This window comes from Porphyromonas catoniae ATCC 51270 (assembly GCF_000565015.1).
Taxonomy (GTDB): Bacteria; Bacteroidota; Bacteroidia; order Bacteroidales; family Porphyromonadaceae; genus Porphyromonas; species Porphyromonas catoniae.
This window is the reverse complement of the sequence record NZ_JDFF01000001.1, coordinates 1-90,602: the sequence shown is the minus strand read 5'-3', so window position 1 is coordinate 90,602 and position 90,602 is coordinate 1. Positions and strand designations below refer to the sequence as shown.

Here is a 90,602-nt window from a genome sequence, read left to right as displayed (position 1 = left end):
ACTCGCTTCAACGAGTTATGGAGAGGATGATCTATATGTATAGCTTCAGCCAGTGGCTGCTGATATATTTCCTTTTCCATCATTATATCGATTAGTAGTCCACCTTATAGATCCGTCTTGTAGAGTACGATGTAATTTTCTCGACCAGTTTTGAGATCAAGGAGTTGACCATCATACGAAATAACAGGATGCTTTTTTTGGAACGTGATGTCTCCCCCATCATTATATCGTTCGCTATAGAACTTTCTGACCTCTACATTTGGTCCACCCCAGCTCATCTTGGTGTTATCAGCAAGGTCTTCAATCCCTTGGATATTGCTTGCGTTCATGGGAGGAAGTAGCTTACACGTTACTGTCATTACCCCATAGTTCTGACGATCTATCCGTACCATGGGATCCCAGTCATACCTAAACGCAGCCCTCGGTCTTTGCTCCTTTGGAGGAGAAGCCATTGCTCCTTGATTATAAAAGTAAACCATACTATAGCCCGTATATGCAGTCTTTGGGGTCCAGTCTGGCTGGCTCTCCGGCCAAATAGGGCCCATGTTCTCTTTCAGTAGGTTGTTTTGATCGGCGTTCCCTACCCGTATGCTGCTGAATGGTGCGTCCATAATATAGAATCCAGGAGCAAACCGTATATCCGATCTTCTACCATAGGCATCCATAAAGCTCTTCTTCTGTGGGGTGAAGTGAGTTAGATCACTACCCCAGAGAATATAGTACTGGGAATGTGCTACAAGGGCATATCCAGTAGGTGGTGTGTATTGACGTACTTGGAGCTCTGTATATGGGCCTCTTTCTGTTGTTGTGTCGAAGTACCAGAGAGGATTCTTAATGTCGCGTATCTTGAGTAGGGCTGTGTACTGCTTACCTGGGGTGTAGCTCGTTTTCTGTGGTTGATAAACGGCGTAGTATCCTACGAGGGTTGGTCCTTCACAGATGAGCGTCACACGAGGAGCTTGGGTTAACTCCCCAACCCAAACTATGAGGTTCTTATCGCTCGTGCCGTTGGCAGGGATAACGACAGGGTTCTGCAACGGGATGTCGCGCATTGAGCTGGGGGCGTAGGAACTCTCACGCTTGAGACCCTGACTGAGTTCATCGGGCTTGAGCGTATAAGATGTATTAGGGAGGCTGATGCTTAGGGTATTTACCTTGACTTCTCCGTTTGTCGTATTCTGCATACGGAAGCGAAGGATATTACCATAAGGCTTAAATACCTTGTTTGTTGCAGCTGACTTGACGTTGGAGATGTTCCCATCATCCTTGATGGTGATATCTGACAGCATCGCATAGGGGACATCAATGCTTGTTGTGTTATCATTCCCTACAGCTATGGCTTTAACGCTGTACGCTGTAGATGCGTTCGGAGCGGATAGCGGTGAATTGTCATTTGCTAGGATAGCAATGAGCTTAACCTGACCCACCTGCAGAGGCGCAGAGGTGGTAATTTCTCCTTCATAGCGAAGACCTGCTCCATTGTTGATTACCTTCCAATCTGCGTCAGCAGACCAGACTAGGTTGCCATTGCTGTAGAGGTAGGTCTTGACTTTAGCCTTAGTCTTGCCTTTGAGTGTAGCCTGAACCTTGTTGTTAGCAACATAGAAGTCCAGAGCCTTTTCCTCTCCAGAGGGAGCCTCCGATAAAATGTCTCCTGCGAGGTCTAGAGCAAGAGTGCTACCTGCAGGTAAGATCTTCGGCTCGTTCTGGGGGACATCCTTTGAGCATGATGCAAAGGTCAGCCCCATAAGTAAGAGGAAGAAAAGATTTTTCTTCATACTGATCTTAATACTTTAGTGATTAAACATAAATAGTAAGGGACGCTGCATAGCTGTGGCCATACAGTGTCCCTTAGAATTGGTAAGCGTAAAATGTTGTTGCTTTTTAGGGGGGGGGGTAAAATTGTATTAACTTTTTGGTAGAATATGGCAAAAGAAAGATGCTGGGAAGCATTGCCTCTCAGAGTATCTACCATATTATGTATATGATGGTTTACCATTTCTTACACTAAATTCTATGGGTGCAAAGGTAAGAAAATAATTGAAATACTAAGGTGTGGGATATTTACCTCCATAGATAATAGTCCTGCCAATCGGTGAACATGTGGAAGAGAAGACCCGCTCCGACAATGCGTAACCATGAGGGTAGCCCCAACCTTTTTAGGGGAAGAATACAAAGAAGTGCATACAACCCAATCATCGGATAAGAATGTAGGAGGTGAAAGCCGATACTGCATCGGTTCGGATCAAAGATGGGGCGCACAAGTAGGTGATCTAGGTCTACGAGCATCGTTGCAAGCAGGATGAGACTTACTCGCCACCACTTCTCCTTTCTCCATAGAAGTGCAAGGAGCAACGGAGCGAGGAAATGCAACCCATAGTGTACTAGTGTGCGTAGCATATCTTCTTCGTCATGTTATTGGGGTGGGGTGATGTCGTGTTAGCTGAGCCTATTATCGTGTGAGATCCTTGTCCCTTTGTGTCTGTTGCTTGGCCGAGCTATATGCTCTAGTTGATAGGGTGGGATCTATTGCTTCGCACAAGGAATGCCCTCTCGCTGGCTTTCGCTAGGGAGAGGGCATTCCGATTGAGGTATGATGCGACCTCTTACTGGAGAGCTATTCCTGTACTTCTTGTCCAGCTTCCTGCTCCTTTTGTAGGAGTAGACGTAGCTTTTGCTCGGTAAGCTCAATGTCTGCGATGAGGTGATCCCGCTTGCGCTCAATTTCGGAGAGGAGTGAAGAGCCACTCTTACTACTTACATTGAGGAAGGTAAGGTTATTCTCATACGTCTGTAGCTCGGCACGCTGGCGGTCGAGGTGACGCTGCAGGCGAGCGTGTTCGGTCTGTAGACTGCTACCCATGGCATCGAGGTTCCCCAGAGAAGCACCATAGCCAGAGAGACGTCTCTCGGAGCGGTGCTTACGGAGCTTGCCATGTAGGGCATCGAGTAGCTCACGATAGGCAGCGTTGATGGCCTCCTTATCCTTGTGAGGGACAGCACCTGCTTGCTTCCAGCGGTCGTTATATTCTGCCAGTAGGTCACGGAGATTCTCGGGTTCTTCACCCTCGTTGATGGTAGTTAGCTCCTTGAGGATCTCTCGTTTTATAGCTAGGCTCTTACGTGCTTCGTGATAGATGTCAGACTTGCGTGTCCCCTCCTTCTTACGGCGATCAAAGAAGTAATCGAAGTTCTCACGAAACTCCTCCCAAATCTTCTGGCTATACTTCTGGGAAACACTCCCTGCCTCTTGCCACTCCTTCTGTAGTTGTTTAAAGGCTTCGGCTGTGGCCTCCCAGTCGGTACTCTCTCTCAGAGCCTTGGCTCGCTCGATCAGCTCCTGCTTGACTTTGAGAACCTCATCGCTGTGCTCTCGAGCTTTCTTGGCGAACTCACTGCGGTGACGGAAGAACGCATCTACACCCGCACGGAAGCGCTGGTAGATCATATCGTTATCCTTGCGTGGAGCATAGCCGATGGTACGCCATTCAGCCTGCATTTCCTTGATTTGCTCTGTGGCTTTCACCCAAGCATTGTGCGTAGTAAGTGCGCCGTCTAGGAGGAGCTCCTCTACCTTGGCGCAGATGTTCGTCTTAGCTTGGAGGTTCTCTTCCTCGGTGGCCTTACGCTTATCGTGAAAGTCTTGGTGACGCTTGTGCTGTGCGCCTGCGAGTTGCTTGAACTCTGTGTTGATTTCTTGCCTTAGTTCCTTGGCCACAGGGCCTAGCTCGTGCCATTGCGCCGTGATCTCTTGGAGCTTACGATGGGCGGTGATGACATCCTTCACATCGTCTAGCGAACGGAGCTCCTGGAGGAGAGCTTGCTTGGCTTCAAGGTTCTTTTTGAAATCGTATTGTCTGAGGTCGTCGTTGATGGCTTTGAGATCATAAAACTCATCGCGGAGCTCATAGAAACGCTTGTTTAGTGCTGCTTGCTCCTTGGGATCAAGAGCTCCTACAGCATTCCATTCATCACGGATATGGGTAAACTTAGCATAAAGTTCCCCGAACTCTGCTCCCTCCTCATTACTCTTGAATAGCTCCTCAAATCGGGAGATGAGTGCCTCTTTTTTGCCCTTGTTTTCTTGATAAAGTGCTTCCAGAGCCTCTTGACGCTTGCGGTCACGCTCCTTGAAGCTCGCTAGTAGCTCACCGAGGCGTATTTCCTGAGCCTCGAGATCTCCCTGCTCGGTGGCGTTGGACTCGTTCTGTCGCTCCTTCCTGCGGATAAATTGCCCACGTATCTGTTCGACGATTTTGCGCTCGGGGAGCTCATCTTGCTGCAGAAGCAGAGCGAGCTGATCGACGAGCTGCTGTGCAGTCATGCTCTGAAAGCTGGTCGATGTCTCCTGAGAGGTGGTCGTATCATTGGGCTGAGGTGCAGAGACCTCTGTCTGCTGTGTCTGCTCTGAGTTCTGAAGAAGTTCCATAATCTCTTTTCTGTGAAATATAATCCAATCTCCCTGACCTCAGCATTCCCAACGGGATGATTGTGCATCCCCGAGGGACAGAGGGAAGGTACTGGATGAGTCCTTACAATGTTGCCTAGTGCAAAGAAAACAATTTTTTCCGTTTTCTCCAATCTTATTTAGGCGATAAATACGAGGAATAGCCTAGGTGAAGTAAGGTGCTTTGGGGCAGGGAATGATGAAGATGAATGAGCCAAAGTATTATGTCTATGCCATCCTCGTTGCCTCTTAGAGCGTAGAGCAGAAGCCTCCGTAAGCCCACATCTGAATAGCCAGCAGAAAAGAATAGCGATGCCCGGAAACATCTCTAGAGAATACAAAAGAAAACTCTAGAGTCCCGCAGTGGAAACTCTAGAGTTTTTGCTGTGCAGGATACGACCTGCCGTATGGGAGGCTCTCTCCTCGTCTAGCTACCCTTTCGGTGAGAGGATAATGAGTCCTTGAGGTAGCGACCCGTAGCAGAGTCCTTTGCTTTGGCTATATCCTCAGGTGTGCCCTCCGCTACGATATAACCACCAGCACTTCCTCCTTCAGGCCCGAGGTCAATGACCCAGTCTGCGGCTCGGATTACCTCGAGGTTGTGCTCCACAACAATGACTGAGTGTCCCTGGTCTACTAGGGCATTCAGAGCCTCAAGTAGTGTACGGATGTCGTGGAAGTGTAGTCCAGTGGTTGGCTCATCGAAGACGAAGAGCGTAGAGAGCTTCTTTCCCTTGCCTAGGTAATAAGCCAGCTTGACACGCTGATTTTCACCCCCAGAGAGTGTGGAGCCGTTTTGTCCGAGCTTGATGTAGCCTAGTCCTACCTGTTGTAGTGGTCTTAGCTGATCAATGATCTTATCGGTCAATGGCGATGAAGCCCTGTTCTTCTCAAAGAACTCCACTGCCTCATCCACACTCATGTCTAGTAGCTGAGATATGTTGGTACCACAATACTCCACCTCAAGTAGCTCTTTACGGAAGCGTGTGCCGTGACATGCTTCACACGGCAGGGTAATATCTGCCATGAACTGCATCTCGATGGTGAGTACACCTGCACCCAGACACGTCTCACAACGTCCTCCCTCCTTATTGAAGCTGAAGTAATACGGCTTGTATCCCATTTGCTTCGATAGCGGAAGACCTGCATACAGCTCACGGATGGCGTCGAATGCGCCAACGTAGGTCACAGGGTTGGAGCGAGAGCTTCTGCCGATGTTGTTTTGATCGACGTACTCTACCTGATGGATGCTTTTGAAGTCACCATGTATTCCACGAAGCTCAAGGTTGTCTATCGGCTCTGCATTGAGGGTGCGCTGCACAGCTTCGTAGAAGATCTCTCGCATCAGTGTACTCTTTCCTGAGCCACTTACGCCACTTACCACTGTAAGCGTGTGTAGCGGGAAGCGGACGGTGATGTCCTTGAGATTGTGCATCGTGGCACCCTCAACCTCAATATAATCCTTCCATGATCGGCGGATGCTGGGCAGAGGTATCTGCTCCCGCCCCGTGAGGTAGGCTGCTGTGTAGCCTGGCGTGGTGTCGTTGATGTCCTTTGCAGGGCCTACATAGACGACTTCGCCACCTAGTCGACCTGCATTGGGCCCGATGTCAATGATGTAATCTGCAGCACGCATCATCTCCTCATCATGCTCAACGACGACGACAGTATTCCCTAGATCTCTGAGTCGCTTGACCACATGGATGAGTCGCTCTGTATCTCTTTGGTGAAGACCAATACTTGGTTCGTCGAGGACGTAGAGCGAACCAACGAGGCTACTACCTAGCTGTGTAGCGAGTGTTATACGCTGGCTTTCGCCACCTGAGAGTGTGTTGGAGAGGCGATCTAGAGTAAGGTAACCTAGGCCAACTTCATCTAGGAAGGTAAGGCGAGAGCGTATCTCATGAAGTAAGCGTTTGGCTACAAGATAGTCAGCTTCACTCAGCTCGATCGTTTCAAAATGCTTCTGAGCATCCCATAGTGTCATCCCCACGACCTCGGCAATATTCTTTCCTCCAACATACACGCAGAGGGCATCAGGTTTAAGTCTGCCACCATGACACATAGGACAGACGGTCTTGCCAGTGAAGTGAGCTATGCGTACACGATTCTGGATCTTGTGCAGATGCCCACGTAGGTAGTCGAAGTATGGGGTGATGCCGATCGGGCCGTATTCTTTAGTTGGGATACCATCCCATAGCTGTTTCTTCTCAGCCTCTGTTAGTTCATTGTATGGTCGATGAATGGGGAAATTTACTTCCTCGGCATAGCGGATGAAGAACTGCTTCCACTCAGAGGAAACCATTCCTCTCCAGCAGGCTACACCATCGTCATATACCGAGAGAGAAGGGTCTGGTATGACCAAGCGATGATCAATGCCTACCACCTTACCGAAGCCTTCACACTCAGGGCATGCACCGATAGGATTATTGAAACTAAACATCTCGGGCGAAGGCTCCTGAAAGACTCTTCCCCCAGCCTCAAATATGTTGCTGAACTCTTTTATATAGGTTGGCTTCCGCTTCTCTCCCTCCATCTCCTCCACAGCAAGGGAGCATATACCACGTCCCTCGAAGAACGCTGTCTCCACAGATTCGCCGAGGCGGTCTATGGCAGAGCGATCCTCGCTGATAGCAAGACGGTCGATGAGTAGGTATACATCTTTAGCTCGAGTGTCTTTCCACAATAGAGCATCCTCAATGGGTAGTACACCCTCAGGAGTCCATAGGCGACTGTAGCCTTGTTGTAATTGTATCTCTAGGTGAGCAGCTAGGCTTCTTCCCTTCGGTATGTGTAGGGGGACGATGAGATAGATGCGACTACCTATGGGTAGGCTCCCTGCGAACCGAAGCACATCCTTCACAGTATGCTTACGTACCTCTTCGCCTGTCTCTGGGGAAATCGTTTTGCCCACACGAGCATAGAGCAGGCGTAGGTATTCATAGATTTCTGTTGAGGTAGCTACCGTTGAGCGTGGATTGCGACTAACCACACGTTGCTCTATGGCGATGGCAGGAGGTAGTCCTCGTATCCAGTCTGCCTCGGGCTTGGCCATCCTGCCGACAAACTGTCGGGCATAGGAAGATAAACTCTCTACATAGCGTCGCTGTCCCTCGGCATAGAGCGTATCGAAGGCTAGCGAACTCTTCCCCGAGCCACTTACGCCTGTGATGACTACAAGCTTACCACGGGGGATCTCTAGGTCAATGTTCTTTAGATTATTGACCCGTACGTGATGCAGGAGGATGCCTGCTGAGGTATCCTGTCTGTCGCTCATCTGTGTAGAGGGAAGGGCTTTTTTCTTTGCCATCGCTTATCCTTTGCGCCTAAAATCAATGAAGTCTTATATCAGTGACAAATGGCAAGTACACTTGTTTCCCAGAGGCTGGGAACAAGAGGCTTCACCAATTCGCTGTGGCGCAAAAGTACGAATAATGCCCCGATTCAACGGACGGGAGTGTTGGTGGGGGAGTGAGCTAACTTTATACAGCCTCTTTTGTCTCATTGAGATGCGCCCAGATAAAGGGATATTGAGTGAGCTTTTACGAGTTATGGTAAGTCGTCATCATGACTTACCATAACTCGTAAAAGTGACTTACCATAACTCTTTGTGACGAGTTACCATAACTCGTTGCGACGACTTATGGTAACTCGTTTAGGTGATTTAAGGATCGTCTGTATCTTGTTTGTCCACAGTGTGTTGCGAACTTGCTTTGAGCTGTCTTAGAATGGACCCCAGTGGAAGGTGAAGGAGCTCTCGAAGTGCAGGGAAGTTCATCGCTCCATGGAGCCATATATATTATAGGTATAGGAAGACGCTCGACTACGATCAAGCAGGTTGAGCATGTTGTGTAATGGGCAGAATACAGTCTATGGATAATTGTATTACATTTGTTGCATAAGCCACGAGTGAGTTATTTAGTATCCTAATTCAATTCAAATACATACAAATCAATGCGGCTAAAACAACAAATCCGAACCCTCTTCTCTGCCCTACTTCTAGCAGGTGTGGCAGGAGGTCTTCTACCTCTGAAGGCACAGGAACCTGGAGGTGGTATGCCTCCGCTACCAATCGACTCGGCAGTGCGTATAGGGAAGCTCCCTAATGGGCTGACTTACTTCATCCGTCACAATGCAGAGCCTAAGGAGCGAGCAGAGTTCTACATCGTGCAGCGTGTAGGCTCGATGCAAGAGGAAGACTCCCAGCAGGGGCTCGCTCACTTCCTAGAGCATATTGCCTTTAACGGTACCAAGAATTTCCCTGGTAAGGGGATTGATCACTTCCTTGAATCCATTGGGGCAAGCTTCGGGCGTAACATCAACGCTTATACCAGCTTTGATGAGACCGTCTATACCCTGATGAATATCCCTGTGCCACGCAAGAGCGTAGTGGATAGCTGTGTGCTGATCCTGCACGACTGGAGTAACTTCATCAGCCTAGAGGACAAGGAAATCGATCTAGAGCGTGGGGTGATTGAAGAGGAATGGCGTAGCCGAGACAACGGAGACATGCGCAACATGACCAAGATGCTCGAGCTCGCTTTCCCCAATAACAAGTACGGACAACGCATGCCAATCGGTAAGATGGAGATTGTCCGTAACTTCCCCTATCAGGTGCTACGTGATTACTACAAGAAGTGGTATCGTCCTGACCAACAAGCCCTCGTCATCGTTGGCGACGTGGATGTAGACTATACTGAGGCTCAGATCAAGAAGATTTTCGCAGACATCCCTGCCCCTGTTAACCCAGCAGAGCGTGTTTATACTGAGGTGCCCGATAATGAGACTCCGATAGTAGGGATTGCAGCAGACCCAGAGGCAACGCAGAACTCTATCAATATCTGCTTCAAGCAAGACATTACTCCCCTCTTCGTACGAGCCACACTCCTCGGTCCCGTAGAGGACTATACCAAGGGTGTCATCGCCCAGATGGCTAATCAGCGTTTCTCTGACCTCGTGAAGAAGCCTAACGCTCCCTTTACGTCAGCCAGCATGGATATGGGGGACTTCATTGTGGCGAAGACCAAAGATGCTGTCAACTTCGATGCTTCCTTCAAGGAAGGGGCATGGGAGCCAGCACTTAAGGCTCTCACGGCAGAGATCGTACGCATACGTAAGTACGGCTTCAATAAGAGTGAATACGACCGAGCTAAGAAGGATTTCCTCGTAAGTATTAAGAATCTCTACAACGAGCGTGATAAGCGTAAGAATGATGCTTGGGCAAACGAATATGTCCAGTACTTCATCAATGGGGGCTACCTTATGGATATCGCTTCCTACTATCAGCTGATGAATGGCGTCGTTGAGCAAATAACCGTTGAGCAGATTAACGCTGCTCTGACAGAGCTCATCCCTGAGAAAAATGTAGTCGTACTCATGACGAGTGTCGAGAAGCCTGAGGTAAAGCTCCCCTCCACATCCCAGCTAGAGGCTCAGTTCCTCTCTGGCATGAAGCAGGAGGTAACACCCCTCAAGGAGGAAGTCAGCAATCAGAAGCTCATTGACAAGCTCCCTATGAAGGGACGCATCGTCAAGGAAGAGAAGAATGGTAAGTTTGGCTCTACGGTCTGGACGCTAAGCAATGGTACGAAGGTAATCCTGAAGAAGACAGACTACAAGGATGATGAGATACTCCTTACGGGTACTCGTCCTGGTGGGTCGTTTAACTTCTCCAAGCCAGCTACTCTCGATCTCAAGGTGCTTAACATGGTCAGCGATCTTGGTGGGCTAGGTAAGTTCGATGACTCTGCGCTTGAGAAAGCACTCGCAGGGCGTATCGCTTCCGCTGGTCTAAGTGTGTCTGAGCTTACCGATGATGTCTCTGGCTCGACGACCAAGGAAGACCTAGAGACGATGCTTCAGCTGCTTTACCTGAACTTCACCGCACGTCGCTCAGACAAGGAAGCGTTCAAGGCTTGGCAGGAGCGTATGATTGCTAAGCTGGAGGCTGATAAGGCTAATCCCCTCTCCACACTGATGGACTCTGTCCCTCGCTTCCTATACCCTAATAACCCCGAGAACTATCCTCTCACCGAGAGTGAAGTGAAGGCTATTAACTACGATCGTGTACTCCAGCTCTTCCGTAGCCGTTTTGCTAACGCTAGAGGCTTCCAGTTCGTCTTCGTTGGTAACATTGATGAGGCTAAGCTCCGTCCCTTGGTAGAGCGTTACATCGCTTCTCTACCCGCTACGAAGGTGACCTACAAGTCCTTTACCGATCGTGTAGTAAGGGCTATCCCAGGTACACATACGAAGGCTTACAGCCAGGCTATGACTACGCCTACGGGGATTGCTGTTGATATCCTCTCCACGGCAGGCGAATACACTCATAAGGAGCTCCTCGTAGCTGCTACGCTGCAGTCCATCCTAGATCAGCTCTACACGAAGACCATTCGTGAGGATGAGGGCGGTACATACGGCGTCGGTGTACGTGTTAATGTCTCCCGCTACCCAACTGTTCATCGTTCGCTCACCGTACAGTTCCAGACCGATCCCACGAAGGTAGAGACGCTCAACAAGCTTGTCTTTAAGGGGCTGGAGGACATGATCAAGCAAGGGCCTAGCGAAGAGTACTTCACGAAGGCAATTGCCAACCTAGGTAAGGAGCATGCTGAGAGCCTCCGTAAGAATAACTACTGGCTGAACCAGCTCGAGCGTTACTATACCCATGGGTTCGACTTCGTGACGGACTATGAGGCACAGCTCAAGAGCATCAAGACTGACGATGTCAAGGCTCTAGTCAAGAGTCTCTACGACTCTCGTGATCGGATCGTCATCACCTTCCAGTCCACCACTGCAGAGGCTAAGAAGTAGCCCTTCCCAAACCTAGTCGGCTCACGCCGACTGTCCCTCTTTGATATGCCGCACTTAGCTCGGTCTAGGTGCGGCATATTCTCTCTATCTGGTGTGCTTTAGCCTGAAATATGAACAAAAGCACAACTTATATGCTTACTTAGACAAGTAATAACACGAATTTAAAGGTAACTTATTATGAAGAAGATCTTGCTCACCCTAGGGTTTTCCGCCCTAAGCCTCATGACTGCTTCGGCATGCACGGCCAAGGCCTCCGGTAGCAGTGCAGATACACAGACTACGGCAGAGGCTACTGCATCTGCTGAGGCAGCCCCCGAGGCTAAGGCCTCCGCTGTGCGTCACATTGATGCCGCTTTCCTACGGGCGAATATCTATGACTACAAGGAGCACCCCAATAAATTTGTCTTCAAGGGCTCTCGTCCTGCTATACTGGACTTCTACGCCGACTGGTGTGGACCATGCCGTAGCCTATCTCCTAAGCTTGAGGCTGCTGCTAAGAAGTATGCAGGCAAGGTAGATGTCTATAAGATTAATGTCGATAACGAAGCAGAGCTTGCTAACATCTTCGGCGTACGTAGCATCCCGATGGTACTCTTCATCCCCATGCAGGGTACACCTGTGCAGACGGTCGGGGATCTGACTGCGGAGCAGATTGAGGAGACCATAGCTCAGATTTATAAGGCTAAGTAACCTCCCTTCCCACCCTTATCTCGCTCCATACGCTTGTATGGAGGTACGTGGGATGAAGGTATAACTACGATTGGGTGAAGCATCCTCATGGATTGCTTCACCCAATGTTCTTTTGTCTATACAGAGCATCACATACGGGGCTATTGCGTAGCCCGTCACTTATTCATGTTGGAGAGCTAGTAAGGAGGGCTGAGAATGCGCTTGTGGGTAGGGTAGGGAACCCATGCAAGGGTTTTGTTTATGACCCATGCAAGGGTTATGAAGGTAATGCTTGCATGGGTCTGAGAGGTAACCCTTGCTAGAGCCTTCTCTGGGGTGATAGCATGGGTTTATATCCGTATCTTTGTAGCTCGACTAACCTGAGGATGAGAGGAAAGAACATTCTGCACTCCTTGGATTGTTTTAGCTATACATAGAAATTATTCCTCAATAAGTATTAGCAGTATGAGTATCAATATTCCTCAGTCTTCCCTGCCTCGTGTCGTTATCGCTGGTGGGGGATTTGGCGGTCTGAAGCTCGCACAGGAGCTGGACAGTCGCCACTTTCAGGTTATACTCATTGACCATCATAACTACCACCAGTTCCCGCCATTGATCTACCAAGTCGCCTCGTCGGGACTAGAGCCAAGCTCGATCGCCTTCCCCTTTCGCTCTGCACTGAGGAAGAAGACGGGATTTGTGTTTCGTCTGGCAGAGGTCCAAGGAGTAGCACCAGAGCGCAACCTCCTGCTGACCTCTGTGGGAGAGGTGAAGTATGATTACCTGATCCTAGCCTGTGGAGGTACGACGAACTTCTTCGGAAACGACCAGATTGCTCGTCATAGCCTCCCAATGAAGACGCTCTACGAGTCCATGAACCTACGCAATGTACTCCTACAGAACATTGAGAAGGCACTCGTCTCCGATGATGAAGAGCGGCGTAATGCACTCCTTACGGTAGCCATCGTCGGGGGTGGCCCCTCTGGCGTAGAGATTGCAGGGGCGCTGGCAGAGATGAAGCGGTATGTGCTACCGAAGGATTATCCTTACTTGGACTCATCCCTTTTCCGTATACACCTCTTAGACGCTTCGCCTCGACTACTCCAAGCGATGAGCGAGCGGAGCTCCGAGACCGCAGCCCGAGGCCTCAGAGAGATGGGCGTGGAGATCCATACAGGGACGATGGTCTCAGACTACGATGGTAAGACGCTCCGCCTCAGTGATGGCTCCGAGATGAAGACCCGTACGGTCATCTGGGTGAGTGGTATTGTGGCAAACGCCGTGGAGGGTATTCAGGCTGAGGCTCTGGGGCGTGGTAGACGTATCCTCGTCGATGAGCATAACGAGGTGAAGGGACTGACGAATGTCTTCGCTATCGGAGACCAATGCCTCATGACGGCAGATGCTAACTATCCGAACGGACACCCACAGCTGGCGCAGGTAGCTATCCAGCAAGCACGTCTCTTGGCTCGTAACCTACGTGCTCGACAAGAGGGAAAGCCCCTCTCACCCTTCCACTATAAGGATCTTGGCTCGATGGCTACTATTGGGCGCAACCGAGCCGTCGCAGAGATTAGAGGTGCGAAGTGGGGAGGCTTCACGGCATGGATGCTGTGGCTCGTCGTACACTTGCGCTCCATACTTTCGGTGCGTAATAAGGTGATTGTCCTACTGAACTGGATATGGAACTACGTGACCTACGACCGCTCCCTTCGCCTCATCCTCAAGCGAAACATCCCAGTCGAGCCCTACCATCAGCGTGAGCAACGTGAGCGTAGGGAGCATGAAGAGTAGTGACGAGGGTTTGAGCCTCACTCTACAGTAGTTATTTGCACCAGATTACCTTAGATATGTCTTTCTCCCGACCTTATACATGGCTTACCTTCAGCGTGTGCCTCTTGCTCCTTACCCTTGTCTCTTGCCGGGGTAAGAGTGCCGAGGAGCGTACCACACCCGTACAAGTCCTCCTGACGGAGGCGCAGGGACTCTCTCGCCTGGAGCTTGCCACAAGTGAGCTCCGTACCACACTGACCCTAGATCCGAAAAAGGATGGTCTCTTCGGCTGGAAGCGACTCTTGGGGACTCGGGAGACGACGATAGAGATCGTGAGCCAAGCCTCTGCGTACTGTGACCTTAGTCGCCTAACGGCCTCGATGGTACACCAGCGTAATGATAGTGTCCTAGATCTTGTCTTGCCTCCAATAGAGGTGTTACGGGAAATGGAGTCTATCCATAGGGTGGTGCAGAGAGAGGCTGACCCGATGCGCTCACGACTAACGGAGAATGAGATTGAGGAGATCCTACGCAAGCAAGAGGCGAAGGTCACTCGCTTCCTAGACGAAAGTCTCCAGCGCATACGCCCCCAGCTCCTCCTAGATGCACGCAGGTCAGCTGAGGCCAAGCTCGGCTCGATGCTACGGGAGCTTGGAGTGACGGTGCATGTCAGCCTTTCCCCGAGCGATGAGGCGGAGAGCCTACGCAATCCCTCTTATACGCCTACACCATCTTCCTAATATACCCGCACCACCTGCTTCTACAAAATGAAGATTATCCGTACAAGCCTAGCCCTGCTTGTTCTGCTCCTCGTCGGATCAGGGCTAGGTATCTACTTCTATCGCTCCTGTACACGGGAGTCAGAGACGAAGCCCGAAGTGACGCCTCTAGAGCTACGGGCAAAGATTACCCAGCGACTTAGACTCATCACGCAGGAGATTACCTATCGACAGTCGGTTAAAGCCTATTCGGGTGACTACATGGCCGAAGGAGTGGCTGATCTCGTGGCGTACGTAAAGTTTGATCTGGAGCACCTAAAAATACAAGAGGGTGGGGGAGATACACTCTACGTCTCGCTCCCTATGCCCCAAGTGGAGCTAGGCCGTCGACCAAGTGGCTCGCACAGCATCAAGTACTACCGCATCACCCAATCGCTCTTTGGCGCACGAGCTGAAGCCACCTCCGATCGGACTGCAATCAAGGACCTGGAGACGAAGATACTATCTCGAGCCTACGAGGATATAATGAATGATCCTCGCTTCCTGCCTAGGGCCAAGGCTGATGCCCGAGAGCAGCTCCAGCAGTTACTCACTACGCTTGCTCCTAACCGCCCGATTATCCTTGTCGAGGAGGTACAGCTCCCAGGTGAAGGCCGCTCTGCCGAAGGGATGTATCCAAAGGACGAGGGGATACACCCGAAGGGCATTGTTCCCCGCCACTCTAACCAATGATTAGCGTCAATAACGTCTCCGTGTACTTTGGGGCTAAGCCCCTCTTTGAGGATATTTCCTTCGTCATCTCCGCTAAGGAGCGCATTGCTCTCGTGGGTAAAAATGGAGCAGGTAAATCTACTCTGCTCAAGCTCCTCGCTGGCATCGATGCGCCGACCGAAGGGGTAATTAGTCGCCCAAAAGACATACGTATCGGTTATCTCCCACAGGTGATGCAGACCAGCGATGAGCGTACGGTGCTCGGCGAATGCCAGCAGGTCTTCAGCCACATCACCTCGCTGGAGCACGAAGTAGAGCGACTAGCCGAGGAGATGGCGACACGCACCGACTACGACAGCCCAGAGTATATGGAGCTGATTGAGCGACATGCTCAGCGCACGGACTTACTCATGATGCAGACGAGTGGGAACATAGAGGCGGATATAGAGCGTACGCTCCTTGGATTAGGCTTTGAGCGCACGGACTTTGACCGACCGACCTCTGAGTTCTCTGGTGGATGGCGCATGCGCATTGAGCTTGCGAAGATCCTTTTACAGCGACCAGACCTGCTCCTTTTGGATGAGCCGACGAACCATCTAGATATTGAGTCCATCCGTTGGCTGGAGCGATTCATCACCTCTGGCTCTACTGCGCTTGTGCTCATCTCGCACGACCGGGCGTTCATTGATGCTACGACGAGCCGAACTTTAGAGATCGAGCTCGGCAAGCTCTATGACTACAAGACGAATTACAGTCATTACCTCACGCTCAGAGAAGAAAGGCTCGAGCAGCAGAGGCGTGCGTACGAGAACCAACAGAAGGAACTACAAGCCACCGAAGACTTCATCGAGCGTTTCCGCTACAAAGCCACCAAGGCCGTACAGGTGCAGAGTCGCATCAAACAATTAGAGCGTATCGAGCGCATCGAGGTGGAGGACATCGATCGTCGAGCTATGCACTTCTCGTTCCTGCCAGCCATTACCTCGGGTGCGTACCCTGTGATCATCGAGGGACTGAGTAAAAGCTACGGCACACATACCGTCTTCGAGGGCGTGAACATGACGATCGAGCGGGGCGAGAAGGTTGCATTCGTTGGGAAAAATGGCTCTGGGAAGTCCACCCTCATCAAGTGCATCATGGGCGAAGTCACTGATTACACTGGCTCTCTACGCTTGGGGCACAATGTCGAGGTTGGTTACTTCGCCCAGACGCAGAGCCAGGAGCTCGACGGCAATCTCACAGTCTACGAGACAATTGACCGAGAGGCGCACGGCCCGATACGCACGAAGATCAACGATTTGCTTGGTGCATTCATGTTCGGTGGCGAAGAATCGGAGAAGAAGATCAGTGTCCTCAGTGGCGGAGAGCGTGGTCGTGTTGCGCTCATTAAGTTATTATTGCGTCCAGCGAACCTGCTGATCCTCGACGAACCGACGAACCACCTCGACATTCGTTCTAAAGAAGTCCTCAAGGAAGCAATAACTCGCTTCACGGGGACAGTGATTGTCGTCTCGCACGACCGTGAATTTCTTGACGGACTTGTCTCACGTGTCTACGAGTTTCGCTCGGGGCGTGTGACCGAGCATATTGGGGGTATCTACGATTGGTTACAGAAACGCGACCGAGAGGACAATACATTCCCCAGCTCATTATCTGAACTTTCGCCGAGTGCAAAGGCCACGACCTCTGCCCCCATTAGCTCAGGTGCGGAGGACTATCAGCGACAAAAGGAGCAGGCTAAAGAACGCCGTGCCCTAGAGAAGGAAATCAAGGCCACCGAAGAGCGTAGTGAAGCGATCGATACTGAGTTGCGCATGCTCGAGACCCAGCTCTCCGATCCCCAGCATGCTACTGATGCAACGCTCTTCAGTCGCTATCAAGCTCTCCGCTCCGAGCAAGAGAGCCTGCTAGCTCGTTGGGAGGAACTGGCGATGAAACTTGACCTTTAGCCGAGTCCATCAGCGTATTTCCTTACTAAAAAGCCTACCCACGTGCGTGATGTGGGTAGGCTTTTTATTGTCTCACCGAGATAAACCGCTCCGATTAGCCTTAACTTACAGAGCAGACATGTTGAAGTAAGTCACGTAATAAGTTGAGCGATGCCTATAATATAGGTGTGCTTTTTGCTTTCTCTATAAGATAAACCACTGTAATTATTAGGATAAATCACTTCGATTACCGAGGTAAAATGACGTGATTAACCTTCTCTCCATGACGAAATGTATAAGGACAGGAAGTATAAGCAATTGAAGACATGAAGAAAAGATACTATAGTACCAAGAGAACGTAGCCTAGTATACGATGCAATATAGCTTAGGTACGGGACTAGAATAGCTAAGGGATTCCTCTAAAGTAGCTGATGTACTATATGAAAATGGCTTAGATTCTTAAAGAGGGTGTATTACAATTGTTTTCATTTATAAGTTAAATCATTCTAGAGTAAATTCATGGGGCTAAGGGAAGAAATTGAAGTGTTTTGACGAACTCATTTAGGGTGCTTCTAAAAGTACCTAATCAGTCGAAGAAATTTACCTAATCAATCTGGAAAAAGTACCTAATAATTTTCTGAAATGATTAGGTACTTTTTCCAGATTGATTAGGTACTTTTTGGAGGTGGGTCAATTACTTTTGATGGCTTGTTTGGTTGTGTTCTGATATAGAGTAGTTTATGTTGGATGAGAAGTGGTTGAAATTCGACTGAATTTTGCACCTTCTTCTCATCGAGAGACCAGCTTTGTTCTCTTAATGGTTTAGCTAATTGTGACTGGATGTATCCCCTTATTCGTCTGGAAATACCTTAAACCAATCGTTAAAATGAACTGTGGTTTGGAAACAATAATTTACTGTTTGAGGCTTGAGTGAAGGAAGTTTGCTTCCGAAGATATACTGATAGGAGGCTCTTTGTACCTTTGTGGATAGTTAGACATCATGATATGGATAGACTAGTTACCCCAGCCTTTGCCCCAGAGGAGCTGAAAAGGCTTCTGAAGACAGAGCTTCCGACGCTCGAGGGAAGCTGTAGTGTGAGACACATCTTGACCGACAGCCGCTCCCTTGTCAGTCCGCAGGACACGCTTTTTGTAGCTATCCCCACCGAATCGGGCGATGGGCATCGATACGTTGCTCAGCTCTATGAGCGGGGTGTTAGAAGTTTCGTCATCGAGCGTTTACCAGACGAAGCACGTAGGGGTGAGTGGCAAGCGAACTGGTTCGTAGTACCTTCGTCTGTGAAGGCATTGCAGCAGATCGCCGCTCTGCATCGTGCTCGCTTCCCTCGATTAGAAACCGTTGGCATCACGGGAAGTAACGGGAAGACCGTCGTCAAGGAGTTCCTTTACCAACTATTGCACCCCACGCTACACATTATACGTTCCCCGCGGAGCTACAACTCGCAGATCGGCGTCCCACTATCTGTACTGGGCATCGAAGCATCAGATGAATTGGGGCTCTTCGAGGCGGGCATCTCCAAGCCACATGAGATGAAAGCGCTCCGAGATGTTATTCAGCCGACCATCGGCGTGTTTACCTATCTGGGCAGTGCGCACCAAGAGAACTTCGCCTCTTTAGAAGAAAAGCTCCGGGAGAAGATACAGCTCTTCACCCATTGCCATGCTCTTGTCTACGGAGAAGATAGTATCGAGGTGAGCAAGATGATGCAGGCGACCTTCCCCGAGGCTCGTCATCTGACCTGGAGTAGAATGAACCCCAAGGCCACGCTCTATCTACAGCAGTCCGTCGCAGAGGGTGATCGCACGCATCTCTCATGTATTATCCACGGAGAGCGACACCAAATCGTCATCCCGTTCACCGACGCCGCCTACATCGAGGACTGTCTGTGTGCCATCACAGTAGCTAGTCTTGTCGCACCTGAACTGATCAGTGACCCTCTTCCTTGGGCAACGCTCCGACCTGTAGAAATGCGTCTGGAGGTGAAGAACGGTGTCTCGGGAAACACACTCATCAATGACGCCTACAGCTGTGACCTACAGTCGCTCTCGATTGCACTGGACTTCCTGCGCAGACGTGCTTCTGCTACGGCCGCTCGTCCAGTGGTTTTGCTCTCGGATATTGAGGGAAGTGGCCTCAGCGATGAGGAACTTTACAGCGAAGTGGCTAGTCTGCTCCGAGGTTATGAAGTAAGTGATCTCATTGCAGTAGGTAAGCACATCACCGAGCATGCGCATCTTTTCACGGGGATACGGGTCACTCCCTTTCCTACGACCGATGCGCTCCTACACTCTGAGGCTCTAAGGACAATCACAGGAAGCTGTATTCTGATTAAGGGCGCACGTCGCTTCGCCTTCGAGCAGGTCTACCGCCGCCTCTCTACTCAGGAACATCAGACGGTATTAGATATTGATCTCAGCGCCGTGGTGCATAACTTAAACTACTATCGTTCGCTCCTTCCGCCGAATCATCCGCTTGTCTGCATGATTAAAGCTGATGGATACGGCATCGGTGCCTTTGAGCTGGCTCGTACCTTGCAGGAGCACCGAGTGGAATATCTTGCAGTGGCGGTCGCAGATGAAGGGAGAGAGCTTCGGGAGAAGGGTATCCGTACGCACCTGATGATTATGAATCCTGAGGTCGCAAGTGCAGAAACACTCTTCACGCACCATCTAGAGCCCGAGGTTTATAGCTTTGAGCTCCTCTCTGGTTTAAGAGAGCAGGCCGTGAGGTTAGGTGTCAGGGACTTCCCAATTCATATTAAAGTGGACAGCGGTATGCATCGATTGGGCTTTGCTTTAGAGGAGATGGAGCAACTGGGACAGCTACTTTCCGTTTGTCCTGAGTTAAGAGTGAGCACAATCTTTAGCCACTTAGCTACGGCTGATGAGCCAGAAAAGAGCGAATATGTCCATCAGCAGTACGCGACCTTTATGACAGCGAGTGACCAACTGACTGCTGCACTGGGCTATCGACCCCAACGACATATCCTTAATACAGCAGGTATCGAGTGCTATGCTGAATATGCGCTTGACATGGCTCGCCTTGGAATCGGTCTCTATGGCTTTAGCCCGACGGGCAGGCGTGAGGTAGAGCCGATTGCTCGGTTCACTACTGTTGTCCTGCAGGTCAAGACTCTTCAGCCAGGACAGTATGTAGGCTACGGCTGTATGGGGCAAGTAAATCGTCCTTCGCGTATTGCGGTCATCCCTGTTGGTTACGCTGATGGCTTCAGTCGGAGACTTAGTCGTAGGGCGTATTCAGTCTCCGTTCGTGGTGTACTTTGCCCAACGCTTGGGAATGTATGTATGGATGCGTGCATGATTGACGTGACGGATGTGCCAGGGGTAGAGGTTGGGGATCAGGTAACACTCTTCGGGAGTGAAGACCTTCCACTAGCGGGGGTGGCCGAAGTTTGTGGCACAATCCCCTATGAAATCTTGACCAGCATTTCTTCTCGTGTCCAGCGTCGCTACTGGCGTGAGTAATTTATCCCAATATACCTTATAGTCTCTGCTTATACGGTACCCAAGAAACAGCACTGCCCCCATGGTCTTAAAACCATGGGGGCAGTGCTGTTTCTTAGAAGCTCTATAAATCTGTCCAAGGAACTCTAGTGATTCGTTATGACCGCACCAGAGAATTGCCACGAAATCCCTAGTAGTTTTTGAGAGGAGGAGGGGACTAGAGCATCGGAGCAAAGAGACGCATGAAGGACTCTGCTAGGCGAGTGAGCCCATTTCGTCTCTCCCATTCTGTGGCTGTGAGTAGTTGACAGGACTTCTTGTCTGCTTCAAAGAGGGAGAGCAAGCGCTTTGTTATCCCAGAGTCGTAGACAATACCCGAGATCTCGAAGTTATGCTCCAGACTGCGGAAATCCATGTTGGCAGAGCCAATTGAAGCAAGGCTCTCGTCAATCATGAGGAGCTTGGAGTGCAGGAAACCCTCTGTGTAGCGGTAAATCTTTATCCCTGCCTCCAGCAGGAGGCTGAGGTAGGAATTGGCAGCGTAGGTAGTGAGCTTGGAATCTGTCCGCTCAGGAAGCATGAGCTCCACCTCTACGCCAGCCAGAGCTGCGGTGACGAGGGCGTTGTTTAGGTTCTCCGTGGGGAGGAAGTAGGGGGTCTGGATGCAGATTCGTCTATTCGCTCTCGAAATCATGTAAATGATTGCCTGCTCAATGGAGCGCCAGTGGCTGATGGGGCCACCTGAGACGAATTGTACAGAGGGGGAATATTCGTTGGCCGGGACAGCGGGGGCAAAGTAGCGATCCATGTTCACCACTTTGCGAGAGACCGTGTACCAGTCTATGAGGAAGGAGCTTTGGAGACCTGCAACTGCTACTCCCGTGATACGAAAATGGGTATCTCGCCAACGTCCTAGCTCGTTGCCCGTGAGGTAACGCTGGGCAAAGTTCATCCCCCCGACGTAGCCAATCGCTCCATCAATGACGACGATCTTGCGGTGATTTCTATAGTTTACTGTGGTGGAGAGGAGAGGGAAGGCTACACGCATGAAGGCATAGACTTGTATACCGACAGAGCGCATACGGCTCCAGTAGCCTTTGGGGACACTATAGGAGCCGAGGTGATCGTAGATGATACGTATGGTTACGCCCTCCTTGGCCTTGCGAATCAGTAGTTCGGTGAGGCGATCCAGTACGTTATCTGCAGCGAAGATATAGGCCTGTAGATGGATGTATTCTTCGGCTTGCTCTAGGTCTTGGAAGAGAGCTTCATACATGTCTTCTCCCCAAGCATAGATATCGAGGGATTGGAGCTGGAGGAGGGGGGAGTTTGAGTTGTGCTGTATGAGTTCGATGAGCCGTAGGTGCTCCTCGGTATCTTGGCGTTTTCGTTGGAGATTCTTGGATAGAGAGAGCTGCTGTGGTCGTCGCATCAGACGACGATAGAAGCGCCTACTGATGCTATGTAGACGTCGCTGATCCTGACCAAATACAATGTAGGTCATGATTCCCAGCACTGGTATCAAGCCGACGATGAGTATCCAGGCAGAGGCCTTGAGGGGATTACGGTTCTCGCTGAGTACAGTGCCGATGACCCCAAGGACGGTAAGCGTGTAGGCGATGACTAGCCAGCTGGAGTAATCCATAAAGTAGGTGGGGTGAGGGAACTAGAGAAGATGCTTGCTAGTTCGAGACTACTAGGTGGTCACGCCCTAGGGAGCGTACAGTATAGCGTCGTAGAGGAGACTGCGCAATACCCTCTTCAGGTCGTCCTGTTCCTTGGAGTACCTCGAAGGCACTTCGACAGCGGGGGCATACAAGCCTTGAGTTTTCTACCATCAGTGATACGATCTCGTTTGTCTCTACCGGACACTGCAGGTCGAAGGCATAGAATGTGTTCTCCTGCTCTATAGAGCGCACGACAGCAATTCCTGCTCTACCGATGCGCTCCTGAGCTGTACTTGGCTCCGTGATGCGTACTATCCCTCCGGGAGAGAGTAAGGCTCGGTGACGAGCATCTTGGAGGAAGAGGTTGTAGTAGATAGGAGAAGCTGGGACACTCGGCTCTACAGCCTCTCCACATGCCTGGAAAAGTAGAGAAAAAAGGAGGAAGACACTGATGAGGTAGCGTGCCATAGGAGAGGGAGATCTTCGCCTTAGTAGGGAAGGCGTGCGAGCATATCTGCAAGCTTCTCAACGCCATCTTGGAGCTTACTGCCAATCATCTTTTGAACAAAGAAGTTGAGTTCTGCTCGTAGTGTTAGACGTAGACGAGTGTCACTTGCATTTGGCTCGATAAGCTGAATCCAAATCGTGAGGTCGAGGGGAGATTGGTTGGTGGCTAACTTGATTGTTCCCTCGGGCTCTCGCTCTGCAATATGCAAGACTAGCCTACCAGCTCCTGGGATGACGAAGGCACAGCTATCTCTATCTATGGGCTCTATCTGAATCTTTTCCTTGGCTTCCTCTGGGAGATGTTCTCTCACAGAGGCAAGACCATTGAGGTCGGAGAGCCGCTCATAGACACGATGGCGAGGGGCAGGGATGCTCTTTATCGAACTGATGTAATCACTCATAGAGATACTTCTGTCGTTGTACTTGGTTACAGATAACAACTTTGCTGTAACGGAGATAATTTATCCGAGAGCGGAGGACGAATTTGAGGAGGAAGGAGCTGATTACTTTAGTAAAGGGAGTGTGACAGCTCTTTGTGATTTAGTATGTAGTAGGATAGCTAGGGCTTGCCCGTCCAGGCCGCAGGGGACTTCCTCCATTCCTTGAGCAGGCTTTCATCCTCTTGGGATATGTATCCAGTAGCTAGGGCTTCTGTGATTACTGTGTCGTAGTTGCTAAGGGTAATAAGAGGAACGGCAGCTTGCTCAAAGGCTTCGACAGCCTGAGGGAAACCATGCGTGTAGACAGCAACCATTCCAAGGACGGAGCTCCCTGCTTGGCGAAGCGCTTCTACGGCCTTTAGACTACTACCTCCTGTAGAGATAAGGTCTTCGATGACTAGTACCTTACTCCCCTGAGGTAGCTCTCCCTCAATCTGATTTCCCATGCCGTGATCCTTCGCTTGTGGACGTACATACACGAAGGGTAGATCTAGTAAATCGGCCACTAGAGCTCCCTGAGCAATAGCTCCTGTGGCTACACCTGCAATTACCTCTGCGTCCCCGAAGGAGTTGCGCACGACGTCGGCTAGCTCTTCCTTGATGAGCGTACGTACTCTGGGTGAGGAGAGAGTTACACGATTGTCACAGTAGATGGGAGACTTCCATCCCGAGGCCCATGTGAAGGGTGTGTTGGGCTGGAGCTTAACAGCCTTTACAGCGAGTAGAGCCTCTGCGATACGCTCTGCGGTTGTCTTTATATTCATTGGGAAATGTGAGGTCTATTGCCTAGACTACAGAAGGAGTAGGCGGTTGATTAGTTGAGGTGCAGGGTGAAGCTATCAGCATCTTCCCACACTGGGAATTTATGACGAAGTTCCGAGAGAGGAGTGTAGTCTAGAGTGGCGAGGAGTATCTCTTCTTGGCTTTCTTTTGCTTCGGCTAAGGTCTCTCCCCGTGCATTAAGAACGGCGGAGTCTCCTGTATAAAACAAGCCCTGTGGATCTTCTCCCACCCGATTAACCCCTATGGCGTAGCAGAGATTTTCCATAGCACGAGCACGGAGGAGGGTAGAGAAGACTCTACGGCGAGGGCGTGGCCAATTGGCTACACAGATCATGAGGTCATATTCATTCTGCCTATTCCTGCACCATACAGGGAAGCGCATATCGTAGCAGATAACGGGTAGGATACGCCAGCCGTGGAAAGTAAAGATTGTCCGCTCCATAGCTGGAGAGACGAAGGCACGCTCACCTCCTGGTGCAAAGAGATGTCTCTTGGGCTGAAGTTGTGCTTTCCCCTCTTGGTCGAAAAGGAAAAACATATTGTAGACTTTTCCCTCATCCCACTCTGTGAGGTAGCTTCCTGCCAAGGCGACTTGATACTCTGAGGCTATCTTTTGCAAGAAGGTATAAACCTCCCCCTTCTGACTATCCGCCCTCTTTGCAGCCTCTGCCGAGAAACCAGTGGTGATTGTCTCTGGAAATATAATGAGGTCAGCTTGCCCTTGTAGCTGTTGTACGTAGCGTTCTATTTGCTGACAGTTCCCTGAAATATCATTCCAGAGGATGGTACACTGTACTACAGCTATACGTATGGGGGAGGGTGTCTGATTAGGCATGGTGCGAGAGGGGGTGGCCTATGGAGTGTATTGCTCTGGATACTTAGCTTGATTAGCTGAGAAGCGAGAACGGATGTAGGCCAAGTCAGCCTCTAGGTCACCTGTTGGGTGGAAGACCTCGAAGATCCCTACCTCATGCTTCTGATAGTCTAGGACAGCGAGTTCGATAGGCAATTCTGCAGCAACAGCAATGTGGTAAAACCCACTCTTCCATTTCTCTGAACGAGATCTCGTTCCTTCGGGCGTGATGGCGATGTGCATCTGTCCTTTACGCTTGAGTAGTTGCTGGATGCGGTCTACTGTTTGGCTACGCTCTTTGCGATTGACGGGAATGCCCCCGAGGGCACGAAGTAGGTAGCTAAGCGGGAAGAAGAACCAATCACTCTTCATCAAGAAGCCAGACTTAATCCCGACAGCCCAAGAGTAGAGGAGGCCAATCAAGAAGTCCATGTTACTCGTATGTGGAGCCACACAAATGACGCTCCCCGAGGGATGATCTTGGGGTAGGGGCAGTATGTGCCATCCGAGCAGACGTAGTAGGCTTAGAGCTAGTTTCTTTCGCAAGGGGAGAAGTGATACTTATGGAGAGTGCTGACTAAAGCCCCTCAATGAATTGGTCTAAGCGATCGGAGATGTTCTGGGTTGAGGTCTGGATATGCTCTCTAAGCTGTCGATAGTAGTTCTTGACGAGAGCGGGGGTGTCCTTCCCATCAGGATGATCGATACGACGGAGGGTATCATCGGTGAAGATCATGATGTCATCCATCAGTTCCTCCAGCTCACTTTCCATTGCTTCACTCCCTGCGACGGAGCGGATAATCAGCGCCTCATCAAAGAGTAACATGACCTCGGCGATGACCTCTTTCTTTAGTTGTCTCTTGCTTGCCATATATGTTTTGTTCGTAGCTGAGGAGCTAGCTAAACTTCATGTAGCTATTCCTCAAGTACTACGCAAAGATAGTAGAATATAATGAGGTGAGCTTGGCTGGAGTTTGATGTGTTGATGGCATCTGATATATAGGTATAGGGTGCGGGTAGATATATGGCCTAGATATCTAGATATACACGTGAAATAACCCTCATATAAACCAATGTGCATGCGTAAGTGCCACCTATCTGCCTTTGGAGTTATGGGTAGAGGATAAGGAGAGAATGGTGTTATCGGGGGAAAGTATGATGTCATGAAGCGAGAAATGAGGTACTTTTGTCACTGATTGATAGTGTCCACAAGGACGTTAAACAAGCAATTCTAGATATGAACTTACCCAATATAGCTGTCGTAGCAGGTGGATATTCGGGCGAATATGCCGTATCTCTACGCAGCGCTTCTGGTATCCTCTCTTGGATCGACCGCAGTGCTTTCTCTCCTTACTTAGTCGTTGTGGAGCGGGAGGGCTGGTACGTCCATCTGGAGGAGGGGAGCGAGCCTATCCCAGTGAACAAGGATGACTTTAGCTTCCTCAGTCCTACGGGGCGGATACGCTTTGATTATGCCTTCATCACGGTACACGGTACCCCAGGGGAGAATGGGCTTTTGCAGGGCTACCTTGATCTGGTCGGTGTGCCCTACAATACGGGGGGTGTACTGACCGAGGCGCTGACCTTCAGTAAGTATCACTGCAATCGTTACCTTGCCTCCTTCCCTCATCTGCGGGTAGCGGACTCGGTACGTCTGCGCCAGGACATGCCACAGCCCTCGTCGCATGAGCTCGTAGAGCGTCTTGGGCTTCCTCTCTTCGCCAAGCCCAATGCGGGAGGGTCGAGTGTAGCGACTTCTCGGGTGGATACAGAGGCAGAGCTGGAGCGAGCTATCCGTGAGGCCTTCACCGAGTGTGACGAAGTACTCCTCGAGCGGTTCATCGCTGGCGTGGAGGTCACCTGCGGGTGCTATGAGGCTGGGGGAGCCCTTCATCCTCTGCCCGTGACGGAGGTTGTCCCCAAGGGGGCTTTCTTTGACTTCGATGCCAAGTATAACGGCGCAGTTGAGGAGATTACCCCTGCACGCATATCTCCCGAAGCTACTGCGCTCATCCAGCAGCTGACCTCGGAGATTTATCGCCATATAGATGCTCGGGGGATCATACGTGTAGACTATATCATCGAGGCAGATGGCCTGCCTACGCTTCTAGAGGTCAATACGACCCCAGGTATGACTCCTACGAGCTTCATCCCTCAGCAGGTAGCAGCTGCTGGGCTTACGATGCCTAAGGTGCTCACCTCTATTATTCGTGAACGCCTGCCTCAGGCTTAATCTCTACAACCACTATGGATACGGAGAAATATAAGAGCATTCGCCCTCTGACTCCAGAGGAAGTACCTGCTGCTACTGCTCAGCTCACCTCTCTAGCTCCCCTGCGTGAGGTCTACGAGAGCCTCGGGCTAAGTGCCAGTTGGGACGAACTGATGGCTGTGCTAAAGACCTGTCGCAGTGTCGAGGACTTTAAACGTAAGGTCAGCTACCATTGGGTCAAGCACATCATGGCACACTGCTGTCGCTCTGTCGAGCTAACCGGCACGGAGCATATCTCACAGGCGGGTGCCTACACCTATATCTCTAACCATCGAGATATTATCTTAGACTCAGCCTTCCTCAACGTACTCCTTGCCGATGTAGGGGCAGTCTTCCCCGAGATAGCTATCGGGGATAACCTCATGATCTATCCTTGGGTAGAGACCTTGGTTAAGCTCAATGGGAGCTTCCTCGTGCGCCGTAACCTGCAGGGCAGGGAAGTCTTGCTCGCTGCCAAACTCCTCTCGGAATACATGCACGAGGCGGTGGGCGAAGGTAAGAGCCTGTGGATCGCTCAGCGTGAGGGACGTGCCAAGGATTCCTCCGATGAGACACAGCCTGCTCTGCTGAAGATGCTTAGTCTAGGCTCGGGACAGCGAGAGGCGGTAGCTGCGCTTATGCCCCTGAATATCGTCCCCGTGACTTGTAGCTATGAGTATGATCCCTGTGACTATCTCAAGGCACAGGAGATGCAACTCAAGCGAGATGTCGACGGCTTCAAGAAGAGCTCCGAGGATGACGGCATAAATATGAAGACGGGGGTCTTTGGCTGGAAGGGACGTGTCTCCTTCCATGTGGGGCGACCTCTCTCAGAGCTCCTCGTGGGGATCGACTTGCCCGAGGGTGATCAAGCCCGTTATGCCAGCCTAGCGGCTGTACTGGATCGGGAGATCCATCGGGGCTATGCCCTCTATCCAATCAACTATGTAGCTGCCGATGAGCTACGGGGCGAGACCTCCCTCAGCCAGCACTATACGCCCGACGAACGTGCCGAGGCTCTCCGCTACATCGATACCCGTATTGCGCTCATACGTTTGCCCGAAGGCCTTGCCCCCGATGAGCCTTTCCTCCGTAAGGCACTTCTAACGATGTATGCCAACCCTGTGTACAACAAGCTAAGGGCCCATGATCCGAGCTAAGAAGCTACACAAGTACCTAGGCATCCCCCTTTGTTTCCTCCTCTTCCTCGCTGCCCTCTCTGGGGTTATCCTCAACCATCGTGACCTGCTGCAGCAGGTAGATGTCCCCCGTACTCTGCTCCCGAAGGGCTACCTCTTCGATCATTGGAATAATGGTGCTGTCCGAGGGGTGTTGCGCTCTGATAGCCTTGCCTATATCTATGGAGGGGTTGGGGTATGGCGCACCGATAGCGCGCTGTCGGCACCTGCGGTACGCCTCGATAAGGGCTTTGTCAAGGGTGGGGATGAAGCCAAGATCATGTCGATGGCACGAGACCGAGAGGGTCGAATCTGGGTAGCCTCGCAGTATCGTCTCTATAGACTCGATAGCTCGGGGGAGCGATGGGAGCAGCAACCTATGCCTTCCTCCGTACAGGGGCGACTAGCTGACCTGCAGATCCGTGGGGACAGTGTACTGCTCCTTAGCCGTTCGCTCCTCTATACACGCTCCCTATCTAGCCCCGAATGGACGACCTACGAGCTGGGCAAGCCCGATGGATATACCGGGCGCATCCTGCTCTTCCAGATTGTGTGGGCGCTACATAGTGGAGAGTACTTCGGTCTAGCAGGTCGCCTCATAGTGGACTTCATCGGTCTGCTGGTGATGGCGCTGTGTCTGACGGGGATCTTCTACTCTCTGTATAGTCATAGGCTGATGGGGAAGAAGAATAAGCGAGGGACGAAGAAGGCCTCAGAGGCCAAGCAACGTCTCTCTCGGAAACTCTCCTTCCATTTCAAGCTACATAAGAGGCTTGGCACTAAGCTCTTCTACATCGTTCTCTTTGTCTTCGTTACGGGCTGGCTACTGCGTCCTCCTATGATGCTTCCCCTCATCTTCACCGAGGCTAGACCCAATAGCTTCAGCCCACTCTACAGCGATAACCCTTGGTTTGATCGCCTTAGAGCCATCCGATATGACGAGGTGAACGGCTCGTGGCTTCTCTCTACGAGTGAAGGCTTCTTCACCCTCTCCTCCTTTACCGCGAAGCCCGAGAAGTGGATCTACCAGCCACAGATCAGTCCAATGGGGATCAATGCCTTCGCCCAGCGACCTGACGGCTCTTGGCTCATGGGATCATTCACGGGACTCTTTGAGGTGCGTCCTGGACATCCTGATGCTGTCCGCAATTACTTCACCCACGAGGTAATCCGTGAGGTGAAGATGGGGCGACCCGTAGGCACCTACGCTGTCTCTGGGCTACTTGCAGGGGAAAATGCAGAGCAAGACCTCGTCTTCCTCTACGACAAGGGGGCGGTAAGACGTACGGATAAGGGCGAGGACAAGGCTCAGCAGACGGCTTTTACTCCCCAGCCCAGCGAACTGAACCGTATGCCTTTCTCCCTCTGGCAGGCTGCGCTAGAGCTCCATGCAGGTCGCCTCTATAAGCCCTTCTTGGGTAAGTGGGGGACGGACCTCTTTATCTTCTTCCTTGGCTTGGCATCTATCATTGTCCTCGTCACGGGGCTTCGCTCACGAAGGCGCAAGCGCAAGGCCGAGCAACCTCCCTCCTCCAGCGAAACTACCTCCTAGTCGGTAGCCCCGCTCCCTCCCATTACTTTTCCCTTCCCCCGAGGTTTAGCTTGCGTGTAGGCTAAGTCTCGGGGATACTTTTTTCTCTGCCGATCCTATCGGGTGGGCTCGTCCTATGATACTGTCTCTGGTTGCTAGGAGGTATCCTCGGTACCTCCTCTGAGGTATCGGGTATACCTTCTCTGAGGTACTGAGGGTACCTATGGAGAGGTATCGGGGTAACCTCTTTAGGGATATATTAGTGACTGTATGGCAGGCATGGAGAGGTAGGGAAAGGAGCTGAAGGTACGAGGGAAAATTAGCTACCTTTGGGGGTGAAAATAAAGAAGGACTAGAAACAGCAGTTTATGATACGAGTACACGAGGTATGGGAGGCCCTAGAGGCAAAGATTCCTTCGGCTCTGCAAGAGAGCTATGACAACTGTGGGCTTCAGGTTGGGGATTCTTCGGCAGTAGCTACAGGTGTCCTCTGCTGTGTAGATGTCACCGAAGCTGTTATCCAAGAGGCCATAGAGCGGGGAGCAAATGTCATTATAGCCCATCACCCCCTCCTATTTAAGGGGCTGAAACGCATCGGCACCTCGAGCTATATCGAGCGGTGTGTGCGCCTAGCCCTCCAACATGGCATCAGTATCTATGCTGCTCACACTTCGGCGGATAATGCCCCCGAGGGGCTGAACTACCTGCTGGCTCGTGACCTTGGTCTCAAGCAGGTGCGGGTACTAGAGCCTTCTCCAAATTTGCTCGTGGAGCTGGTGACCTTTGTTCCCCGTGCCCATACCGAGGCTGTCTCAGCTGCTCTCTGGGAGGCAGGGGCAGGCCGTCTAGGAGCTTACGATAGCTGTAGCTACCGCTCTCAGGGCGAAGGTACGTTTCGTGCGCTCGATGGTGCACAGCCCTTTGTAGGGCAAGTGGGTACCCTACATAGAGAGCAAGAGGATCGGTTGAGCGTTGTCTTGCCTGCCTACCTTCAGAGCCGTGTGGAGGAGGCTCTCCTTCGCTCCCATCCCTACGAGACCCCCGCTTATAGCTTTGTGGGTCTGCAGAATCAGGATCGGACTACCGGTAGTGGTATCATCGGGGATCTCCCAGAGCCTCTCCCCTTGCGCACCTTCCTCTCCGAGGTAGAGAGCTACTTTCATACACGACAGCTACGCTATAGTGTTACGACGAAGGAGTGCGTCAGCCGAGTGGCCTTATGCGGGGGAGCAGGGGCATTCCTCTGGAGGAAGGCTCGGGCACTAGGCGCCGATATCTTCATCACGGGCGAGGCAAAGTATAACGACTACTTCGACTGCGAGGGCGCTCCCGTCCTCGTCACAGTCGGTCACTATGAGAGCGAGCGAATTGCCTCCCAGCTCTTTGCCCAAGTCATCTCAGAGAAAATAGCTAACTTTGCGGTCTATCAAAGCGAGCTAGACTCGAACCCTATAACAGTGCTTTAGCACAATTACAATGGCGAAAGAAACAACGAAAAAGACTACAACGACAGCAAAGAAACCAGCGAAGAAGGCTACGACCAGCAAGGCAAAGGCAAAGCCTGTCGTAGAGCAAGCTGTCGTAGAGCCTACTAGCGTCCCTCGTGATCCTGGTGTGGCAGATAAGCTCATTGCTCTGAGCCGTCTACAAGAGACCTATACGAAGATCGACCACATCAAGACCCTGCGTGGCGAGCTCCCCTTGGAGGTACAAGACCTAGAGGATGAGCTAGCTGGCATGGAGACACGTCTAAAGCACCTCGAGGAGGACAACAAACGTCAGAAGCAAGGTATTGCCACCGAGAAGGCTCGTATCGTAGACGCAGAGGAGAAGATCCAGCGCTACAAGGAACAGCTTAACAACGTCAAGAATAACCGTGAGTACGATAACCTAGCGAAGGAAATAGAGTTTCAGGGTCTTGAGATTGAGCTTTCGCAGAAGCGTATCAACGAGGGGAACGTAGATCTCCAGCAACGCTCCGAGCGCATCTCTGAACTGAAGTCCACGATTGCTGAGCGACGTACCGCCCTAGAGGCCAAGCAGGAGGAGCTAGCACGTATCAAGAACGAAACCAAGCAAGAGGAGGAAGCTCTACGAGCAGAGGCCATCAGCTTAGAGGAAGGGATTGAGGAGCGTCTGCTTCATGCCTTTAGCCGTATCCGTGAAGGAGCCCGTAATGGACTGGCTGTTGTTCCGATTGACCGCGATGCTTGCGGAGGTTGCTTCAATAAAATTCCCCCCCAGCGTCAGGTAGACCTGAAGCTCCACAAGAAGATCATTGTCTGCGAGTACTGCGGACGTATCTTGGTCGATCCTGAGCTGATTGAGGAGGCTCACCAGCACCCCTAGCTCTATGTCTCATCGGCTCGTAGCACGGGTCGCAGAGACGATTCGCTTTCACCAGCTCCTGCCTAGCGGGCAGGAGCAGATATACCTTGCCATCAGTGGGGGTGCAGATTCTGTAGCCCTACTGATGGCTTTTCTTGCTCTAGGCTATGCGGAGCAAGTGACGCTCCTGCACTGCAACTTTTCCTTGAGAGCAGAGGAGAGCGATGGAGATGAGGCGTTCGTTCGAGCTCTAGCTACCACACACCACTTACCCCTTTATGTCCAGCGATTTGACACTCGTGCCTACGCGCAATCTCACGGAGGAATGTCTCTGGAGATGGCGGCAAGAGAGCTACGCTATGGCTGGTTTGCTTCCCTGAGAAAAGAAGCGAAGAGTCCTACTCTGATTGCCGTTGCCCATAATGCAGATGACCAGATAGAGACTCTGCTTCTTAATCTATCCATGGGGACGGGGCTAAGGGGGTTGAGTGGGATGCCTTACCTGAAAAGAGAGGAGGGGATTATTCGTCCCTTGATGGACTGTCCGAGGGCACTTGTCTTGGACTACCTTCAGTCCCTCGGGCAAGCGTTCCGTGAAGACAGTACCAATGAAGACGTACGCTATCGGCGTAACTTCATTCGCCATCGCCTCCTGCCTACACTGGAGGAGTTGAACCCTTCCTTTCGCAGTGTCGCCCTACGTACCATTGATAACCTTCGTGGGGTAGAGGCACTCTTCTTAGAGCATATAGAGCGTTACCGTGCCGAGTTGCTTGGAGAGCGAGGGATAGAGATAGCAGGTATCCTAGCCTCACCTTCCCCCGAGACCCTCCTTTTCGAGCTGTTGCGACCCTATGGCTTTTCCCGGGATGTTCTGCTTGAGATAGCCTCCAATCTTCGTGAGGGATCTGCTGGTGCTCGCTTTTTTTCTCCTCAGTACACGCTTATTCGGGCAAGCCAGTATCTAGAGCTTCGTCCTCGAGGAGAGGAGCAAGAGTCCTTCGTCGCTACGCTAGATATATCTATGGATGGGAGGCTTGTCCTTCCTTGGGGAGACATGCGATCTTCTCGTTTAGCCTCATCGTCGCTATCTCCCTCTACACCGTTGCTTCCTCTAGGGGATTTGTCCTTAACTGATGAAGAAGCCTCCTTGTCAATTTCTCTCGAGCATTCCTTCCCATCTGTTGAGGTCTCCCCAGAGTTAGGGGTAGGGGTGGCTGTGCTGGAATGGACAATCGAGCCTTGTCCTCAGCCTTATGAGAGCTTGCTCCCTCTTTCCTCCAACGAGGCCGTATTTGATTACGAGGCTCTTGCCACTACCGAGCTCCATATCCGTAGACGAAGAGCAGGAGATGCTCTCTATCCCTACGGCATGAAGGGGCGAAAGCTCCTGCGCCGTATCTTCATCGACGGGAAATACACTCATCAGGAGCGAGAGGTAGCACTCGTTGTCTGCAAGGAAGATGAGATCCTTTGGCTTGTAGGGCGGTTAGCTGACAGACGGTATTGCCTTACTCCTCGGACGAAGACCCTCCTGCGTCTGAGGCTCATCCTACCTGTCTCTCCTTTACAATAATTTATCGTACCTTTGTGAGCGAACCCTACGACAGCTAATGGCTGGAGTAGGGTTCGCTATTGTAGCGAAAATATGGATACAGCCTGCTCCTCTCTGGGGCTGGCTTCAAACTAAAAGGAGGTTCATCCTCCTACTACCCAATATGGCATACAACTATATGACCCAAGCTGGCTACGACAAGCTCGTAGCTGAGATCAACGAACTCGAAGCAGTTCATCGCCCCGAGATCTCACGCCAGATTGCCGAGGCTCGTGACAAGGGCGATCTATCTGAGAACGCAGAGTATGATGCTGCCAAAGAAGCGCAGGGACTACTCGAGGGTAAGATTGCGCAGCTCAAAGCAACGCTGGCAAATGCTCGTATCATCGACGAGTCACGCCTCTCCACCGACAGCGTACAGATCCTGACGAAGGTAACCATACGCAATGTCAAGACAGGGGCGGAGCTTACCTACACACTCGTCTCGGATCAGGAGGCGAACTTGAAGGAAAAGAAAATCTCCGTGAACACCCCAATCGCTAAGGGGCTCATAGGAAAGAAAGTCGGGGACGTTGCCGAGGTACAGACACCCGGTGGTCTCCTGACCTTTGAGATACTGGATATTTCCATTTAGCTTGTCCTTCGAAGGACTGTCCTTACTATGGCAACGCTCTTCACACGCATCATTGAGGGTGAGATTCCCTCATACAAGGTGGCAGAAAGCGAGGATTTCTACGCTTTCCTTGACATCAACCCCGTTCAGCCCGCCCACACCCTCGTTGTCCCGAAGCAGGAGGTAGACTATCTCTTTGATTTGGACGATGAATACCTTGGTCGCATGATAGCTTTTGCTAAGCAGGTGGCTCGGCGCATTCAGGATGTCACGGCTTGTCGTAAGGTGGCTGTGCTTGTGCTTGGCTTGGAGGTAAATCACGCACACATCCATTTGGTCCCAATCAACACCGAGGGGGATATTGATCTGAAGCACAAGCTCCAGCTACCGAAGGAGGAGATGGAGCGCATTGCCGAGGCTCTGCGCAAAGCTAATCACTAGTCCCTGCTATGCGTATTGCTATCGTTGGTATTGGCTACGTCGGTCTGGTCAGTGCGGCGTGCTTTGCTTCGCTGGGCGTGGAGGTCTTCTGCGTCGATGTGGACGCAGAGAAGATTGATGGGCTACGTCGGGGCATCATTCCCATTTACGAACCTGGGCTGGAGGAGCTGGTGCGCCAAGGCACGGAGGCTGGACGCTTACACTTTGGTACGTCTATCGCTGACGTCCTACCGCACGTAGAGATTGTCTTCAGTGCTGTGGGCACGCCACCCGACGAGGATGGCTCGGCTGACCTACGACATGTGCTCTCCGTAGCTCGAGCCATCGGGGAGGCAATGACGGACTACTGCCTCGTAGTGACGAAGAGCACAGTGCCGGTGGGTACGTGGCAAAAGGTACAAGCAGTGATTGCCGAGCAACAGAGGCAGCGTGGTGTCAGCATCCCGTTCGATGTGGCGTCAAACCCCGAGTTCCTCAAGGAAGGTAACGCCATTCGTGACTTCATGATGCCCGATCGGGTCGTTGTCGGTGTGAATACCGAGCGAGCCAAGGAGCTAATGACCCGTTTGTATAAGCCCATCCTGCTAAACAACTTCCGTGTGCTCTTCATGGACATCCCTTCGGCCGAGATGACGAAGTATGCTGCCAACGCCATGCTGGCCACACGCATCAGCTTCATGAACGAGGTCGCACGCCTGTGCGAAGCTGTCGGGGCGAACGTCTCCGAGGTGCGTAAGGGCATGGGTGCCGATGCACGCATTGGGAGCAAATTCCTTTATGCGGGCTGTGGCTATGGCGGGTCGTGCTTCCCGAAGGATGTGCAGGCCTTTATCCAAACCGCCCGTGAGCATGGCTCGCGGATGCAAATCCTCGAGGCCGTGGAGGCGGTGAATGAAGCGCAGAAGCACGTCCTCTTCGAGAAGTTCGTGGTACATTACGGCGGGCAGGTCAAGGGACGCAAGGTGGCCGTCTGGGGATTGGCGTTTAAGCCAGAGACGGACGATATGCGCCAGGCACCTTCGGTAGTTTTGATTGAATCGTTGCTACAAGCAGGTTGCGAGGTGGCGGTTTTTGATCCCGTGGCGATGGACGAAGCCCGCCGTTACCTAGGGCAGCGTGTTCGCTACGCCGAAGATCTGTACAGCTCTGCGCTGGATGTAGACGCTATCTTCCACGTGACCGAATGGAAAGCGTTCCGCATGCCTACGTGGGAAGTGCTACGACGCTCGGTGCGAGAGCCCCTACTGATCGATGGGCGGAATGTCTTCGACCGAGAGCCTGTGGAGGCAGGTTTTACGCTGCTTCAGATCGGGCAATAATTCCCTAAGTCTTTAGGTTGATTTTGCACCCTATATACGGTGCAAAAATTAGGTATATACGGTGCAAGTGCACCCTATATACGGTGCTGATGCACCCAATATACGGTGCAAACGCACCCAATATACGGTGCTGATGCACGGTATATACCTTCTGATTGCAGGGTATGAGGGTTTGAAAATTAAGCACTTATCCTCCCGTTTGCGACCAATATACCTCGCATTTGCGACGTATATTGGTCGCGAGTGCGAGGTATATACGTCGCAAATGCGAGGTATATTGGTCGCAAAAGCCCCCAGTAAGGGTCGCCTTGGCAAGGACTAATCCTCGGCCTTGCAACCATAGGGCGAGCGTCAGCAAGGTGTATTGCTGGCAGGCGTTTGGGGGTAGGTTGGCAGGGCGAGACGGGGCTTCCCTTTCGCAAGGCCTTTGAAATGTAATTTATAACACGATGATTTCAGTTGATTCCCTAACCGTAGAGATCGGTGGGGCACCACTTTTCTCCAATATTTCGTTCGTAATTAACCCGAAGGACCGCATTGCTCTGATGGGCAAGAACGGTGCTGGGAAAAGTACACTGCTGAAGATCCTCAGCGGTAGCCGTGAGGCCACACGTGGGAAGGTTGCCGTGCCGGAGGGCGTCACCGTGGCGTACTTGCCACAGCATCTGATGATCGAGGATGGCCGTACGGTCTTCGAGGAAGCCGAGCAAGCCTTCAGCCACATCCATCAGATGGCAGAGCGTATGGAGGTGCTGAATCAGGAGCTGACAAGCCGTACCGACTACGATAGTCCCGAATATATGGCGATTATCGAGGAGGTCACTGCACTGGGAGAAAAGTACTACGCCATCGAAGAAATCAACTACGATAAGGCGGTCGAACTGACACTGCTTGGCTTGGGCTTTCGCCGAGAGGACTTCGGACGGCAGACCTCAGAGTTCTCGGGTGGCTGGCGTATGCGTATCGAGCTAGCGAAGCTCCTACTGCGTCGCCCCGATGTGCTCCTGCTCGACGAGCCTACTAACCACCTCGACATCGAGTCTATTCAGTGGCTGGAGGACTTCCTCGTGGAGAGCAATCAGACTGTCGTGGTCATCAGCCACGATAGAGCGTTCGTGGACCGCATTACTACGCGCACCATCGAGATAACTGGCGGACGCATCTACGACTACAAAGTCAATTATACTGAGTACCAACGCCTCCGAGCCGAGCGAAGAGAACAGCAACAACGTGCCTACGACGAGCAACAAAAGTTCATTGCCGAGACGGAGGAGTTCATTGAGCGGTTTAAGGGAACTTATTCAAAGACCAACCAAGTGCAAAGCCGTGTGCGCATGCTAGAGAAGCTGGAGCGAGTAGAGGTGGATGAGATTGATACGTCTGCTATCCGCCTGAGCTTCCCACCAGCTCCACGCTCGGGGAACTATCCCGTGGAGATGGCAGGCGTAGGCAAAGCGTTTGGAGACAAGCGGATCTTCTCGCACGTAGACCTGATGATCGAGCGTGGAGACAAGATTGCCTTCGTTGGGAAGAACGGTGAGGGCAAGAGTACGCTCGTGCGCTGCATCATGAACGAGCTCGACCATGAAGGGACACTGAAGCTGGGACACAACGTGCATGTTGGCTACTTTGCCCAGAATAGTACCGCTACGGAGGATGAGACCCGCACTGTCTTCCAAGTAATAGATGATGTGGCAGAGGGCGACATTCGCACGCGGATCAAGGACTTGCTCGGTGCATTCATGTTCGGTGGCGAGGCATCGACCAAGAAAGTCAAGGTCCTCAGCGGGGGTGAGCGCACACGCCTTGCCCTACTGAAACTCTTGCTGGAGCCCTACAACCTTTTGATCCTCGACGAACCGACGAACCACCTCGATATGAAGACGAAGGAAGTCCTCAAGGCTGCACTCCAGCGGTATGATGGCACACTCATCCTCGTTTCGCACGACAGAGACTTCCTCGACGGACTGGTGAGCAAGGTTTACGAATTTGGGGGCGGGAAAGTGACCGAGCACCTAGAAGGTATCTACGAGTTCATGCAACGAAAGAAGCTGGAGAACCTTAGGGAGCTGGAGCGAGCTACGTCCTAAATGAAGCATCCAGCTGTGAAAGCCCTCGTTTTTCCGTACTTTTGCACAGAATTATCAGACATCTGCTTACAGACAAAATAGAAATGTTATTACACAAGGAAGGAAAAGGCCCACTCTGTGGCTTTGCTCTCGGCTTGATTGGCATCAATGCCTTCATCGCCCTCTATGCTGGTGCATTTAGTGTCATCCCTGTCGTTATCTCTCTTGCTTTTTTCCTCGGAGTGCTGAACTTTTTCCGCTACGAGCCACGAAAGCATTCGACAGGAGATAGGGAAATTGTTTGCCCAGCAGACGGACGCATCGTAGTGATTGAGGAGACGGACGAAACCCAAATCCTCGGTTGCCGTTGCCTGCAGGTCTCTGTCTTTATGAACGTCTTCGACATGCACGTGAACTGGGTTCCCTGCAATGGGACGATTGAGCATGTATCACACACGCCAGGGCGTTTCCTCTCTGCGCACCTCCCCAAGAGCAGTACCGATAACGAACGCTCAGCTGTCGTTATTCGTAGTGAGGGAGGAGATCCCATCCTCGTGCGCCAAGTAGCAGGTGCTATCGCACGTCGCATCGTTACTTATCCCGAGGTCGGGCAAAAGGTTGGTATCAACGAGAATCTGGGCTTCATCAAGTTTGGTTCGCGCGTGGACCTTTATCTTCCTCTCGGCACCGAAGTGCACGTGAAGGTCGGGCAGCGTGTAAAGGGGAATATTACCGACATCGCCACGCTCCCCCGCTAAGCTTCTACTCATGAGTATCAAGAGACATATCCCCAACGCTATTACTTGCGCCAATCTCCTCTCTGGAGTACTTGGCATCGTACTCTCCTTCCAAACGCAAGATATAACGCTTGGGGCACGGTGCATTGTCCTAGCTGCCGTATTTGACTTCTTCGACGGGCTTGTGGCAAGACTTCTCGGCGTAACGAGTGCGATTGGTAAGGATTTGGACTCGCTTGCCGACGTCGTGAGCTTCGGTGTTGCACCATCCATTCTTGTTTATCAGGGTTTGAGTCAGCTTACGGGTGGTAGTCCTTGGGCCTATGGGATATTCATCCTGCCTGCCTTTGCAGCCCTGCGCCTAGCGAAGTTTAACAACGACACACGGCAAGCCACCTCCTTCCTTGGCCTGCCCGTGCCGTCAAGTGCGCTCTTTTGGATTGGATGTGCGTTTGCCATTCCCTCAATTAGCTTTACGATTGGCTCCCAGCTGACGCTCATCACATACCTTGTCCTAGCAGTGATTCTCTCTGCGCTTATGGTGAGTGACTTCCCAATGTTTTCTTTTAAGCTAAAGAAAGCACCCCTGAAGGCTCTTTGGCGTCAGATTGTCCTTGTTGTCATAGCTCTTGTGGCTGTGGTCTTCGAGGGCTGGTTTGGTTGCACTCTGACTATCATTGCCTACATTTTCCTTTCGCTTCTCCCCGCTAGGGAAGCTTAGTTTGGCACGCTCTTTGCCCTTGCTAGAGCATGTATCATCTATAATAGGTAACAATGAAAGGATTCATCATCTTCCTACTTATATTATGGGTGCTCTGGTTCTTCCGTGCACGCATCCAGGTATGGCTTCTCAGCCACATCTTACGTCGGGTGCAGGAGCGTATGGGAGGCGATGGGGCAGGAGACTACTCTCGGCAGCAACGTACGTCAAGCCGAGGTAGTAGTCGAGGCTCGAGTGCCGGTTCAGCTAGCCAACAGAAGCAGGAATTAGACGATATCGAAGCCCGCAAGTTTGAGCGTGCCGCATCCGATGAGTACGTGGACTTCGAGGAGCTTCCAAAAGAATAATGTGATGAGCGATGTGATAGCAGTGTAAATCCTTCGCACTGTAACGTAAACAGCCTCTACTCAAATGAGAGTAGAGGCTGTTTGCTTTTTGTAGGATATTTCTTGCTCTAGTGAGTTGGGTTCTGCGTTAACTTACCTGGGTAAGAGTTGATGGCATTCTGCGGAATGAAGTAGATGACTCGATAGTCTGTAGGAGCAATGTCTTCAGTCTGGTTATGCGCCCCAGGGTAGCGACGCACGAGTGAACCACCATTACGGAATACGTCATAGCTACGCTCTGCTTGGAAGGCGAGCTCAAGCTGTCGCTCCTTGTCGATACGAGTTGCCGCCGTTGTGGCATCTAGACTGGAGTACGCAGCACTAGGAAGAGAGCGTGTACGTACCTGGTTAAGATCGGAGAGTGCTGCGCTGTAGTTGCCGAGTTTGGCCTCGGCCTCGGCACGGTTGAGGTAGATCTCAGCTAGGCGACTAATCACGGGTGAGTGCAGATGGCTATCCTCGCCCTCACGAGAACACTTGGTGATGTAAAACATTGGATAGGCTCGGTTGAGGGTGATGTCGTAGTCGAGTACCCCCTGATATGTTGTGCCCTTATAGTTGATGCTATAGATCCCTTGTGCTGCATTTACTGCCGTTAGCTCGTAGGTTATTTCCCTCTGCTGGTTGTTCCCGTCTGTAATGGTTTCGCTGACGGTTATCTTCCCTCCCGTGTGCTTTGTCGGGAGCTGGAGGTAGTTCTGATCCCCACTTCCTTCGGTCTTGATGAAGCGAAATACTTCCTTGTTGCCCTCTTTGTAGACGGGTTCGATGAAGGCTGCACGAGCATCTACGATACGTCTCTGATCAGGACGATAGTCGTTGCGCCCTGTTTCATCCAGCAAGGCAAGGTATTTAGCGCTGGCGTACATTTCTCCCCAGCCCATACCCCCGATATTCGCGTACATACCCCCGACACCATAATAGTGGTCATAGCCAGAGAACTCCGAAGCTAAGCGACGGATGACAAAGATTGACTCTTTGTTGTTCTCGGGGAGGATTGTGTTGTACTTCATGAACTCATCACGAGGTAAGAGTGCATATTTGCCACTAGAGATAACCTTTGTCGCATATTCTACTGCGAGCTTAGCGTACGCCACATTTGGCTGGTCGTACGTGCCACTCATATAGAGATACACACGTGAGAGGAGAGCTTGAGCTGCCTCTTTAGAGCCTCGGAATGGCTGTGCAGATGCACTGGGGAGGAGCTCCTCGGCCTTCTTTAGGTCAGCGATGGCTTGCTCATAGGTTTTCTCTACGGTCATGCGGTCGGGGAGGCTGAAGTCGCCCAAGACATTCTTTGGGATCTGGGTTACAACCGGTACACCAAGGTTTGTTTCTGGTGCTTGGTAGTAAGGTCGTCCAAAGGCTCGTACTAAGTAGAAGTAGAGAAGCCCTCTCACGAAGTAGCATTCTCCAATCTTTTCCTTCACCTCTCTGTCGGTACTTGCACCGAGCATCTCAACGATGTTTGAGGCCTGAGCAATAGCCTTGTAGCTATTATCCCAGAAGGACTGTAAGCGGTCGTTATTTGGAGTACGGCTGAACGTAATGAACTCAAAGAAGGGGTCGGTGGAGGCACCTCGTATCATGATGTTATCCCCAGCATATTCACCACAGCGGTGCATGGGGTCACTCCAAGCTTTGAGCTGAGCATAGACACCGTTTACTAGGTCGCCAATGACCTTACCTGGCTCTTCTAGGATTTTCTCTTTAGTGGCGTATCCCTTGGGTTCTCGGTCAAGGGAACAGCTCATGAGTAACGCTATGGCTACTAAGAATGTGACTATCTTATTCATGTCTGTAGCAGATGTTAGAGTGAGAGATTTAGCCCAATGACGAACCGACGTACAGGAGGATATACTCCAGGGCCTGTTGTCCCCATCACAGCACCATCTGAGGCTGGTAGCTCAGGGTCTACGCCTGAGTACTTTGTGATGGTGAATAAGTTCTCAGCGTTGAGGTAAAGGCGAAGATTCTGCACCTTCAGCTGAGGAAGGGCAAAGTTGTATCCTAGAGCAAGTGAGCGAAGCTTGAAGAATGAGCTGTTCTCCAGATAGCGTGAGGAAGCCTTCTGCCCTGCGTCCTTATTGTTGTAGAGTACACGAGGGTGGGTAGCGATGTCTCCCTTCTTTTGCCAGCGTGACCAACCCTTCTGCAGTGCCATTTGGTTACGATCTGCGTAGGCAAGATCGGAGTCATATTCTTGGCGAGAATAGTTGTAGATCTGTCCACCTAGTGAGTAGCCAAAGGTAGCAGAGAGGTCAAATTCTTTCCAGCGTAGGCTGGTGGATATTCCTCCGAAGACCTTGGGTGCTGCACTGCCGAGCTTGTAGTACTTAGCCTCTGCGTAGTTGCTGGTGGATACCTTATTCCCGTTTGCATCATCCTTGTACCACATAGGCTTCCCCGTTTCTCGATCTACCCCTGCCCACTCAGGCATGTAGTAGGTATCAATGGGATAACCAATCTCCAGGATTCGCTTTGCTGAGCCAGATATAGAGGTGCCATCGTTGATGATGACGGGCTTAGCAACGAGCTTACCTGTGGTCGGATCATACTGACGGTAGATGTCAGTTAGCTTGTTGGCATTATGCCCGATATTGAGATCTAGGCTCCATGTAAGATCCTTGGTGCGGATGATGTCCCCACCGATGGAGACTTCGATCCCCTTGTTATCCATCTTCCCGATGTTGCGGTAGATGTGTGTGACCCCTACGAGACCCGTGGTGGGAACATTGTAGAGGATGTTATCAGTCTTCTTAGAGTAGATATCAATGGTGAAGTGAAGTCGATTCTCCCAGAGAGAAGCATCTAGACCTAAACCTGCGGTGTAGGTACGCTCCCAGGTAAGGTTGTCGTTCCCGAGCTGATAGATTAAGAGACCTGGCCTACCATCGTAGCTGGAGGATACGGAGTAGAGGTCATATTGGGGATAGAGAGCTGAAGGGCGGTTCCCTGCAGAGCCGTATGATGCTCGTAGCTTGAGCTGATCAAAGGCCTTGACCTTAAACCAAGACTCTCTGTGTATATTCCACCCTCCACTGATGGAGAAGAGGGTGCCATACTTCGCTTTTGAGCCTAGGTTGGAGGCTCCATCACGACGTACCGATCCCTCTAGGAGATAACGATTGTCATAGCTATAGCGAGCATTGGCAAAGATGGATTGTACTGCCCATTCAGCTATGCCACCCTTTGTCCTCTCTGGTTTAGCCACGATGTCCAGTACCTCGAAGCCAGGGGTAAACCCTCGCCCATAGACATCTAGAGTCTTATGCCAGTAGTCATTGAATTCGTATGCGACTAGTCCACTTAGATTGTGTGAGCCCCAGCTGTTATTGGTGAGTAGCTTCTGGTTTGTGTATCGCCGTGCTACCTCTAGATGATACTCTGTGATGCGCCCCTCTACGCTCTGACCTGCATTAGAGCGCGGGTCTTGGTAGCCGTGCTGCGCTCTGTGCAGATACTTATAGTTGTTGACTGAGGAGAACGTCAGCCATGGTGCTATACGGACATCGAAGTCGAGGTTGCCCATGAACTCATAGTTACGTGTGTCACCGTGGTTCCACTGCAAGTCATACACGTAGTTTGTGCTGTTGCTATTGACCCAGCCTGGGGATTTATGTGGGACGGGCTTGCCTTCGTCGTCGTAGGGCTTATCCCAGGGGAGCATGGAGTACATGGAAGTGACGCTATGCTGACGATCATCAGAGGTCTGCATCGCACCGCTGAGAGAGGGGCGAATGGTGAGCCATTCGAGAGGCTGATAATTGGTCTTGAGACGGAAGCTGTATCGCTTGTAATCGAATCCCTTGACCGCTCCCTTTTCATCATAATATCCTAGGGAGAAGAGTGAGTTCAGTGTCTCACTTCCGCCCTGAAGCATAACGTTATAGTCTTGTGTGAAGCCTGTACGTGTGGCAAACTTCCACCAGTCAAAGTTCGTATTCCTTAGTTCGGGTTTCCAGCGGGAGAAAGCTATGCTCCCGGCATTCTGCGCAGAGGCAAAGAGGTCATATAGCTCCTGCCCATTCATCATTCGCAGATTACCATTGGTGAGCTGGGTTATTCCTGCGCGAAGAGAAGCTGATATACGTACCTTCCCTGAGCGACTGGTTTTCGTTGTGACTACTACAACTCCATTGGCACCAGCTGATCCATATATAGCGGTAGAGGCGGCATCCTTGAGGATCGTAACACTCTCTATGTCCTGAGGGTTGAGCTGTCCAGGGCTATCTCCAACGATTACCCCATCGATGACCCAGAGGGGGCGTGTATTCCCGTTGAGGGTTGCTTGCCCACGGATGACCACAGCTGCATCTGAGCCTGGTTGTCCAGAGCCAGGTGAAACATACACGCCAGGGGCTTTGCCATTGAGCAGATTACCAACGGAGGGAGTGGTGAGATCCTTGAGCTTGCTGTCCTTGAGGCTAATCATGGCACCTGTGAGGCTCTCCTTGCGTTGTGTGGTGTAACCGACGACAACAAGTTCGACGAGCATCTTAGCATCTTCCTTGAGCTGAATTATCTGTTCACCAGCAGTGGCACGTACCTCGAGCGTCTGGTAACCAATACAGGTGATGACGAGTAGGTCACCAGGGGAAGCAGAGAGCGTGTAGCCCCCCTGTATATCGGAGGCTGTCCCTACTTGTTTCTTCCCTTTTACTTGGATGCTTGCCCCGATAATCGCCTCACCTGTCTTAGCATCCACGATACGTCCACGTAGCTTGCTGGTTGTCTGGGTGAGCGTTGTCGTGTGTGTCTCTGCCCATGTGGTAGCAGTGGGCATGAAGAGGGCAACTGAGAGCAGTGAATAGGATAAGAACCTAGTCAACTGACCTCGATGAAAAAAAAGTCTTTCATTCTTCATTGTAATGAAGTCATTTACGGTTAGTAAAGTATGCTTATGCAGAGGCAAATATAGAGCAATTTCCTATGCAAAAAGGCTAAATCAAGGAGGGAGATACATAATAAAATAATGAAGGAAGTTATGCCTTTGGTTGTTAGTTGATTAATGTCCCTTTTGTGCTGATTGAGTGACCTCATTTCGCATGCATATTGTTGGATTACTCTCTCATCTATGCCTATGGCAGAAGATTGGGTGAAAATGGAGCTGGAGGAGAAATGCATGAGAGTTTCATAGTGGAGATTTTGTTTGTAGCGAGGGGAAGTGTGGTGATATGTCTGACAGTAAGATGTGACGTCTTATGCTATCTACTGAAGCCTTGATTTAGGATCTGGAATAGAGCGTGTTAGGATGTGTCTAAATAATCACTCCGACGAGTTACCATAAGTCGTCATGACGAGTTGTGGTAACTCGCTTAGACGAGTTATGGCAAGTCGTTTGGATGAGTTATGGTAACTCATTAAGGCGAGTTATGGTAAGTCATTAGAGCTCCTTTGAGGACTTGTTGTAAGACATTGTTTTATAGCCTGTTGTCTTTCCTTTGAGCTGTGCGAATCTCTTCTAATGAACAGCTGCTTTCATTGGTAATGGGAGAGGGTGGGTGAGCGATGTTATGCTTCTTTTTAACTTGTCACAATGATAAGCGGAGTTTGCAATTTGGATATTTATTTTATCTTTGCGGTGTGAAGGGTTTTCCAAGCGGGAAAGGCCTTTATAGAGATCAACTACATCAATCAATTAACGCAGCAAAACTGCACTAACCAACCAGCGCATATCTCTATGCAAGAGCAACCAAAGTTTAAGACTGGAGTGTGGGTAGACGAACTGAACGTACGTGACTTCGTAGCCCAAAACGTCACTCCTTACGACGGGGATTCTTCCTTCCTATGTGGTCCCACAGAGAAGACCCGCCGCGTGTGGGAGCATTGCCTTCAGGCTCTCAAGGAAGAGCGTGATAACAACGGAGTCCGCTCCATAGACACCAGCACGGTATCTGGCATCACCGCCTTTGCCCCCGGCTATATAGACAAGGAGAACGAAGTCGTCTTCGGTCTACAGACCGATCAGGTACTTCGCCGTGCCATGAAGCCCTTCGGTGGCTACAAGGTCGTCGAGAAGGCTGTACATGAGAACGGGCTAGAGGTCGATCCACGTGTTACCGACATCTTCACCCACTACCGCAAGACGCACAACGATGGTGTCTTCGATGTCTACACCGAGGAGATTCGCTCCTTCCGCTCCAATAGCTTCCTCACGGGTCTTCCCGACAACTATGCACGTGGCCGTATCATCGGTGACTACCGCCGTCTAGCCCTCTATGGTGCAGACCGTCTCATAGCATGGAAGAACGAAGACCTACACGCTATACATGGTCCCATGACTGAGGCTACCATCCGCCTACGTGAGGAGGTAGCAGAGCAGATCAAGGCACTGAAGAAGATCGTAGAGATGGCTGCTGGCTATGGCTTCGATGTCCGTCGCCCAGCCTACAATGCACAGGAAGCCGTGCAGTGGGTGTACTTCGCCTACCTAGCAGCGATTAAGGATCAGGATGGTGCAGCTATGTCGCTTGGTAATGTCTCTAGCTTCCTAGACATATACGTCCAGTACGACCTCGACCACGGTACGATCACCGAGGAGCTCGCTCAGGAACTCATCGACCAGTTCGTCATCAAGCTCCGTATGGTACGCCACCTACGTATGGCCTCCTACAACGAGATCTTCGCTGGTGACCCCACTTGGGTTACGGAGTCCATCGGGGGACGTCTCTTCGACGGCCGTCACAAGGTCACCAAGACCAGCTTCCGCTTCCTACAGACACTCTACAACCTTGGCCCCAGCCCAGAGCCTAACCTCACGGTGCTATGGAGTCCATCACTCCCCGAGGGCTTCAAGGAGTTCGCTGCTCAGGTGTCGATCGACACCTCCTCGATCCAGTATGAGAATGACGACCTGATGCGTGGTACACGTCACTCGGATGACTACGGGATCGCCTGCTGTGTATCCTTCCAGGAGATCGGGAAGCAGATCCAGTTCTTCGGTGCACGTACCAACCTCGCCAAGGCTCTCCTACTCGCTATCAATGGCGGTCGCTGTGAGATCTCCGGCACTCTAATGGTAGAGGGTATCCCCGAGCTCAAGGGCGATGTCCTAAACTTCGACGAGGTGTGGGCTAACTACCTCAAGGTGCTCCGTGTGATCGCTCGTGTATACAATGAGTCGATGAACATCATCCACTACATGCACGACAAGTACTACTACGAAGCAGCTCAGATGGCGTTCATCGATACGAACCCCAAGATCAACCTCGCCTACGGAGTGGCTGGTCTATCCATCGCTGCAGACTCCCTCTCAGCAATCAAGTATGCTAAGGTGATGCCCAAGCGTAACGAGGCTGGGCTGACAGAGGACTTCGTAGTAGAGGGAGAATTCCCCTGCTATGGCAACGATGATGACCGTGCCGATAACATCGCCTACGACATCACCCACCTCTTCTCTGATATGCTCAAGGAGCTCCCCATCTACAAGGATGCTGCTCCTACGCTGTCCGTTCTGACGATCACCTCCAACGTAATGTACGGCAAGAAGACCGGTGCTACGCCCGATGGACGTCACGCTGGTGTAGCCTTCGCTCCTGGAGCTAACCCCATGCACGGACGTGATAATCATGGTGCGATCGCCTCGCTTAGCTCTGTGGCCAAGCTCGACTACACGGACGCTGCAGACGGGATCAGCAATACCTTCAGCATCATCCCACACTCCTTGGGCTCGAACAAGCACGAGCAGGTCGAGAACCTCATCTCGATGATGGATGGCTACTTCTCCAAGGGGGCACATCATCTCAATGTGAACGTGCTCAACAGAGAGATGCTCGAGGATGCTATGGAGCACCCAGAGAACTACCCTCAACTTACCATCCGTGTATCGGGCTATGCGGTGAACTTCGTCAAGCTCAGCCGTGAGCACCAGCTCGAGGTCATCTCTCGCTCCTTCCACCAGCGCATGCGCTAAGGGCTCATCCCTCACTATATCTATCTGACAAGTAGCGGGCGAAGGATCTACCGACCCTTCGCCCGCTCTGCTTCCTTACTTAGCTATGCTTCGTGTTCATTCCTTTGAGTCCATGGGTACCTTCGACGGTCCTGGCCTTCGTCTCGTGGTCTTCCTTCAGGGCTGCAACTTCCAGTGCCTCTACTGTGCCAACCCCGACACCATCCCCATAGGGAAGGGAGGGAAGCTCATCGAAGAGAGTGAGGTACTCCGCAGAGCCATCAGCGAACGTCCCTTCTTCGGTAAGCGAGGTGGGGTTACCTTCAGCGGTGGCGAGCCCACGGTACAGGCCGAGGCTCTTATCCCCCTCTGCCGTGCGCTCAAGGAGGAGGGGATACATATCTGCTTGGACTCTCAGGGGAGCATCCGGAATAGATATGTGGATGAGCTCCTATCCATCGTAGATATGGTGCTACTCGACTGCAAGCACATGCTCCCCAAGGAGCACCAGCGTCTCACCACGCAGACCAATACCAACACCCTGCTCACAGCCGAGCAGCTAAGAGCCATGGGGAAGCCCGTACGCCTACGCTACGTCTTCGTCCCTGGCTACAGTGACCAGCCCGAGGCGCTACATGCGCTAGGACAGCACTTCGGGGGCTTCGAGAATATAGAGCGTCTAGAGCTCCTCCCCTACCACACCTATGGCAAGCACAAGTATGAGACCCTGGGCAAGCCCTACCTCCTAGAGGAGGTACACGAGCCGACACACGAGGAGATCGCCTCAGCCCAAGCCATACTAGAGCGTTACTTCCCCGTCGTCTGGACACAGTAGTTGTAGTCTTTGTATTGAGAAAGAATCCCTTCACTTCAATGCAGAGAATAATATTTTAGACAGTTTGCATCTTTATTGCCTGGGGCGGGGAGAAGTTACCTTCTATCGTTTCATATTCATAACAGCAGTTATGAGAAGAATTTTTATATTTGCAGTGTCTTCCGTATAAAGATGGAGATATATTATGTTTAGAGCGACTTACTTCTTAGCTAGTCGCGTGTCTAAAGAGCGCGATGTCCAGGTTTGGGCATCGCGCTCTTTAGTTATTGAACGTTTCTCGGCTATGGTTCAGAGTCTTAGCGTAGAGATGTTCAACTTGGAGAGAAACACGAAGTTCATAACCATATAAATCAAACAGAAACAATGAAAATCGAAAAGGTAAACCATTGGTTCGCTGGTCTTGGGAGGTATATCCTATCACTAAGATGGGGGATACTTGCACTCTTTGCCCTAGTCTTTGCGCTGGGTGTAGTTGGGATCAAGCGTATGTATCTCACTAGTTCGTCCGAGAGCTACTTCTTGGAGGATGACCCTGTACTGAAGAAGACAGACGAATTCAAAGCGATCTTTGGGAACGATGCCTATGTTGCAGTGCTGACGACGTCGGACGATACATTCAGCGCATCTAATCTATCGCTTATCCGCCAGCTCAGCAACGAACTGCGTGACAGTCTCTCCTATGCAGAGAAAGTCACGAGCCTCACAGACATCGAATATATGACGGGTACAGAGGATGGGATGCAGATCGAGCAAATCGTCCCTGAGGATATACCGAATGATCCACATGCCCTTGCCGCAATCCGTGCAAAAGCCTATGCTAAGCAGAATGTTGCCGAGCGGTTGATCTCTCGAGATGGACGACAGAGCTGGATCTTGGTTAAACTACGTCCTTTCCCTGCTGACAGTGTCTGGATGAAAGAGTCTGGAGCACGTTCACCTGAGGCAGTGACAGGAGATGAGCTGCGCAAGATCGTCACGAAGTCTGAGTACACAGCTCTCCATCCACGTGGTACGGGGATGCCATATATCAATCGTGAGAAGAACCGCTGGATAGGTGGTGAGCTTCCTCGAGTGATGGGGATAGCAACTTTACTCGCAACTCTTGTGCTAATCATTATGACTCGATCGGTACGAGGTGTGGTTGTCCCCCTCATTACGGCAGTAGGCTCAATTGTTATTGTCTACGGTGCGCTGGGCTTCCTACGGTACAAGATAGATAGTAGTATGCTCCTTGTCCCAATGCTCCTTGCCTTTGCTGTAGCTATAGCCTATAACATCCATATCTATTCTTTCTTCCGCCGGCGGTTCTGTACGCATGGAGAGCGAAAGAGAGCTGTAGTGGAGACCATCGAGGAGATGGGTTGGCCTATACTCTTCAGTGCCTTGACAACGTTTGTGGCGTTACTTTCGTTCCTTGTGGTTCCTGTGCTTCCGCTACACTTTGTCGGTATCGCGACGTCTTCAAGTGTGCTTCTTACCTTCTTTATCACACTGACTGTAATGCCTGCGGTGCTTAGCTTCGGGAAGGATAAGAAGGTAAAGGAGGACGAACAAATAGCAGAAGGTGAAGGCTTCTTAGATAGGATGCTACAGAGGCTAGCTGAGCATACAGTGCTTCGTCATGGCAAGGGTATTCTCATTGCTTCGTTTCTAATTACAGGCTTCTTTGCCTATGGCTTTACACGTATTGAGACAGCCTTTGATGTAGAGAAGACAATGGGGCGTGGGATCCCTTACGTCAAGAATATGCTGGAGGTTGGTGAGAGTGAGCTGGGCTCTGTCTATTCCTATGATATCATGATTGAGTATCCAGAGAAAGAGGCTGGCAAGGTGAAGAGCCCCGAGGTGCTACGTGCACTTGATAGCCTCAGTACGTACCTGCATCATTATCCACTGACTAAGCGTACAACCTCTGTACTGAATATCCTTAAGGATCTTCGTCAAACAACGAATGGAGGAGACCCACACTACTATGCTGTGCCAGAGACGAACGATGAGGCTGCCCAGCTCCTGTTGCTCTATGAGAATGCTGGTGGGACAGAGAGTGAGTACTGGATTGACTATGACTACCGACGTCTGCGTACTATGGTAGAGCTGAAAACATATAATTCAGCTGAAGTAGAGCGGGAGCTGGCAGAGGCGAAGGTACATGCTGAGCAACTATTCCCTGGTGCTACGGTCACAATGGTTGGTAGCATGCCTCAGTTCACAGCTATGATGCAATATGTTGTCCGTGGACAAATCTCCTCATTCCTCATCTCCCTTCTCATTATTGGGGTGCTTATGATGCTTGTCTTCGGCAGTGTGCGCATAGGTCTGGTGGGGCTTATACCGAATATCATGCCCGCACTTATTGTCGGTGGGCTTATGGGATGGATGGGATATCCTCTAGACATGATGACGGCAACGATTATGCCGATGATCCTTGGTCTAGCGGTAGATGATACGATCCACTTCATTAACCATAGCCATCTCGAATATGACCGACATGGGAGCTATCGCCGTGCCATCTTACGCTCATTCCGTACCATTGGTACTCCGATTGTCATGACGAGTGTTGTTATTGCAGCGAACTTCTCCGTCTACATGACGTCTGTGGCCAATACGTTCTTCAACATGGGCTTACTCTCGGTAGTCGGTGTGCTGACTGCACTACTTGCTGACCTCTTCATCACGCCAGTGCTTATTCGCCAGTTCCGACTCTTTGGGAAGGGGGATAAGCCAGTGTCTTTCAAACATTAATTCAATTCCGCCTAATAAGCACAGAAATCATGAGACAGATGTTAATTAAGAGCCTCCTGCTTGGAGTGCTTGCCTTCACTACCCTCTCTGCCCAACAACCTACGGGGCGAGATATCGCTCAACGAGTCAAGGACCGTCCAGATGGAGACAGTCGTGAGGCTGAGATGAAGATGACACTCACCAATAAGCGAGGCAGTAGCCGTGAGCGACGTCTCTCGACCTTCTCTATCGACGTGGGGCAAGGGAAGAAAGACCGTAAGAGCATTCTCTTCTTCACTTACCCCGGTGATGTGAAAGGCACAGGCTTCCTCACATGGGATTACGATACTCCAAGCCGTGAGGATGATAAGTGGCTTTACTTACCTGCTATGAAGAAAACCCGCCGCATCAGTGGCTCTTCGGCGAAGAAAGATTACTTCATGGGTAGCGACTTTACTTACGATGATATGGGGAGTCGTAGTGTGGATGATGACACGCATACGCTCCTCGGTGAAGAGACCATCGGAGGAGCTGCATGCTGGAAGCTGGAATCTCACCCCAAAGACACAAAGGATATCTATGCCAAACGTATCTCTTGGATACGAAAGGACTGTCTGATCCCTGTACGAGTTGAGTATTTTGATAAGATGGATAAGCTCCAGCGAAGGCTTGAGGTATTGAATATTGTGAAGATAGGCGGGTTCTACTCGGCACAGAGTATGCGGATGGAGAACGTACAGACAGGACACTCAACCACACTGGAGTTTAGCCATCAGCGATATAATGTGCCGATGGACGAAGGGAAGTTTAGCGTCACTACTCTGGAGAAAGGGTCTTTCTAAGTACACTACTATGAATGCCTATATAAAAAGCCTTTACCTTGGGCTACTTCCCTGCTTCATGTGGGGGAGTAGCCTCAGGGCGAAGGCTCAGGATGATATACCTGCTAGCGATGTGAAACAAGAGTGGCGGATTAAGGGCTTTGTCGATACTTACCACGCCCTAGGGGTAAATCAATCGGGGCGATGGATGAGTAGTCGGACACGACTACGTGGAGAGCTAGCAAGGGATGTGGGGAAGGCAACGCTTTTCACCTCATTCAATGCGGTCTATAATGCCCTCTTACCTAGTCATACGGGCTTTGAGCTTCGGGAGGCCTACCTAGACTATCATGATACACACTGGTCTATGAGAGCAGGGCGACAGCTGATCCTATGGGGTGTGGCTGATGCTGTTCGTATCACGGATCTTATCGCACCGATGGACTACACCGAGTTCTTAGCGCAGGATTATGATGACATCCGAATGCCTGTGAATGCTTTACGCTTGGGCTTCTTCAATGAGAAGGTACGGTTAGACCTAGTTGCTGTGCCAACCTTTACTCCTTTTCGCCTTCCTATTGATACTTCCAATCCTTGGTCTGTCCTACCTGAGAGTGTTATGTGGCAAGGAGGAAACGAGCCAGCCTTACGCCTCTCGAACGTAGAGTATGGTGGACGTCTGAGTTTCACGCTTCCTAGATTAGATTTTAGTCTCTCAGCACTTCACACTTGGGGAAAAATGCCCATTATCAGCTATGCACAGGGGGCAAAGGGACTTGTTGCTACCCCTCACTACTACCGAATGGGGGTGCTAGGGATAGACTTCTCCAAACCTCTAGGGCTAGTTGTCCTGCGGGGAGAAGGTGCATGCCTACTGGATAAGCATTTTAGTTATCGAACTGATGCCCAGATGACACCACAACAAGGCTTTACTTCACTCTCTGGGCTGATTGGTGTCGATTGGTATGCTCCTCATCAGTGGACCGTGATGGCTCAAGTCAGTGCAGAGCGCATCCTAGGGTATAAGGCCTATGTAGCACAGCGTGCGACAACGACGCTCATTACATTGAGCCTGACGAAGAAGCTAATGAATGACCAACTTGCTCTCTCGGACTTTACCTATTGGGATGTCACGGGACAAGGGTGGTTTAGTCGTTTCTCGGCAGACTATGCTTTGACAGATGAGATCCATCTGATGCTTGGCTTTGATCTTCTTGGGGCGGAGAGCTCCTCTAGCCTTTTTTATCCTTATCGTCGTAACTCTGAGCTGTGGCTAAAAGCAAAATATAGCTTCTAAAGGATGGTGTATATCCCCGCGTAGTTGGGTACTTTTATTCCCTTAATAGAGGAATGAGGTGAGCTAAGGCTTCCCATAGGCACTTACTTCTCTACTTGAAGAGTAGAGTGATGGATAGTGCCGTAGCTCACTAGAAAATACCCCTTCGGTATAAGTTTATAATACATTGGTAATAAATGAAATATAGGAGCTAAGAAAGAAGGCTTAACGACTTACCATAACTCGTTGCGATGAGTTGTGGTAAGTCGTTAGAGCAAGTTACGGTAAGTCGCCAAAACGAATTATGGTAACTCATCGTGGCGACTTATGGTAACTCGTTTGTACCTGCTGTAAATCCCTTTAGATAGGTTGTTTCTAGAAGGAAATAACCCGTTGCCATATAAGTAAAAATTAGTCCACCCTAGATGACCTCAGTCGTCTAGGGTGGACTAATCTTAGACTCTTTTGTGGTAGCTAGCTTTTATGCCTTCTTCCCTTGGTTGGCTACAGCCTCCATGAGCTTCTTAATCTCTTCGGGATCACCAAGGAAGTAATCCTTGACAAGATTAAGCTTGTCATCGAATTCAAAGACGTAGGGTACCGCCGTGGGGAGGTTTAGCTCAATGATGTCTTCGTCTGAGATGCCCTTGAGGACCTTGATGATACCACGTAGGCTATTTCCGTGCGCAGCTACGAGGACATCATCGTGCTCCATGAGCGATGGGAAAATCTCACCTTCCCAGTAGGGGAGTGTACGAGCGACTGTGTGGCAGAGGGCTTCGGTCAGAGGAAGGTAAGCAGGAACAACACCGGCATAACGAGGATCAGCCTGTGGGGCACGTGCGTCTGTTGCCTCCAGTGGAGTGGGGGGGACATCATAGCTACGACGCCAGATCTTGACCTGTGCATCGCCATACTTCTCTGCCGTCTCAGCCTTGTTCAGCCCCTGAAGCATACCATAGTGCTTTTCGTTGAGGCGCCAGCTCTTAGATACGGGGATCCAATCGAGATCCATGACGTCAAGGATCTGATTGAGGGTCTTGATAGCACGCTTGAGGTAAGAGGTGTAGGCCTTCGTGAAGTGGAAGCCGTTTTCCTTCAGGAGAGCCCCAGCCTTCTTTGCTTCTTCTACGCCCTTCTCGGAGAGGTCTACGTTTGTCCAGCCCGTGAAGCGGTTCTCCTTGTTCCATACGCTCTCACCATGGCGTATGAGTACGATTCTCTTCATAATCGAATTCTATTAATTGGTTGAGTTATAAACATTGTGCGAGGGCAAAGATAGTCAATTACCCCTTGGTATTTAGCTCCTTGAGTAGCGTACGTAGTGCGGGGCGCCAGTCTTCACCATTCTTGGGGCAATAGGTATGTATGCCGAAAGTGGCTGCTGTGGCTACATTGTTTGGCCCATCATCAAGGAAGAGCGTCTCGCTCGGTACCATATTCCCTTCGCTGAGCATACGTTCAAAGATCTTGGGATCGGGCTTGACTAAGCCCATTTCGCATGATGCAAACTTCTTCTCGCAGTACGAGGAGAGAGTCCGTCCGTTGGGTAGGAAGCGGTCGCTCTCGCAGAAGTCCATCACGTAGGGGTTGGTATTGGAGAGGATGAATATGCGATAGTCCCCTAGCTCCTCAGCGATGAAGTCAAATTTGTACACATCCACCTCTCGTAGGAAGCCAAAGTAAGCATGGGCAATCTCATCGTAGGAGAGTTCTCTGCCCGAGGTAGAGCTGAGTGCTGATCGAAACTCTGGCTCGGTCATCCGACCATCCTCCACTTGTAGGAAATAGCCACTCTGTAAGTAGGGGTCAAGCATCTTCTCGACGTCAGGCACCCCGAGGGCCTCAAAGCGACGAAGTGCCTCCTCCCTATCTAGGGTGAAGAGCACGCCGCCGAGGTCAAATACTATGTTTCTTATCATCTAAACTTATTTGGGTTGCATGGTGATGATGGGGATGAGCATTTCCTCCATCGAGATCCCTCCGTGCTGGAAGGTATCTTTATAGTACTGCACGTAGTAGTTGTAGTTGTTGGGGTAGGCAAAGAAATCGTTCCCATAGGAGAAGACATACTTGTCAGAGAGGTTTACTTGGGGTAAGCCAATCTTAGCAGGTACTGCGATTTCATATACCTCCTTGGGATTATAGGATAGGGACTTGCCTACCTTGTACCTAAGGTTGGTGTTCGTGTTCTTGTCGCCGATGATCTTCACGGGGTTGTTCACTCGGATGGTACCATGGTCAGTCGTGAGGATGACCCGATAGCCCATCTCTGCGATGTGCTTGAAGAGGTTGTAGGTTGTGGAGTGGCGGAACCAACTCTTCGTCAGCGAGCGGTAGGCAGCCTCTGTGTTTGCTAGCTCACGAATCATCTTGCTCTCGGTACGTGCATGCGAGAGCATATCGACGAAGTTAAGCACAATCACGTTCAGAGGGTACTGCTTGAGCCCATTTAGACCACCGAGTAATCGTTCACCGAAGCGTGCTTCATAGACCTTGTTGTAAGAGAAGGTATAGTTCTTGCGATAACGCTGCAAGAGTGTTTGGATCATTGGCTCTTCGTTGAGGTTCTTTCCCTCTTCACTCTCTTCGTCTACCCACAGGTCGGGGAACATCTTGGCGATATCAAGGGGCATGAGCCCCGAGAAGATGGCATTGCGAGCATACTGCGTCGCTGTTGGCAGGATCGAGAGATAAAGGTCTTCATCGAAGGTGTAGAACTCACTCAGCATCCCCTTGACTGTCTCCCACTGGTCATAGCGGAAGTTATCGATCAAGATGAAGAAGACCTTCTCGCCTGCATCAAGGAGGGGGAAGACCTTTGTCTTGAATAGGTCTGGGCTCATGATCGGGCGAGTAGATGGCTCTCGTATCCAGCCTTCGTAATTACGGGCAATGAAGCGGCAGAAGAGACGTCCAGCCTCGGACTTCTGCATCTCCAGCAGTTCACTCATCTGGGTATCTCCATTCTCTAGCTCGAGCTCCCAGTGGACGAGGCGTCGGTAGAGTTCCTTCCACTCCTCTAGGCTGAGACGGTCACTCATCTGGGCACTGAGTTGGGCGAACTCTTGGCGATAGTTCATCGTCATTGCCTCGTTGATGATAGAGCTTTGATGCAAGTTCTTCTTCAGTGAAAGGAGGAGCTGATTGGGATTTACTGGCTTGATTAGGTAGTCTGTGATTTTACCACCGATTGCCTGATTCATCAGTTCCTCTTCTTCGCTCTTGGTCACCATGACAATGGGGACGAATGGGGCGAGCTCTTTGATGCGCTGTAGGGTATCTAGCCCTGTTAAGCCAGGCATGTGTTCGTCGAGGAAGATGAGGTCGAAGCTCTGGTTCTGCACTGCATCTATTGCGTCATTGCCACTAAGGACAGGCGTTACTTCGTAGCCCTTGCTCTGGAGGAAGAGGATATGGGGCTTGAGCAGGTCGATTTCATCGTCTGCCCAGAGGATTTGATATACCTTGTTTGTACTCATTCTTTTGGTGGAAGGGAAAAAACTTTAGTGTAATAACGAAGCAAATGCACCACTAAGATACATTATTCGTCGGAATAGGTCTTGAGTGAGACGTCGGCAGAGGTATCGATAGGGAGGATATAGAGGGGAATATACTTGTCCTATTGCCTGTCTATATTTTTGTTTTATATGATTGATAATTATGGGTTTATGTTCATCTTGACTAAGGGTCTCCCTGTCTCCCATTTGCCTGCCCTTCAGCTACTTTAGGGGAGCTATGATTTGGAACTATCGAAACATATCATTTAATTTGCAATCAGTAAAGCCCTTGATGCGTAAGGGAATACATTTATCAACCATCATAGAATTAGTTAGTACAACAAGCTGAAAGCGCCTATAGAAGCAACTCTACATATCTGAATAATGTATAGTCGAGCCTTTGATGCCGTGTTCTCGGGGTGATTACCCTATGCCGACCGGAGTATCAGGGCTTAAAAACAAGACGACAATGAAACGATATGAAGGCATGAAGGATGATGAACTCGTTCATCTCTATGCTAAAGGTTGCGATGAGGCTTTCAACGAGCTACTAACGAGGCACGATGCCTACGTGCACACCTTTATCCGCTTTTCCATCTCTGACGAAGACCAAGTAGAGGATGTCTTTCAAGACGTCTTCATCAAGGTCATGCTTACCATCAGACAAGGTCGGTACACGGCCGAGGGTAAGTTCAAGAGCTGGCTAGGTAGGGTGGCACATAACCTTGTGATTGACTACTTCCGTAGGCAGAAAGCTCGTGGCACCTCCCAGCCTCTTGAGAGTGACAATCCTGAGGGCGTTGTACAGACGTTGCAGGTAGCCTCTGGTGATCTCAGCGCGGAGGAGGCAATCATCTTCCGAGAGCACCTCTCCGAGCTCAGTGCGGGTATCAGTAGCCTCTCTGCCGAGCAACAGGAGGTCGTGCGCCTGCGCTATTGGGAGGAACTTAGCTTCAAGGAAATCGCAGAGCAAACGGGTGTCAGTATCAATACTGCCCTCGGACGCATGCGCTATGCACTAGGTCACCTCAAGCGGCACATGCGCTCTTAACCCGTCCACTCCATCTCCCTATGCGTCGTCCCTTCTCCCTGTTGTGTGCTGGTTTGACCCTCTTTGTCTCCGTCTGTTCGGGAGGGGGGCAGGCTTGGGCGCAAAGGGAGGTAATTCAGCACCAGCCCTACGTTGATCTGCGCAAGTACTATCTGGGCTTTAGGCTTGGGATGCACGCCCCTGATCTCAGGATCACGAACCGAGGCTATATGACACCCGAGGGTACGTCACTCTGGGCAGATACCCCGAGCTACCAGCCTGGCTTTAGTGTGGGGGTTATCGGTGGGGTAGTGCTTGTACCTAGTCTTGAGCTTCGGCTCATGCCCACGCTTCATCTGGGGGAGACGGAGGTGGACTATACGGATGGGCGCAGTCGGGTTGCTAGCCACTCGGTGAAGATGCATTCCGTGACTCTGCCACTGGAGTTGAAGTGGGGGGCGATGCGCCTCGGCAATATACGTCCGTTCATCTCTGCTGGGATTTATGCTGGTAGTTTCCTCGGTGGACGAAGGGGGGATGTGCTGAGGCTAAAGGCATTGGATTATGGGGCCATGCTTGGCTTTGGCTGTGACCTGTACTTTCGCCTCTTCAAGCTCTCACCCCAGCTTACCTTGAGCTACGGACTCTCGAACGCCTTAGATGCCAAGCGTACAGACCTTCGTGATGACCATCGCATCTACTACACACACGCCATTGAGCGAGCAGCGTCTCGTATGGTTCTTCTCTCCTTTAGCTTTGAGTAGGGTTTCCTAGGGTGCTTTTACCCCAATAGATAAGCCCTCAGATAGGTATCCTCGTAATCTCATAAGAGGTACTGAGGGAACCTCTAGGGGGTTATCCCCGTAACCTCCTCCGAGGTTACGGGGATAACTATTTAGGGGGAGTGAAACAATCCTATTCTAGGGGAGGGAGGAGACCCAGAGAGGGGCTATGAGGGATAAATGAAGGAGAGGCGGGGTGGCTTTTCTGGTAAGGCTGAGTATTCTTCTCAATTTGTATGAGAGCAAGGACAGAAAGGGGTGTGGTATATGCTCACGCTCGAGGAGCAGGAAGGCTCATCTAATCCTTTTTGTACGCCTACATCGTGGCAAAAGGGGAAGGGTAGAGCGAGGTCTACCTTTCGGGTCGTATGGGGTAAAAATGTATCTTTGTAGCGTTTTTTAGTATATACTGCGGGGGAGGATAGGCTGCTGTAGCAGTCGCTCTTGCCCACTACATATTTATAACAGGTACAGATATATGAGCCATAAGTTCCCTGAATACGAGAGCTTACTGCTAGCAGGGATCAACCAGAAGGTCCTGCACCAGTGGCAAGAAGAAGATCTCTTCGCCCGAAGCCTAGCACTGAGAGAGGGTGCTCCCTCGTTTGTCTTCTACGAAGGCCCACCCTCTGCTAATGGTATGCCGGGTATTCACCACGTCATGGCTCGCTCAATCAAGGATATCTTCTGTCGGTATAAGACGATGAAGGGCTATCGTGTAGACCGTAAGGCAGGCTGGGATACCCATGGCTTGCCCGTGGAGCTAGGCGTAGAGAAAGCCCTCGGGATCACCAAGGAAGACATCGGCAAGAGTATCAGTGTCGCTGACTACAATGCGGCTTGTCGCCGTGAGGTGATGAAGTACACTCAGGAATGGGAGGAACTGACACGTCTCATGGGCTACTGGGTGGACATGAAGCACCCCTACATCACCTATGACAATAGATATATAGAGAGTCTTTGGTATCTCCTTAGCGTCATCTACAAGAAGGGGCTACTCTACAAAGGCTACACCATACAACCCTACTCCCCCGCAGCTGGTACCGGACTCAGTACCCACGAACTGAACCAGCCCGGATGCTATCGGGACGTGAAGGATACGACCTGTATCGCACAGTTCCCCATCCTGGATCCCAAGGAAGAGATGAAGGGTCACGGGGCTGCCTACTTCCTCGCTTGGACGACAACCCCCTGGACACTTCCCTCCAACACCGCTCTCTGTGTCGGGCCTACGATCGAATACGTAGCCGTACGCACCTTCAACCCCTATAGCGGTGACCCCATCACGATAGTCCTAGCTCTGCCCCTGTTGCATACCCTCTTCGCTCAGGAGCTTGAGGGAGAAGAGGCACTACAGGCTTACCAAAAGGGCGATAAGGAGCTCCCCTATCAGATCGTCGGACGCTGGCAGGGTAGTGAACTCGTGGGTATGCACTACGAGCAGCTACTTCCCTGGATGACCCCTAATGGGGATGCCTTCCGAGTGATCTCAGGTGACTTCGTTACCACGAGTGATGGTACGGGGATCGTACACATCGCTCCTACCTTCGGGGCTGATGACAACAAGGTAGCCAAGCAGAGCAATATCGGGGCACTCCTCGTCCGAGACAGAGACGGCAACGAGCGTCCGATGGTGGACATGCGTGGGCGACTTTACCGTATAGAGGACCTCGACCCTCAGTTCGTACTGTCCTCAGTGAACGTCGATGCCTACGGCGAGTTTGCTGGACGATTTGTCAAGAATGCCTACGATGAGACCCTCACCGAGAGCGATGAGAGCCTAGATGTCTCCATAGCACTACACCTCAAGGGGCAGGGTAAGGTCTTCCGCATCGAGAAGCACGTACACTCCTATCCCCACTGCTGGAGAACAGACAAGCCCGTCCTCTACTACCCTCTAGACAGTTGGTTCATACGCACCACTGCATGTAGGGAAGAGATGATGGAGCTCAATAATAAAATCAATTGGAAGCCCGAGAGCACTGGCTCTGGACGCTTTGGCAAGTGGCTGGAGAACCTCCAGGACTGGAACCTCTCCCGTAGCCGCTATTGGGGTACCCCCCTACCTATATGGCGTACAGAGGATGGGCAGGAGGAGATCTGCATCAGCTCTGTCGAGGAGCTCTACAACGAGATAGAACGCTCCGTGCAGGCAGGTTTCATGCAGAAGAACCCTTGGGCAGACTTTACCCCCGGCCTCTATACACAGGAGAACTACGACAAGATCGACCTGCATCGTCCCTATGTGGATGAGTTCATCCTCGTCTCACCCTCAGGTAAGCCTATGCGCAGGGAGACAGACCTCATCGATGTATGGTTTGACTCAGGTGCTATGCCCTATGCCCAGCTACACTACCCCTTCGAGAATAAGGACCTGCTGGAGAGTGGCCGAGCCTTCCCTGCGGACTTCATCGCAGAGGGTGTAGACCAGACCCGTGGATGGTTCTTCACCCTTCACGCCATCGCCACGATGGTCTCCCACCAGAGCTCCTACAAGGCTGTTATCTCTAACGGCCTCGTACTAGACAAGAATGGGAACAAGATGAGTAAGCGTCTCGGCAACGCCGTAGACCCCTTCTCTACAATCCAAGAATACGGCTCAGATCCTCTACGCTGGTACATGATTAGCAACTCCTCTCCTTGGGATAACCTCAAGTTTGATCTAGAGGGGATAGATGAGGTGCGCCGTAAGTTCTTCGCCACACTCTATAATACATATCAGTTCTTCGCTCTGTATGCTAACCTCGATGGTTTCACTGCAGAGGCTGCAGAAGTGTCCCTCAGCGAGCGAGCAGAGATTGACCGCTGGATCCTCTCCGCCCTCAATAGCCTCATCCTAGAGGTAGACCGTGATCTCGAGGACTACGAGCCCACCAAGGCCGCTCGTGCTATCGGGGACTTCGTCTCCGAGCAACTGAGCAACTGGTACGTACGTCTCTCTCGTCGCCGCTTCTGGGCAGGCGAGATGACGACCGACAAGCTCTCCGCTTACCAGACTCTCTATCGCTGCTTGGTCACCGTGGCGAAGCTCATGGCTCCTATTGCCCCCTTCTATGCTGACCAGCTCTATCGAGACCTCGTCAGCCGAGGGACGAATGCTACGGAGCACTCAGTGCACCTAGCAGACTTCCCCGTGGCAGATCGCTCTGCTATCAATGCCGAACTAGAGCGAAGCATGAGCCTAGCACAGAGCATCTGCTCTATGGTGCTAGCCCTAAGACGTAAGGTGAATATCAAGGTGCGTCAGCCCCTACAGCGCCTTATGATCCCCGTGACGAGTGCGGAGGAGCGTGCTGCGATCGAGCCCATCATCCCATTGATCCTTAGCGAGGTCAATCTCAAGGAACTGCAGTTCGTATCGGACGGAGGCGAAGGGATCCTCGTCAAGCGTATTCGCCCCGACTTCAAGAAGCTAGGGCCACGCTATGGTAAGATCATGAAGCCCCTAGCAGAGGCACTCTCTACCCTTGAGCAGGCTCAGATCCTAGAGCTGGAGCGTGCAGGTACGCTCTCCCTAAATGTTGCAGGCACAGAGGTCGCCCTCGAACGTGAGGATGTGGATATCTATTCGGAGGACATCCCCGGATGGCTCGTGGCCAACGAAGGGACACTCACCATTGCCCTAGACATTACGGTCACTGATGAGCTGCGCCTGGAGGGTACTGCACGAGAACTCATCAACCGCATACAGAATCTGAGGAAGCAGAGTGGCTTCGAGGTCAGTGACCGTATCCGAGTCCTCCTGCCCGAGGATGAGGAGCTAGCGAAGGTGCTTACCCTCTACGGCTCCTACATCGCCCATGAGGTACAAGCCGTCAGCATCGACCAGCGTATGGGCTTCACTCCGACCCTCGAGCTAGATATAGATGATCGAATCATCCCAATCTTCATTGAGCAGGCTAACAACTAGTGAAATAAGTAGAGCGAGGGAAGCCTCTTCTGAGGCTCCTCGTTCCTCATCTATTTAATTTATACTGTCCCATGAGTACAGAAAAAACCTCCTACACGGACGAGGAACTCCAGGAGTTCAAGGATCTGATCCTACACAAACTGGATCAGGCTATTAAGGACTACGAGCTGCTGCGAGGCAGTGCAACAAACTCCTCGGAGAATGATGTAGCCGATACGCTCCCTACCTTTAAGGCTGTCCACGAAGGCGCAGCTTCGCTCTCCAAGGGTGAGGCTGGACGTATGGCTGAGCGTCTGCTGAAGTTCATCCACAACCTCCAGGCTGCCCTACGCCGTATAGAGAATAAGACCTATGGCATCTGCCGTGAGACGGGTAAGCTCATCCCTAAGGAACGCCTACGTGCTGTGCCTCACGCCACTCTGAGCATAGAGGCAAAGCTCAACGAGAAGAAATAAGCATGACCGAAGGCAAGGGTACAAGGAACAACCTACTTATCTGCCTCGCATTTGTCGTCCTACTTCTAGTCATTGATCAAGTGACTAAGATCTGGGTCAAGACGACGATGATCGAGGGTGAGATGCACGAGATCACCTCGTGGTTCAAGATCTACTTCGTGGAGAACGAGGGGATGGCGTACGGGATTACTATTGGGAGTAAGCTCCTACTGACACTCTTCCGTATCCTAGCCATGAGTGCAGGCCTATACTTCCTCATCAGGATTATCCGTACAGGGCGGTTCAGCCTACCTTTTTACCTCTGCCTCTCACTCGTCATAGCAGGAGGCTTCGGTAATATCATAGACTGCCTCTTCTACGGAGAGGTATTCACCTCAAGCCATGGGTCGGTGGCACAGCTGGTCTCTTGGGGGCAGGGCTATGGGGACTTCCTACAAGGTAAGGTCGTAGACATGCTCTACTTCCCAATCATACGGACAACCTATCCCAGTTGGAGCCCTATCCATGCAGGTGAACCCTTTATCTTCTTTAGTCCGATCTTCAACTTCGCCGACTCTTGCATCACCACTGGGGTGCTTGCCTTGCTCCTCTTCTACCGTAAGACCTGCACCACAGCCCTAGAGCTGCTTCAAAAGAAGAAGCATTCTTCCTCTACTCCCCCAGAAGCTTAGCCATGCCCGCGGATGTCCATTTCATGCGACCGAAGCTCCTAGCCTATCTTTCACTCCTATTCCTCGTGATCTGCGTTGGGATAGGTTGTCGCTCCCAAGGCTGGAAGCGAGTAGACGTCCGCACCATGCAGAGTATCATGGGTGAGATGGCTATGGCGGAGGCTTCGTTCTCAGAGCAGGGACTGTCGGATAGTTTGCGTATTATTGGTTATGAGGCTCTGCTAGCACGGCATGGCCTCACTCTACAGGACTGGGATAGCTCCCTTGTCTGGTACAGTACGCATGAGTTGGAGAACTATACCAAGATCTATGAGTATGCGCTAAATGACCTCACCAGCAGGCAAGCCCCACTCAAGCGTAAGGTGGATAGTCTAGATAGCGTCCAGAATAGACTCTGGCGTTGGCGTGCAGGGGATATAGATTCGGTAAACCTATTGCCTGATAGTGTGAGCTACTATCCAGCAGGGCGATATGTTGAACGAACCTTCGCCTACACACCTAATCAGAGTTATGAAGCAAATACACGAGTTACATTTGCTGTTCGAGTGCTTGGCTTAGGGGTGAAGGGAAGCAAACCTCTTGTTCTTCGCCTACAACTTTATCTGGCTGACTCCACGCATATCTCAGAGCAAATGACCCTTCAGCATTCGGGGCTTCACCTGATTACCCTAGAGCTACCATCAGGGAAGAGGATGCGTACAGCCTACGGGAGCTTGCGAGGCTTTGCTCCTAGCCTGAAAGGGCACTTCCTAGCAGTAGATAGCTTTAGTTTCGCTCGTACGACACTAGCGATCTCCGAGCCTACACCATCTATGGAAGAGCAAGAGGAGCCTCTTATAACCGATGATACCGATGACCTATAGCCCGAGGCACTCCTCTCCTCCTCATCCCCATTACGCCAGCCACTACTTACGGGTTGGAAGCTACCTTACTCGCTCGATAGCGGTACAAAGTCTCCCTAGTGGAGGATTAGACATCCGTCCTTTCACAGAGGAAACGGAGCGCACGATTTTCATAAATGGTACTATAGCCCTTGTCTCTCCCACTTGTCCATTGAATGAAGCGGGAGAAGAGCCAATCACCTTATCGGAGCTGGAGCGTTTGCTCTCTCAGCACAGCTCGTGGCAGCTTCTCCTACCTAGGGAGACAAGGTAGTTACAATAAGAACAAGATTAACGACACATCTTATATGTCTGAACGAAAAGTCCGTGTACGCTTTGCCCCTAGTCCTACAGGGGCTCTCCATATTGGAGGGGTACGAACAGCTCTGTATAACTACCTCTTTGCTAAAGCTCATGGGGGAGACCTGCTCCTACGTATCGAGGATACGGATAGCCAACGCTTCGTTCCAGGAGCAGAGGCTTATATCATTGAGGCTTTGGAATGGCTTGGTATACGCTTTGACGAAGGCGTGAGCTACGGCGGGGACTGTGGCCCATATCGTCAGAGTGAGCGCCGAGATATTTATCGTAAGTATGTGCAAGAGCTACTAGACAAGGGGAAGGCTTACATTGCCTTCGATACTCCTGAGGAGCTGGAAGCTAAGCGACGTAGTGTGGCAAACTTCCAGTACGATGCGACGACACGTGGCTCGATGCGCAACTCTTTGAGTCTACCCAAGGACGAGGTAGAGAGTCTCCTGAAGGCAGGTACTCAGTATGTCGTCCGCTTCCTCATCGAGCCAGAGCTAGAGGTTGAGGTCGATGATATGATTCGTGGACGTGTGACCTTCAATAGCTCCGTGCTTGATGATAAAGTGCTCTATAAGAGTGCCGATGACCTACCTACCTACCACTTGGCTAATATTGTAGATGACCATCTGATGGGTATCTCACACGTCATTCGTGGGGAGGAATGGCTTCCTAGCTCTCCTCTGCATGTCCTCCTCTATCGGGCTTTCGGCTGGGAGGAAACCATGCCTCGCTTTGCCCACTTAGCACTCCTGCTGAAGCCAGAGGGCAATGGTAAGCTCAGTAAACGTGATGGAGATCGCTTAGGTTTCCCTGTCTTCCCCCTTCGTTGGGTGGATCCAAAGACAGGTGAAGTGTCATCGGGCTATCGGGAGAGTGGCTATTTGCCTGAGGCCGTAGTGAATTTTGTTGCTTTGCTTGGCTGGAACCCTGGGAATGACCATAGTGAGGTGATGAGCCTCGAGGAGCTGGTGCAACATTTCAATATAGAGAAGTGTAGTAAGGCCGGTGCTAAGTTTGACTATGAGAAGGGCAAGTGGTTCAATCATCACTATATCCAAGAGGCATCGGATGATCGCCTTGCCTCGCTACTCCGACCCTATTTTGATGAGGCAGGCTATCCCTTTGATGCGCCTCGTGTGGCTCGTTGCGTCGCTTTGGTTAAGGAGCGTGCACAGGTCCTACCTGAGCTCTTCGAGCAGATTATATATTTCTTCTCTGCACCTACAGTCTATGACGAGAAGACGGTATCCAAGCGATGGAAGGCTGAGAGTGCTGACCAGATGAGAGAGCTTTCTCATCTGCTCTTGACTCTGCCTGAGGCTCTTCCCTCAGAGGAGACCGAGCAGGCAGTAAAGGCCTGGATAGAGGAAAAGGGCTATGGACTCGGAGCTGTGATGAACTGTTTCCGCTTAGCTCTGGTAGGAGCAGCAAAGGGACCACATCTCTTTGACATCTCTGCTCTGCTCGGGCGAGAGGAGACGCTCTGTCGCTTAGCTCGTATTATTGAAGTCCTTGGCTAAACGCTCTCCTCGATTGATGAACCCACTCTATAGCTTCGCGGGTATCCTTGCCTCCGCTGTCCTTCATCTTGTAGCACCCTTCAACCGCAAGGCACGTCTTATCATCGATGGTAGACGCATGACGGCAGAGCGGTTGTGTGTGCTTCAGAAGGATCGACCTGTGGCTTGGTTTCATGCCTCTTCATTGGGAGAGTTCGAACAAGGACGCCCTCTGATGGAGGCATTACGCCGTGAGCATCCCGAGTATCAAATCCTACTCTCGTTCTTTAGTCCATCGGGCTATACGGTGCGCCATGACTATGATGGTGCTGATGTAGTCGTCTACCTACCCTCTGATCGACAGCCCTCGGTGAGTCGCTTCCTTGAGCTGGCGCATCCTGACCTAGCTATTTTCATCAAGTATGATTTCTGGCCGACGATGCTCTATGCCTTGTCTAATCGAGGCATCCCGACCTATCTAGTCTCAGCCATTTTCCGTAGAGATCAGCTCTTCTTCCGCCCTTGGGGAGGATGGTATCTGCGGCTACTTTCTCTCTTTCGTCATCTTTTTGTGCAGGATGAAGCCTCGAAAGAGCTATTGCATGAGTTCGGTGTGGAGGAGGTTAGTGTCACGGGGGATACACGCTTCGATCGAGTCTTTGAGATTGCTGAAGAGGCTAAAGATATCCCTGAGGCTTCCTGTCTCGAAGGGCGAGTCCTTGTGGCTGGAAGCACTTGGCCCGAGGATGAAGAGATACTCCTTCCCTATTTCAATGGGGCACCCCAAGACTTCAAGCTGATTATTGCACCACACGAGATACACGAGGAGCATCTGCGCTCTATTGAGACCAAGCTCCAGCGGCTCTCAGTGCGCTATTCTGCGCTTCAGCGAGGCGAACAGATTGGGCATTACGACTGTCTCATCATTGATTGCTTCGGCCTTCTTTCCTCGATCTATCGTTATGGCCGTTACGCCTATGTCGGGGGAGGCTTTGGAAAGAGCGTGCATAATACATTGGAGGCAGCAGTCTATGGTATCCCTGTCTTCTTTGGCCCAGAGATCCATAAACACCGAGAGGTGAGGGAGCTCTGTCAGCATGACGCAGGCTTCATCTTGCATACCGAAAGTGAACTCTCGATGCTCATTTCTCGGTTTGATGATCCAATGGAAGCCCAGCTTCTCTCTGAGCGAGCTAAAGCTTACTTCGCTACGCAGCGAGGTGCAACTAAGACAATTCTCTCTGCCCTCTTCCCTAAGGAATAAGTATTTGCTCTCATGAGTAAACAAGGTTAGGGGCTTGGTGTATTTCAAAAACAGATAATGTGGTACTTCATTGAAGGATAGTATTTGCTCATAGTGGAGCTATTAGGAGCTTACCCAATGACTGATCCTGCGAAGCCTAGAGGGAGGAGCGGATATAAATAGTGAAAGAAAACTCCATCAGAGTGACTCAAGAGAGGCTCAGATGGAGTTTTCTTTTGCTTATGGTTGGGTGTATGCCCTCTGTGGGTTTCTTTTCTTTCTTGTTGTTGTCTCACGACACCTTAAAGAGCTGTTGAGCTTGTTGGTAGAGCTCGGTACGCAGCGTCAGTTCTTCAAGAGAGAGGGCTTGGCAAGCATGGGTGTACACTTCTTGAATTGATAGGTTGGGGAGATCATCGGTCTCTAAGAAGGCTCGCTTTTGCTCTAGGGCAAGGGTGAGGCTCTCGGGATGGAAATGTCGACCGAAGCTTAGGTATATTCCTTTCTCTAGGAGCTGTGTTGCCACTGGTGCCTTACCTCGGAAGCCATGGATGACCCATGGACATGTAGGGTGGTAGAGCTTGTGTAGTCTGAGTAGTTCATCCTGTGCCTTGACTAGGTGAATGATGAGTGGAAGTCGCAGGGTCTCACTCAGCTCTATCTGTCGCTCAAAGAAGCGAAGCTGGAGGCTGTAATCTGTGGTACAAACACGATCAAGTCCAGCTTCCCCAAGGGCAATTATGCGTGGTGTAGTCTGCAGTATTTGCTCCAGCTCCGTAAGGGAAGCCTCTGTGAGTGTCTCTTTATCCCAAGGATGAAGTCCAAGGCTGTAGTAGATGTGAGGATGCTCGGAGAAGGAAGAGTGCTCCAGGAGGCTATGGCTCACAATCACTCGGCAGTCCTCTGTCGCTTGTGGAGTGTGGTGCGTGTGCAGGTTGATGTAAGGTGCTGACGTATCCATCATATCGTCACTTACTAGGGCACGGGATCGTAGCCACTACCTCCCCAGGGGTGACAACGTAGGATACGTCGTACGGTGAGGTAGAGCCCCCTCAGTGGCCCATGCTTGCGAATAGCTTCGACGGCATAGGTCGAGCAGGAGGGAGTGTAGCGACAGGAGGGAGGAGTGAGTGGCGAGATTGCTACTTTATAGAAGTAAATAGGCAAGAGGAGGAGCCACATAAAGAGCGTTCTTACCCATTGTATGATGCGTCTCATATCTCGTTGTCCTTTTTCCACTCATCTGTAAGTAGCGTCTCGATACGTGCTTGAGCTTTGAGCATACCACGCTCTACCTCATGGTAGCTGGGAAGCTCTTTTGCTACGGAGAGTAGACCTATATGTACGCGTACTCCACGTTCCTCAGCCAAGTGGATTAACGGATGTTTGTTCAGACGATAGCACTCTCGGATGAGTCGTTTCACACGATTGCGCTTGTTGGCTCGCTTGAAGTACTTCTTTGCTACGACGACCAATATGGCACATCCAGCTTGCTCCCCCTCTACGATGGGGCGAATATCTACGATGACACGTAGAGGATAGGCTATGAAGGCTTGGCCAGAAGCAAAGAGAGCATCTACATCTCGCTTGAGATGCAGACGCTCTTTCTTATCTAGCGTATAGCGAAGGGGGGAAGAGGTGCTACACAAGGGGGCGTATACCTACTTGTTCTGCTGCTCTAGATAGGTGTCCAGAGCCATAGCCATAGAGGTGGCTGTTGGTGTGGGAGCCGCAAGGTCCAGGCGTAAGCCAGCCTGCTCTACAGCACTGCAGGTAGCAGGGCCAAAGGCAGCGATCTGGAGCTTACCCTGCTTGAAGTCTGGGTGATTATGTAGGAGGGATGTTACACCAGCAGGGCTGAAGAAGATCATCATGTCGTACTTCTCTTTCTTCTCTGCTACGGAGAACTCTGCGCTGATCGTGCGGTACATCACTGCATGGGAGAAAAGGAGCTTCTTGGCTGTGAGCTGCTCTATGAGGTCGTTCTTGTGATCCTCTGCCATGGGGAGGAAGAACGTCTCCTTGTTGTGCTTGCCCATCAAGTTTACCAGCTCTACTTGTCCACCTTGCTCGGGGAAGAAGACCTTACGTTTACGGTAGACGACGAACTTCTGCAGGTAGTTGGCTACATGATCGTTGATACAGAAGTATTTCATGTCGTCAGGTATCGAAACCCGAAGCTCCTCGCTGAGGCCGAAGAAATGCTCCATAGCCTTGCGTGAGGTGAAGACAATCGCCGTATGATCTAGGATGTTTACCCTCTGGTTGCGGAACTCTCGAGTAGTGACGGACTCCACCTCGATGAACGCCCGGAATGTAGCTACGGCACCATAGCGTGAGGCGATGTCGTAGTATGGAGACTTACCTGACTCAGGCTTAGGTTGAGTGATTAGAATCTTCTTGATACTCATTGAAACAAATTCGGGAGGAGATCACTCCTCGTCAAATAGATTCCTGCCCCTATGATATATAGGAATGGAATGATTTCGTAGGCGCAAAGGTACAAAAAAAGAAGGAGGTAGCCGCCTGCCACCTGCCTTAATCTGCGCATTATGTTCCATAGCGTCACAAGCTCAGTGGTGAAGATAATGGCTAGTACGGAGTATAATACATACTGTGTTGGGATCGGGAGGAGGGCTATAAGGGCGAGGGGGAATGCCATGCTTGCACGTATCCAGTCTTGGAAGAGGTAATCCTGATCTAGTAGTTCCCCACTATCCCCTGTGAAGAAGATGTACCGCCATAGGTTAAAGACCTTCGCATGTAGGAGGGTAAGGACAAAGATCGTTAGCGAAGCTCCCCCTAAGGCATAGAGTAGGATGTTATACCCCGACGTAGGGATTAGCCCCATCAGTGTAAAGATGCGGTAGAATACAAAGCCGTAGCCCAATCCCTCCAACAGATAAAGGAGCGTACGAAAAGCCCACATAGGTACGATCCTATCTACACGAGAGCGCAGAGAGCCAATATGCCGATACTTCATGCTGAGCCATATCAGCGGCCACATATTCGGCGAGAGTGTACGCACTAATAGGGTCAGTAGACCTATCACAATCACTGCTAGGTAACTGAGGTTTGTAAACTGCTCTGTCAGTCTAAAGTCCATATTGTGCCACTATGAGCTATCTTACTCTTTGTATTCGAGTGCAAAGATACGACGCTTTAGCATGCGGTATATAAAAACAGAAGGGTTATGCATTGTCACTTAGAGATAGAGTGCTAAGATAGGGTACTTTTTACCTTCATCAGAGGTGTTGTTTGCCTTTGGTGGTCAATGTAAGTTGTGTATAGATGCCTCAGCCCTTTTAGCTAGGACTTATACTGAGCTCACACAGAGTGGAATACGAAAGGTAGATAAACGAGTGGTGACGAGTTACCATAAGTCGTCACGAAGAGTTGTGGTAACTCGCTTCAACGAGTTATGGTAAGTCGTCAAAGAGAGTTATGGTAACTCGTTTCGACGAGTTATGGTAAGTCGTTACAACTCTTTCATAATCCTCGTATCTAGGGCGTTTGTGAAGTGTGGAAATCCAATGAGAAGAACTAAGAAGAAATAGGCAAATAAGTAGCCGCTAGAAGTATCATCTTGGTCGTCTAGACATCATGACGATAGGTTTTAACCTGATGACTCCTTTCTTTATTCTGTAAAGTGGCTACTTCCTGCTATATTGAGTATGTAAGGGTTACTTTGCTTTTTAGGTATTCTCACCACAATATCAGGGGGCATGCCAACCTAATTATCACTGGTGTGAGCTGGATGCTTCTAACGTATGTAGATAAGGTATATATTTGTGGTAAGTAATGAACTCATTTCTGTACACTATATAAACGAATAGCGACAATGAACAAGAACTTCCTCTATGCGACGATTATCTTCGTTGCCTTGATTTTCCTCGGTGCCGTTGCCCTACTCTCGGGCGGGTTGAAGGGCTTCCGCTCTCAGTCCAAGAAGAGCGTCAGTGTAACGGGCATGGCCGAGCGCAACTTCCAGTCGGACCTCATTGTTTGGTCTGCCTCCTTCAGTGCAGAGTCCTCTGATCTCTCCGTAGCCTACAGTCAGCTGAAAGAGCAACGTGAGGCAGTAGCTTCCTTTCTTGAGGGTAAGAAAGTCCCTGCTGATGTCATTGCTTATAGTAGCATAAGTATCTCACGTGAAAGTGACCGCTACGAAGACTCTGATGGTCGCTCTTACTATCGTTTCCGTGGCTACTCACTCACGCAGAGTGTCACCATCACCTCAAAGGATATTGATGCCACCGAAGCCGTCTCTCGTCAGATCTCCGAACTCATTAACCGAGGCATTGAGATCGAATCTGGCTCACCTCGCTACTACTACACCAAGCTGAATGACTTGAAGATTCAGATGCTCAAGGATGCAAGTGAGGATGCACGCAATCGTGCTAAGGTCATTGCCGAAGGGGGATCAGTGAGCCTTGGGAAGCTCCAGCGCTCCAGCATGGGGGTCTTCCAGATTGTAGGGCAGAATAGTGATGAAGACTACAGTTGGGGAGGCTCATTCAACACCACCTCAAAGATGAAAACAGCCACCATCACCATTAACTCTACCTACGCCATCGACTAAGCCCCGTAGACGCTGAGCGACCTTCCTCCCTTACTAATGGGAGATGAGGGTAACTTAGCGTATGACATCATCATTACCAAATAAAGCCATCAGACTAGTGACACTCCTAGTCTGGTGGCTTTTATTATGCCCAACCTTCGTTCATTTAGGTTAGGCGAGGTTCCTTTTTCTCTAGTCTTTTACTCTCAGTGACCTGAGGGTGGCTTTCTCCTCTGGGGTGACACGAAAGGATTCACATGCCTTCTGGATGGCCTTGTTGTGTACCCAGACGGGGAACCGCTGTGCTGTGAGAAATGGTAATGTCTCTTTGCGATAATGCATGTAGCATTCCGCAATTGCCCATGCCAGAGCCATACGCACGTAGTAGCCTTCGTGCTGTACTCCCTCATAGTGACGCAATAAAGGAAGCACATGCTCCTCATCAATGAAGTACTGCATCAGCACCACGACACCAAAGCGGACTTCATACTCCCCAGCCTCATTAAGATAAGGAAGTAAGAACTGCCATATACGGTCTGAATGCTTGGAAACGAAGCGATCTCGCCCCGAGAAGATGAAGCAATCACAGACGGACCAAGAGTTAATCCTCTTCACCCAGCGTGCTACACGACTGAGGTACTCCTCTAGGTCAGGATGAGGGATGAGCCCTAATACCAGTCCGTGTAGTGTTCGTGCTTCCATGAAGTCCTGCTCTGGGCTATTCGCCCCACGCTCAGCCTCGGTGAGGTAGTCCTGCCATGATCCACTTCGCACGATTGCTTTGGCCAGGTTCCTAAGGTCTGGGATACGTACACCGAGGACACCTGATATCCCAGGGTGTAGATTCTCGGTAAAGGGGCGGTTGCCTCGCTCTGCAAGCGTCAGGAGGTGCTCTGTGATGGTCTTCCCTCCAATCTGATATTCGTTCATTATTTCCTCGCTATTTCCTGTCCTTTAGTGCTCCAAGACAAATACATTGTTTGTAGTCTCTGTGTTGGTAAAGGTACAACAAGTATGGTAGCTAAAATGCAAGGGGGAGGTGCTTGATAGAGGAAAGTCAAAAGGCCCGTATGGAGCTCTCTGCTTGATGAGTAATGAAGTCTTCATATCCCCTTTATTTAGGTCGTTTTAAGAGGGGTGTTAGCGAGTTACCATAAGTCTCTCGGAAGAGTTGTGGTAACTCGCTATGAAAAGTTATGGTAAGTCGCCTAAGCGAGTTATAGTAACTCGTTATGACGACTTATGGTAACTCGTTGAAGGGGCTTTTAGCCTTCCTTGTAGTGGTTTGATAGTCAGTGGTTTGTAGAGGTTGTTTTGGAGGTGATTTTCCCTGTGGTTGTGGTTTGCTTTTACTGTTGTGTGAGTATTAGGGAGTGACCTATTAGATATTGGTGAAGAGGTTTGTTGGGAGGGCATAGCGTGCCATGTTATTTGTCTGACACGGGCATTGTGGGATGCGGTCGCCCTTACATGTCCGAGCTAGGAGGCTACAAGTGGCTAATCATCCCTTTTAGTATCTTTGCGAAAGACAAATTACACAGATAGCAATCATGCGCAAACTACTTGTATTATCCTTACTCACTCTCAGCCTCGGAGCAGGGAGTCTCTTCGCCCAAAGAGGCACACGTACCATGACGATCGAGGAGGTCAACTCTGGTAAATTCGCTGCCCAACCTGCAGGGCGTGGGATGCGCTCGATGAGCGATGGCCTTCACTACACGATGATGGATACGCAGCATAAGGCGATCCTACGCTACAGCTTTGCCACAGGTAAGCTCATTGATACACTCTTCAGCGTAGATCGGGCTCGTGACTGCGAGTTCCAGAAGTTTGATGACTACCGCCTAGAGCCGAAGGGACATCATATCTTGCTCATCACCGACCAGGAGCAGATCTATCGCCGCTCACACAAGGGGAATGCCTATCACTATGATGTAAGACGTAATCGCGTTGAGCCACTAAGCGAGACGAAGGGTAAGGTCATGATCCCTACGTTTAGTCCCGATGGACGGATGGTGGCCTTCGTGCGGGATGGGAATATTTTCATCAAGAAGTTTGAGTTTGACACTGAGGTACAGGTAACCAACGATGCTGAGCGAAACAAGGTAATGAATGGAATTACCGACTGGGTGTACGAAGAGGAATTCGAGACGACTCGCCTCTTATCCTGGAGCGAAGACAGTGGCTATCTAGCCTTCGTGCGCACGGATGAGACGGAGGTACAGGAGTACAGTATGCCCATGTATGGCACTTCGCAGTATCCAACTTCCTACACCTATAAGTATCCGAAGGCTGGTACCCCTAACTCACGAGTCTCACTGCACATATATAATGTGGTGGATCGCTCGCGCAAGGAGGTGAACTTCCGAGACGGAGCTCCCTATTATATCCCTCGTATCGAGTTCGTGGGGCGTGAGGGACAGCTGGCGGTGTTTACCTTAAACAGACAGCAGAACCATTTGCGTCTTTTCTATGTACAGAATAAGACCCTTCTACCTAAGCTTATCCTAGAGGACAAGAGCAAGACCTATGTCGATAGCCACAACGTTACCTGGAGCCGTTTTATCCCTTCGGGCTTCATCTATCCGAGTGAACGTGATGGCTTCCGCCACCTTTACCACTATTCAGATAAGGGTGTGCTACTGAGGCAAGTGACCTCGGGGCATTATGATGTCACGAACTTCTACGGCGCAGATGCCTCTGGTAATCTATACTACCAAGCTGCTGATGAGTCTCCAATGCGTCGCTCCATCTACCGCATAGATCCGAAGGGGAAGCGTACAGCACTGCATCCTGGGCAGGGCTCAAATCAAGCAATCTTTAGTGATAGTTTCGCCTATTATATCAACACCTTTAATAACACCACCACCCCTACGGTGACAGCTGTCTACGCTACGGGTAACCTCAAGCCCCTTCGTGTGCTGGAGGATAACCAAAAGCTACAGCAGAGGCTCGGGGAATATCGTGTCTCTCCAAAGGAATTTATTACGCTCACAGGGGCAGAGGGACAAGCCATGAATGCTTGGATTGTGAAGCCTCATGACTTCTCTCTCACTCGTCGCTATCCTGTGCTGATGATTCAGTATAGTGGTCCAGACTCTCAGCAGGTGCTTGATCAGTATGGTTACGGATGGGAGCAGGTGCTCGCTAGCCATGGCTTCATCGTGGTATGTGTGGATGGTCGAGGTACAGGCGCACGAGGAGAAGAGTGGCGCAAGTGCACATACCTTCGTCTAGGGGTGAAGGAGAGTGCTGACCAGATCGCGGCGGCAAAGGCCCTCGGGAAGTTACCCTATGTCGATGCAGGTCGCATCGGTATCTGGGGCTGGAGCTTCGGTGGGTACAATACGCTGATGAGCCTGTGCCACGGAGATGGGACGTTTAAAGTAGGGATTGCCGTCGCTCCTGTCACAGACTGGCGTTTCTACGATACAATCTATACTGAGCGGTTTATGCGTACGCCTCAGGAGAACCCAGATGGATACAAAGCCTCCTCCGTGCTAGAGGTTGCCCACAACCTTCGTGGTAAGCTCTTGTTAATTCATGGGAGTGCAGATGACAATGTACATGTGCAGAACGCCATGGACTTCGCTGAGCTCCTTGTCCAGCGTGACCTGCCTTTTGATATGGCTCTTTACACGGACAAGAACCACAGTATATATGGCGGTAAGACACGAGACCACCTCTTCAAGAAGATGATCTCTTACCTACAGACAAATCTTTAATTGATGATAGCTCCCCTTAGGGTGAGTGTTGCTCGCCCTAAGGGGACATTTATATTGACTATGCAGGAGGAACAAGCAAGAGCATCTAAGCGCACCGTGGTGCGTGTACGTAAGCCTGAGTGGCTCAAGATACGCCTTGGCGATAACTCTACGTTTACTGATACCAAGCAAACCATCGAGGGGCATGGGCTAAACACCATTTGCCACAGTGGGAAATGCCCCAACCAAGGTGAATGCTGGAGTGCCGGTACAGCTACCTTCATGATTGGAGGGGCAGTATGTACACGAGCTTGTCGCTTCTGCAACACCCTCTCAAGCAAGACTCCTGCACCGCTTGATCCTCTGGAGCCAATGAAGGTTGCTCAGAGTATCAAGAAGATGAACCTCCGACATGCTGTCATCACAAGTGTAGACCGTGATGACCTCGAGGACTACGGTGCTGCTCACTGGGTTCGCACTATTGAGGAAATTCGTCGTGTCGCCCCAGAGGTGACAATCGAAGTGCTTATCCCTGACTTCAACGGGAGGCTTGACTATGTGGATCAGATCATTGCTTGTCGACCACGCATCATCTCACATAATCTAGAGACCATACGACGTCTCACACCTGAGGTACGACACATCGCCACATATGACCAGAGCCTCTCTGTGCTGAAGCGTATCGCTGAGAGTGGCATCCCAGCTAAGACGGGTATTATGCTAGGCCTAGGAGAGACGGAGGAAGAAGTGTTGGAGCTCATCGATGACGCTCATGCTGTAGGTGTGTCAATCATGACCATCGGGCAATACTTACAGCCAACGAGGAGGCACTTACCTGTCGTCGAATATGTACATCCAAAGCAGTTCGCTCGCCTTCGTACGCTTGGACTAGAGAGAGGGCTACGTCATATAGAGAGTGGTCCACTCATTCGCTCGTCTTACCATGCCGAGCGTCACGTGCTTGACTAAGTCTGTTTTGCTTGCTACCGAAGTGGGTATATACTACCTCAGTTAAACACGGGTTATTACTCTCGGTAAATCAACTATGGAATAGCCAGAGGTAAGGGACAAGAGCCCTCCTCTGGCTATCCCATTGCTATGTAGATACGGGAGCTTCTTTGTAAAAGAAGTATCTTTGTGATCCATGGCAGAGAGCGCTGGGCCCACCATGGAATAGTATTTTACCAATTACATTATGACAAAAGAGAAAAAAACTCGCCTGACCCGTGTAGGCATTTTTTATGACGGGAATTATTTTTGGCATGTAAGTACCTTCTATTACCAGCATCACGAGCGTAGGAGTCGCCTTAGTGTTGGGGGACTACATCGCTTCCTCCGTTATCAGATTGCACAGCTGGAGGCCACCCAGCCTGAGTTGTGTAAGATTGTGGATGCTCATTACTTCCGTGGCCGCCTCTCTGCTAGTGAAGCTGCAAAGGCTGCTGGGGATGTACTCTTCTATGAACGCCTCTTCGATGATGTACTCAACGCCGAAGGTGTTACCCAGCATCACTTACCTCTCTCGCGTGCAGGCAAGGGGAAGAAGAAGGAGAAGGGCGTAGATGTACTCTTCGCTCTCGAGGCATACGAGCGTGCCATTCACGAGGACTTTGATGTTGTCGTACTTATTGCTGCTGATGGAGATTATATCCCTCTTGTAAAGAAACTCCATGCCTTAGGTATCCGTGTGATGGTACTGGGATGGGATCTGGAGCATGAGGGGGAGGCAAAGAGAGAGCCTACTACGACCTACACTTCATTTGAGCTGATGGAGGAGGCTACTTATCCTGTGATGATGAACGAACTCATTGATAGTCGAGCCTACCGTAGTGACCCCATCATCAATGGACTCTTCGTCTCGAAAAGTGGTGCAGATGATCGCCTCAGAGACACCAAGGGTCGCCCCTATCAGCCACCTATGGCACATACTCGATCCTCAAATGAACCTCTAGAGGAACAGGGGAATGGTGATGAGGTATCCACCGATGAGGAGGGTGTGAAGCTCGCTGGTGAGCCACTACCTGAACTGACGATGACCGTACAGGAATCCCTCCCGTCTCCAGAGGTGAAGGTTATAGGGAGGATTGAGCTCCCAGACTTTCAGGAGCATCTCGATAGGGCTAGTGAGCCACTACCTGATATTAAGGAAGGGTATGTCAATGCCCTCAAGGCTGGATTTGGCTTCATTGATGTTGGGATAGGGGAGAATGCATTCTTCCACTACAAGAGCCTTGCAGGTATTACCTTCAGTGATCTCTCCGTTGGAGATCGGGTGGAGTTAGAGCTAGATCGCAATGAGAAGGGGCAACTGATTGCTAAGAATGTTACCCTACCATTTGACTAGGAGGTAAGGCATAAGACCATCTATTAGGGTAGTACGCTCTACCTATTAAGACCTGTATAGCCTGTAGGGTATACAGAGCTTGGGGTCAGTCGAATAGACCAATTAGGTCATTCGGCTGACCCCAAGCCTTTTCTTCTCTTGAGATGAGCTGACAGCTCTAGACACCCAGGGATACAGACTTCTTACTCCCTCGGTGAGGTATCCCCGATACCTCATGATAGTTTCCCCCGCTACCTCCTCAGAGGTACCCTCAGTACCCCTCAATCGTTTTCCCCGATACCTGTTTTCATCTGGCATAGGAAGTCATGGGGGAGTACTTGATAATCCCCCCTCTTGAGTCTACCTAAAAGTAAGGAGGAAGAGCCTTGTTTCTTTCTAAAAGAATACCTACATTTGCTGATGTGATTTGTATGGGGACATGCCGTACGTGGTATGGGATGTCCTGATTTGGACTGATAACTACAGCCCCTCACCATTCAAGGTATCACCACTTATGAACGGAAAGAATACTGGATCCGAACGTCGTGAGGGCATCGTGGCAGAGGTGCACCCTGATGAGGTTGTCGTGAGGATTCAGCAGCTGAGCGCCTGCTCTGGGTGTCATGCGAAAGACTTTTGCACTACTGCCGACTGCAAGGATCGACTTATTAGGGTACAGACACACGGTATTCACTACGAAGTAGGTCAAGCAGTAATTGTTGAGGGAAAGGACAGCGTCGGTCGCTGGGCTATTTTGCTTGCCTTCGTCCTGCCACTCTTTCTCATCCCCTTTATGCTTGGGGTGGGGCAAGAGGTGCTGCATTGGGGAGAGTGGGCATCGGCCTTGCTTGCCCTAGTGGCACTCGTCCTTTATTTCCTGATACTCTTTGCCTTGACACCGATCTTGAGCCGTACGCTTGCGCTAGAGGTACGTCCGCTCAATCCATCAGACACATATTAACGCCAATTATATTATGGGTATCACGATTGCTATACTTGCACTCATCGGAGCGCTGGGGGCGGGACTGCTCTACATCGTATCAAAGAAGTTTGAGGTCAAGGAAGATCCACGTATAGCAGAGGTTGCAGAGGTCTTGCCTCAGGCCAATTGTGGTGGTTGCGGTTTCCCCGGCTGTGCAGCTTTCGCAGCTGCTTGTGCCAAGAGCGAGGGTGGACTAGACGGACTCTTCTGCCCCGTCGGTGGTTCACCTGTGATGGAGAAGGTCGGAACGATCCTCGGGATGGTTGCAGAGAAAAAAGATCCACTTGTCGCCGTGGTACGCTGTAATGGTACCTGTGAGGCTCGCCCACGGACCAATGTCTATGATGGTGCATCCAGCTGTGCCGTTGCCTCAGCCCTTTATAAGGGGGACACCGACTGCAGCTGGGGATGTCTCGGTATGGCAGACTGTGTACATGCGTGCGAATTCGACGCTATGTATATGGATAGTGAGACTAGACTTCCCGTAATCATTGAGGACAAGTGTGTCGCTTGCGGTGCTTGCGTCAAGGCTTGTCCCAAGTTCATCATAGAACTAAGACGTCGAGGCCCCAAGGGACGGAGGATATTTGTCAGTTGCGTCAATAAGGACAAGGGAGGTGTAGCAAAGAAGGCCTGTGGAAATGCCTGTATCGGCTGTTCGCTCTGCTTCAAGGAGTGTAAGTTTGAGGCTATCACGATTGCCGACAACCTCTCCTATATCGACCATACTAAGTGCAAGCTCTGTCGTAAGTGTGTGGTGGTATGTCCTACTCATGCGATCCACGAGATAGGCTTCCCTCCCCCCAAGAAAGAGGCTCCGAAGGAAGAGGCTTCAGCTGGAGCTACGCCCCCACCTTCTACCCCCGAGGCTACCCCTACCGCCGAGACGACACCTCCCGCACCCGTAGCCCCTACGACACCCTCTACCCCTACTGCTCCCTAGCAGGGTAGTATCATCATCAGAAACGCTCATACCTTACAGATATATGCTACGCACGTTTCGCCTCGGTGGCATTCATCCCCCCGAGAACAAGCTCTCAGCAGGATGTCCTATTCAGCCTATATCCCTGCCCAAGGAGGTCATTATACCCATAGGACAGCACATAGGTGCACCAGCCGTACCTACTGTCCAAAAGGGTGATCAGGTCAAGGTAGGCACTGTGATTGCTCAGGCTGGTGGCTTTGTCTCAGCTAATAACCATTCCTCCGTCACGGGGAAGGTGACTAAGATTGATGGTTTCTACGACTCAGGCGGATACAAACGCCCCGCGATCGTCATCGCCGTTGCCCCAGAAGAAGAGTGGGAGGAGGGGATAGACCGCTCTGAGGAATTGGTTACAGAGTGCACGCTAGAGCCGAAGGAAATCATTGACAGGATTGCCGCATCAGGTATCGTAGGGCTAGGGGGAGCTACCTTCCCGACGCAAGTCAAGCTCTCTCCACCTCCTGGGCAAAAGGCAGAGGTACTTATCATCAATGCTGTGGAGTGTGAGCCCTACCTCACCTCTGACCATCAGCTCATGCTCTCCAAGGGGGCAGAGATACTCGTTGGGGTCAAGATCCTCATGAAGGCACTTGGTGTCTCTAGAGCTGTCATCGGCATAGAGAACAATAAGAAGGATGCCATCCTGCACCTCTCCCAGCTGGCCAAGGCCTACACGGACATCACCGTCATGCCCCTAAAGGTTCAATATCCTCAAGGGGGAGAAAAGCAGCTCATTGATGCTGTACTTCGCAAGCAGATTAAGAGCGGAGCCCTCCCTATCTCAGCTGGTGCTGTTGTGCAGAATGTAGGGACAGTCTTCGCCGTCTACGAGGCCGTCCAGAAGAACAAACCCCTCGTAGAGCGCATCGTGACTGTGACGGGGAAGCACCTAGAGAAGCCCTCCAACTACCACGCTCGTATTGGGATACCCATCGGACACCTTATAGAGGCCTCTGGTGGACTCCCCGAGGATACCGGTAAGATCATCGGCGGAGGACCTATGATGGGCAAGGCTCTACTGGGCACCGAGGTTCCCGTCACTAAGGGGACTTCGGGGATCTTGATCCTTCCCCAAGAGGATGCTGTCCGCCGTCCCATGAGAAACTGTATCCGCTGTGCCAAGTGTGTCTCGGTATGTCCTATGGGGCTTAACCCAGCCTTCCTCATGAGAGACGTGCAGTATGCCGACTGGGAGACTACGGAGAAGAACTATATCGTGGACTGTATCGAGTGTGGCTCTTGTAGCTATACCTGCCCATCAAATCGCCCGCTACTCGACTTCATCCGCATAGGCAAGCAAAAGGTCACCGCTATTATACGTTCACGCAAAAGCTAAGTAGTACATGGATAAACTAATCATCTCTCCCTCCCCGCACATACACAGCGGAGATAGCGTGGAGCGCAACATGTACGCTGTCCTCCTTGCCCTCGTACCAGCCTGTCTCGTATCGCTGGCGACCTTTGGGCTCGGAGCGCTTGTCGTCCTCGCAGTCAGTGTCCTCTCCTGCATCATCGTCGAATGGCTCATCACTAAGTACCTCTACGGGACAGAGCCTACCATCCGTGACGGATCCGCCATCCTGACAGGCGTACTACTGGGGATGAACCTTCCCTCTAGCCTCCCTTGGTGGATCGTCGCTATCGGTGCCATCATAGCTATAGGAGTGGGGAAGATGAGCTTCGGGGGACTCGGGGGGAATATCTTCAATCCTGCCCTTGTAGGTCGTGTCTTCCTCTTGATCGCCTATCCAGCGCAGATGACCCTTTGGCCCAAGGCTGGACAGATACTTCACTACACCGATGCCACTACTGGGGCTACACCGCTGGGTGTGGCGAAGGCTATCCAGTCTGGAGCACCAGGTATGTCTTGGGATCAAGTCCCCTCTACCCTGGATATGCTCCTCGGGCTACACGGGGGGAGTCTCGGTGAGATCAGTGCGATCGCCCTACTGCTGGGCTTGGCATTTCTCCTCTATAAGCGGGTAATCACTTGGCATATCCCTGTTTCGGTGCTGGGGACGGCCTTTGCCTTCTCTGGCCTAATGCACCTCATCAACCCTGCGCTCTATCCCTCGCCTTTCTTCCACCTGCTCACTGGGGGGATGATGCTCGGAGCTATCTTCATGGCCACCGACTATGTGACGAGTCCAATGAGCCAACGTGGTCAGCTCCTCTATGGGGCACTTATCGGTCTTCTGACGATCCTTATCCGCCTCTTCGGTAGCTACCCAGAGGGGATGTCATTCGCCATCCTCATCATGAATGGCTTCACACCTCTGATCAATATATATATCCGCCCTCGACACTTCGGCGGACGATAGGCTATGGCAAAACTCAGCTCGACACTCCGCAACATGCTCCTCTCCCTAACGGGGATCTGCATCATCGTCTCCGGTATCCTCGCCTTGGTCAATAAGGTGACAAAAGCCCCCATTGAGGAGGCTCAAGTCAAGGCCAAAGTCGAGGCAATTAGTGCCGTGACACCGAAGTTTGATAATAACCCCTTCGCCGAAAAGATACGTGTCCTTCCCGAGGGGGAAACCGATTCGCTTACCGTTTATCCTGCCAAGATGAAGGGACAGCTTGTGGGCTTTGCTATCGAGAGCTACACACAGCGAGGTTTCAGTGGACTGATCTCTGTGATGGTGGGCTTTGATGCCTCAGGTAAGCTCGTGGACTTCTCCGTCCTTCAGCACGCAGAGAGCCCAGGGCTTGGATCGCTGATCCCCGAATGGTTCCACGAAAAGAGTGAGACGGGTGGTATCCGTGATATGCGAGGACTAGATATGAAAGCCTCGGCTCCGCTCTCTGTCTCGAAGGACGGAGGAAAGGTCGATGCCATCACAGCGGCTACAATTAGTAGCCGAGCCTTCTTAGACGCAGTCAATCGTGCATGGAGCGTCTTTAAGTATGTGCAAGATCCCGAGGGCAGCAAAGTGAGTGGCAACAAGTCCTCCGACTCAGTTAGCTCTGCCACTGTGAGTACAGCAGAGAGTGCAAACTCTGAGACAAAGAGCTAATCCCTCAATTGAATTAGCTCTGCTACCTAAGGAGCAGCGTACAAAGTATGACCAAGGAAGTATAGCTTGACCCAGAACTCAGTTTTCCCCGTAACCTCTCGATAGTTTCCCCCGTAACCTCGACTAAGGTATCCCCATAACCTCTATGCAGTTTGCCTCGGTACCTGTTTCGACTCTCCCTCATCCCCCGAATTTATCCTCCCAGCTACTCTATCTCCAGCATCTATGAAACCATTAGAGATTATACGCAATGGCATTACGACGGAGAACCCTACCTTCGTCCTTCTGCTTGGCATGTGTCCCACTCTTGCCACGACCAGCTCAGCAGCAAATGGGATGGCTATGGGACTTGCCACCATGTTCGTCCTCATCTGCTCGAACACTGTTATCTCTATGATTAAGCACCTAGTACCAGATGCGGTACGTATCCCGAGCTTTATCGTTGTGATCGCGGGCTTCGTAACGATTGTACAGCTCTTGATGCAGGCCTTTGTGCCAGCTCTATATGCATCTCTAGGGCTTTTTATCCCACTCATCGTAGTAAACTGTATCGTACTCGGGCGAGCAGAAGCCGTAGCAGCTAAGAGTAGTGTGCTGCATTCGACCTTTGATGGACTTGGGATAGGGCTTGGCTTCACATGCTCGCTGACCCTCTTGGGCCTTGTTCGTGAGCTGTTGGGAGCTGGGACTGTCTTCGGACAGAACGTCTACCCTAAGGAATACGGAGCGTTGCTCTTTGTCCTTGCCCCAGGAGCCTTTATTGTCCTCGGCTACCTGATTGCGCTATCGAATAAGATTGCCAAGAAGAAATAGTCCCTTCCATTACTAAGCAATTCGTCCTATGATACACTATCTGCTCATCTTTGTTGCAGCGGTCTTCGTCAATAACGTTGTCTTCTCACAGTTCCTCGGTATCTGTCCCTTCCTAGGTGTATCGAAGAAGATTGACACAGCCCTAGGCATGGGGGCAGCAGTGACCTTTGTCTTGGCTCTGTCGACCATGTGTACCTTCCTTTTGCAGAGGTTTGTACTGGAGCCACTGGACATGACCTACATGCAGACGATTACGTTCATTCTCGTCATTGCTGCCTTGGTACAGATGGTAGAGATTATCCTCAAGAAGGTCTCGCCAGCCCTTTATCAAGCCCTTGGAGTCTTCCTTCCTCTTATCACGACAAACTGTTGTGTACTTGGGGTGGCAATCATGGTGATTCAGAAGGATTTCAACCTCCTAGAGAGCGTTGTCTACGCCATATCGATTGCTCTAGGATTTACGCTTGCGCTAGCAGTCTTCGCTGGAATACGCGAACAGCTTGCTCGCACGACTCTTCCCCCTTCGATGAAGGGTATTCCTATTGCACTAATCTCAGCAGGTATCCTAGCTATGGCCTTCATGGGCTTCAGCGGGATGGTGCGTCTGTAGCCTCGACGATTGGTGGCGTACGCCCTTCGTAGCTCGGTTTATTATCTCGCGCTTGTAGTGATGAGGTAGTGAGTACAGCTACTCAAGGGATAGATGCTCTGGTGTAGCGAGTTTAGACCAGAGCCTATTGTGCTGTCTATTGCGTGCTTTTCTAAAGGTTATGTGTACCTTTGCACACATTATTAGGTAATCAAATCGATTGAAAAGATAGATATGACCAACTTTATTGAAGAGCTTCGCTGGCGTGGGATGATCCATGATATGATCCCAGGGACGGAGGAGCAGTTGCTCAAGGAGCGCACCTCTGCTTACCTTGGCATTGACCCTACTGCGGACTCACTACACATCGGTCACCTTGTTGGAGTGATGATGTTGCGTCATCTACAGCGTGCTGGTCATCGCCCACTGGCTTTGATCGGTGGAGCAACAGGGATGATTGGAGATCCCTCAATGAAGTCTGCAGAGCGTAATCTACTCGACGAAGAGACACTCCGCCACAATCAAGAGTGTATCAAGAGGCAGTTGGCAAAGTTCCTAGACTTTGATAGTGATGCCCCAAACTCCGCTGTCCTTGTCAATAACTACGACTGGATGAAGGACTATACATTCCTGACCTTCATCCGAGACATCGGCAAGCATATTACCGTGAACTATATGATGGCCAAAGACTCAGTGAAGAAACGCCTCAGCGGAGAGAACTCTGCCGGTATGTCCTTCACCGAGTTCAGCTACCAGCTCCTTCAGGGATACGATTATCTATACCTCTATCGCAACTATGGTTGTCGTCTACAGATGGGAGGCTCTGACCAATGGGGGAATATCACTACCGGTACAGAACTTATTCGTCGTAAAGAGGGCGGTGAAGCCTTTGGCCTAGTATGTCCGCTTATCACGAAGGCCGATGGAGGTAAGTTCGGTAAGACGGAATCTGGGAATGTTTGGTTGGATCCAGCTCGCACGAGTCCGTACGTATTCTACCAATTCTGGCTGAATGTAAATGATGCTGATGCTGCCCGATATATTAAGATCTTCACAACCTTAGGGCAAGAAGAAATTGCTCAGCTAGAGAAGGAGCAGGCTGAGGCACCGCACCTTCGCCCTCTGCAGAAGCGCTTGGCCGAGGAGCTTACGGTTCTTGTACATAGTCGAGCCGATTACGATGCAGCTGTTGCCGCCTCCTCGATACTCTTTGGGCAGGGAACAAAGGAACAGCTTCAGACCCTAGACGAGGGGACATTACTCTCCGTCTTCGAGGGTGTACCTCAGTTTGAAGTCTCTCGAGAAGCACTTAGTGCAGGGATTAAGATTGCAGAGCTTCTGACAGAGCATGCCACTGTGCTCCCCTCGAAGGGTGAGCTGCGTAAGCTCATAGCAGCAGGTGGACTGAGCCTCAATAAGGAGAAGGTCACCTCACCCGATGACCTAGTGACAACGGAGCAGCTTATCGCAGGGCGTTATTTACTTGTCCAGCGAGGAAAGAAGAATTATTACCTGCTGATTGTAGGGTAAGGCTTCTGGCTCTACCCATACAATGAAGGGGCAAGCGAATCATTTCGCTTGCCCCTTCATCTATTTAATGGGTATGTATGTCTTACTTTTCTTCTTGCCCCTCTCCCTTCTCTGGGTATTGTCCATATTCGTACTTGCTCCGCTTCTTCTCCCGATAGCGTAGTATGAGATATAACGCAATCAGAAGGATGAGGACACCTGCAAAGGTGAGTGCCCAGCGAAGACCTTCACCCTCTAGAGGTGAGTATCCCTTGGGATAGAAGAAATAGCCTAATACCCCGACATAGAGCAGCAGTAGAGCAATGCGGATTTGTATTCGTTTCATTTCTATTCTTGTGATGGTTGTGTGGTAGAGGGAAGTAGGCTGAGTAGCTCGTCTAGATACCGCCGATTGCCTGAGAGGCGTGGTACCTTGTGTTGCCCACCGAGCTTACCCTGTTGCTCAAGCCATCGATGGAAGAGTCCCTTTGGGGCAAGCGTTAGCTGAAGTGGTTTTAACGTCATATCTTCGTACCGCTTAGCATCGTAGTCGGAGTTAAGCTGACGTAGTTCATTATCTAGGACTTGGGCAAAGGCACTCACATCTTCGGGTGCACGCTCAAACTCGATTAACCAGTCATGGCATCCCTTCCCCTCCTCAAAGAAAAAATGTGGTGCAACTGTATAGTCTGATACCAGTGCACCCGTCTTTCGTGAAGCTCGGGCAATCGCCTCATCTGTATTGGCCACCATCAGCTCTTCTCCAAAGGCATTGATGAAGTGTTTGGTTCGGCCAGAGATTGTGATTCGATAGGGTGCCAAAGATGTGAAACGCACAGTGTCTCCGATCAGGTAACGGTACAGACCTCCTAGTGTCGTGATTACAAGGGCATAGTCCTTCCCCAGCTCGACCTCCCAGAGAGGGAGTGTGCGAGCGAGGCTGAGGTCTTCTGTCAGCTCCTCCATAGGTATGAACTCATAGAAGATGCCATAGTCCAGCATCAGGAGCATACCAGACTCATTTGGGTCATCTTGTATGGCAAAGAAGCCTTCGCTGGCATTGTAGGTCTCTTCGTAGTGCATGCGCTCCGAGGGGATCAATGACTGATATGTTTCTCGGTAGGGGCTGAAGCTAATACCTCCATGAAAGAATACCTCCAGCTCTGGCCAAACATCAGTGATATACTCAGCTCCCGTATAGCGAAGTACCTCCTTGAGCAGAACCAACATCCACGAGGGGACACCAGATAGGCTTCCCACTCGGGTGTGTGCTACCTCCCGTACGATGGTCTGCATCTTTTCTGTCCACTCGCTCATGAGCAGGGTTTGCTTGCTTGGTACACGAAGGATATTTCCCAATATGGGCATGTGCTCGACGAGGATGGCACTGAGGTCTCCGGCTTTTGCTTGGCCATTTAATTTGATAGGAGAATGGCTACCCCCGAGGACAAGTCCCTTTGTAGAGAAGAAACGACTATCTGGGTTATTCCTTAGGTATATCCATAGGGCATCACTTCCTCCACGGTAATGGCAATCTTGGAGGTGAAGGTAGGGTACAGGAATGAACTTACTACGATCACTTGTCGTACCACTAGACTTTGCATACCATGTGCATACACCGGGTATGAGTACATCCCGTTCGCCTTGGATCATACGCTCAATGTCAGCCTTGACTCCCTCGTAGTCCTGTACCGCTACTCGCTCTGCATACTCTCGGTAGTTGGTAGCCCGACTTAGTCCATGACATTTGGCGAAGGAGGTCACTGTGGAGCGATCTAGTACGTGTCGAAGTTGCTTCACCTGGAGCTCCTCTACCTCATCCCCGTAGCGGGCGATTTTGTTGAGGCGTAGCTTCGCAGCCTGATAGATAAGCTTTGTCTTTAGGTCCATATCCTTTCCTGTATGACTGTATTACTCGGGATAGCCTTCTCTGTTAGCTAGAGCACGGCGGACATCTTCTGGTTGAAGGTGCCGTCTGTAAAAGGCGATCTCTTCGGCGAAGAGCCGTTGCTTGAGGCTAGAGGAAGGCAAGATACGGCGCAGACGTCTACGCCAGAGATAGCGATCGTATAGTCGAAGGTATTGCTTGGTGCTGGTACCATAGGTGCGCATAGAGTAGCGTCGGGCGAGCTTGGGTAGACGCTTTAGCCAGAACTGATCACATGCTGCTTGAAGCTCCCTAGTGAAGCTAGCTACCTCCCAGCCACGCGCTTCCGCATAGGACTTTGCTAGTAAGTCGCAGGCTTTGTAGGAATGAAATAGACGCTCCAGGTTATGTAGGCTCACCTGTCTAGAGAGAGCGTAGGGGGAGAAATGCATCCTATTTAGGTCTACTAGATAGAACGTATACGTCCCCGTAGACTCATCTAGTATGTAAGGAATATTGCCTGGTGAAAGGTCTTCATGTACGACACCACACTCATGTAGGTTAGCCAGATACTCCCCGAGTGCTTTGATTAATGGCTCCGAATACTTCTCCCCAGCTGCATAGGGCTGTAGAGTGGATTCTGTCATGGCTGTATAGCGACAGATGTAGTAGCTATCGATAAGCATCCCGAGGGCATCATGCTGCTCTATGTAACCGATGGGTTCGGGGGTAGGCAGCGAAAGGGATTCTAGCTGGAGGGCGTTTAGATATGAGCGTCGTGCTTTCCCCGTATTTGTCCAACCGTAGTAGGCAGAGCGAAGTAGCCGTAGTGAACCAAAGTGCTTCACTACGAAGTCTCCTTCAGGGCACTCGACCCGGTAGAGGGTATTTCTCCCTTGGTAAATCACATGGCAAGCCACCTCTGAGCTGAGTGGTTTCCCCTCTGTGAAAGCCTCCACATACTGCCTCAGGGTTTTAAGTAGAGCTTCGCCTTGAGGCTGTACGCTCTGATACTTTGTCACACTTCCTGTCTAGTTAGTTTATTCTAATTATCTCTATGCTCGCAAAGATACTAAGAATGTAGGTTGTCCGAAGACATTCAAGGATAACATACAATAACCTCGGGTATATCATTAAGGGATTGACTATCTGCAATGGTGTATGCTCATGATACAAGCTGAATGAAGCTATTTTGTAATAGCTTATGAATGTGGTGTTTGTAAAGGTGTTTGACGAGTTACTATAAGTCGTCTTAACGACTTACCACAACTCTTTGCAACGACTTACCGTAACTCGCTTGAGCGACTTACCATAACTCGTCGAAGAGAGTTATAGTAACTCGTAGTTGACACTTTTAAAGCATTTTGTAATATCTTGATTGTAAGTGTTTTATTCTGGTGTTCTGGAAGGGGAAAGGGATACCCAACATCCTCCCACACGAGACGCTTAAGGGGTAATACGTGGTAAATACAGGTTTCTGACAATCAACTATAACGTTCGCTGGGTAACATATGAGAGATGCAACTAAGAGAAAATATCATTGCTGGCTATCAATTCCCTCATTGTATACATGACGTTATCATGTATTAGCCTTAGATGTTATTGTAGGTAGGTCTTGTTTATTTCAGATTTAATAGTAACTTTGCACTCGCAAAAGTGGCTCAACCAGCACCACGAGGGATGCATGAGGAGTCACTTCAACGACCAAAGGAGAGATGGCAGAGTGGTCGATTGCGGCGGTCTTGAAAACCGTTGAGCTGAGAGGCTCCGGGGGTTCGAATCCCTCTCTCTCCGCAAAGAGGCTTCAAAGTGACTGCAAAATGGTCGTCAGAGAAGCCTTCAAAACAAGAGTAAATCGTTGTAGGACATGGTCTTACAACGATTTTTCTTTGTATGCAGTCCATAGACCTGACGGCTTACCCCTAGGGTCTAATAGTCATCAATCGGTCAAATTCTGCTACAGAAACTGCTACACAAATCAAGGCGTAGCAATTAGTGTAGCAGTGACGGCTAAATGAAGGGCTAATTGAAGGCAGCAACATGCTCTCATTCAATGTGTAAGTAAGTAACTTTGTAGCACCTGCTACACTAAGGAATGATGCATTATGAGACAATCGTTCAAGGTGTCCTTCTACCTACGCTCCAACTACGAGAACAAAGAAGGCAAGTCGCCCGTCATGCTACGGATCTTCCTCGGAGGAGCTATGAGCAATCTTGGCTCCACGAAGATCTTCGTAGACAAGGCACAGTGGAATAGCAGAACCAGCCGACAGAAGGGACGCTCCTCAGAAGCCCTCGCTGTCAATGCTAGCCTAGATGCCATCTCCACCAGCCTCCACTCCCTCTACCACAAGTACCAAGACGACCAAACGATCTCGCTGGACAAGCTCCGCTCCGCCTACCTCGGGCAAATCCAGGAGTTCAGCACCTTTCTCCCTGTCTTTGACAAGTTCATCGATGGCATCCGTCAGCGCGTGGGGCACACCATCAGCAA

71 protein-coding genes and 1 tRNA gene are annotated in these 90,602 nt (G+C 50.9%); 47 read left to right on the top strand and 25 right to left on the bottom strand.

Annotation, left to right across the window (positions count from 1 at the left end):
- Window positions 1–104: 104 nt before the first annotated feature.
- From HMPREF0636_RS00360 to uvrA, 4 genes are all read right to left on the bottom strand, one after another.
- Window positions 105–1,778, bottom strand: a complete 1,674-nt coding sequence (locus tag HMPREF0636_RS00360; RefSeq protein WP_044167630.1) for a hypothetical protein — start codon at window positions 1,776–1,778, stop codon at window positions 105–107.
- A gap of 286 nt (window positions 1,779–2,064) precedes the next feature.
- Window positions 2,065–2,400, bottom strand: coding sequence for a DUF6122 family protein (locus tag HMPREF0636_RS00355; protein WP_044167629.1), 336 nt, complete (start codon window positions 2,398–2,400; stop codon window positions 2,065–2,067).
- A gap of 217 nt (window positions 2,401–2,617) precedes the next feature.
- The gene (locus tag HMPREF0636_RS00350; protein WP_052328665.1) at window positions 2,618–4,429 is read right to left on the bottom strand and encodes a DUF349 domain-containing protein; all 1,812 of its coding nucleotides are present in this window, start codon (window positions 4,427–4,429) and stop codon (window positions 2,618–2,620) included.
- Between the two features lie 445 nt (window positions 4,430–4,874).
- Window positions 4,875–7,724 (bottom strand): excinuclease ABC subunit UvrA, encoded by a 2,850-nt coding sequence (gene uvrA, locus HMPREF0636_RS00345; RefSeq protein WP_044167650.1) that lies wholly within the window; start codon window positions 7,722–7,724, stop codon window positions 4,875–4,877.
- Between the two features lie 677 nt (window positions 7,725–8,401).
- Between uvrA and HMPREF0636_RS00340 the strand changes: the two genes are divergently transcribed.
- The 7 genes from HMPREF0636_RS00340 (at window position 8,402) to HMPREF0636_RS00310 (ending at window position 20,567) form a co-directional block, all read left to right on the top strand.
- Window positions 8,402–11,260, top strand: a complete 2,859-nt coding sequence (locus HMPREF0636_RS00340; protein ID WP_044167626.1) for a M16 family metallopeptidase — start codon at window positions 8,402–8,404, stop codon at window positions 11,258–11,260.
- A gap of 177 nt (window positions 11,261–11,437) precedes the next feature.
- Entirely contained in the window at window positions 11,438–11,950 is a 513-nt protein-coding gene (locus HMPREF0636_RS00335; RefSeq protein ID WP_005467814.1) for a thioredoxin family protein, read from the top strand.
- 444 nt (window positions 11,951–12,394) lie between these two features.
- Complete coding sequence (locus HMPREF0636_RS00330) at window positions 12,395–13,723, top strand: NAD(P)/FAD-dependent oxidoreductase (RefSeq protein ID WP_044167624.1); 1,329 nt, start codon at window positions 12,395–12,397, stop codon at window positions 13,721–13,723.
- Window positions 13,724–13,779: 56 nt separating this feature from the next.
- Window positions 13,780–14,442, top strand: coding sequence for a DUF4230 domain-containing protein (locus HMPREF0636_RS00325; protein ID WP_044167623.1), 663 nt, complete (start codon window positions 13,780–13,782; stop codon window positions 14,440–14,442).
- A gap of 27 nt (window positions 14,443–14,469) precedes the next feature.
- Complete coding sequence (locus HMPREF0636_RS00320; RefSeq protein WP_044167620.1) at window positions 14,470–15,153, top strand: DUF4230 domain-containing protein; 684 nt, start codon at window positions 14,470–14,472, stop codon at window positions 15,151–15,153.
- A complete protein-coding gene (locus HMPREF0636_RS00315; protein WP_005467821.1) occupies window positions 15,150–17,081 on the top strand; it encodes an ABC-F family ATP-binding cassette domain-containing protein in 1,932 nt (643 codons plus the stop codon). Before HMPREF0636_RS00320 ends, HMPREF0636_RS00315 begins: the two co-directional genes overlap by 4 nt.
- A 984-nt stretch (window positions 17,082–18,065) precedes the next feature.
- Entirely contained in the window at window positions 18,066–20,567 is a 2,502-nt protein-coding gene (locus tag HMPREF0636_RS00310) for a bifunctional UDP-N-acetylmuramoyl-tripeptide:D-alanyl-D-alanine ligase/alanine racemase (RefSeq protein WP_044167618.1), read from the top strand.
- Window positions 20,568–20,763: 196 nt separating this feature from the next.
- On the opposite strand, the gene cls is transcribed toward HMPREF0636_RS00310, so the two are convergent.
- The 7 genes from cls to HMPREF0636_RS00275 form a co-directional block, all read right to left on the bottom strand.
- Complete coding sequence (gene cls, locus HMPREF0636_RS00305) at window positions 20,764–22,191, bottom strand: cardiolipin synthase (protein ID WP_044167616.1); 1,428 nt, start codon at window positions 22,189–22,191, stop codon at window positions 20,764–20,766.
- A gap of 37 nt (window positions 22,192–22,228) precedes the next feature.
- Window positions 22,229–22,681 (bottom strand): Rieske (2Fe-2S) protein, encoded by a 453-nt coding sequence (locus HMPREF0636_RS00300; protein ID WP_044167615.1) that lies wholly within the window; start codon window positions 22,679–22,681, stop codon window positions 22,229–22,231.
- 20 nt (window positions 22,682–22,701) lie between these two features.
- Window positions 22,702–23,121 carry a hypothetical protein gene (locus HMPREF0636_RS00295; protein WP_005467825.1) on the bottom strand — a complete coding sequence of 140 codons (420 nt, stop codon included), beginning with the start codon at window positions 23,119–23,121 and terminating at the stop codon, window positions 22,702–22,704.
- A 158-nt stretch (window positions 23,122–23,279) separates the two neighbouring features.
- The gene (pyrE, locus tag HMPREF0636_RS00290; RefSeq protein WP_155807252.1) at window positions 23,280–23,924 is read right to left on the bottom strand and encodes an orotate phosphoribosyltransferase; all 645 of its coding nucleotides are present in this window, start codon (window positions 23,922–23,924) and stop codon (window positions 23,280–23,282) included.
- A 50-nt stretch (window positions 23,925–23,974) separates the two neighbouring features.
- Entirely contained in the window at window positions 23,975–24,778 is an 804-nt protein-coding gene (locus tag HMPREF0636_RS00285) for a nitrilase-related carbon-nitrogen hydrolase (protein ID WP_081748357.1), read from the bottom strand.
- Between the two features lie 18 nt (window positions 24,779–24,796).
- Complete coding sequence (locus HMPREF0636_RS00280) at window positions 24,797–25,342, bottom strand: 1-acyl-sn-glycerol-3-phosphate acyltransferase (RefSeq protein WP_081748356.1); 546 nt, start codon at window positions 25,340–25,342, stop codon at window positions 24,797–24,799.
- Between the two features lie 31 nt (window positions 25,343–25,373).
- Window positions 25,374–25,667: a hypothetical protein gene (locus tag HMPREF0636_RS00275; protein WP_044167613.1), complete on the bottom strand. Its 294-nt coding sequence runs from the start codon at window positions 25,665–25,667 to the stop codon at window positions 25,374–25,376.
- Window positions 25,668–26,033: 366 nt separating this feature from the next.
- Between HMPREF0636_RS00275 and HMPREF0636_RS00270 the strand changes: the two genes are divergently transcribed.
- From HMPREF0636_RS00270 to HMPREF0636_RS00210, 13 genes are all read left to right on the top strand, one after another.
- A complete protein-coding gene (locus tag HMPREF0636_RS00270; protein ID WP_044167611.1) occupies window positions 26,034–27,029 on the top strand; it encodes a D-alanine--D-alanine ligase in 996 nt (331 codons plus the stop codon).
- A 14-nt stretch (window positions 27,030–27,043) separates the two neighbouring features.
- Window positions 27,044–28,207, top strand: a complete 1,164-nt coding sequence (locus tag HMPREF0636_RS00265) for a 1-acyl-sn-glycerol-3-phosphate acyltransferase (RefSeq protein WP_044167610.1) — start codon at window positions 27,044–27,046, stop codon at window positions 28,205–28,207.
- Entirely contained in the window at window positions 28,194–29,777 is a 1,584-nt protein-coding gene (locus HMPREF0636_RS00260; RefSeq protein WP_044167608.1) for a PepSY domain-containing protein, read from the top strand. The genes HMPREF0636_RS00265 and HMPREF0636_RS00260 overlap by 14 nt, the downstream gene beginning before the upstream one ends.
- A 347-nt stretch (window positions 29,778–30,124) precedes the next feature.
- The gene (locus HMPREF0636_RS00255; protein ID WP_044167606.1) at window positions 30,125–31,222 is read left to right on the top strand and encodes a Nif3-like dinuclear metal center hexameric protein; all 1,098 of its coding nucleotides are present in this window, start codon (window positions 30,125–30,127) and stop codon (window positions 31,220–31,222) included.
- 10 nt (window positions 31,223–31,232) lie between these two features.
- Window positions 31,233–32,105 (top strand): zinc ribbon domain-containing protein, encoded by an 873-nt coding sequence (locus HMPREF0636_RS00250; protein ID WP_211235753.1) that lies wholly within the window; start codon window positions 31,233–31,235, stop codon window positions 32,103–32,105.
- A 4-nt stretch (window positions 32,106–32,109) separates the two neighbouring features.
- A complete protein-coding gene (gene tilS / locus HMPREF0636_RS00245; protein WP_044167605.1) occupies window positions 32,110–33,660 on the top strand; it encodes a tRNA lysidine(34) synthetase TilS in 1,551 nt (516 codons plus the stop codon).
- A 142-nt stretch (window positions 33,661–33,802) separates the two neighbouring features.
- Complete coding sequence (gene greA / locus HMPREF0636_RS00240) at window positions 33,803–34,273, top strand: transcription elongation factor GreA (protein ID WP_044167644.1); 471 nt, start codon at window positions 33,803–33,805, stop codon at window positions 34,271–34,273.
- 27 nt (window positions 34,274–34,300) lie between these two features.
- Window positions 34,301–34,693, top strand: coding sequence for an HIT family protein (locus HMPREF0636_RS00235; protein ID WP_044167604.1), 393 nt, complete (start codon window positions 34,301–34,303; stop codon window positions 34,691–34,693).
- Window positions 34,694–34,701: 8 nt separating this feature from the next.
- The gene (locus HMPREF0636_RS00230) at window positions 34,702–36,012 is read left to right on the top strand and encodes a UDP-glucose dehydrogenase family protein (protein ID WP_044167602.1); all 1,311 of its coding nucleotides are present in this window, start codon (window positions 34,702–34,704) and stop codon (window positions 36,010–36,012) included.
- 449 nt (window positions 36,013–36,461) lie between these two features.
- Window positions 36,462–38,102, top strand: a complete 1,641-nt coding sequence (locus HMPREF0636_RS00225) for an ABC-F family ATP-binding cassette domain-containing protein (protein WP_044167600.1) — start codon at window positions 36,462–36,464, stop codon at window positions 38,100–38,102.
- 83 nt (window positions 38,103–38,185) lie between these two features.
- Window positions 38,186–38,839 (top strand): phosphatidylserine decarboxylase family protein, encoded by a 654-nt coding sequence (locus HMPREF0636_RS00220; RefSeq protein ID WP_044167598.1) that lies wholly within the window; start codon window positions 38,186–38,188, stop codon window positions 38,837–38,839.
- A gap of 10 nt (window positions 38,840–38,849) precedes the next feature.
- Window positions 38,850–39,539, top strand: a complete 690-nt coding sequence (locus HMPREF0636_RS00215; protein WP_044167596.1) for a CDP-alcohol phosphatidyltransferase family protein — start codon at window positions 38,850–38,852, stop codon at window positions 39,537–39,539.
- A 53-nt stretch (window positions 39,540–39,592) separates the two neighbouring features.
- Complete coding sequence (locus tag HMPREF0636_RS00210) at window positions 39,593–39,886, top strand: DUF4834 family protein (protein ID WP_044167595.1); 294 nt, start codon at window positions 39,593–39,595, stop codon at window positions 39,884–39,886.
- 107 nt (window positions 39,887–39,993) lie between these two features.
- Here HMPREF0636_RS00210 and HMPREF0636_RS00205 read toward each other — a convergent pair whose 3' ends face one another.
- Together HMPREF0636_RS00205 and HMPREF0636_RS00200 are read right to left on the bottom strand one after the other, a co-directional pair.
- Complete coding sequence (locus HMPREF0636_RS00205) at window positions 39,994–41,721, bottom strand: RagB/SusD family nutrient uptake outer membrane protein (protein WP_044167594.1); 1,728 nt, start codon at window positions 41,719–41,721, stop codon at window positions 39,994–39,996.
- Between the two features lie 14 nt (window positions 41,722–41,735).
- Window positions 41,736–44,792 (bottom strand): SusC/RagA family TonB-linked outer membrane protein, encoded by a 3,057-nt coding sequence (locus HMPREF0636_RS00200; RefSeq protein ID WP_044167592.1) that lies wholly within the window; start codon window positions 44,790–44,792, stop codon window positions 41,736–41,738.
- Window positions 44,793–45,608: 816 nt separating this feature from the next.
- Between HMPREF0636_RS00200 and pflB the strand changes: the two genes are divergently transcribed.
- The 5 genes from pflB (at window position 45,609) to HMPREF0636_RS00175 (ending at window position 53,493) form a co-directional block, all read left to right on the top strand.
- A complete protein-coding gene (gene pflB, locus HMPREF0636_RS00195; RefSeq protein ID WP_005467849.1) occupies window positions 45,609–47,840 on the top strand; it encodes a formate C-acetyltransferase in 2,232 nt (743 codons plus the stop codon).
- Between the two features lie 85 nt (window positions 47,841–47,925).
- Window positions 47,926–48,654: a pyruvate formate-lyase-activating protein gene (gene pflA / locus HMPREF0636_RS00190; RefSeq protein WP_081748355.1), complete on the top strand. Its 729-nt coding sequence runs from the start codon at window positions 47,926–47,928 to the stop codon at window positions 48,652–48,654.
- Between the two features lie 363 nt (window positions 48,655–49,017).
- Window positions 49,018–51,396 (top strand): efflux RND transporter permease subunit, encoded by a 2,379-nt coding sequence (locus tag HMPREF0636_RS00185; RefSeq protein ID WP_044167589.1) that lies wholly within the window; start codon window positions 49,018–49,020, stop codon window positions 51,394–51,396.
- A gap of 38 nt (window positions 51,397–51,434) precedes the next feature.
- Entirely contained in the window at window positions 51,435–52,217 is a 783-nt protein-coding gene (locus HMPREF0636_RS00180; protein ID WP_407636352.1) for an outer membrane lipoprotein-sorting protein, read from the top strand.
- 10 nt (window positions 52,218–52,227) lie between these two features.
- A complete protein-coding gene (locus HMPREF0636_RS00175; RefSeq protein ID WP_044167586.1) occupies window positions 52,228–53,493 on the top strand; it encodes a DUF1302 family protein in 1,266 nt (421 codons plus the stop codon).
- 460 nt (window positions 53,494–53,953) lie between these two features.
- Here the strand turns inward: HMPREF0636_RS00175 and gpmA are convergent, their stop codons facing one another.
- The 3 genes from gpmA to porX are packed head-to-tail and all read right to left on the bottom strand — an operon-like array spanning window position 53,954 to window position 56,954.
- Window positions 53,954–54,700 (bottom strand): 2,3-diphosphoglycerate-dependent phosphoglycerate mutase, encoded by a 747-nt coding sequence (gene gpmA / locus HMPREF0636_RS00170; protein ID WP_005467855.1) that lies wholly within the window; start codon window positions 54,698–54,700, stop codon window positions 53,954–53,956.
- A gap of 58 nt (window positions 54,701–54,758) precedes the next feature.
- Window positions 54,759–55,394: an HAD family hydrolase gene (locus HMPREF0636_RS00165; RefSeq protein ID WP_044167584.1), complete on the bottom strand. Its 636-nt coding sequence runs from the start codon at window positions 55,392–55,394 to the stop codon at window positions 54,759–54,761.
- Between the two features lie 6 nt (window positions 55,395–55,400).
- The gene (gene porX / locus HMPREF0636_RS00160; RefSeq protein ID WP_044167583.1) at window positions 55,401–56,954 is read right to left on the bottom strand and encodes a T9SS response regulator signal transducer PorX; all 1,554 of its coding nucleotides are present in this window, start codon (window positions 56,952–56,954) and stop codon (window positions 55,401–55,403) included.
- A gap of 487 nt (window positions 56,955–57,441) precedes the next feature.
- Here porX and HMPREF0636_RS00155 point away from each other — a divergent pair, with 487 nt between their 5' ends.
- From HMPREF0636_RS00155 to HMPREF0636_RS00120, 8 genes are all read left to right on the top strand, one after another.
- The gene (locus HMPREF0636_RS00155) at window positions 57,442–58,023 is read left to right on the top strand and encodes an RNA polymerase sigma factor (RefSeq protein ID WP_044167641.1); all 582 of its coding nucleotides are present in this window, start codon (window positions 57,442–57,444) and stop codon (window positions 58,021–58,023) included.
- A gap of 20 nt (window positions 58,024–58,043) precedes the next feature.
- Window positions 58,044–58,766, top strand: coding sequence for a type IX secretion/gliding motility protein PorT/SprT (gene porT / locus HMPREF0636_RS00150; RefSeq protein WP_044167581.1), 723 nt, complete (start codon window positions 58,044–58,046; stop codon window positions 58,764–58,766).
- A 496-nt stretch (window positions 58,767–59,262) separates the two neighbouring features.
- Entirely contained in the window at window positions 59,263–62,694 is a 3,432-nt protein-coding gene (ileS, locus tag HMPREF0636_RS00145) for an isoleucine--tRNA ligase (RefSeq protein ID WP_044167578.1), read from the top strand.
- A gap of 71 nt (window positions 62,695–62,765) precedes the next feature.
- On the top strand, window positions 62,766–63,149 hold the full coding sequence (locus HMPREF0636_RS00140; RefSeq protein ID WP_005467863.1) for a TraR/DksA family transcriptional regulator: 384 nt from the start codon (window positions 62,766–62,768) through the stop codon (window positions 63,147–63,149).
- A 2-nt stretch (window positions 63,150–63,151) separates the two neighbouring features.
- Window positions 63,152–63,820 (top strand): lipoprotein signal peptidase, encoded by a 669-nt coding sequence (locus tag HMPREF0636_RS00135; protein ID WP_044167577.1) that lies wholly within the window; start codon window positions 63,152–63,154, stop codon window positions 63,818–63,820.
- Between the two features lie 23 nt (window positions 63,821–63,843).
- Window positions 63,844–64,683 carry a DUF4296 domain-containing protein gene (locus tag HMPREF0636_RS00130; RefSeq protein WP_162147881.1) on the top strand — a complete coding sequence of 280 codons (840 nt, stop codon included), beginning with the start codon at window positions 63,844–63,846 and terminating at the stop codon, window positions 64,681–64,683.
- Between the two features lie 326 nt (window positions 64,684–65,009).
- Entirely contained in the window at window positions 65,010–66,533 is a 1,524-nt protein-coding gene (gene gltX, locus HMPREF0636_RS00125) for a glutamate--tRNA ligase (RefSeq protein ID WP_044167640.1), read from the top strand.
- 16 nt (window positions 66,534–66,549) lie between these two features.
- The gene (locus HMPREF0636_RS00120) at window positions 66,550–67,776 is read left to right on the top strand and encodes a 3-deoxy-D-manno-octulosonic acid transferase (protein WP_044167573.1); all 1,227 of its coding nucleotides are present in this window, start codon (window positions 66,550–66,552) and stop codon (window positions 67,774–67,776) included.
- Between the two features lie 271 nt (window positions 67,777–68,047).
- On the opposite strand, the gene HMPREF0636_RS00115 is transcribed toward HMPREF0636_RS00120, so the two are convergent.
- The 5 genes from HMPREF0636_RS00115 to HMPREF0636_RS00095 are packed head-to-tail and all read right to left on the bottom strand — an operon-like array spanning window position 68,048 to window position 70,861.
- On the bottom strand, window positions 68,048–68,719 hold the full coding sequence (locus HMPREF0636_RS00115) for a TatD family hydrolase (RefSeq protein WP_052328664.1): 672 nt from the start codon (window positions 68,717–68,719) through the stop codon (window positions 68,048–68,050).
- Window positions 68,720–68,730: 11 nt separating this feature from the next.
- Entirely contained in the window at window positions 68,731–68,973 is a 243-nt protein-coding gene (yidD, locus tag HMPREF0636_RS00110; protein WP_044167570.1) for a membrane protein insertion efficiency factor YidD, read from the bottom strand.
- Window positions 68,970–69,404, bottom strand: coding sequence for a ribonuclease P protein component (locus HMPREF0636_RS00105; protein WP_044167569.1), 435 nt, complete (start codon window positions 69,402–69,404; stop codon window positions 68,970–68,972). Before HMPREF0636_RS00105 ends, yidD begins: the two co-directional genes overlap by 4 nt.
- Window positions 69,405–69,416: 12 nt before the next feature.
- Window positions 69,417–70,166 carry a uroporphyrinogen-III synthase gene (locus HMPREF0636_RS00100; RefSeq protein WP_044167568.1) on the bottom strand — a complete coding sequence of 250 codons (750 nt, stop codon included), beginning with the start codon at window positions 70,164–70,166 and terminating at the stop codon, window positions 69,417–69,419.
- Window positions 70,163–70,861: a DUF4271 domain-containing protein gene (locus HMPREF0636_RS00095; RefSeq protein ID WP_044167566.1), complete on the bottom strand. Its 699-nt coding sequence runs from the start codon at window positions 70,859–70,861 to the stop codon at window positions 70,163–70,165. Before HMPREF0636_RS00095 ends, HMPREF0636_RS00100 begins: the two co-directional genes overlap by 4 nt.
- Before the next feature lie 735 nt (window positions 70,862–71,596).
- Between HMPREF0636_RS00095 and HMPREF0636_RS00090 the strand changes: the two genes are divergently transcribed.
- Window positions 71,597–72,337, top strand: coding sequence for an SIMPL domain-containing protein (locus tag HMPREF0636_RS00090; RefSeq protein ID WP_044167565.1), 741 nt, complete (start codon window positions 71,597–71,599; stop codon window positions 72,335–72,337).
- 171 nt (window positions 72,338–72,508) lie between these two features.
- Here HMPREF0636_RS00090 and HMPREF0636_RS00085 read toward each other — a convergent pair whose 3' ends face one another.
- Window positions 72,509–73,246: a DNA alkylation repair protein gene (locus HMPREF0636_RS00085; RefSeq protein ID WP_044167563.1), complete on the bottom strand. Its 738-nt coding sequence runs from the start codon at window positions 73,244–73,246 to the stop codon at window positions 72,509–72,511.
- Between the two features lie 620 nt (window positions 73,247–73,866).
- Between HMPREF0636_RS00085 and HMPREF0636_RS00080 the strand changes: the two genes are divergently transcribed.
- From HMPREF0636_RS00080 to tyrS, 11 genes are all read left to right on the top strand, one after another.
- The gene (locus HMPREF0636_RS00080) at window positions 73,867–76,041 is read left to right on the top strand and encodes a S9 family peptidase (protein ID WP_044167561.1); all 2,175 of its coding nucleotides are present in this window, start codon (window positions 73,867–73,869) and stop codon (window positions 76,039–76,041) included.
- Between the two features lie 60 nt (window positions 76,042–76,101).
- Entirely contained in the window at window positions 76,102–76,989 is an 888-nt protein-coding gene (gene lipA, locus HMPREF0636_RS00075) for a lipoyl synthase (protein WP_044167558.1), read from the top strand.
- A 226-nt stretch (window positions 76,990–77,215) separates the two neighbouring features.
- The gene (locus tag HMPREF0636_RS00070; RefSeq protein WP_044167556.1) at window positions 77,216–78,364 is read left to right on the top strand and encodes an NYN domain-containing protein; all 1,149 of its coding nucleotides are present in this window, start codon (window positions 77,216–77,218) and stop codon (window positions 78,362–78,364) included.
- Window positions 78,365–78,857: 493 nt separating this feature from the next.
- Window positions 78,858–79,304, top strand: coding sequence for a SoxR reducing system RseC family protein (locus HMPREF0636_RS00065; protein WP_162147880.1), 447 nt, complete (start codon window positions 78,858–78,860; stop codon window positions 79,302–79,304).
- A 13-nt stretch (window positions 79,305–79,317) separates the two neighbouring features.
- Window positions 79,318–80,268 carry a Fe-S cluster domain-containing protein gene (locus tag HMPREF0636_RS00060; protein WP_044167553.1) on the top strand — a complete coding sequence of 317 codons (951 nt, stop codon included), beginning with the start codon at window positions 79,318–79,320 and terminating at the stop codon, window positions 80,266–80,268.
- 43 nt (window positions 80,269–80,311) lie between these two features.
- Complete coding sequence (rsxC, locus tag HMPREF0636_RS00055) at window positions 80,312–81,646, top strand: electron transport complex subunit RsxC (RefSeq protein ID WP_044167552.1); 1,335 nt, start codon at window positions 80,312–80,314, stop codon at window positions 81,644–81,646.
- A gap of 7 nt (window positions 81,647–81,653) precedes the next feature.
- Entirely contained in the window at window positions 81,654–82,631 is a 978-nt protein-coding gene (locus HMPREF0636_RS00050) for an RnfABCDGE type electron transport complex subunit D (protein ID WP_044167551.1), read from the top strand.
- Between the two features lie 3 nt (window positions 82,632–82,634).
- Complete coding sequence (locus HMPREF0636_RS00045; RefSeq protein WP_044167549.1) at window positions 82,635–83,330, top strand: RnfABCDGE type electron transport complex subunit G; 696 nt, start codon at window positions 82,635–82,637, stop codon at window positions 83,328–83,330.
- A 225-nt stretch (window positions 83,331–83,555) separates the two neighbouring features.
- Window positions 83,556–84,143, top strand: a complete 588-nt coding sequence (locus HMPREF0636_RS00040; protein ID WP_005467888.1) for an RnfABCDGE type electron transport complex subunit E — start codon at window positions 83,556–83,558, stop codon at window positions 84,141–84,143.
- Window positions 84,144–84,174: 31 nt separating this feature from the next.
- Window positions 84,175–84,753, top strand: coding sequence for an electron transport complex subunit RsxA (gene rsxA / locus HMPREF0636_RS00035; protein ID WP_044167633.1), 579 nt, complete (start codon window positions 84,175–84,177; stop codon window positions 84,751–84,753).
- A 213-nt stretch (window positions 84,754–84,966) separates the two neighbouring features.
- The gene (tyrS, locus tag HMPREF0636_RS00030) at window positions 84,967–86,262 is read left to right on the top strand and encodes a tyrosine--tRNA ligase (protein ID WP_081748353.1); all 1,296 of its coding nucleotides are present in this window, start codon (window positions 84,967–84,969) and stop codon (window positions 86,260–86,262) included.
- Between the two features lie 82 nt (window positions 86,263–86,344).
- Here tyrS and HMPREF0636_RS00025 read toward each other — a convergent pair whose 3' ends face one another.
- From HMPREF0636_RS00025 to HMPREF0636_RS00015, 3 genes are read right to left on the bottom strand one after another with little or no spacing between them, the layout of a single operon-like run.
- Complete coding sequence (locus tag HMPREF0636_RS00025; protein WP_044167547.1) at window positions 86,345–86,587, bottom strand: hypothetical protein; 243 nt, start codon at window positions 86,585–86,587, stop codon at window positions 86,345–86,347.
- A gap of 2 nt (window positions 86,588–86,589) precedes the next feature.
- Complete coding sequence (locus tag HMPREF0636_RS00020) at window positions 86,590–88,131, bottom strand: GH3 auxin-responsive promoter family protein (RefSeq protein ID WP_044167546.1); 1,542 nt, start codon at window positions 88,129–88,131, stop codon at window positions 86,590–86,592.
- A gap of 21 nt (window positions 88,132–88,152) precedes the next feature.
- A complete protein-coding gene (locus HMPREF0636_RS00015) occupies window positions 88,153–89,130 on the bottom strand; it encodes a lipopolysaccharide kinase InaA family protein (protein ID WP_044167545.1) in 978 nt (325 codons plus the stop codon).
- 687 nt (window positions 89,131–89,817) lie between these two features.
- On the opposite strand from HMPREF0636_RS00015, the gene HMPREF0636_RS00010 reads away from it, so the two are divergent.
- Both HMPREF0636_RS00010 and HMPREF0636_RS00005 read left to right on the top strand, forming a co-directional pair.
- Window positions 89,818–89,902: transfer RNA gene (locus HMPREF0636_RS00010), tRNA-Ser, on the top strand.
- 311 nt (window positions 89,903–90,213) lie between these two features.
- The coding region (locus tag HMPREF0636_RS00005; protein WP_044167542.1) for an Arm DNA-binding domain-containing protein at window positions 90,214–90,602 on the top strand (389 nt) is incomplete at its 3' end.

Excerpts from the sequence above, each read along its gene's own strand:
- HMPREF0636_RS00360 (WP_044167630.1), bottom strand. The coding sequence starts at position 1,778 with ATGAAGAAAAATCTTTTCTTCCTCTTACTTATGGGGCTGACCTTTGCA.
- HMPREF0636_RS00355 (WP_044167629.1), bottom strand. The coding sequence starts at position 2,400 with ATGCTACGCACACTAGTACACTATGGGTTGCATTTCCTCGCTCCGTTG.
- HMPREF0636_RS00350 (WP_052328665.1), bottom strand. The coding sequence starts at position 4,429 with ATGGAACTTCTTCAGAACTCAGAGCAGACACAGCAGACAGAGGTCTCT.
- uvrA (WP_044167650.1), bottom strand. The coding sequence starts at position 7,724 with ATGAGCGACAGACAGGATACCTCAGCAGGCATCCTCCTGCATCACGTA.
- HMPREF0636_RS00340 (WP_044167626.1), top strand. The coding sequence starts at position 8,402 with ATGCGGCTAAAACAACAAATCCGAACCCTCTTCTCTGCCCTACTTCTA.
- HMPREF0636_RS00335 (WP_005467814.1), top strand. The coding sequence starts at position 11,438 with ATGAAGAAGATCTTGCTCACCCTAGGGTTTTCCGCCCTAAGCCTCATG.
- HMPREF0636_RS00330 (WP_044167624.1), top strand. The coding sequence starts at position 12,395 with ATGAGTATCAATATTCCTCAGTCTTCCCTGCCTCGTGTCGTTATCGCT.
- HMPREF0636_RS00325 (WP_044167623.1), top strand. The coding sequence starts at position 13,780 with ATGTCTTTCTCCCGACCTTATACATGGCTTACCTTCAGCGTGTGCCTC.
- HMPREF0636_RS00320 (WP_044167620.1), top strand. The coding sequence starts at position 14,470 with ATGAAGATTATCCGTACAAGCCTAGCCCTGCTTGTTCTGCTCCTCGTC.
- HMPREF0636_RS00315 (WP_005467821.1), top strand. The coding sequence starts at position 15,150 with ATGATTAGCGTCAATAACGTCTCCGTGTACTTTGGGGCTAAGCCCCTC.
- HMPREF0636_RS00310 (WP_044167618.1), top strand. The coding sequence starts at position 18,066 with ATGGATAGACTAGTTACCCCAGCCTTTGCCCCAGAGGAGCTGAAAAGG.
- cls (WP_044167616.1), bottom strand. The coding sequence starts at position 22,191 with ATGGATTACTCCAGCTGGCTAGTCATCGCCTACACGCTTACCGTCCTT.
- HMPREF0636_RS00300 (WP_044167615.1), bottom strand. The coding sequence starts at position 22,681 with ATGGCACGCTACCTCATCAGTGTCTTCCTCCTTTTTTCTCTACTTTTC.
- HMPREF0636_RS00295 (WP_005467825.1), bottom strand. The coding sequence starts at position 23,121 with ATGAGTGATTACATCAGTTCGATAAAGAGCATCCCTGCCCCTCGCCAT.
- pyrE (WP_155807252.1), bottom strand. The coding sequence starts at position 23,924 with ATGAATATAAAGACAACCGCAGAGCGTATCGCAGAGGCTCTACTCGCT.
- HMPREF0636_RS00285 (WP_081748357.1), bottom strand. The coding sequence starts at position 24,778 with ATGCCTAATCAGACACCCTCCCCCATACGTATAGCTGTAGTACAGTGT.
- HMPREF0636_RS00275 (WP_044167613.1), bottom strand. The coding sequence starts at position 25,667 with ATGGCAAGCAAGAGACAACTAAAGAAAGAGGTCATCGCCGAGGTCATG.
- HMPREF0636_RS00270 (WP_044167611.1), top strand. The coding sequence starts at position 26,034 with ATGAACTTACCCAATATAGCTGTCGTAGCAGGTGGATATTCGGGCGAA.
- HMPREF0636_RS00265 (WP_044167610.1), top strand. The coding sequence starts at position 27,044 with ATGGATACGGAGAAATATAAGAGCATTCGCCCTCTGACTCCAGAGGAA.
- HMPREF0636_RS00260 (WP_044167608.1), top strand. The coding sequence starts at position 28,194 with ATGATCCGAGCTAAGAAGCTACACAAGTACCTAGGCATCCCCCTTTGT.
- HMPREF0636_RS00255 (WP_044167606.1), top strand. The coding sequence starts at position 30,125 with ATGATACGAGTACACGAGGTATGGGAGGCCCTAGAGGCAAAGATTCCT.
- HMPREF0636_RS00250 (WP_211235753.1), top strand. The coding sequence starts at position 31,233 with ATGGCGAAAGAAACAACGAAAAAGACTACAACGACAGCAAAGAAACCA.
- tilS (WP_044167605.1), top strand. The coding sequence starts at position 32,110 with ATGTCTCATCGGCTCGTAGCACGGGTCGCAGAGACGATTCGCTTTCAC.
- greA (WP_044167644.1), top strand. The coding sequence starts at position 33,803 with ATGGCATACAACTATATGACCCAAGCTGGCTACGACAAGCTCGTAGCT.
- HMPREF0636_RS00235 (WP_044167604.1), top strand. The coding sequence starts at position 34,301 with ATGGCAACGCTCTTCACACGCATCATTGAGGGTGAGATTCCCTCATAC.
- HMPREF0636_RS00230 (WP_044167602.1), top strand. The coding sequence starts at position 34,702 with ATGCGTATTGCTATCGTTGGTATTGGCTACGTCGGTCTGGTCAGTGCG.
- HMPREF0636_RS00225 (WP_044167600.1), top strand. The coding sequence starts at position 36,462 with ATGATTTCAGTTGATTCCCTAACCGTAGAGATCGGTGGGGCACCACTT.
- HMPREF0636_RS00220 (WP_044167598.1), top strand. The coding sequence starts at position 38,186 with ATGTTATTACACAAGGAAGGAAAAGGCCCACTCTGTGGCTTTGCTCTC.
- HMPREF0636_RS00215 (WP_044167596.1), top strand. The coding sequence starts at position 38,850 with ATGAGTATCAAGAGACATATCCCCAACGCTATTACTTGCGCCAATCTC.
- HMPREF0636_RS00210 (WP_044167595.1), top strand. The coding sequence starts at position 39,593 with ATGAAAGGATTCATCATCTTCCTACTTATATTATGGGTGCTCTGGTTC.
- HMPREF0636_RS00205 (WP_044167594.1), bottom strand. The coding sequence starts at position 41,721 with ATGAATAAGATAGTCACATTCTTAGTAGCCATAGCGTTACTCATGAGC.
- HMPREF0636_RS00200 (WP_044167592.1), bottom strand. The coding sequence starts at position 44,792 with ATGAAGAATGAAAGACTTTTTTTTCATCGAGGTCAGTTGACTAGGTTC.
- pflB (WP_005467849.1), top strand. The coding sequence starts at position 45,609 with ATGCAAGAGCAACCAAAGTTTAAGACTGGAGTGTGGGTAGACGAACTG.
- pflA (WP_081748355.1), top strand. The coding sequence starts at position 47,926 with ATGCTTCGTGTTCATTCCTTTGAGTCCATGGGTACCTTCGACGGTCCT.
- HMPREF0636_RS00185 (WP_044167589.1), top strand. The coding sequence starts at position 49,018 with ATGAAAATCGAAAAGGTAAACCATTGGTTCGCTGGTCTTGGGAGGTAT.
- HMPREF0636_RS00180 (WP_407636352.1), top strand. The coding sequence starts at position 51,435 with ATGTTAATTAAGAGCCTCCTGCTTGGAGTGCTTGCCTTCACTACCCTC.
- HMPREF0636_RS00175 (WP_044167586.1), top strand. The coding sequence starts at position 52,228 with ATGAATGCCTATATAAAAAGCCTTTACCTTGGGCTACTTCCCTGCTTC.
- gpmA (WP_005467855.1), bottom strand. The coding sequence starts at position 54,700 with ATGAAGAGAATCGTACTCATACGCCATGGTGAGAGCGTATGGAACAAG.
- HMPREF0636_RS00165 (WP_044167584.1), bottom strand. The coding sequence starts at position 55,394 with ATGATAAGAAACATAGTATTTGACCTCGGCGGCGTGCTCTTCACCCTA.
- porX (WP_044167583.1), bottom strand. The coding sequence starts at position 56,954 with ATGAGTACAAACAAGGTATATCAAATCCTCTGGGCAGACGATGAAATC.
- HMPREF0636_RS00155 (WP_044167641.1), top strand. The coding sequence starts at position 57,442 with ATGAAACGATATGAAGGCATGAAGGATGATGAACTCGTTCATCTCTAT.
- porT (WP_044167581.1), top strand. The coding sequence starts at position 58,044 with ATGCGTCGTCCCTTCTCCCTGTTGTGTGCTGGTTTGACCCTCTTTGTC.
- ileS (WP_044167578.1), top strand. The coding sequence starts at position 59,263 with ATGAGCCATAAGTTCCCTGAATACGAGAGCTTACTGCTAGCAGGGATC.
- HMPREF0636_RS00140 (WP_005467863.1), top strand. The coding sequence starts at position 62,766 with ATGAGTACAGAAAAAACCTCCTACACGGACGAGGAACTCCAGGAGTTC.
- HMPREF0636_RS00135 (WP_044167577.1), top strand. The coding sequence starts at position 63,152 with ATGACCGAAGGCAAGGGTACAAGGAACAACCTACTTATCTGCCTCGCA.
- HMPREF0636_RS00130 (WP_162147881.1), top strand. The coding sequence starts at position 63,844 with ATGCGACCGAAGCTCCTAGCCTATCTTTCACTCCTATTCCTCGTGATC.
- gltX (WP_044167640.1), top strand. The coding sequence starts at position 65,010 with ATGTCTGAACGAAAAGTCCGTGTACGCTTTGCCCCTAGTCCTACAGGG.
- HMPREF0636_RS00120 (WP_044167573.1), top strand. The coding sequence starts at position 66,550 with ATGAACCCACTCTATAGCTTCGCGGGTATCCTTGCCTCCGCTGTCCTT.
- HMPREF0636_RS00115 (WP_052328664.1), bottom strand. The coding sequence starts at position 68,719 with ATGATGGATACGTCAGCACCTTACATCAACCTGCACACGCACCACACT.
- yidD (WP_044167570.1), bottom strand. The coding sequence starts at position 68,973 with ATGAGACGCATCATACAATGGGTAAGAACGCTCTTTATGTGGCTCCTC.
- HMPREF0636_RS00100 (WP_044167568.1), bottom strand. The coding sequence starts at position 70,166 with ATGAGTATCAAGAAGATTCTAATCACTCAACCTAAGCCTGAGTCAGGT.
- HMPREF0636_RS00095 (WP_044167566.1), bottom strand. The coding sequence starts at position 70,861 with ATGGACTTTAGACTGACAGAGCAGTTTACAAACCTCAGTTACCTAGCA.
- HMPREF0636_RS00090 (WP_044167565.1), top strand. The coding sequence starts at position 71,597 with ATGAACAAGAACTTCCTCTATGCGACGATTATCTTCGTTGCCTTGATT.
- HMPREF0636_RS00085 (WP_044167563.1), bottom strand. The coding sequence starts at position 73,246 with ATGAACGAATATCAGATTGGAGGGAAGACCATCACAGAGCACCTCCTG.
- HMPREF0636_RS00080 (WP_044167561.1), top strand. The coding sequence starts at position 73,867 with ATGCGCAAACTACTTGTATTATCCTTACTCACTCTCAGCCTCGGAGCA.
- lipA (WP_044167558.1), top strand. The coding sequence starts at position 76,102 with ATGCAGGAGGAACAAGCAAGAGCATCTAAGCGCACCGTGGTGCGTGTA.
- HMPREF0636_RS00070 (WP_044167556.1), top strand. The coding sequence starts at position 77,216 with ATGACAAAAGAGAAAAAAACTCGCCTGACCCGTGTAGGCATTTTTTAT.
- HMPREF0636_RS00065 (WP_162147880.1), top strand. The coding sequence starts at position 78,858 with ATGAACGGAAAGAATACTGGATCCGAACGTCGTGAGGGCATCGTGGCA.
- HMPREF0636_RS00060 (WP_044167553.1), top strand. The coding sequence starts at position 79,318 with ATGGGTATCACGATTGCTATACTTGCACTCATCGGAGCGCTGGGGGCG.
- rsxC (WP_044167552.1), top strand. The coding sequence starts at position 80,312 with ATGCTACGCACGTTTCGCCTCGGTGGCATTCATCCCCCCGAGAACAAG.
- HMPREF0636_RS00050 (WP_044167551.1), top strand. The coding sequence starts at position 81,654 with ATGGATAAACTAATCATCTCTCCCTCCCCGCACATACACAGCGGAGAT.
- HMPREF0636_RS00045 (WP_044167549.1), top strand. The coding sequence starts at position 82,635 with ATGGCAAAACTCAGCTCGACACTCCGCAACATGCTCCTCTCCCTAACG.
- HMPREF0636_RS00040 (WP_005467888.1), top strand. The coding sequence starts at position 83,556 with ATGAAACCATTAGAGATTATACGCAATGGCATTACGACGGAGAACCCT.
- tyrS (WP_081748353.1), top strand. The coding sequence starts at position 84,967 with ATGACCAACTTTATTGAAGAGCTTCGCTGGCGTGGGATGATCCATGAT.
- HMPREF0636_RS00025 (WP_044167547.1), bottom strand. The coding sequence starts at position 86,587 with ATGAAACGAATACAAATCCGCATTGCTCTACTGCTGCTCTATGTCGGG.
- HMPREF0636_RS00020 (WP_044167546.1), bottom strand. The coding sequence starts at position 88,131 with ATGGACCTAAAGACAAAGCTTATCTATCAGGCTGCGAAGCTACGCCTC.